This is a genomic window from Telluria sp. LT2P80, from assembly GCF_059685955.1.
This window is the reverse complement of sequence record NZ_JCASIO010000006.1, coordinates 169,203-284,545: the sequence shown is the minus strand read 5'-3', so window position 1 is coordinate 284,545 and position 115,343 is coordinate 169,203. Positions and strand designations below refer to the sequence as shown.

Sequence of the window (115,343 nt, the reverse complement as noted above, 5' to 3'; positions counted from 1 at the left end):
GATGAAGCTGCGCATCGAGGGTTACGCACCGCCGCGCGACCCGCGCATCAAGCTGCTCAGCGTCACGCCCGACCCGGGTGTCATCGAGGTCAATATTCATCCAGCGGCAAGCTGGCATGAGCTGGTCCACAACATGACGACGCTGTACCAGGAAGCGCGCCTGACGCGCCTGGGCACCGAGAAATTCATGCTCGACGGCCGCCATACCGGCACGGGCGGCGGCAACCACGCGACGCTGGGCGGCGCCACGGTCGAAGACAGCCCGATGCTGCGCCGGCCGGATCTGCTGAAAAGCCTGATCACGTACTGGCAGATCCACCCCGCCCTCTCGTATCTGTTCTCGGGCACCTTCATCGGCCCGACCAGCCAGGCGCCGCGCGTGGATGAAGCGCGCGACGACAACCTGTACGAACTGGCGATCGCCTTCCAGCAAATGGACAAAGTGCTGCCGACCATGCACCCGGGCGACAAGCCGTGGATGGTCGACCGCCTGCTGCGCAATATGCTGGTCGACCTGACGGGTAACACGCACCGTTCGGAGTTCTCGATCGACAAGCTGTACTCGCCGGACGGCCCGACCGGCCGCCTGGGTCTGGTCGAATTCCGCGCCTTCGAGATGCCGCCGCACGAGCGCATGAGCCTCTTGCAAATGCTGCTGCTGCGCGCCCTGGTCGCGCGCTTCTGGCGCCAGCCGCTGCAGGCCAAGCTCGTACACTGGGGCACGGCGCTGCACGACCGCTGGATGCTGCCGCATTTCGTCGCGCAGGATATCCGCGACGTGGCGAAAGACCTGCGCGCAGCCGGCTATGCGTTCGAGGACCACTGGTTCGAGCCGTTCATCGAATTCCGCTTCCCGCGCTTTGGCACCGTCGTCTACGAAGGCGTCGAGATGGAACTGCGCCAGGCGATCGAGCCGTGGAACGTGCTGGGCGAAGAAGTCAGTGCCGGCGGCACCGCGCGCTACGTCGATTCGTCGGTCGAGCGCATGCAGCTGCTGGTGCGCGGCCTGACCGACGGGCGCCACGTGGTGGCCTGCAATGGCCGCATGCTGCCGCTGCATCCGACCGGTGTGCCGGGCGAATACGTGGCCGGCGTGCGCTTCCGCGCCTGGAGCCCGTGGTCGGCGCTGCATCCGAGCATCCGGGTCCAGGCGCCGCTCGTGTTCGACTTGGTCGACACCTGGAGCGGGCGCTCGATCGGCGGCTGCACCTACCACGTCGTGCACCCGGGCGGGCGCAGCGAAACCGGCTCGCCGGTCAATGCCAATGCTGCCGAGGCACGCCGCTTTGCCCGTTTCTGGCCACACGGTCACACGCCGGGCCCGTTCACGGTGTACAAGGAAGACCTCAATCCGAGCTTCCCGATGACCCTCGATTTGCGCTGGCAGCCGATGTAACGCTGGCATTCGTTTCAACCGTAAAGCTGCACGCCAATGCCCAATCAACTGCTTGCCCACTATCTGGCCGCGCCGGATGGTTTCGATGAAATGCTGGGCGCCGACAAGGCGCCGCGCGCGCACTGGCGTGCGATGCTTGCCAACCTGGAGCATGAAGCACCGGACATGATGCGCCAGCGTCTGGAGATGGTGCAGCGCCAGGTGCGTGAAAACGGCGTCAGCTACAACGTGCTGGCCGACGCCGGCACCAGGCCGCGCCAGTGGGACCTGAACGTGCTGCCCCTGATCCTGCCGCACGAGGAATGGAGCGGCATCGAAGCGGCCGTGATCCAGCGCGCCACCCTGCTCAACAAGATCCTGGGTGACGTGTATGGCGAGCAGGCGATGCTGCGCGAAGGCTTGCTGCCATCGGCGCTGATCCATGGCCACGCGGGCTTTCTGCGCCCGTGCCACGGCATGCGCCACCATGACGACGTGGCCCTGCATTTCTATGCGGTCGACCTGGCGCGCGCGCCCGACGGCCGCTGGTGGGTGATGGCCGACCGCACGCAGGCGCCGTCGGGCGCCGGCTACGCACTCGAAAACCGGTCGATCATCGCTCCTACCTTCCCCGACCTGCTGCGCGAACTGAAGGTGCAGCCCGTGTCGCCGTTCTTCCGCACGATGCACGACAGCCTGGTGCACTGGGGCCGGCTGTGTGCGGCCCATGGCGACAAGCCGGCGCCGCTGCGCGAAGGCGAAATGCCGCTGATCGTGCTGCTCACGCCGGGCCCGCGCAGCGAAAGCTATTACGAGCAGGCCTATCTGGCGCGCTATCTGGGCCTGACGCTGGTCGAAGGCGGCGACCTGACGGTACGCGACGGCGTCGTCTTCATCAAGACCCTGGCCGGACTGCACCGCGTGCACGTGATCATGCGCCGGGTCGACGACGAATCGTGCGATCCGCTCGAGCTGCAAAACTCGCTGCTCGGCGTGGCCGGCCTGACCCAGGCCGCCATGCGCGGCAATGTGGTGGTGGCCAACAGCCTCGGTTCGAGCCTGCTCGAGTCGGGCGCCCTGCTCGGCTTCCTGCCGGCGCTGTCCAAGCGCCTGCTGGGCGAGCCGCTCAAGATGCCCTCGGTGGCCACCTGGTGGTGCGGTGAACCGGCCGCGCTCGAAACCGTGATCACCAGACTCGATCGCCTGGTGATCAAACCGAGTGGCGCGATGCCTTTCCAGCCGGCCGTGTTCGGCCAGGATCTCGACGGCGAGGCGCGCGCAGCGTTCATTGCCAATCTGCGCGCCAATCCCAACCATTACATCGCGCAGGAACTGGTGCGCCTGTCGCAGGCACCGGTGTGGAAGGATGGCCGCGCGCCCGGCCTGCAGGCGCGTGCGGTGGGTCTGCGCGTGTTTGCCTGCGCCACGCCGAATGGCTATGTCGTGATGCCGGGCGGCCTGACCCGCGTGGCCACCGGGCCCGACGCGCGCGTGCTGACGATGCAGATGGGCGGCGCCAGCAAGGACACCTGGGTCCAGGCGCGCGCCCGCGTCGACACGCACCGCCTGCAAAAAAGCAGCATCACGGGCGAAGACCTGGTGCGCGAAGACAGCAATCTGTCGAGCCGCGTGGCCGAAAACCTGCTGTGGTTCGGGCGCCATGCCGAGCGCAGCGACAATATCTGCCGCCTGCTGCGGGTCGCGCTCAATATCCTGTTCAATGTGCGCTTCGACCAGCGCGGCGCCGAATGGCCGACCGTCGAGGCGCTGTGCATCTGGTTCGGTTTGCTGGATCCGCAGCGCAAGCCGGCGGCGCCCGCCGTTACGGGATCAAGCACGTTGCCGGGCACCGCCAGCGCCCTGCCGGCCCCGATCTTCACCGATGCCGAGATCGAATCGGCGCTGCTGCTGGCGGTGGTGTCGCCCGCCGTTCCGGGCCTGGCGCGCCAGCAGCAGCAGTTGCACCGGATCGCCGGCCAGCTGCACGAGCGCTTCTCGGTCGACAACTGGCGCGCCCTGAACCGCATGGTGCAGCCGGTCGCACCGCCTGGCGAGCGGCCGTCGCAGTCGGGCGTGATGACGATTCTCGACGATGCCGCTGCGGCATTGATGACGCTGGCCGGCTTTGCCCTCGACGGCATGGTGCGCGACCTCGGCTGGCGCTTCATGTCGATCGGCCGGCGCCTGGAGCGCCTGCAGTTCCAGGCGGTCGTGCTGCAGCGCGCACTGGCGATGGATGAAAACGGCAATCTCGACTGGGTGCTCGAACTGTCCGACAGCATCATCACCTACCGCGCCCGCTACCGCGCCCAGCCCGAGTGGCTGCCGGTGCTCGACCTGCTGCTGCTGGACGAAACCAACCCGCGCTCGATCGTGTTCCAGTTGAACGGCATCATCGGCACGCTGGGCAAGGTCACGCAGGCCCAGGGCGCCGGGGGCCTGGACCTGTTGGCACCACTGAAGGCCGAACTGACCGCGCTCGACCCGGGCGTCGACCTGAAGCATGGCAACGCGCTGCTCAGCGACCTGCTCAGCCGTATCGGGCAGGCCAGCGCGGCCTTGTCCGAACAGATCGGCGTCCAGTTTTTCAGCTATACCGCCAACGGCCGGCAAAGGAACCGTACCTCATGACCGATTTGCTGCCGGGCGCCGTGGGCGCCGATGTGATTGCGCGCTATCGCGTGGTGCACGAGACGCGCTACAAGTACAACAGCATGGTGACGCTGTCGCAGCAATACCTGCACCTGACGCCGCGCTCGTTCTCGTGCCAGCAGACCGAGTCGCACCTGATCTGGCTCGACCCGGTGATCAACGACAGCAACGAGGGCGTCGATTACTTCGGCAACATCACGCGCCACGTGGCGCTGACCGTGCCGCATGACAGCCTGCTGGTGCACGCCGAATCGACGGTCTCGCTGCGCCCGCGCTACACGCTGGCGCAGATCGCCGGCACGTTGTCGTGGGAATCCGTGCGCGACATGATGGACAAGGAAAAAAGCGCAGCCACGCTGGAAGCCTGCCGCTACCTGTATGCGTCGCCCCATGTCGCGCTGTTCCCGGAACTGGAAGCCTATGCGCGCGAGAGCTACGTCCCGGGCCGCCCGCAGCTCGACGCGGCGCTCGACCTGACGCACCGGATCTTCGACGACTTCGAATTCGACAGCAAGGCCACCGACATCTCGACGCCGCTCGACCAGGTGCTGCGCGGCCGGCGCGGCGTGTGCCAGGATTTCGCGCAGCTGATGATCGGCTGCCTGCGCAGCATCGGCCTGCCGGCGCGCTATGTCAGCGGCTACATCCTGACGCACCCGCCGGAAGGCAAGCCGCGCCTGATCGGGGCCGATGCCTCGCACGCGTGGGTCTCGGTGTTCTGCCCGGCGCTGGGCTGGGTCGATTTCGATCCGACCAACCGCTGTCTCGTGCAGCATGAGCACATCACGCTAGGCTGGGGCCGCGACTTCAGCGACGTGACGCCGATGCGCGGCATCGTGCTGGGTGGCGGCAAACAGGAGCTCGACGTGCAGGTGACAGTGACGCCGCTGCCGCTGCCCGGCGCGGCATGACGCCAGGATCACAACCAGCACAGCCGGGGTCAAACCAGCACAGCCGGGGTCAGGTCTGACATTTGGACACGGACTCTTCCTTGATGTCTTCGCCTGGGATTTTATAGATAGATTTTTGTCGAGCTCGTGTCTGAATGTCAGACCTGACCCCGATTGTATTGTCGAGCTCGTGTCCGAATGTCAGACCTGACCCCGATTGTATTGTCGAGCTCGTGTCCGAATGTCAGACCTGACCCCGATTGTGGGTGTGACCCGGAATGTGGGTGACGGTAATGATGCTGCCCGGCGCGGCGTGATGTGAGCAAGGCAGCGGCCATGCCCCCTGGTGGGGATGGCCGCTGCAGGGTCTTTACATCGGCAATTCCGTACCGCGGTAGCCGATCACGCCTTCGCCGCTGTAGGTCATGCCGCCATGCAGGTTGTTACCCTGGTTGCCGGACGTGACATTGAGCGCCACGCTGTGCTGGCCGGCGCGGCAGCCGATCAGCCAGATACCGCCCGGATGCCATGCGGACGACGTGTCGCCCCACTGGTTTTCGACCTGGTAGTTGTTGCCGGCGACCGCCGTGGCGCGCACGCGGATGGGGCCTTCGCCCGCATACGTCATGGTGCCGGTCAGGGTCTTGCCGCCATCGGTCGACGTCAGGTCGACCGCGAGCACGGCCTGGTCGCGGCAACCGAGCACCGAGATGCCGCCCTGGTGCCAGGGCGCGAACCCGCCACCCCACTGGTTTTCGACAGCGTACACGGCGCCATCGCTCGTCTGGCTCTGGAAGCCGATCGGGCCTTCGCCGCTGTAGGTCATCGTCCCCTTCAGCGTGGCGCCGTTGTCGCCCGATTCGACATGGATGGCGACCACGCTCTGGCCAGGGCGGCAGCCGATCACCCACGTCCCGCCCGGATGCCATGGCGCCGACGAACCGCCCCACTGGTTTTCGACGATGTATGTGTTGCTCTGGGTCAGAGTGGCGCGAAAGCCGATAGCGCCTTCGCCTGCGTATTTCATTTGTCCGGTGAGCGTTTTGCCGTTGTCGCTCGACGTGAGGTCGAGCGCCACCACGTGCTGGCCGGGCCGTGCGCCAATGATCCACATGCCGCCTTCATGCCACTGCGCGGAGGTCCCGCCCCACTGGTTCTGCACGTGATGCAGATTGTTCGTGGCCTTGCTTGTTTTGGACATGCCTGACTCCTTCTTGATCTGCGCAGCAGAACGGCGCTGCCCCGGTGGTGCGCAGGCTGGCTGCGCCTGACAACTCTGTCGATGATGTATTTTTGAGGGAGACAAATATCTCTAGCGAACTTTATTTTGCGCTATTCAGCCGGCCAAATTACTGTCAGATGAGCAAGTTTTTTTAAAACGGAATACTCCTACGGGTGTGCTTCCTTGTTTCCCAAAAGCGCACCCTGTATGCATGACATCGCGCCCGAACTGATGGACCAGATTTTCAGATCAAATGTCATTTAGAATATGTTCATGGAATACACTGTGGGCGCCCCGATTGCCAACTTCACGGACTTGCTGCTCGACGCCGTCTGCATGGTCGACGCCGGCGGCCGGTTCGTCTACGTCAGTGCCGCCTGTGTCAACATTTTCGGCTATACGCAGCAGGAAATGATCGGCATGACCATGATCGACCTGGTCGCACCGGCCGACCGCGCGCGCACGCTCGCTGTGGCGCAAGAGGTCATGAATGGCCAGGTCCATACCAACTTTGAAAACCGTTATGTGCGCAAGAATGGCGACATCGTGCATATCATGTGGTCGGCGCGCTGGTCCGAGGCCGATCAGCTGCGCGTGGCCGTCGCGCGCGACGTAACTGCCCTGAAGCAGGCGCAGGCGATGCAGTCGGTGCTGTACGCGATTTCAGAAGCGGCCCATGCAAGCGATGACCTGGCCGACCTGTTCGAGCGCAGCCACGCCATCGTCCACGAGTTCCTGCCGGCCTGCTGCTTTGCGGTCGCCTTGTGCGATACGGCCGGCCAGGACATCGACTTCGCCTACCTCGTGGACGACGGCGCCCCGTGCGATGCAGCGCTGATGCCGCTGCTGTGCGAGGCAGTAGCGCAGTGCGCTGCGCCACTGCTGCTTGCCCCCGGCGCACAGTCCGTCCTGCCGGCGCCCTTGCAGGCAGCAGCGGCGAGCCTGGCAGGCGGCGCACTGGCCGTACCGATGACCACGACCGACGGCGTCGTTGGCGTCATCGCGCTGCGCAACGGCCCGGATGACGCCCCATACCGGACGCAGGACCGCGATTTGCTGGTGTTCGTGGCCGATCAGCTCGCCGCGGCCATCGGACGCAAGCAACTGCATGCGCAACTACGTTTCATGGCCCTGCATGACGAGCTGACCCGCCTGCCAAACCGGCGCCTGTTCCACGACCGCCTCGACACCGCGCTCGCGCATGCCCGCCGCCAGCAGGAACGCCTGGCGCTGCTGTTCCTTGACTTGAACCGCTTCAAGCAGGTCAACGACAACTTTGGTCACGCCTGTGGCGACCGCTTGCTGCAGGAGGTCGCGCGCCGTGTCTCGGCCTGCCTGCGTAACAGCGATACGCTGGCCCGCCTGGGCGGCGATGAATTCGTCGTCTTGTTGGAAGACATCGTGCTGGCGGCCGATGCGGGGCTGGTCCTGGACAAGATCCACCAGGCGCTGGCGGCGCCCGTCGATCTGGGCGACGGGCACCGGCTGCAGATTTCCGTCAGCGTCGGTGTCGCGCACTATCCCGAGCATGGGAGTACTCGTGAAGAACTCATCGCGCATGCCGACAAGGCGATGTATGCCGCCAAGGCGGCCTCACCGCTTGCCGGATAAGGGGCGCATCAGCCGGCCTGATCGGCATCCCTGCGGCCCAGGCCCGGCGCCATCCCCATGGCCATGCCACCGCCGCCGCCGCCATCGGCATTGCCGCCGCCATTGCCACCGCCCCGGTTACCGCCCGCCTCGCCCTTGCCACGCGCCGCGCCGCCCTGGGTGCGCGTCGGCCCCTGCAGCGGAATCAGCACATCGGCCGGCATCGGCCCCAGGTCCAGCGCGCTGCGGATGAAACCGCGCAGGCTGATCACCAGGTCCGCCGTGTGGATCGGCCGGCCGGCTGCCATGTCGGCCGCGGCCTGCCCCGCCAGCCGGCAATGCTCTTCGGTCCCCAGCAGCAGGATGTCCGCCAGCGCGGCCTCGACCGCGTCGCGCATGCGGCGTGACCGCTCGGAGCTGAAGGTTTCCTCGGCCACTGCCAGGCCGCCCTCCCCGGCCCGGGCGCGCTCATGCAGGTCGCGCAAATGGGTCGGGTCGACCGTCAGCTGGCCCGTGAACGAGCCGCCCAGCGTGCGGTAGGCTGCGATCAGCGTCTTGAGCCGCTCGTTGATCTGGCGGTTCATGCGCTCGCGCCGCTGCTGGATCGTCTGCATGATGATGAGGCGGATACCCACGCCCAGCAAGGTGATGACGGCAAGTCCGATGATGGTCGTCATCGCCCCTTGCCACGAACTGAAATCCATTGAGCGCATGCTTGCCTCGACAAAGTCTGAAGGATGCCAGTGTAACGATTCGTCGTTCGTCACATGCGGGTCAGCAATGCGTGTGTGAGACTATCGTCTCGTGGCACAACCGCTTCCCGGGAGATGAACGATGACGATCAAGCATGTATTCATTGTCGGCGTCGCAAAATGCGGCACCACGGCGCTGTCGGAATGGATGGTCGTCAACGGCCTGGCCGAAGACCGCGTGCCGGGCGAAAAAGAGCCCTATCTGTATGCAAACGACGAGCCACACGCGGCGCGTTCGCGCAGGGCCAGTCTGCCGCTGCTCGACGCCAGCGCCGGGTATGCCTTCGATCCGGCCACCGTGCAGCGCCTGCCGCAGCACGATACGCGCCTGGTCCTGTGCCTGCGCAACCAGTTTGAGCGGATGTGGAGCTTCTACAAGATGTTCAAACTCAACTCGCTGGGCGGGGACCAGGCACGGGACTATTTTTCATCGTATCAATCCGAACACAGCGGGACAGGCCGCGCGCCGCGTGAGGCCAGCACCTTTTCGGCGACCGTGATCCGTATCTGCCAGGCCTACTTTCCAAGGCGTTTGCATCTGATCGTGGAAGGCTATGCGCGGCACGAACTGGAACATCTTCGCACGCATACCTTCATGCAGCGCATCGAGTATGAATTTGCGTTCTACCTGTCGCGCAAACAATTTCCGTTTTTCTCCATCATTTCCAACAGCTTTTACTACACCCCGCTGCGCACGCTGCTGGAACGCTACCTGCCGTCCGACCTGTCCGTCATCTGCGTCAGCCGGCTTGACGATGCCGACGCGCGCCGCCGTTTCGTCAATGCCGTGTTCGAGAAATCGGTCGACACGCCGCCCGTTCCCGTCGTCTTCAGCAGCACCGACATTGCCATCGACGAAGCACGGCCCGATTTCAACGACCGTGCATTCGACACACTGCGCGCCTGCCTGCGGTACGACCTGGTCCAGGCACGCGGCCTGATCGCCACGACATGCCTGGGCGACAGCCTGCTGGATAACGCAGAACTGGACCGTTACCTCGCGGCCACGTAACGCGCACGTTGTCATACCCCTGTCATGACAGCATCCGATGATGGTGCACAGTGGTCACCGGCAGGGTTGACAGGCCGGTCCGGTCAACGGCATCGGGAGCGCTACACATGTACAACAGCGATAAACGGCTTCTCATTCTCGACGCGGATGGCACCACCATCGATGCATTTTCCGCGATCGCCATGGCCTTCAACCAGCACGGCTGCGTGCTCGGCGCCGAAACGGCATTCCAGAAACGGCACCACTTGCTCAAGTACGTGGGCGGCCTGAAACAATTCCCGTCGATTATCAAGAAAAACCTGCGCAAGAACAGCCGCGCCAAACTGGTCGACACGCTGACCGACATCTACCGGCAAGAAGCCCGGCTGTATGACGGGATCCCCGACCTGATCCGCGAACTGATCGCCGCGCCCGGTATCACGGTGGGCATCGTCACGCGCAACATCACGATCGAGCCCCTGGAAACGCTGCGCCAGCTGTTCCTGCGCCACGATATCGATATCGGCGCACTGGATTTTCTGGAACATATTCCACTCAAGGACAAGAAGACGGCGTCGTTTCGGGCCGTACGCGAGCGCTTCGGCGTCAATCCGGCGCGCGGCTATATCTGCGGCGACGAGCACAAGGATTTCACGGCGGCGGCCCATACCGGCATGCACCCGTTCATGGTCTCGTACGGGTTCGAAGACTACGATCGCCTGACGAACAAGTTCGCGATCCCACCGGAACTGATTTCGCGCACGTCGGGCGAGTTATGCGGGCGCGTGCGCCATGCGCTGGACCTGGTTCAGGCGCCGTACCAGAACAGCACCGCGCTGATGACGCCGAACAACCAGTAATCGATCGGCGCACCCAGCGCCCAGCGCTTGTGCCACGCCACGTGGACCTGCTTGAAGCGGCGCCAGCCGAAGGCCGGATTGATGACGAACCACAGATAATCCTCGACGATCCAGAACAGCATGATCGACGCCATGGTCGTCGCCTCGAGCTGCCACGACCACTGGCCCATGAAGAACAGCGGGAAGTGAAACACCAGTCCGATGAACGAAAACATCCACAGGTGGTAGCCGGTCAGCGCGCGCCCGCCCCAGAAGATGTCGAGCAGCAGATGCTCCTCGATGCGCCAGGTCGGCAGGTTCGCCGCCCAGCCGGCCTCGCCTTCGATTTCCACTTCCACGCGCGCGAACAGATATGCCAGCGCCAGCACGGCGCACACGGTTGCCACGAGCCTGGCGCTATCGGCCAATTCAAACATGGGCGACATCACTTTTGCGGGCGGCTTGCACCAGAACAGTTTCGACGACGTGGCGCGCAGCCTGCGGACGGCCAAGGGCGCGAGCACAGGCAGCCATCCCGGCCAGTTTTTCCGGGTGCGCCATCAGGTAGCGGATGCGGTAGTCGAGCGTGGCCAGGTCGACCGCCTTGAGCGCGGCGCCATGCTCGAGCAGATAATTGGCGTTGTGTTCTTCCTGGCCCGGGATCGGCGCGTTGACGATCATCGGCACGCCCATCGCCAGGCATTCGGCCGTGGTCGCACCGCCCGGCTTGGTGATCACCAGGTCGGCGCACGCCATCAGGCGCTCGACGCGGTCCGTGTAGCCCTGCGGCGCCAGCCGGCCCGGAAAGCGCACGGCCAGCCGCTGCAGCGCGGCCAGTTCGGCAGCATTCTTGCCGGCCAGTGCGATCAGCTGAAAATTGCCCGGAATCGCCAGCAACTGCTGCGCCACGCGGTGCAAGCCGCCCAGGCCGGCGCCCCCGCCCATCAGCAGAAAGGTCGGCAGCGCCGGATTCAGGCCCAGTGCTCTGGCGCAGTCGGCGCGGTCGTGGGTGAGCGAAAACGCCGGCATCGTGGGAATGCCGGCGACGTAGATGGCATGCGCGGCGACGCCCTGCTCGTGCATGCGAAACGCCACTTCGTCGTTGGCGGCAAAATAGCCGGTGACGTGCGGCTGCAGCCACATGCGGTGCAGGTCGAAATCGGTCACTTGTACCCAGAGCGGGCACGTGAGTTTTCCGGCGGCGATCTGCTGCGACAGTACTTCGGCCGGCTGGAAATGGGTGCAGATGATCGCGTCGGGTTTCAGCGCCGCGATTTCATCGGTCAGCATGCGGCACGCATGCCGTTCGATCCGGCGCCGCAGTCGGCTGGTCAAGCCATCCGGGCTGGCCGCATCGGTCCAGCGGTAGATGTAGCGCCACAGGCCCGGCGCGCGGGTGATCAGGCGCAGATAAAACTCGGTGTAGACCTTGCGCAGCAGCGGCGTGGCAAACGCCATCGCATCCAGGTGGATAACAGTGGCGTCGGGATGGTCGGCTGCGGCGCAGGCGCGGATGGCCTCGGCGACCCGGGTGTGGCCGGCGCCAGCCGGGACGCTGAGCAGGACGATGGTCTTGCCGGCCATGCTGCGCTGGAGTTCGCCCTCTTTCACGAGGGGCGCTTTCCGGCCTGCGCCAACGCTGCCGTCCGGTCAGGCGAAGATCTTTGCTTCATGCACACTCCATCGCAACGTGATGCGACAGAGTGTGAAGGCCGATTATGACCCGGCCATGACGACTACGCAGTTACACGACGCTGTTCCACGGCTTGGACAGGCGCATCGCGCAATTGATCAGGCCAACCATCGAATACGTTTGCGGGAAATTGCCCCACATTTCGCCCGTGTCCGGATGCGTGTCTTCCGACAGCAGGCCCAGGTGATTGCGCGCCGCCAGCATCGCTTCGAACACAGCGCGTGCTTCGTCCTCGCGGCCGATCCGCGCCAGCGCATCGATGCGCCAGAACGTGCAGATATTGAAGGCCGTTTCGGGCTTGCCGAAATCGTCCGGCGCTTCGTAACGGCGCATGTACGGGCCGTCGCACAGCGATTTTTCCAGCGCGTCGACCGTGGCGACAAAGCGCGGATCCATCGGATCGATGAAGTTGATCTCGGCCATCAGGAGCACGCTGGCGTCGAGGTCGCGTCCACCCAGGCTTTCGGCAAACGCCTGGCGCTCTTCGCTCCACGCTTCGGTCAACAGGCGATTGCGGATGATTTCTGCGCGTTCGCCCCAGAACGTCGCGCGCTCGGGCAAGTCCAGTTCTTCGGCGATCTTGGCCAGGCGGTCACACGCTGCCCAGTTCATCAGCACCGACGAGGTGTGCACGCGGGCGCGCGTGCGCAGCTCCCACATGCCAGCGTCCGGCTCGTCGTACAGACGGAATGCCTGTTCACCCACGGCTTCGAGTTGCACGAACTCGGCATGCCCCGCACGGCGGAACAGGCGGTGATCGAAGAATGCCTGCGCCGCGCCGAGCACGATATTGCCGTACACGTCGTGCTGGAAGTGTTCCTGCGCCTGGTTGCCCACGCGCACCGGCCCGTTGTTGCGGTAGCCGGGCAGGTGCTCGATGATCGACTCGGGCAGCTCTTCTTCCAGCCCGATGCCGTACAGCGGCTGGATATGCCCGCCCTTGGCGCGCGCCACGACATTGCTCAGCCAGCGCAGATAATCTTCCATCGTGCCGACTTCGGACAAGCTGTTCAGCGCGCGGATCACGAAGAACGCGTCGCGCAGCCAGCAATAGCGGTAATCCCAGTTGCGCTCGCTCCCCGGTGCTTCCGGGATGCTGGTCGTCATCGCGGCGATGATCGCGCCCGTGTCTTCGTACAGCGACAGCTTCAGCGTGATCGCGGCGCGGATGACCACGTCCTGCCATTCGAGCGGCAGCGCCAGGCGGCGCGACCAGGTGCGCCAGTACGAAATCGTCTCGAGCTCGAAGCGGTGCGCGGTGTCCTTGATGCCGTCAGCCAGCGTTTCGTCCGGCCCCAGCATGAAGTTCAGCGGCCGGTCGAGCAGGAAGAACGACTCGGACATCACATAATTAAGCGACGCGTCCGTGTTCAGGCGCAGCGTCTGGTCGGGACCGACGTAGCGGATGTGGTGGCTGCCCTGGGTGATCTCGGGGGCCTTGGCGCCGTACTCGAAGCGCGGCCGCATGATGACGCGCACGCGCACGCCGCTGCCCAGCGGACGCACGCGGCGTACCAGCATCAGGGGACGGAACATGCGGTCGCGGCTCAGGAAGCGCGGCGCGAAGTCGGTGATCTCGATGCCGTTGCCGCCGCTGTCGAACAGGCGCGTGCGCAGCACTGCCGTGTTCGGTTCATACACCTGCTCGCTGCGGGCGAAGTCTTCCAGCTCGACGCTCCACAGACTGCCTTTCTCGCTCGGGTCGAGCAAGGCATTGAAGACCGGGTCGCCGTCAAAGCGTGGCAGGCAGCACCAGACCATCCGGCCCATGCGGTCGACCAGGGCGCTGAAGGCGCAATTGCCGATCACGCCGCAATCAAGCGAACCGGTGGGGTCAATGGTGCCCCGTGCTTCGAGGGCATTCGGTAATGCGGTACTCATTGTCGACTCGTGGGAATCATCATTCATGGGGTATGTCCTTTCCAATGGTTGGCGCGGCGGCCGCTTGCGACAGTACGATGCGCAATTGTTCCGCCGACGCGATACGGCACTGGGCCACGGTGGGGCCCGGGCCGACCTTCAGGCCGATCCCGCCAATACTTTGTACTTGTGCAAAACCTGCTTCGTCGGTCGTGTCGTCGCCGATGAACAGGGGCCGGTAACCGGCGAACGGCGCGTCGGCCAGGAAGTCGTGGATCGCCGTGCCCTTGCTGACGGCGTTCGACTTGACCTCGACGATCATCTTGCCTTCCATCAGCAACAGGCCCGGGCTGGCATCCACCGCCACGCGCATCGCGTCGGTGCACAGCGCCTGCAGCTCGGGCGCCTGGCGGAAGTGCAGTGCCAGCGCGCCGTGCTTTTCTTCGACCCACAGGTCGGGATGGCGCGCCGCCAGCCCCTGCGCAGCCTGGCGTACCAGGGCGAAGTCGGGTGGCGTCAGGCGGCGCACGACGCCATCCACGCCGCGTCGCTCCATGCCATGCACGCCGGCTGCAGGGAACGTCAGCGGCGCCAGCAATTTGTCGAGCTCGTTGATCGGGCGGCCGGACACGAGGGCCAGCCGCCCTTCCAGGCGCGCCTGCAGCAGCGGCAGCGCGGCGTGCAGCATGTCGGTGACGATCACCTGGTCGGGCAACGGCGCGATGTCCACCAACGTGCCGTCGAAGTCGAGAAACAGCGCGCAATCGGGCGCAGCCAGCAGGTCGAGTGCGGCCTGCAGGTTGTCATTGTCAGCGATCATGCTTCCCCCCTGCGCACGCGGTCCTGGCTGAGCGAAACGATGCGCGACTTGACGCGCTCGCGCTGGCGCAGGCGCGCTGCATCCTGCAGCATGCGGCCGGCCCAGCGGTACACGTTGAAGTCGCGCACCCTGCGGCGCATGCTGCGCATCCGTTCGCGCTGCTCGTCGCGCGGCATGCGCAGCGCCTGGTACAGCGCTTCGGCGCCCTCTTCGATGTGGTACGGATTGACGATCAGCGCTTCATGCAGCTCGCGCGCCGCACCGGTGAACTGGCTCAGGATCAGCGCGCCGCCTTCATCGTCGCGGGCAGCGATGAATTCCTTGGCCACCAGGTTCATGCCGTCGTGCAGGCTGGTCACGCTGCAGACGTCCGACGCGCGGAAGTACGTGCGCAACTGGCGCTGTTCGTGGTGCTCGGTTTTCAGCACGATCGGCAGGTAGGTGCCGCTGGCGTAGCGGTCATTGATCCGCTGCGCCAGACCGCGCACGCGCGTTTCCAGGTTCTGGTATTCGTCGAGGGATGAGCGGGTGGGTGCGGCGATCTGCACGAACGTGAATTTGCCGATCATTTCCGGATACAGTTCGAACATGCGCTCGACTGCCTCGAAGCGTTCCACGATGCCCTTGGTGTAGTCGAGGCGGTCGACGCCGATGCCCAGCAACTGATCCGCCGGCAGCGACAGCGCCTGGCGGATCTCGGCGCGGCAGGCAGCGATATCGGGTTCGCCCGGGATCTCGTCGGGCCAGGCGATGGAGATCGGATACGGTTTTACTTGCGTCAGCTGGTTGCCGTAGCTGACGGTCGAGGCTTCGTCCTCGATGCGGGTTTCCAGGTAGCGGTCGACCGTGTCGAGGAAATTCTTGCGGTGGAACGGCGTGTGGAAGCCCAGGATCGTGCTGCCCAGCATGCCGTCGAGGATTTCTTCGCGCCATGGGCAAATGCCGAACGATTCCGGATTTGGCCATGGGATGTGCCAGAACGTGATGATGGTTGCCTTTGGCAGCACCGCGCGCACCATGCGCGGCAGCAGCGCGAAGTGATAATCCTGTACCAGCACGACCGGGTTGTCGGAGCGCGCTTCGGCGATCACGGCGTCGGCAAAGCGCTGGTTTACGCGCACGTACTCGGCCCAGTCGGTCGAGCGGAACACGGGGCGCACGTGGGCGATATGGCACAGCGGCCACAGGCCTTCGTTGGCAAAGCCGTAGTAATAGCCCTGCTCTTCTTCTTTCGACAGCCAGACGCGGCGCAGCGTATAGCTCGGGTTGTCGGGCGGGACCGGCACGTGGTCGTTGGCGTCGACCGTCTCGCGGTCGGCCGAACCGGCGCCGTGCGCGATCCAGGTACCGGAGCAGGCACGCATCACGGCCTCTACCGCCGTGACCAGGCCACTGGCCGGACGCTGCACTTTCACGCCGTCGGGTGTGGCCACGTGGATGTAGGGTTCGCGGTTCGACACCACGAGGATCTGGTCACCGGCCAGGTCCTGGTTCAGCAGCAGCTTCAGCGTTTCCGGGCTCCAGGTCGTTGACTCGACCGGACTGGCGGCCAGCTCGCGCTGGTAATCGTTGAGCATGGCGCGAAACTCGCTGGCCAGCGGCGCCATGTCGCCTTCGACCGGCGCCGCCTGGGCCGCACCGCGGCGTGGCGAGCGCGGCAGCAGTTCGCCGCGCAGCATTTCGCGCATGCCGGCCACCCAGCCATGCCAGCTCAGGTGGGCGATGATCACGGTGATCATGGAAATCGCGCCAGCCATCAGCACGAACAGGCCAAGGATGTATTTCTTGGTGTCGGCGCTGCGGCGCTCGATGAAGCTCATGTCCTGCACCAGCACCAGGCGGCCGGCTGACACGCCGTCCTGCATCAGTTCGCGCGTGGAGACGTGGACCGGGCCCTCTGCCAGGCGCACGACCGGGTTGGACGTCGCGCCATCCTCCTCGCTGCTGATCTGCCCCTCACGGCAACCGAGCGTGGCCGGATAGGTCGAGGTCTTGTACAGCAGGATTCCGTCGGTCGAGCACAGGGCCAGCGCATACAGGCGCTCGTCCTGGATCGCGCGCTCGAATGCGTCGTTGATGCGTTCACCGGTACCGTCTTCGAGATACGTCAGCAACGGTTGTTGCAGCGTGCTCGATACCAGGCGCGAGCGTGTGTCCAGGTCACGCACGAACCAGCGCTGGGTGAGGTTTTCCATCCATGGAATGGCGAAATACCCGAATAGCGCCAGCACAAGGGCAAGCGGAACGATGAACCGCAGGGACAATTGAATGGATCTGAAGCGCATGAAGCTCTTTCAATGGGACGAAGACGCCGACCGATTGATTATAGCTATCTAAAAATTATCTTGTCGCTATGGCATGCAACGGTGTCGAACGGGGCGGGATTGGCTGGCAAATCCCGCGGCCATCATGTATCACGTCGGTATGACGATCTGGTCGGCGATCGCAGCGAGCGTGATGCCGCGCATACGCTCGAGCATGAACGCTTCTGTTGCCGCGAACAACGCACCAAGTTCGCCGACCACGGCATGTTCGACCGGGCACACCGGGTGATCGACGGTGGCCGCGATGGCGATTGCCTGCGGCGAGCCAAGTGCCTCATGGACATCGAGGATCGTAATGCTGCCGATGTCCCGCTGTAGTGACCAGCCGCCACCGGCACCGCCATCCGAACTCACCAGGCCGGCCCGTTTGAGCGAACCCATGGTACGTCGCACGACGACGGGATTGGTATTGAGCATCAGCGCGATCGTGTCGGACGTCGTCCTGCCACCGCGTTTGCTCATGTGAATCAGCACATGCAGCATGCGTGACAGTCTGGCGTCGTATCTCATTATTACTCCACATAACAATTTCAAAAATCCGTAACACATGATGTTACGCCACTTGACCCCGCCCAATCCGAAACATATGATGTTACGCATCGACTGAACAATGGAGGGCAGCATGCGACGCAACTCGGCCAAGGTCAATGGCATCACCGTGTCTTATCTGGAGGCGGGCAAGGGGCCAACCCTGCTGCTCTGCCACGGTTTTCCGGAAACGGGCGACGCATGGCGCGCGCAGATCCCGGTACTCGCCGCGGCTGGGTACCGTGTGCTGGCGCCGGATCTGCGTGGGTTTGGCGCGTCATCGGCGCCACTGGCAATCGATGTTTATACGGTGTTTCATGCGGTGGGCGACCTGATCGGCCTGCTCGATACATTGTCGATCGAACGCGCCATCGTCGTCGGTGCGGACTGGGGCGCGACGATCGCGTGGCAACTGGCCCTGATGCGGCCGGACCGCATCGCAGGTATCGTGGCACTGGGCGTGCCGATGATGGCGCGCTCGCCCATCCCACCCACCGGTTTGTTTCCCCGCACGGATGACGCACTCTTCTACACGCTGTATTTCCAGGAACCCGGGATTGCAGAGCAGGAACTCGAGCGCGACATCCCGGCCACCCTGCGCAAGATCTATTACGGCGCGTCGGGCGACGCCGGCCCGCGCTGTGCAGGCGACGGCACACCCAATCCGTTCGGCATGGTCGCGCCCGCGCGCGGCATGCTCCCCGACCTGCCCGACCCCGCCCAGGTGTCCGACTGGCTGGCATCCGGCCTGGATACTGCGGTTGCAGCCTTCGGGCAGGCCGGATTCCGTGGCGCCCTGAACTATTACCGCAACCTGGACCGCAACTGGCAGTTGCAAGGCAGCCTCGATGGCATGCAGGTCAGCGTCCCTGCCCTGTTTGCCGTCGGATCGCGCGATCCGGGCATGGCGATACCGGGCATGGAGCGCATCATTGCCGATATGCCCAGGCTGGTGCCGCAATTGCACGGCACCGTGACCGTCGACGGCGCGGGTCACTGGCTGCACCGGGAGCGGCCCGGCATCGTGAACGAGGTGATCCTGTCATTCGCTGACACGCTCCGGGCCGATACGGCGACCTGGACGCCGGCTTAATCCGGCACGCGCCTCATGACGAACTCGGCGCGTGGCCTGGCGTGTCGCTCCAGGCGGTAAGTGAGCACGGCGCCGTCCTCACTGACGGTCACAGTCCACAAATTGGTGTCCGCGCCGGAAACCAGCCGGGCCGTATAAGCGTCTGCCAGGAATGCCTGCGAGCGCGCAGTGCCGCCGGGCTGCGCCATGCCGCCGTACATCGTTACCCTGTCTGGAGTGCCGTCAGCGTGACGATGGTCATGGCGCAATTCCAGCCCTGCTGCCGGGCGCGTGAAAATCCACGTGCGCGAGCGATCTTCGCCAACTTTGACCGGCATGCGCACATCGGCCGGGTTGCAGATGACTTCAGTCGAGATGGTCTTGTTGGCGAACTCGTTGTTCGGATCGACCGCATAGGTCTGGCCGCCCTCGAAGCGCTGCCCGCACATGGTTCTGAGTGTGGCCATGAAGCTGTCGCCGTCAGAGGGCGCCGGAACAGCAGCACAACCAGCCAGCAGGCAGGTGAGCGCCAGTGAAGGAAAAAGAAGATGCATCGTGGTCCCGCTCCAGAAAAATCACTGTAAACACGACATGTCGCCACACTGCCAAATCATCAACAAAACCTACTCAATGGCAACAAAATAGCGTCATGCCGCAAATTGAAAAATAAAGTGTCGTTATTTATGTGACAAGCGTATGAAATTTGTCGGAAAATCTTACAATTAATTACTGAATTTTCATTTCGAAAAATATTCCTTATAGAAATCAACGCCTTGTTTTGCTGGCACGTAATATGCATTGGCTCCCATGGTCGTCGAATAATCGTTACGACATCCGATACAGGGGGCTGTGACACGAATGCGGCCCCGTTCATCGTACACACTTGGAGCGCAATAGAATGAAGAACGCATTACTCGCATTGCTGGTTTCCGGAATGATGGCTTCGGCATCCGCCGCGGTCGTAGTCAATGAAGGTTTTGACGATGTCAACACGCTCCAGAGCAAGGGCTGGATCGTGGACAACAAGAGCGCTCCACTTGGTACTCTCAATTGGTTCCAGGGCGATCAAACGAAATTCGATGCCCAAAGCGGCGCACCGGAATCGTTCGTCGCCACCAGTTTCAACAGCGGTGTCGACGGCGGCACACTCAACAACTGGCTGTACACCCCTGAATTCTCGACCGTGCTCGGCGTAACCGTCTCGTTCTGGCTGCGGGCAGTCGACGAAGAAGGCTTCAGCGACAAGTTTGCGTTTGGTTTTGTCGACACCGACGGTATCGGATTTGACCTGGTCCCGAGCTTCACCGTTGGCAAGAATGGCTGGACGCAATACACGGCCTGGATCGGCCCACGCGAGGGCTCTGCCCGCTTCGGCTTCCAATACACCGGCGAAACGGCCGAGTCGAACTATGTCGGCCTCGACTCCGTCATGGTCGACGTGCCTGAACCGTCGAGCATCCTGATTCTGGCCGCTGGCGCCATGGGCCTGGTTGCCGCACGTCGCCGCAAACGCGCCTGAGCGCGCCACGCCACGTTGTCCGCCGAAGCACACTGCGCTTCGCACCTTTTGCATCGAACAGGTTTTTCCAGGAGAGTGTCATGTTCCAGAAACAACAAACCGGCCTGCGCGCGCTGCGCGCCGCCGGCATTGCCTTTGCCCTGATGGGTTTCGCCGGCCAGTCCGCCATTGCCCAGGAAGCACCGGTCGTCTCGAATGAGTCCCTGACCGTCGTGCGCGATGCCGAAACCGGCAAGCTGCGCGGCGCCACCCCTGCCGAAGCAGTCGCGCTGAAAGCGCAGTCCGTCAGGGCCTACGCGCGCATCGCACCGAAAGCAACCCTGCAGAAATCCCACAGCAGCGGCGCGCGCGGCGCCCGTCTGACCGACGAATTCATGACCACGTCAGTGGCAGTTCGTAACGCCGACGGCAGCATTACCGTTACGCACGGCGACACCCAGAATGCCGATTCGACCGGCCACGTTCACACCATTACGCCTGTCACGGAGTAATCATGCGCACCCCATCCTTCTCGCTCACCGCCGCACGCACCGTACTGGCCACCGCCAGCATCCTGACCTGCATCGCCGCGCAAGCTGCAACCATCACCATCCAGAGCCGCGATCCAGCCGGCTTCGGCTTCAACGATGCCACCCCGGTGGCACCGGTTGGCGGCAATAATGGCACGACACTCGGCCAGCAACGCATGAACGTGTACCGCCACGTTGCCGATATCTGGGAGCGCAATCTCCAGAGCAACGTGACGATCACCGTGTCAGCCGGCTGGGAAGCACTGAACTGCACCGCCACCTCGGCCACGCTGGGCAGCGCCGGCGCATGGAATATCTGGAATAACTTCCCAGGCGGCAAGAAAAACACCTGGTATCCGGCAGCACTGGCCAACAAGCTGGCCGGCGTCAACCTGACTGCAGGCATTCCTGACGACGGCACGGGCTACGGCAACGTCGACATCAAGACCCAGTTCAACGTCAACCTCGGTCAGCCGAACTGCCTCGCAGGCAGCAGCTTCTACCTGGGCCTGGACGGCAATGCCGGCGGCCAGGTGAACTTTGCAGCAACCCTGCTGCACGAACTGGGCCACGGCCTGGGCTTCTCGGTCGTCAGCGTGCAGACCTCGACTGGTTTCCGCATCAATGCGGCGGGCTCGGCGTATGTGTCCGAAGGCGGCCTGCCAAGCGTCTGGGAAGAGTTCATGTACGACAACACAGCCAAGAAGAGCTGGCTGAACATGACGTCGTCCGAACGCCGCGCCTCGGCGATCAACCCGCTGGGACTGGCCTGGACCGGTGCCAACTCGGTTGCCGGCGCCAGCATCCTGCGCGGCACGCCACTGCTGAAATCAGCCGGCCCGGGCAGCACCATCCCGACGATGGAATTCAATGCATCATCCTTCGGCCCAGTTGCACCAACCTCCGGCAAGCTTGGCGTGCTGACCACGATCACGCCTCAGGCTGGTGAAATCGGGCCTGGATGCTCACCATTCGATGCAGCCAATACCGCAGCGGTCCGCGGCAAGGTACCGATCATCAATCGCGGCGCCTGCGCTTTTGCCCTCAAGGTCAAGAATGCACAGAACGCCGGTGCGATCGGCGTCGTGCTGGCTAACAACGCGGCAGGCCCGCTCGTTCCAGGTGGCACCGATGCCAGCGTCACCATCCCGTCGGTGGGTATCACGCAAGCGGAAGGCGAACTGCTGAAAGCGGCCGTGGCCGCCGCCAAGCCATACGGCTCGCGTGCACAAGCCGGTGCGGTCACTGCAACGTTTGCCATTGACAACACCCGCAAGGCTGGCGCCGATGCCTTTGGTCGTCCGCTGCTGTACACCCCAGCCACGCTGGCACCGGGTTCGTCGGTCTCGCACTGGGACGTGACGGCATCGCCAAACCTGCTGATGGAGCCAAGCATCAATTCGGACCTGACCCTGTCGGTGTCGCCACCGCAGGATCTGACGCTGCCACTGCTGAAGGATATCGGCTGGTAATCGTTGGATAAAACGCTTCACGGCGCCAGGTGTCGTGAAGCGTGCAAACAAAAACGCCACCTTGCAAGGTGGCGTTTTTATTTGCTGCGAACGATCGTCGATCAGAAGATCAGGTACAGGATGACCAGTACAACAACCGGGATGCCCAGGAGCCAGCCAATGAAAAATTTACCCATGATAGTGTTCCTTCCGTGTTTGCAGTGTCGATGGATCCATCTTGCGCCCTGCAGCCTCCCCGTTCAGTACGCTACTGCACGTCCACCAGCAAATTGATCCACTTGGTATCCGGCACCTCACCAGGCACGCACGGCAGGAACGCGGTGCGACGTGGATTTTTTGACAGGGCTATACTAAATCATCACTTGTCGCCAGGCAGGGAACGCGGGTCGATGCTGTGCATCGTTCGTGTCCGCCACTGTCGGCGATGGCCTTCGTGCGCATCGCGCCAGCCGGGGCCCAGGCCCCGCAGCGCCAGATGCGCCCACTCACCATTCAATCAGGGGACTCTATGCCTACAACCTGGATTATCGCGGCCAATGCCGGTCGTGCACGTATTTTTGCCGATGCCAAATCTGCCAAGTCGCTGCAAGAAGTGGAAGACATGGTCAATCCTGCTGCACAGCAGCGCGTGAGCGACATCGTGACCGACCGACTGAGCCCGCGCTCGGCCGGCAACAGCGGCCACAATATCGGTGGCGGCCAGGGCGGCGGCTTCGAGCACGCTGCACAGGCAGGCGCGCCGGGCAGCGACTACCAGCCAGCGGTCACGCCAGCCGAGCACGAAGCGCAAAAGTTTGCCAAGGACGTTGCCGCGTACCTGTTGCAAGGCCAACAGAAAGGCCAGTACCAGCATCTGATCGTGTCCGCATCGCCCGAGTTCCTGGGTCTGCTACGCACGGCAATCGATCCGCAGGTCAAGGCGCTGATCACGCATGAGCTCAACAAGGATTACACGCACTCGAGTGGCCACGAACTGCGCGGCCAACTCGCGGCGCATCTCGAAAAAGCCTAAGGTCGAAACACCACAAGGTTGTTCCAGCCCCGACAGGCCCGTCACTTCGGCCGGCCTGTTGCGTTATGGCCGTGCGTGTTCGACCGGTGAGAAGATCTCGCGCAGGTCCTCAGCCCCGATGGCGGGCGCCAGTTCGGTATCGCCCGCCAGCAGGGCATTGGCTAGATCGCCCTTGCGGCGCTGCATGTCCTGGATTTTTTCTTCCAGCGTGCCGCGCGCGATCAGCTTGTAGACGAAGACCGGCTGCGTCTGGCCAATGCGCCAGGCGCGGTCGGTGGCCTGGTTTTCGCTGGCCGGATTCCACCACGGATCGTAGTGGATGACGGTGTCGGCCGCCGTGAGATTGAGGCCCACGCCGCCGGCCTTCAGGCTGATCAGGAATACGCCCACCTGCCCCGCCTGGAACGCAGCGACCGGTGCGGCGCGGTCGACCGTGCTGCCCGTGAGTTCGACGTAGGCGATGCTGCGCGCGTTGAGTTCATCGGCAATCAGCGCCAGCATGCTCGTGAACTGCGAAAACACCAGCACCTTGCGGCCTTCGCTGATGAGCGTGTCGAGCAATTCCATCAGCGCCTCGAGCTTGGCCGAACCGCCGGCCGCGCCCGTCTTGAGCAGGCGCGGATCGCAGCACACCTGGCGCAGCTTGAGCAGCGCCTCGAGAATCACGATGTGGCTGCGCGCCAGGCCCTTGCGATCGATCTCGTCGCGCACCTTGCGGTCCATGGCCACGCGCACCGTTTCGTACAGGTCGCGCTGGACGCCGCCGAGTTCGACCGGCAGGATGATCTCGGTCTTGGGTGGCAGTTCGGTCGCGACCTTGTCCTTGGTTCGGCGCAGCATGAACGGTTTCAGGCGCCGCACCAGCAGGTCCTTGCGACCCATGTCGCCACCCTGCTCGATCGGTTTGCGAAACACGGTGTTGAAGCCCCGCTCGTCGCCCAGCAAGCCCGGCATCAGGAAATGGAACTGCGACCACAATTCGCCCAGGTGGTTCTGTACCGGCGTGCCGGTCAGGCACAGGCGATGGCGCGCGTCGAGCAGGCGCGCTGTCTGCGCCGCCTTGCTGCGGCTGTTCTTGATGTACTGCGCTTCATCGAGGATCAACAGGTGATAGCGGTGACCGCGCAGCGCCACTTCGTCGCGCCCGAGCAGCGCGTAGGTGGTCAGGACCACGTCGACGTCGCCGATGCCATCGAACAGCGCCGTGCGCTCCTTGCCGTGCAACAGCAGCACGCGCAGGCCGGGCGTGAACCGCGCCGCTTCGGCCTGCCAGTTGGGCATCAGGCTCGTGGGCGCCACGACCAGCGCCGGGCGATCGAGCCGCCCCGCTTCTTTCTCGACCAGGATGTGGGCCAGCGCCTGGATCGTCTTGCCCAGGCCCATGTCGTCGGCCAGGATGCCGCCGAATTCATACTCGCGCAAAAATTGCAGCCAGGCCAGGCCGCTGCGCTGGTAGGGCCGCAGGTCGGCCTGCAGGCCAACGGGCAACGCGACCGGCCGGATGCCGTCGAAGTCGTTGAGCTTGCGGCCCAGTGCGCGCAGGCGCTCGCCGCCCATCCAGCGAAGGTGTGCTGCTCGCTCGAGTTCGGCCAGCCGCGCCGCATCCATCACCGGCAGGCGCACCCGGCTGCCCATGCGCTCATTGAAGTACAGCTCGCCCAGCGTGACCAGAATCGGCTTGATGCGGCCCCAGGTCACGGCCACGCGCGTTTCGTCGTCGAGCTCGATCACCAGGTCGCCCTCGTCGGCGCGCGTGGCCAGGACCACCGGATCGAACTCCTGCGGCGCGGCGCGGATCATCTTGAGCAGCAAGGGAAGCAACGCGTGCCGCTGGCCGTTCACGACAATGCCCAGCTCGAGCGCGAACCAGGCTTGCCCGCCCTCGCCTTCTTCATCGAGTTCGGCGTACCAGTCGTCGACCTCGGCCAGGTGGTAGCGATAATCGGCTTCGATCTCGACCTGCCAGCCGGCCGCCTCCAGGCGCGGCAGCGCATCGCGCACGAAGCCGACCCAGGCCGCCTCGTCGGCAAGCTGCAAGGCGCCGGGCAGATCCAGCAGCGGCGACTCGGGTGGCGGTTCGGCGAACCCCAGCCCGGTCAGCAGCGCCCGCGCCGCCGCCTCGAGCGCGGCGTTGCGCACGATGAGCTGAACCCTGGTGTTTTCGACGCGGCGCAGCACCGGCCCGTCGTCGGGTTCCGCAATCCAGCCGTCGTAGTCGAACATCAGCGTGGCATGGTCGTACCAGCGGTAGTCGCCGCGCTGCCTGGCCAGCATGCTGTCGAGCACCAGCAGAGGTACCGGCGCCACGTCGCTGCGCTCTTGCGTTTCCAGCACCTGCGGCAGCGGGAACACGCCATCCAGGCCAAGCTCGGCCATGCGCGTCGCCACGCTGGCGCGGTGCTCCGGCCACAGCAGCGGCGCCTGCTCCACCGCGCCGAGCAGCATCTCCAGCGGCAAGGGTGCCAGCAAAGCGGGCAGCGTCAGCTCCCCGATCAGGTCGCCATCGATGTAGCAGGCCGGTTCGGTTGGCAATACTTCGTCGGGAATCTGCTGCTCGCGCGCGCCGCCACCGGCAAATTGCCAGCTCAGCTGAAGCGCATCGGGATCGCCGTCGAGCGGATGCCAGTCGATCACGGCCGCGCGCTTCGGGCCGGCCAGCAGCGGCGTGACCCGGCCGCGCGCCAGATCCTCTGGCGTGTGGGCGCGCAGCAGCCGCTCTTGCGCGACCAGCTGGGCCAGCAGGCGTGCGCCCAGCGCGCCTTGCGGCCGCGCGACGCCCAGGCCGCCCGACGCTGCGGCCAGGCCGGCAAACTGGCGCAACAGTTCGACGTCACCGGTCGCGATCCAGGCAGGCGGATCGCGCAGCAGGCCATGGTGGTTGACGTCGCTGGAGCTGGCGCCGATGCCGGCGCGCTTGCCCTGGCGGCCCTTGCGCAGGTGCAGCCGGGAGTGGCCGTGCAGATCCGGCACCAGGACCCAGGCCAGGATGGTCACCGCGCCCGTGGCCGACAGTGCCGGCTGCGTGATCTGGCTCAGCTGCGAGAGCTGCATGAGCCAGTGCTGCGCGACGGCGTTGGCCGCGCCGGGGGCCTGTCGGGCTTCGCGTTCGCGGCACTCGATGTCCTTGATCAGGACCGACACCACGTGCTTGCAGTTGTAGCCGACGGGGCAGGTGCAACGACCGTCGAAGTTGACCTGCTCGCGGCGCGTGAACACGCGGATGGTCTGATGGTAGGTTGCCCCGCCGCTGCCGGCGACTTCGCCGACCAGCCGGTCGGCCTGCCACTGCGCGACCAGGACATGGCCGTCATCGGCGTAATCGTGGCCACGCTGCAGGGCGCCGGGGTCGAAGTTGTGCGTCAGGTCGGCGTAATCGTAATGCATGGGCAAATCGGTCAATCATGGCGGCGAAGCCACCATTATCGCCCGAACACGTCAGTTCTTACTGCGCGACGACCTTGATCTGCTCGACGTCCACGGTAGAGTCGCCAAACATTTCCTTGTCGAACTCGCCCGTGAGTTCCACCAGCGTGTTGTGATCGACCGTCACGCCGGCAGGGAAACGGTCCGCGTCGATCTCGACCATGATCTTGCCGCTGGCGTCGGTGAACTCGTAGTTCTCGTCGCCCTTGTGGCTGGTGAGCTTGCCCTTGAGGCGCACGTACTGGTCATCCTTGCCATTGGCCAGCAAGTCCTTGGCGGTCATCAACGGCGCGCCCGACGGACCGGCATAGCCCGATGGCGCGGCCTTGGCGGCCGGGGCGGCGGTCGCGGTTGCAGCCGGCGTTGCAGTCTGGGTTGCCGCGGTCTGGGCGACAGCGGCGGCCGAACCGGTGATCAACAGGGCGATGCAGGCGATGTGCGAAATACATTTCATGGTCAAGTCCTCGGTAGTTGGTGGGTCGTTGCCTGCACAGCGTTGGCAGGCACAGACGCATTACACCGGCGGGACATTAAACCGATCTTAAGGGCGCATCGAAGTCGAGCGTGACACCCAGGCCGCGCCCGTCAAGGCCCGTGCCAAAGGCCAGCGCGATGCCGTGCAGATCGGCGATGCGCCGGACGATCGACAGACCGAGTCCGCTGCCCGGCTGGCCCTGCCCCAGCACGCGGAAGAAGCGCTCACTCAGGCGCGCGCGGCTGGCGGCATCCACACCCGCGCCATTGTCGCGCACGGCAATGCGGTCGAACCCGCCGTGCCGGCGCGCATCGATGGCGATGCGGCTGCCATCCGGGCAATAGCGCAGCGCATTGTCGAGCAGGTTGCGCAGCACGATGTCGAGCATCTGCGGGTCGGCCTCCACGGAGTCGAGCGCGCAGTGTACGGCGATGGTGATGCCGCGTGCCGCTGCTTCTTGCGCATGCGCGCCGACGAGTCGCTCGAGCAGCGCCGGTAGCGGCACCGGCTGGCGCACCAGTTGTTCGCGCGCCAGCGGGTCCAGACGCGCCAGCGTCAGGAGGCTGTCGACCAGCCCGGTCGTGCGCGCGATATCGTGGCGCAGCTTCTGGAACGGCGCGGCCAGTTCGGGATACTGGCGCTGCAGCAGCTGCACGTGCATGTGCAGACCCGCCAGCGGTGTACGCAGCTCGTGCGCGGCGTCGGCCGTGAAGCGGCGCTCGGCCTGCAGCGCCGCTTCCAGGCGACCCAGCACGCCATTGAGTGCCTGCACGATCGGCAGCACTTCGCGCGCCTGGCCGGCGGTGGCGACCTGCGTCAGGTCGTGCGGCGTCTTGGCCGCGATGCTTGCCGCCGTCTGGCGCAAGGGTTTCAGCACGCGTCCGGTCAGCACCCAGCACACGAGCGCCAGCAGCAGCAGGAAGCCCAGCACGGGCAGCCACAGCGATTCGGCCAGTTCTTCGAGGATATCAAAGCGCTTGCTCTGCTGCTGGCCAACCTGCACCTCGACGCTGCGCGCCGCGTCGCGCACGACGAACACGCGCCACGGATCGCCGTTGTTGCGCACGTCGGCGAAGCCGTCCTGCTCATCGAAATCCGTCACGAACGGCTGCGCGGGCGCGCCGCCAGTACGCTGGATGACGCGCCCGTCCGTCACGATCTGGTACTGCATGTCGACCTTGCGGCCGGGCCGGCTCTCGAGCCCGGGCCGCAGCAACAGGCCGCGCTCGTTCCAGTCGGTGGTGGCGGCCATGATCATGTGGCCCGATTCCTCGAGCGCATCGTCGAACACGTCATTGGTTTCCTGCCAGGCGATGACGGTGACGATGCCCAGGCTGGCCAGCCACAGAACGGTGCTGGCGGCCACGATGGCCATCAAGAGGCGCCGGCGCAGCGACCACGGCTGCACCGGCAAATCATTCACCATCGGTCTTCATCCGGTAGCCCAGCCCGCGCACGGTGACGATGCTGTCGCTGCCGAACTTCTTGCGCAGGTTGTGCACGTAGACCTCGATGGCATTGCTCTCGACTTCGTCGCCCCAGCCGTACAGCGTCTCTTCGATCTGGGCCCGGGTGACGATGCTGTTCTTGCGCAGCAGCAGCGCATACAGCACGTTGTACTCGCGCGCCGTCAGCGCGACGGGCACGCCGCGCAGGCTGGCCGCCTTGGTGTCCAGGTTCAGGGCGATCTCGCCGTGCACGAGGTCATTGCTCACCTGGTTCGCGCCGCGGCGCACGGCCGCGCGGATACGGGCCGACATTTCCTCGAGTTCGAACGGCTTGACGAGGTAATCGTCGGCGCCCAGGTCCAGGCCTTCGACGCGATCGGCGAGCGCATTGAAGGCCGTGATCAGGATGACGGCCACGCCATTGCCGGCGGCGCGCAACTGGTCCAGCAAGGCGTCGCCGGACAGGCCCGGCAAGCCGCGGTCGAGCAGCACGCAGTCATAGCGATGGGTCATCAGGGCCGTCTGCGCCGAGTCGCCACGCTGGACCCAGTCGACGGCGTGACCATCGAGGCGCAACCAGGCCTGGATGGTGTCGCCAAGGGAGAGGTCGTCTTCGACGAGCAAAATGCGCATGATGTGGAATGAGTGAATGGAATGCCTTGCCATGCTTGCGCGACAAGGTGAACCGAATCTTAAAGCATGCGCGCCGCAGATGAGAATGCGTGAGTTTTCAGCGATACCGATGCCGTAGACTGGCAATTTTCCACGTTCGACTTCACGCCATGACCTTTCGACTTGCATTGACCTGCCTTGCTGCGCCGGCCGCGTCGCTGATGGCGTGCCTCGGCATGCTGGCCACCGGCCCGGCGCTGGCAGCCGACACGAATTTTTGTACCTCGATGTGCGAATCGACGCAGCGCGAATGCCGCGTCGAGGCCAGTTCGGGTGGCAAGGAACGCTTTGTGCCGCCGCCCGAGACCGCTGCCCGCAATCCGCTGGCGCGAACCGCCGAGGGCGCAGTGCCGGGCCAAGGCGCGCGCGCCCTGCAAGCTGCAGGCGACACGCACCGCCGGCTTGACCGCGCTGATCGCTGTGACAAATCCTACCAGCAGTGCACGCGCAGCTGCGTCGTGCAGTCCGGGACGACGCAGCAGGCAGCTCCGGTGCAGCGCTGAGTCTGAAGCCCGCGCAGGCTTTACGCTTTCTTCAGCGCTGACGCCTTGTGCGCCGCCTCCGCCCCGGTCTTGTCGCTGACCACCAGGTATTCCGGATGTTCTTTGGACGCCGCGACATGGTGACTCTTGATGTCGGTCGGCGCTGTCAACTTCTTCTTGATCTTGCCGGTGACCTTGCCCTGGGATGACTCCCATTCCACCTTGTCACCGGCCTTGAACGTTGTCGTCATGGCCCTGCTCCTTTCAGCAATGACGTGAACCGGGACACCCCGATCCACGTTGCAACTTACTGGCCCGGCTTGAGAATCACCTTGGTCCAGCCATCAGCGCGCTCATCGAACTTCTTGTACGCGTGCGGCGCTTCGTCCAGCGACAGCTCGTGCGAGATGATCTGCGACGGCTTGGCGCGGCCGGCGTGGATCAGCTTGGCGAGGCTGCGGTTGTACGCCTTGACGTTGGCCTGGCCGTTGCCGATGCGCTGGCCCTTGAACCACAATTTGCCGTAGTCGAACGCCAGCTTGCCTTCCTTGGCCAGCTCGTCCTTCGCACCCGGATCTTCCGGCAGGAACACGCCCACCACGCCGATGCCGCCGGTTGGCTTGACTGCTTCGACCAGATTGTTCATCGTCAGGTTCGGCACTTCCTTGCCATGCTTGTCACAGCACTGGTAGCCCACGCATTCGCAACCGCAATCGGCGCCCTGGCCGTCCGTCAGTTCCTTGATCTGCGCCGCGCCGTCGCCTTCGATGTCATTGATGCCGATCGCGCCCATCTTCTCAGCCAGCGCCAGGCGATCCTTGTTCGGGTCGACGACGAACACGCGGCTTGCGCCCTTGAGGAAAGCCGACATCGCGGCCATCAGGCCCACCGGACCAGCGCCATAGATGGCCACCGAGTCGCCCGGCTTCATCTGCGCCAGTTCGGTTGCGTGGTAACCGGTCGGGAAAATATCCGACAGCATCACGTAATCGTTTTCCTTTTCCTGTGCATCCTTTGGCAGCACCAGGCAATTGAAGTCGCCGTATGGCACGCGCAGCAGTTCAGCCTGGCCACCGCTGTACGGGCCCATGCCGGCAAAGCCGTAGGCCGCGCCCGCGTTGCCCGGGTTGCAGGTCAGGCAAAAACCGGTCAGGCCGCGCTCGCAACTTTCGCAAAAGCCGCAACCGATATTGAATGGCAGGCAGACCATGTCGCCGACCTTGACGCGGTCGACGGCCTTGCCGACAGCGATGACTTCACCCATGTTTTCGTGACCCAGAATGCGGCCCGTTTCCATGCTGGTGCGACCTTCGTACATGTGCAGGTCAGAGCCGCAGATGTTGGTGGTCGTGATGCGCACCAGCACATCGGTCGGCTTCTCGATCGTGGCATCCGGCACGTTCTTGATCTGGACGTCGCATGGTCCGTTGTAGACAAGTGCTTTCATTGGGTTCCCTTCGTGAGGCGTTCGGTGAATAAAACACCTACTTTGGGAGTCGCACGATTGATGCTCTGTTCGCCAGGTCACAGACCGGGCGGCAGCGGCGCATGCGCCTACGTGGCATGGCCCATTAGCGTGCCAAGTCGATAACGGGAGGAAATTCGACTGCTCGCTGGAGCATCAGCGCATGAAAAAACGGCCAGCCCGCAACTGCGGCTGGCCGTTCGTGTCGTACGAGATTGACGCTTACTTCTCGACGATCTGACGCACCCGGCGACGCAGTTCGCGTTCCTGCTTCTCGTGCGCCGTCCAGTCTTCAAGCACCCCGCGCCAGAGCGAGATCAGCATCAGGATAATCACCAGCGAAAACGGCACGGCAAACACGATGGTCGCGGTCTGCAGCGCCTTCAGTCCCCCTGCCAGCAACAGGCTGATCGCAATACCGGCGATCAGGCCGCCCCACAGCAGCTTGCTGCGGGTCGACGGATTCGGATTGCCGCCGCTGCTCATCATGCTCAGCACCAGCACGGCCGAATCACCCGATGTGACAAAGAAGACCACCACCAGCAACGTGGCCACGCCCGACATCAGCGTGCCGAACGGCATGGCGTCGAACATCGCGAACAGCGCGGTGGCCGTATCGGCGCGCACGGCGTCGGCAATCGGGATCTGCTGCCAGATCTGCATGTGCAATGCAGTGCCACCAAAGATCGAGAACCAGATGAACGCGGCCAGTGTCGGCGCCAGCATCGTGCCCAGGATGAATTCACGGATCGTGCGGCCACGCGAGACGCGGGCGATGAACAGGCCCACGAATGGCGACCATGAAATCCACCAGGCCCAGTAGAAGATGGTCCAGCTGCCGACCCAGGTGCTGTCGCGGAACGGCGTCGCGCGCAAGCTCATGCGGACGAATTCGGTGACGTAGTTGCCCAGGGTACTGGTGAGCGTGTCGATGATCGCCACGGTCGGGCCAAGGATGAACACGGCCAGCGCCAGCAGCGCGGCCACGGTCATGTTGGCGTTCGACAGGATCTTGACGCCGCGCGCGACGCCGGTAACGGCCGAGCCCAGGAACATGACGGTGGCCAGCACGATGATGCCAATCTGCGACGCTTCGCTCACCTCCAGGCCGAACACGGTATTCAGACCGTTGTTGATCTGCAGCGCACCCACACCAAGCGAGGCCGCCACGCCGAAGGCGGTTGCCACCACGGCCAGGCCGTTGAAGAACCCGCCCATGTGCTTGACGATCGGCCATGGCAGCGCGTCCGTCACGGTGCTGACGAGGGCGACACCGCCGCGCCGGTACTGGAAGAAGGCAATGGCCAGCGCCACGGCGCTGTATACCGCCCACGGGTGAATACCCCAGTGGAAGAAGGTGTAGCGCATGGCCGCGCCCGCCGCTTCCGGCGTGTTCGACACGGTGCCAGGCGGTGCTTCGATGTAGTGCGAGATCGGCTCGGCCACGCCGAAAAACACGAGGCCGATGCCCATGCCGGCGGCAAACAGCATCGAAAACCAGCTGCCCAGCGCGAATTCCGGCTCGTCGTCTTCGCCGCCGAGTTTCAGGTTGCCGTAACGGCTGAAGGCGAGGAACGCGACGAACACGACCATGCCCAGCACGACCCAGAGGTAGAACCACCCGAAATTGCGGGTGACGGTAGCAAGTGCGGTCTCGAACAGCGGACCCATGGTGTCGGGCGAAATGACACCCCACAGAACGATGGCGAGGATGAAGCCCGCCGATAATGCTGTCTGCATAGTTTCTCCAGAGACAGAACGCGCGGGGCGTTGTGATGGTTAAATGACCACGCAATTGTAAGTGATTTGTAAATTTGCTGCGGCGCAGCAACTGTATAGCGTGCGCGATCTGTATGCAAAACGCATCAAGCCTTCAATTATCTGGACAGGGATGTGTAGTTCCGCAATAGTCACGGCCATTACGATATTCACTGGATTTTTCGCATGATCAATGCCCTGCTCCAAAGCGCCGGCCCCGGTCCCGTCAACCTGACCGGTACTGAACAGAATGACACCATCCATGGCAGCGACCAGCGCGACAACATCAATGGCGGTGAGGGGAATGACACGATCTACGGTTACGGTGGCAATGACGACTTGCGAGGCGGCGGCGGCGACGACCGCATCGAAGGCGGCGACGGGGATGACCGGATCGAAGACAGCCTCGGCGCCAACCACTTCTTCGGCGGCAACGGTAACGATACCTTGACCGGTTCCAGCGGCAGCACCTACGCTGGCGGCGCCGGCAACGACTATATCCAGATCAGCTGGTTCACGAACGGCGTGGCAACCGTCGCCGATGGCGGCGCGGGCGACGACACCATTGCAATCGATATCGCGGGCGTCATGGTGGGCACCGGCAGCCTGGCCGGTGGTGCCGGCAGCGATCGCTTCGTCCTGAACCAGTTTGGTCCGCTTAATTTAGCGCAAGAGATCGTGATCACCGACTTCACGACCGGCGCGGGCGGCGACCAGATCGACATCCGCCGGATGTTCAACGTCGAACCGGTCGGCAATCCCTTCGACACAGGTATCCTGCGACTGGTCGCGTCCGGCGCCGACACCCTGCTGCAAAAACAGAGCACGGGCGATCCTGCGCTCTATCTCACGTTGGTCACCCTGCGAGGCGTCACGCCCGGGCAGGTCGGCGCAGCCAATTTCGTCGATGGCTTCGATCCGCGCGGTGGCACCACCGGCATGCTCCTGACCGGTACTGCCGGTAACGACACGCTCAACGGCACGGTGCTCGACGACCGGCTGCTGGGATTGGGCGGTAACGACGCTCTGTTCGGCGGCGCCGGCAATGACATACTTGATGGTGGCGACGGCGATGACACGCTGCGCGACGGTGCCGGTGACAACGTCCTGCGCGGCGGCGCAGGCAAAGACCGGCTCGAGAGCTACTCGGAAGGCACCAATCTGCTCGAGGGTGGCATCGGCAATGATTATCTGTCCGGTGGCAGCGGCGCCGACACCATGCTGGCAGGCGCCGGCGACGACTATCTGAACCTGCGCGGCAACGGTGCGCCGGGCCGCACCATCACTGTCGACGGCGGAGAAGGCAACGACACCCTGGTGTTCGACGAGACGCGCAACGCCGTGGCGATCCGTGCCAGTGGCGGGGCCGGCGCCGACCTGTTCGAGGTCCTGGCAACCGGTACCAACCTGATCATCACCGACTTTGGCGGCGCCGACCGCATCGACCTGAGCCGTGGTCTTCCGTATGGCCTGACGGACAATCCCTTCGGCGCTGCCGGTTATCTGAACGCACGCCAGGAAGGTGCGGACGTTGCGTTGTACATCGATCTTGACGGTGTCGCGGGCAGCACGCATGCGTTCGAGCTGGCGGCCGTCCTGGCCAACGTCTCGCTGGCATCGCTCGGCAGCACGCAGTTCGTCAACGGCTACCACCCCAATGGCAGCAGCCAGGGCAGCGTGCAGACCGGCACCGCTGGAAATGATGTGCTGGTGGGCGACACACAGGACGATACGATCGATGGCGGCGACGGCGACGACCAGCTCGACGGGCGCGCCGGCAACGACACCCTGCGCGGTGGCGCGGGCAACGACACGCTGGACGGCAACGTTGGCAATGACTTGCTGCAGGGCGGCGCAGGCAACGACCAGCTGTCCGGTGGCGACGGGGACGATACCCTCGAGGGCGGCGATGGCAACGACGACCTCAGGGACGCGCAGGGCGCGAACATCCTGCGCGGCGGCGAAGGCGACGACCGGCTGCGTGACGATGGCCTCTGGGTGGGCGGCACAGGATCGCTGCTCGATGGCGGCGCGGGCGACGACAGGATCGATGTCGAAGGCAGCGCGGTCAGAAAGATCATCGGCGGCGCCGGCAACGATGAGATCACGCTGAGCCACGGCAGCGAACCGGCCGACGCGCCAGGCCTGCAGATCGATGGCGGCGAGGGCGACGATACGATGAGGTTCCAATACCTGGACACGTCGCGCCGGATCGACGTCACGGGTGGCAGCGGCAGCGACCATTACAGGTTCAACGAATTCAACGATCCGGCCGCAGTGATCACGATCCGTGATTTCCAGACCGGCGCCGGCGGCGATATGCTGGACGTTTTTTCCTTCTTTTACTACCGCGCCGACAATCCCTTCGGCACGGGCGGCGGCGCGCGCATGGTGCAGTATGGCAGCCACGTGCTGCTCCAGATCGATGCAGACGGCGCGGCCGGTCCACGCACGTTTGCGACCCAAGTTGTGCTCGAGAACACGACGGTCAGTGCGTTCACGTCCGACAACTTCCATGAGGGCAGCCATCCGGACGGCTCGTCGCGGGGCCAGACGGTCGCTGGCAGCCTGCTCGACGATCGCCTCTCCGGTGGCCGGCTCGACGATCTGGTACGCGGCCTGGCCGGCAATGACACCATCAACGGTGGCGCTGGCAACGACGTGCTTGAGGGTGGCGACGGCAGGGATTTCCTGAACGGCAATGAAGGCAACGATGAATTGCACGGCGGCGACGGTAACGACGTTCTGGAGGACAGCCTTGGCAACAACCGGTTGTATGGTGACGACGGCAACGACGTACTCATTGGCGGGGCCGGCGGCGACCTGCTGCATGGCGGCGCCGGGATCGACACCGTCCGTTACACGGCCGGGCGCGACAACTACACGATTGCCGGCTCGGCCGCGACCGGCACCTGGACCATCCATGAACGGGTAGCAGGCATGAACGACAACCGCGACCAGCTCGAGTCCGTCGAACGTCTGCAATTTGCCAACCGCACGCTGGCCCTGGATCTGGACGGCGCCGCCGGCCAGGCCTACCGCATTTACCGCGCCGCGTTTGACCGCGCGCCCGACGAAATTGGTCTGGGTTACTGGATCGCCGTACTCGATCGCGGCGCATCGCTCGGCGCCGTCGCCGGCGGGTTTGCCGATTCGCGGGAGTTCCGTGACATGTACGGCGCGGCGCCGAGCAATGCCGCCGTGGTCGGTCTGCTTTACCGCAATGTGCTGGACCGTGCGCCGGACGACAGTGGCTTCGCCTTCTGGCTCGACGTCCTCGACTCGGGCCGCGACAACGTGGCAGGCGTATTGGCCTCGTTCAGCGAAAGCGGTGAAAACGTCGCGGCAGTGGCGGACCTGATCGGCCAGGGCATCGCTTACCAGCCCTGGGAGTGATGAGACGCGGCGGGGCGGGGACTGTATTTTCCAGGCTACACATAGTTCGCCACGGCAGCGGGTTTGGTCGCATAATTCATCAACGCTGTCATGACGATCTTCGATATGCCACTGACCCACGCCGCCCTCGCCCACCGCATGCCACCTGCCGCTCCCTGCGTGGCGCCGCGGGTGCCGGTGTCGCGTCTGTCGCGCCTGTACGAAGTCATGGACCTGATGCTCGACTCGGTCGGCGATCCGCTGGCCCTGGGCAGCCTGGCCGCGTCAGCCAGTTATTCGAGCTACCACTTCGACCGCATCTTCCGTGAGCTGACCGGGTTTTCAGCGGTGGAGTACCAGCGCAAGCGGCGCCTGCGCCGCGCCGCGCACCTGCTGCGCCACGAGCCGGACGTACCGGTCGGGCGCATCGCGCAGGATTGCGGCTTTCCGTCCAATGCAGCGTTCGCCAAGGCCTTCCGCCAGCAGTTCGGCATGCCGGCCAAATCCTGGCGCGACGGCGGCTGGCGCATCTACATGGATGCCCAGGTCGGGCGCGAAAGCGATGTCAGTTTCTTTGTCGCCGAGCCGGGCGAACTCACCGCGCTGAACACCCCTTACTGCGCGCCTGTACCGGGCAGCGTTGCCGCGCGCGTCACACTGCGCCAGTTGCCGGCCCTGCAGCTGCGCTACCAGCGCTTCTTCGGCCAGTCCGGCGCGGCGCTGTCGCTGGCCTGCAATGCCTTCATCTGCGCACAGGAAAGCGCCGGCATTCCACGCGGGGCGCCGTGGTACGGCGTGTTCGACGAGGATCCGGGGTTTACGGGCGAGCGCGAGTACTGCTACGACTTCGGCTTTGACGCCGGCGTGCTGGCCGACCCGGGCCTGGGGCTGCGCGTGCTGCCGGCCGGGATGGTGGCGATTCTCGAATTTCACGGCGAGTGGCCACGCTTTCGGGCCATGTACGAAGACTGGCTCGAACACCAGAGCGTGTGGCGACTCGATGCAACGCGGCCCCATGTCCAGAAGGTCGCGCGCACCGACGATGGCGGGTGGCAGGGCTGGCTGGCCCTGCCGGTCAAACGGCGCTAGTTGTTCTCCACCGCGTTGTCAGGCGCCTCGATGCGCATGAAGCGGCTCAGCACCAGCACCGGCAGCGCCGCCACCAGCACCCACAGAAAGAAATCCCGATAACCCAGCGCCTGCTGGATGTCGCCGCTGATCGTGCGAAACAGCACAAACCCCAGTTGCATGAAGCCGGTGCCCAGCGCGTAGTGCGCCGCCTGGTACGGGCCGCTGGCGACCACCTGCATGATGAACAGGATCACGCCGACAAAGCCGAAGCCATAGCCGAACATCTCGAGCCCCAGCGCACTGACAATCAGCGGCATCGAGACGGGTTGCGCGTCGCTCAGGTACCAGAACACGGCATTGGGCAGGTTCATCGCCAGGATCAGCAGTGGCAGGGCGCGCTTGAGGCCCAGCCAGGCCGTGAAGTAGCCGCCCGCAATGCTGCCGATCAAAAAGGCCGCCGTGCCCACTGTGCCATACACCCAACCCACCTGGGCGGTGGTCAAGCCCAGGCCACCGGCCTCGCGCGCGTCGCGCAGGAACAGCGGGCCGATCGACTGGATCTGCCCTTCCCCGGCGCGAAACAGGATGATGAACAGGATCGCCATCCAGATGCCGCGCTTGGCAAAGAACGTCTTGAACACGTCGACCAGCGTGGCCTTGACGTCGCGCGCATGACGGATCCGCCCCGCGAGCTTGGGCGTGGCGGGCAGCGCGTGCCAGTGGTACAGGCCCAGCGTCACCATCAGGCCGCCGAGCAGCAGGAACACGACAGTCCAGGCAGAAGCAATGCCGAAGCGCTCTTCGAGTTCGCCCGCCAGGATCAGGAGCCCGCCGAGCGAGAGGAACTTGGCGGCGTTGAAGAAGGCGCCCTGCCAGCCGGCATACGCCGCCTGCTCGCGCGCCGTCAGGCTGCTGATATAGATGCCGTCGGCGACGATGTCATGGGTGCTCGAGGCCAGCGACACAATCGCCAGCAGCGCCAGGCACAGGGCGAACCACATCGGCAGTTGCAGGGCCAGCGCAACCATTGCCAGGCAGGCGCCGCCGAAGATCTGGCAGGTGACGACGGCCATGCGCCGGCTCGGGGCCAGTTCCAGGAACGGACTCCAGAGCGCCTTGAAGGCCCAGGCCAGGCCAAGCAGGCCCGTCCAGCGCGCGATCTGGTCGTTCGGCACGCCCATGCTCTTGAGCATCTGGCCGGCAACCAGCGCCACCGCATAGAACGGCAAGCCCTGCGCCAGGTACAGCGTGGGCACCCACGACAGCGGATGGCGCCGTGGCGCATGGTGGACCGGGGCAGCGACCAGCGTCTCGTTCATGGCGATTCCAGATGTAGGGTGACGATGCGGCTCACGCGACCGTGCGTGTCGATGCTGGCCAGTTTCACGATGCCTGCGCCGTGCAGGGGCACCGGGTGAACGTAACGGGGACTGCCCGCGTCAGGGTCGCGGCCATCGACAGTGTAATGCAGGCCCAGACCGGGAAAGGCGGTATTCGCCTGCAGCATGCCGTTCTCCACGCGGGCGCCCGGCGGCGGCAGGCGGTAATGCCAGCCTTGCCGGTCCAGGCGTGGCAGCTCGCGCCGGCCAAGCCGGTTGGCAAATTCATTCCAGTCCGGATTCGTGTCCGGTGGCGACCACGCGCGTTCGGCCAGGCCGAGCAGGCGTGGCATGGCGAGATACTCGAGCCGCGCGCGCGAGCACACATTCTCGCCCCAGAGCTGGCCTTGCAGGCCGGTGACGCCGGCGCTCGGCGCCAGATCGAACGCATCGCGCGTGCCGACGAAACCGGCCCAGTAGTAGCCTGGTTCCAGCGGATGCTTGGCGTGGGCGAAATCGAAATACAGGCTGGTGGCATTGGCCAGCACGACGTCGAAACCGGCAGCAGCCAGTTCGGTGGCGCAATCGCGTTCGTGCGGCAAGCCGCCGTTGTTCCAGACGTAGACATGAAAGTCGCGCCCGGCCTGGCGCCGGTCGGGCGCCAGCACGCCATCGGCGCGCGGTGTCAGCGCTGTTTCTTCCCATCCGGCAAACGCAATGCCATAACGCGCCAGGATCGCGCGGCAGCGCGCCTGGAAGTCGTCGCGCAACTCGCGCACATCCGTCCACCCATGGGCGCGCATGCTGGCCTGACAGACAGGCGAACCGACCCAGGCGCCGCCAGGGACTTCATCGCCGCCCGTATGCAGGACGGTCAGCGGCACCTCTGCTTCCCGGTACAGCGCAGCCACCTCAGCCACGACGGTATCGATGAAGCGATCGACCGACGGCAGCGCGATGCACATCACGTTGTCGTGCCACAGCTGCACCGATTCATAGGCGGACATGTCGGCCGGGTCGCTCAGCAAAAACTCGTCGGCGCCGGCGAGGTCGCCCGCCGCCATCAGGCGCGCATGGCGTACGCGCATCGCTTCGACGGCCGCGCGCGCGTGGCCGGGCAGATTGAATTCGGGAATGACGTCGATGTGGCGCGCTTTGGCATGGCGCAGGATCGTGATGAACTGGTCGGCCGTATAGAAGCCGCTGCCGCTGGAAGCATCGACGGCGGCGCCGGAGCCGAACGACGGTGGCAGACACGGACTGTCCAAATGCGCAACGCCACGCTGCGCGCCGACGGCGGTCAGTTCCGGCAAGGTGGCAATCTCCAGGCGCCAGCCCTCGTCGTCGGTCAGGTGAAAATGAAAGCGGTTGAGTTTATAGGCGGCCATGCAGTCGAGCAGGCGCAGCACGGTGTCGACGCTGGAAAAGTGGCGGGCAACGTCGAGCATCATGCCCCGATAAGCGTAGCGCGGCGCATCCTGCACCGCGCCCAGCGGCAGCGCGCCATCGGGCGACACCAGCTGCGCCAGGCTTTGCAGGCCGTTGAATACGCCGTGCGCGCTGGCGCCCGTGAGCGCCACGCGCTGCGCATCGATCTCGAGCGAGTACGCTTCGGGCCCGGGTTCAGCGACCGGCCCGATGGCGAGCGTCACCACGCCCTCGCCCGGCGGCAGGTCGGCCAGCAGCGCGCGCAGGAACCGCACTTCATTGTCCAGCCCTGCCCCGTGCACGATCGCCGCGTCGCGCCCCAGACGGTACTGGCCGCCAGTAAAGCGCGCCGAGCGTGGACGCGGTGTGATGCGCCCGACCCCGGCCTCGGGCAGATACGACAGCGCCGCGTTCTGCGCAAAGCGCCAGGCCGCATCGGCGGTGGGCACCGTGTCACCCCATTTGCGGTGCCGCTGCTCGGGGCGCACGAACGGCGCGATGACCGGGTCGCCCAGATCGACAGCCGCGCCGCATTGTCCTGGCAGCAGGTAAAAGCCCAGCGGCGCATCGGTGATGCTGATGGCCCAGTGCAGCGCCTCGTAGTCGAGCGTGTGCGTTTGCCCCGGCAACCAGGCGTCGCCCCCCGGCATCGACAGCGCGAACAGGTCGCCATTGACGTGCGCGATGGTGTAACCGGCACTGACCGTCTCGGCCAGGATCTTGCGACAGGTGTTGAAGCACAGCGTCCAGCCGGGCGCGATGGGATCACAGCCATCGTTGCGCAGCACGAGACGCGCGCTGAACGCGTCGTCGCGTATGAAATTGCTCAGGCATTCCCAGGCGATGTGGATCGCCGGGCCGCCATCGGATCGGTCCGTCATGGGTGTCCATTTGGATGCGGGGCGGCCAACGCCGCCCCTGGGCTGATTACAGCTTGCCGCGCAGGCCGAGGTAGAAGGTACGGCCGTTCGAGTAGAAGGCGCGTGGCCGGTCCTCGTTTTCGGCGTACATCTTGATGGTCTCGTTGGTGAGATTGAGCGCGTCGAACGTGAGCGTGAAGCGTTCGCTCAGCTTGACGTTGATCGAGCCGGCCAGCGACGGCATGTCGTCCACGTGCTGGCTCGCGCCGCGGTCCACGCCGGCCTTGTACTTCGAGCGCCAGTTGTAGGCCAGGCGCGCCGAGAAGCGTTCGTTCTCGAAGTAGCCGGTCACGTTGTAGGTATTGCGCGACGAGTTGATGAGTTCACCGCCATCGTCGAGCTCACCATCGGCGAACGTGTAGTTGACCAGGAAGCCGAAGTCACGCGCCACCGGCTGCTGCCAGCTCAGCTCCACGCCGCGATTTCGCCCGCTCGTGTTGTACGGCGACGTGATCTGGTATTCGGTCAGCGTGCTGCGCTTGTTGTTGTAATAGGTACCGGTCGACGTGCCCTGCGCCACGATCGAGCGCAGGTCCATGTAGAACAGGCCCGCCGACAGCAGCGCCTTTGGCGCGTAATACCACTCGGCGCCGATGTCGAAGTTGGTCGAGCGCACCGGTTCCAGATTGACGTTGCCGCCGTTGCCGCTCAGCGAGTCGTCGTTCAGCGACACCGAGCCACCCAGCGCGCTGTAGTCAGGGCGCGCGATGGTCTTGGCCAGCGCCGTGCGCAGTACCAGGTCGGGCGTTACGTTGTACTTCAGGTTGGCGCTTGGCAGGTAGTCGCGGTAGGTGCGCTTGAACGTCGTCGGCGTGTAGGCGCCGAAGGCCGAACCGGTGATCGGCGCCGGACCGCCCGGCAGATTGACGATCGTGTTCTGGCGCGTCTCGACAGCGCGCAGGCCGACGTTGCCGCTCCAGCCGTCGCCGCCGAAGTCGACCATGCCGTACAGCGCGGCCGTTTTCTCGCCCACTTCGAATTCGTTCATCCAGTTATGGCGCAGCACGTAGTCGAGCAGACGGTTGCCGGGGATCGCGCCCCAGGCGCCCAGCGCCGCGCCGTCATATTTAAAGTAGTTCGATGCGAGATTGCCGCCCAGGTCACTGGCGAAGTCGCTCGGGTACAGCTGGCCGTTCCAGGCCGGGCCCGGATTGCTGAAACCCAGCGGGCCGGGACGGGTTTCTAGCGGATGCTCGGCGGTGCGCTGGTGATCGGTCCAGCGCGCGCCAAAGCGCACGGCCTGGAAGGTCGGATTGTCCAGGCGCAGCTCGCCGTCGAGCTGCGCGTACTGTTCCTTGTCCACCGACTGCGATTCGCCGCCGCCGGCCCAGGCGGTCGAGCCGGGCGAGACCGTGTTGCCGCCGGGGTAGCTGACCGATGCCGGCGAAAGACCGTTCAAGCCGTACACCATGCCGCCGTCGACATTGTTCTGGTAGTAGACGTCGTCGCGGTCCCAGCCCACGCCGTGGGTCTTGCCGAGCTTGCCCGAGAGCGAGAAGCGCTCGTTGACGCGCCATTTGCCGTTGAAGTCCAGATACCACGACTCGCCGCCCGCATCCGGGCGGTAAATGTTGTCGACCTCGCCCGCGTTGCGCGTGAATTCGGCCGCCACCAGGGTGTTGTTGCGCACGACGGGATTGATGGGAATCAGGTTCAGGCTGTTGATCGAGTTGGCCGGCGCGGCCAGCCAGTTGGTGTTCTGGTGCGGTGCTTCGAGCTTCGAATAGAAGCCGTTGAAATCGAGCGTCAGGTCGCGGTTCGGGCGCACCTCGATGTCGAACGCGCCGCCTTCGCGCTTCTTCTCCTGCTCGAACAGCGCGGCGCCGATGAAGGTCGGCACGACCACGCCGGCCAGCGCCGGGTTGGCAAGCGCCGCCGCGCTGGTCGCGCTGATCGGGGTGTAGCCGAGGATTTCCTGGCCATCGCGCCGCACGGAGGATTTCTCGGAGAATCCCTGGATCAGGATGCCGGCCGTGTTGGCGGCGTTCTTCCAGTTCACGAGGCCCGACAGATGCGGCTTGGTCTCACCCGACAAGTCGTTGTAGTTGGCCTGCACCGAGCCTTCGACGGTGAGCTGCTGGCGGAAGTCGAGCGGGCGGCGCGTGATGACGTTGATGGCGCCGGAAACGCCGCCTTCGACCAGATCGGCGGTCGGGCTTTTCTGGACCACGATCGAGCCGACCAGCTCGGACGGCAGCAACGAGAAGCTGCTCGAGCGGCCGACATTGCCGCCGATCTGGTTCAGCACGAACCAGTCGCCGGTGCTGATCGCGTGGCCGTTGAACAGCGTCTGCTGCAGGCTCGGGCTGGTGCCGCGCAGGCTGACGCGGTCGTTTTCGCCGAAGCCGCCTTCGCCGCCGGCGGACGATTGCGTGTTCACGCCGGGCAGGCGCTGGATGGCATCGGCCACGTTTTTATCGGGCATCTTGCCGATGTCTTCGGCAGTGACCACCTCGACGACGGCATCGCTGTCGCGCTTCTGGCGCAGCGACTGTTCGAGCGCAGCACGCACGCCCGTCACCACCACGGTCTGCGGCGCCAGCACCGGCGCTTCCTGCGCGCCTGCCCCGCTCATCGCCAGGATTGTCACTGCCGCTGCGATCGCGGTCCGCTGATACTGCCGTGCCTTCAACTCATTCATGTGCGCTCCAAAAAACCAGGTTGGCTATCGGGTATTGGAGCCTGTCCCAAGCAATCCGGACAGGCTCTCAGTGAGCGCATTGTGGTGGCATCCGGGATGCCGTGTTTGTCAAATCTTGCTATCCGGAAGAGGAATTCATCACACTGACATGTGACTGTGGCAGGCGGAACCTGGCGGCAGATTCAGGGCGCCGGGAACGGCACCAGCGCCAACCCGCGCTTGAGCGCATCGAAGCAGGCCGGGTCGAGCGCGGTCCCCACGGTCTTTTCCATCATCTCGAGCGCCTGCGGGATCGGGATCGCGCCGCGGTACGGGCGCTCGGCGGTGATGGCATCGAAGATGTCGGCGGTGGTAATGATGCGTGTTTCGAGCCGGATGTCGTCGGCATGCAGGCCGCGCGGATAGCCGTTGCCGTCGAGGCGCTCGTGGTGGGCGCCGGCAATCGACGCCAGTTCGGCAAACGCGGCGATGCGGCCCAGGATCGTTTCGGTGTATTCGGCGTGCTGGCGCACGGCGGTCCATTCGTCGCGGTCGAGCGAGCCAGCTTTGTCGAGCACGCTGTTGCTCACGCCCAGCTTGCCGACGTCGTGCAGCAGTGCGCCGCGCTTGAGCCAGCGGCGGCGCTGCGCCGACAGCCCGAGCGCCTCGCCGATCATGTCGGTGTACAGCGCCACGCGTGCACTGTGGCCGCTCGTGTACGGGCTCTTGGCGTCGACCACCTGGCCGAAGGCGGTGGCGATATCGTCGAGGTAGTCTTCGTCGAGCGCGACTTCGTGGCCAGCCGGCTCCAGTGCGAAGACGGCGCGGTCCAGGTCCGGCGCGGCCAGCTTGCGCCAGAAGGCATCCTCGAGCGCGACCTGCCCGAATGCCGCAACCAGCTGCGGATCGAACCAGCTGCCGGCGCGCGCGGTCGCTTCGTGCAGCGCGGCCTCGCGCCCGCCATCGGTGTGGAATACGTCGATCACTTGCGCCAGCAGCGCAATGCGCGCATACACAGGGATCGCGTCGCCCGCGAGCTGGGCCGGCTTGCCCTTGCCATTGACGTGTTCGTCGAGCGAATAGATACCTTCGGCCACGCCTTCCGGGAAGCGCAGCAGGCGCGCGATGTCGGCGCCGCGCTGGCAACGGGTGGCGATCAGGCCCTGGGCGATCTCGGGGCCGTCACGCAGGATGGTCATCACGCTGCGGAACCGCTCGGCCAGGCCGGCTTTCAGGCCGGTGTGTTTGAGCACGAAACCGAGCACCTGCGGCAGGCTGTCGCCCACCGTCTTGAAACTGCGCTTGAAGTCGAGGTCGTCCGTCAGGTACAGCTCGCAGATGCGGGCGGCATTGCTGCTGCAGCCAAGGTCCTTGAGCAGCAGCGTGTAATACAGCTCCCACAACTGGTCGTCATTCAGGCCGGCAACGCGGCCGATATGCATTCCGATCCAGCAGCAGCGCACGCAATGGCCAGCGGGCTGGCCTTCGGTAATGTCGAGCGCATAGCTCAGCGCGCCAATCAGCTCGGAGAGCTTCATGGCGCTGGGAGCCAGCATCTCCTGCGGCGCGTCGGGGTGCATCATAATTAGTTCCGTGTGGCAATAATTATGAATGGTACGCCACAACATCCGTGGAAGATCACTCACGCCATAATATTGACAACCGATGCGGCGCGGATACCACAGATGAAACGACAACACCGGCGCGAGGCCGGTGTTGTGCTGGCGGCGGCTAAGCCACCCTTAGTGCTGACGCATTGCTGGTGCTATCAATAACCGCGGCCGGTGGTGCCGGTGGTACCCGTGCCCGTACCGGTGGTGCCGGTGGTGCCGGTGCCAGTACCGGTAGCGCCCGTGGTACCGGTGCCTGCTGCACCGCTGGTGCTGCCGGTCACGCCGGTCGTACCGTTGCCCATCGTACCGGTCATGCCGGTAGTGCCAGTCGCGCCGCTGGTGCTGCCCGTCACGCCCGTGGTGCCGGTAGCGCTGCCGGTCACGCCGGTCATGCCACTGTTACCCATTGCGCCGCTCGTGCTGCCGGTCACGCCCGTGGTGCCGCTGGTGCCGGTACGGCCGGTGGCGCCGACGGTGCCTGCGCGGCTGTCAACGACGCCCGCCGAACCGGTGGTGCCCGTCATCGGGCTGGTGCTGCTGCGGCGATCGTTTTGCGGCGTCATGCTGCTGGTGCCGGTGGCGCTCATCGATGAGCGGCCCGTCGAATCCTGCATGCTGCTGCCGGTTTGGCTACCGACCTGGCCCGAGGTGCCTGCCATGCCCGTGCCCATCGTGCCAGTTGCCGTACCAGTGCGGCCAGTTGCGCCTGCGGTGGTGCCCGTCTGTGCATGGACTGCAGTAGCACCCAGCATGGCAACCGTCAGCGATGCGCCGATCATTCCTTTGAGTAGCTTGTTCATGGTGTTCTCCTCAATTGTTTTGTATCGCGTGCCCGACACATGATTGCGTCAAGTCATGAATTGAGTGTACGGGCACCGTCAATATGGGCGCGCACAATACCGCTCGGAAATATTAAATCGTCGCCCAACAGCGCGTAATTTGCCGCCAAATGCCGCCATTTTTTTGTTTATTGTTGAGCTGACAATGCTGCCAAGGCTGACAGTGTCCCGAGCTCGTCGTAGAGTGGCAGGATGCTGTTGCGGTCGTCCGGATACACCCGGTTGGACAGGAACACATAGAAGCTGCGCGACTGCGGATCGATCCATAAAATGCAGCCGGTATATCCCGTGTGGCCGTAGCTGCCGATCTGGTAATGCCTGCCGCGCGGCCGACGCGCGAACGGCGAATCGATATCCATCCCCATGCCGCGCAGTGCCGCGATACCCGGTGGCGACTGCGCAGTGCTCAGCAGGCGCACGCTGTCGGCGTGCAGCACACGCACGCCATCGAGCTCCCCGCCGGCAAGCAGCATGCGGGCAAAGCGCGCGACATCCCGCGCGGTCGAGAACACACCGGCCGAGCCTGCCACGCCACCCATCCTGCGTACTGTCGGATCGTGAACATGGCCTTGCAGCACGGCGCCCGGGGCCAGATCGCGCTGCGCGCTGGACATGCTTGCCTCGACATCCACCGCGCCACGCTGGGTGGGTGCGATTGTCCGCCCGTCACAGCGCGCCAGCGGCCGATAGCCGGTGTCCCACATGCGCAGCGGCGCAAAGATGCGCTGCCAGGCAAACGCGTCCAGCGGCACGCCGGCCACGCGTTCGATCACCACGCCAAGCAGGATGTAGTTGATGTCGGAATAGCGAAATACACTGCCCGGCAGATGCGTCACGCGTTCGAGCGAAGCCAGCAGCAGCGCTGCTTCCCTGCCCTGCCACGCCGGACTTGCTGGCAGGCCGGCCCGCAAGCCAGACGTGTGCGTGAGCAATTGACGCACCGTGATCGCATCCTTGCCGCCGCCCGCGCACTCGGGAAGGTAGCGCAGCAACGGGGCGTCGAGGTCGATCTGGCCAGCTTCTTGCAGCAGCAGGATCGCCGGCGCCGTGACCAGCACCTTTGTCAGCGATGCAACGTCGAACACGGTGTCGCCGGTGACGGGCGCGGCATCCGGCCCGAAATCCAGACGGCCATACGCGCGCACTGCATGGGCTGCGCCCCGTTCGAGCCGGTACACCGCGCCGGGCAGCGACCGGGCTGCTACGGCAGCGTCGATGGCAGCATCAATTGCGGCCAGATGATGCCGGTTAAAGCTATTTTGGGCGCTCATGACGACATGATAGCTTGACAAGCGGCCAGTGCCGTTTTGGGCACCGTTGCACGCGTTTTTTCGCATCGGCGTATCATTGTTCCATGATCCCTTTATCGATACTCGACCTCTCGCCGATCGTTCAAGGCAGCGATGCGGCAACTTCCTTCAAAAGCTCCCTCGACCTCGCCCAGCATGGCGAACGCTGGGGTTACAACCGTTACTGGCTCGCCGAACACCACGGCATGCCGGGCATTGCGAGCGCCGCGACTGCGGTACTGATCGCCCATGTGGCAGCCGGCACGTCCACGATCCGCGTGGGCGCCGGCGGCATCATGCTGCCGAATCATTCACCACTCGTGATCGCCGAACAATTCGGCACGCTCGCGTCGCTTCATCCGGGCCGGATCGATCTGGGCCTGGGCCGCGCGCCTGGCTCCGACCATACCACGGCACGTGCGCTGCGCCGCAACCTGGCGTCGGACGCCGACGAGTTCCCGCAGGACGTCGTGGAACTGATGGATTACTTCGCCGGCTCGAGCCGCCGGCAGGTGCTGGCCGTACCGGGCGCAGGCCTGGACGTGCCACTGTGGATTCTCGGTTCGAGCCTGTTTGGCGCGCAACTGGCGGCGCACCTCGGCCTGCCGTATGCGTTTGCGTCGCACTTCGCGCCGCAGATGATGATGCAGGCAATCGACATGTACCGCAGCAACTTCCGTCCATCGGCGCAGTTGGCCGAGCCGTACGTCATGCTCGGATTCAATGTGTTCGCGGCTGACACCGACGAAGAAGCGCATCTGCTGGCCACGTCGATGCAGCAGGCGTTCGTGGCGCTGCGCACGGGCAATCCGGGCAAACTCAAGCCACCGGTCAGTGGCTACCTGGAAGCGCTGGACACGCCCGAGCGCATGATGCTCGACAGCGTACTCGCCTGTTCGGCGATCGGCTCGCGCGACACCGTAGCGGCCCAGCTGCACGCGTTCATCGACAAGGCCAAGCCGGACGAGATGATGATCACGTCGCAGATCTACGACCACGCAGCCCGCCTGCATGCGTACGAGATCACGGCCGATATCCGGCGCAACAGCTGACACCAGCACGGATGTTTCAACGATAAAAAAGCCCACCCGGCGCGTGCCGGGTGGGCTTTTTTACGTTGATGCCACGTGATTACAATGGCTTGCCATCCGCATCGATGCGGCGCACCTCGCCCAGGTTCAGCGCGCGCACGTCCTTCTCGACCTTGCTCATGTCACCGACCACGACCCACACCAGGCGATCGGTCAGGAAGCTGCGCGCAGCCAGCGTGTTGGCCTGCTCGGGCGTGAGCGCCAGCGCCTTCTCGGTGTAGGTGTTGTAGTAGTCGTCCGGCAGACCGTATTGCACGATGGTCGTGTAGGCGCCGCCCAGCTGGCCGGCCGTCTCGAAGCTGCCCGGCAGGCGCAGCGTGCGGTTGTCCTGCGCGAATTTCAGCTCGGCGCCGGTGATCTGGCGCTCACCCGCCACGCCCTTGTATTCACGCACCAGTTCCTTGAGCGCATCGCCGGTCTTGTCGGTCTGCACCGGCGAAATGCTCATGAACGTGCGCTGGCCGACGGCCGGCTGCACCAGGCTGCGTACGCCATACGACCAGTGCTTGTCTTCACGCAGGTTCATGTTGATGCGCGAGCTGAACGTGCCGCCAAAAACATCGTTGACGATTTCCAGCGGCAGCGACTCGGGGCTGTTACGCGGCGGCGCCAGTTGCGCGCCGACGATCACGCTTTGCAGCGCGCCCGGCCGGTCGATCAGGTACACGAGCGGCTTGGTCGGCGCGGGCACGGTGGCGATCACCTTCTTCGGCACTTCGCCGCCCTTCCAGCCGCCGAACGCTTTCTCGAGCAGCGGCGTGATCTCGGCCAGCGTCGTGTCGCCCACGACCAGCAGCGTCGCGTTATTCGGCTTGAACCAGGTTGCGTGGTAATTGGCCAGGTCGGTGCGGGTCATGCGCCCCACGGCGTCCTCGGTGCCGTTGGCGGTGCGCGCATACACGTGGCCCTGGCCGTACATCAGGGCCGGCACGACGCGCAGCGCGATGCCCTGCGGATCGACCTTCTCGCGTGCGATCGCGGCCAGGCGGTCTTTCTGCAGGCGCGCGAATTCGTTCTGCGGGAACGCCGGGTTGCGCACCAGGTCGGCGTACAGGCCGAGCGCCTGCGGCAGCGTCGCCTTGAGCGAATTCATGCCGACAAAGGCGCCATCGAGATTGATACTGGCGCCAAAGGTCGCGCCCAGACGTTCGAGTTCTTCACCGATCTCGAGCGACTTGCGCGTGGCCGTGCCTTCTTCGAGCATGCGCAGCGTAAGGCTGGCCACGCCCGGCAAGGCGGCGCTGTCGGCCGAATAACCGCTGTCGACCATCATCTGCAGGTTGACGACCGGCGCTTCATGGCGCTCGGCCAGCACCACCTTCAGGCCATTGGACAGCGTGATGCGCTGCATCGGCGGCAATTTGAGGGACATCGCCTTGCCGGCGACCGGTTCCTTGCTGCGATCGAGCCCCGTATCGGTAGCGGCCAGGCCGGTCGGGAACGGATCGATCTGCAGCACGTAGTCGCCGTCGCTGAGCCAGTCGTTCATCGCTTTTTTCACCGTCGCCGGCGTGGCGTCCTTGATGCGCTGCAGATAGACCTTGTAGCAGTCCGGGTTGCCGGTAAAGGTCTGGCACGAGGCCAGGAGGTCGCTCTTGCCACCGAAGCCACCAACGCGCTCGATCATGCGTGTGTACTGCGCCAGGATCGTGGTCTTGGCCAGGCGCAGCTCGGCGTCCGTCGGGCCGCTCTTCATCAGCGCGCGCAATTCCTCGTCGGCCGCCTGTTCCATCTTTTTCACGTCGGCGCCGGGGCGGGCCGTCAGCGTCAGGTCGAACTGGCCGCCGATTTCCGACGCATCGTCGCTTGCGGTCGCGCTGGTGGCCAGTTGATCCTTGTAGACCAGGCGCTTGTACAGGCGCGACGTCTTGCCGCCGCCCAGCACGCGCGCGCCCAGGTCGAGCAGCGCTTCTTCGGGCGTGTTCGCGCCCGGTACGTTCCAGGTACGGTAGATGCGCGTCTGCGGCACGCGGTCCTGCGCCAGCGTGCGGTGCGTGCCGGTGCGCTTGGCGATCCAGGCATCGTGCTTGGCCAATGGCGGACCCGGTGGAATCGCGCCGTAGTATTGCTCGACCTTCTTGCGCGCTTCTTCCGGCGAGATGTCGCCCGACAGCACCAGCACCGTGTTGTTCGGGCCGTAGTTCTGCTTGAACCAGTCCTGCACATCGGTCATCGAAGCCGCATCGAGGTCGGCCATCTTGCCGATCACGGTCCAGGAATACGGGTGGCCGACCGGATAGGTGTTTTCCACCAGCAGCTCGTAGGCGATGCCGTAGGGCTGGTTCTCGCCCTGGCGCTTTTCGTTCTGCACGACCCCGCGCTGGATGTCGAGTTTGGTCTTGTCGACCGTGCCCAGCAGGTAACCCATGCGGTCGCTCTCGGCGAACAGCGCGTAGTCGAGCATCGAGGTCGGCACGTTCTGGAAGTAATTCGTGCGGTCCTGGCTGGTGGTGCCGTTCAGGTCAGTCGCGCCGACCTGCTCCATCGCATTCAGATAGGTCTTCTTGAAGTTGTCGCTGCCGCTGAACATCAGATGTTCGAACAGGTGCGCAAAGCCAGTCTTGCCCCGCTGCTCGTTCTTTGAGCCGACGTGATACCAGGTATTCACGGCCACCACCGGCGTCTTGCGGTCTTCGTGCACGAGCACAGTCAAGCCGTTCTTCAGCGTGAACTTGGTGTACTTGATGTCCGGGATCGGAATGTCGGGCGTGCTGGCGGGGGCGACGGGCGCGGCCTTCGGTGCAGCCTGTACTGTGGACACGCCGAACATCAGCGCAAGCGCTGCCGCGAGGTAAGTGGTGCGACGAACGAGAACTGCCATGCTGCGCCTCCTGAATGGGTCGGGAAAGAACCATTCTAGGCACGTTTCAGTTAGTCAACAAACAAAACAGCGTATGCATGTCTCGCCGAACGACAAACCATGCGCAGCGCATCGTGCGCCACACATGGTGCATGATCTTACTTCGGCACGATGCGCAGCAGCGTGCCCCTGGCTTCATCGGTCAGCACGTACAACTGGCCATCCGGGCCCTGGCGCACGTCGCGCACGCGCTGGCCAACAGGGATCAGTTCTTGCGCCGTGACCTTGCCGGCGGCGTCAAGCTGCACGCGGCGCACGTCCTTGCCGGCCAGGCTGCCGCTGAACAGGCTGCCCTGCCACTGCGGGAACGCCTTGCCGGTGTAGAACGCCAGGCCCGATGGCGCGGGCGACGGGGTCCAGACGACGATCGGTTGCACCGTGCCCGGCACGACCTTCTTGCCGATCGGCTCGCGCGTCGTGTAATCGAGTGTGTAGCTCTGCAGAGGCCAGCCGTAATTGTTGCCGGCCTCGATCAGGTTGATCTCGTCGCCGCCGCGCGAACCGTGTTCGCTGGCCCAGACACGGCCGGTTTTCGGGTCGAGCGCCAGCCCCTGCACGTTGCGGTGGCCGTGGCTGTGGATTTCTGCCAGGCGGTCCGGCTGCGCTTCGGCCGCGCCGGTGCCGACCGGCTTGCCGGCGTCGGTCAGGTGCAGGATCTTGCCCTGGTGCGTGGCCAGGTTCTGCGCCTGATCGCGCGCGAGCATATTGCCCACCCGCTGCGGCGTATTGCCGCCATCGCCGATGCTCATCAGCAGCGTGGTATCGGGCAAGAACAGGATGCGCGAGCCGAAGTGCTGGCCGCCGCTCTTGGCTTGCCTGACGGAGAACAGCGTCCTGATGCCGGTGACGCGCTTGCCATCGAACGTGCCCATCACCAGCGCCGTGCGGTTCCTGGCGTCGGTGCCGCTGGCGATCGTCATGTAGATGCGGGGATTGGTCTTGTCACCGGGGTGGACCGCGATGTCGAGCAGGCCGCCCTGCCCGCCCACGAACAGGTTCGGCAGCGGGTCCATCTTCACCTGCCGGAACGTCTTGCCATTGAGCATATGCAGCGTGCCGCCCTTGCCCGTGACGAGCATGCGGCCATCGGGCAGCCAGGCCATGCCCCAGCCCTGCGGAACGCCAGTGGCGACGGTGTCGAGTTGCCAGCCTTTGGCCAGTGGCGGCTTGTCGACAGGTATGATTTCCTGTGCCAGCCCAGCGCCCGCCAGCTGGGCCAGTGCGACTGCCAGCATGGCACCCAGCACCCGTTGTTTGCGCATGAATTCTGTGTCCGTACTCGGCATACGCAAATCTCCCAAAAACAGTTAAATACTTGACATCGTAGCTGAAATGTCGCGATTTTCTGCACATTGTCTGCACGATTGCGGCAAATGGCGTATCATCGATTGCTCACTGAACCAGCGCAAGGACTCCCTTCAATGATTCAACGACGTACCATCCTCAAAAGCGGTCTCCTCCTCGCAGCATCCTCCCTCAGCCTTCCCACCCTTGCCAAAAATTCATCGATTGCCACTGGCGATTGCTGTCTGCGTTTCTACAATACGCACACGGGTGAAAAGCTGACGAGCACGTTCTGGGAGCAAGGCGAGTTCATCCCTGATGCGCTTGGCGACATCAACAAGGTGCTGCGCGACCACCGTACCAACAAGATTGCGGACATCGATCCCGAACTGCTGCTGCTGCTCGGCCAGCTCAATGGCAAGCTCGGCAACAACAAGGAATTGCACATCATTTCGGGCTACCGCGCGCCGGAATCGAATGCGTTCCTGCGTGGCCATGGCAGCGGCGGCGTCGCCAAGCGCAGCCTGCACATGGAAGGCAAGGCCATCGACATCCGCCTGCCGGGCACCGATCTGCGCAACCTGCAAAAGGCGGCCATGTCGCTCCAGGGCGGCGGCGTCGGCTATTACGCCAGCTCGCAGTTTGTCCACATGGATACCGGCCGCGTGCGGTATTGGTAATCGTTTGATGCGGCCGCCCATCGTCCGTGTCGTTGCCGGACTGGCCATGAGCGGCCTGTTCATGGCGGCGGCCGCAAGCCTGCCGGCGCATGCCGCCGGCCAGAGCACCGTCACCGTCAAGTCCACCCGCGACCCGGTCGACAAGTCGTACCGCAAGATGATCCGCGGCATGGAACGCTTTGAGCGCGAGCGCGCTTTTGCGCCGAACGCCTCCCTGCGCTTCCAGTTGTTGCCGCGCCTGCCGAACGTCGACATGCGCGGCATCACGCTGCGCGTGGCGGGCGATACCGTATCGGTGCCCGTCCCCGTCGATGAACACAATTTCTTTGTCCTGCCGCGCAACGCGCAAGCCTTGCAGGAAGACGCTGCCGTGCTCGCCAGTCGCAAGACCGCCAGCATGACCTGGCGCGCGCGCATCGAAACGCCGGGCGTCCCGGCCGGCATGCGCCGCCTGGGTGACCTGCGCCTGGAATGCCGCGTGGGCAAGGAAGCTGGTCTCGTCTCCAACAGCTCGCCGCTGTTCGGCTGGATCTCGGATGCGCTCGACTCGCCTGAAGGCGTCTGCACGAGCCCGGATGGCAATTACCTGTTCTTCGCCGAGCGCCCGATCTTCGCGGTCACGCTGCGTGCGGGCGAACGCAGTGAAACGCTGCCGTTTTCGATGCTGTACGCGGGCGGCGACCAGACGCCCGACATGCTGCCGTTCTGCGATTGCCAGGTGCTGCTCGACCGCACCTATTACGTGCCGTTGTGGGATGCCAGCTGGCCGGACGATACACTCGTCGAATTCACGTACATGGTCGATCCGCCAGCCGGGGGGACGCCATGAGGGCGCCTCTCATCCTGTGCGCTGCGCTGCTGGCCGGTTGCGCCACGCAGAATGCCGCGCCACCCGGCGCGCAAGTCGCGGCCGAGCGGCTGCAACAGACCGTGGTCGCCGGCCAGACCACCAAGGCGCAATTGCTGGCAGCATTCGGGCCGACGAAAAACGTACGCTTCGACAGCGGCTTCGAGGCCTGGGTCTACCAGTCGCCGGCGGGTGGCGGCCAGTTTGCCGAATTTGTCGTGCTGATCGATCCGGCCGGCGTCGTTGCAAAAACACGTACCCGCGCGCCAGCCCCGGTACGTTAGTCCAACCAGGATCAACACATGCCACGTCTACAACTCGACTTTCCCGACGACCAATTCTACTTTTCCACGCTGCTCACGGTGCGCGCCACCGACATCAATGCGGCCAACCACGTCGGCAATGAATCGATGATCGCGATGGTCTCCGAGGCCAGGTCGCGCTTCCTGTTCGAGTTCGGCGTGCCGGAAACCGGCCTCGATGGCAACGGCATCATCGTCACCGACCTGGCCACCATCTACCGCGCCGAAGCGTATCGCCGCGACGAGCTGCTGTTCGACGTCGGCGTCATGGACTTCAACAAGTACGGCGGCGACCTGATTTACCGGATCACGCGCCCACGCGATGGCACGCTGATTGCCATGGCCAAGACCGGCTTCGTGTTTTTCAATTACACAGCGAGCCGGGTGTGCCCGATGCCCGACGACTTTCGTGCCAGGTTCGCGCGGGTCAACCGGGTCGACTAGCCCACAACAAAACGGCGCCCCGAGGGGCGCCGTTGTTCTTTGCAGCCAGCAAACACTCAACCGCCGCGCTTCTTGCCGATGATCGTTTCATCGAACCATTCATCGATCATGCGCTTTTCGGCGCGCAGGCTCTCGCTGTCACTGAATCGGCCAATGCGCTGCATGTAGTTCATGTCGGCCAGGCGCACATCGCCACCCTTGAGCACCTGCCCGTTTTGCGTCAGCGAATAGCGCAGGTTGATGATCGGCCAGTCAGCCGTGCCTTTCAGGATGCGCAGGTCGCGACCGCTGTTGAAATTCGGGTACTCGCGCCCGGCCAGGTCGATGTCCGTGACTTCGATCGTCAAGTCCTGCCCCGCCGGCAGTTTCTCGCCAAGTTTGGTGAAATACGTGCTCAGTTCTTCCAGCACCTGCTTGCGCTCCCATGGGGCAAATGGCAGGTCGGCGAATTTGTCGGACTCGATGTAGGTGACGGTCACGCCCGCCGAGGCGGCGCCGGCAGCCAGTGCCAGGAGGCCTGCCAGGGCGGTTTTTATCAGGGTGGATTTCATTGCTGGAGCTCCTTCTCAATGCATCTCGTGTGCGATCTTCGCTTACCAATATACGCCGCTTCGCACTGTTCTGCTCGTGGCGAAACGTTGGAACTTGTATCCAAATGTTAGGCCCCGAACATGACCAAAAGATGCTGCCATATAAGAATGCATCAAGGAGGCCACCATGCCAGAAGGTCCAACGCTGTACATGCTCAAGGAACAGACCACACGCTTCGTGGGGCAAACCATCGTACGCGCCAGCGGCAATCTGAAAACGCTCGATCCGGCGCGCCTCGTGGGCCAGCGCATCACCGGCCTGCACACCTGGGGCAAGCACTTCCTGATCGAGACGCCCGACGTCATCCTGCGCGTCCACTTTCTGCTGTTCGGCACCTACCGAATCGACGAGGACCGCGACAAGCCGCCGCGCCTGTCGGTCGGCGTGGAGGACGGCGGCGCCATGAATTTCTATGCCTGCGCGATTCGCGAGATCGACCGCGCCACCTTCGACGCCTACGACTTCAGCGCGGACGTGATGGGCGCAACCTGGGACCCCGTCAAGGCGCGCAAGAAGCTGCGCGCCGCGCCCGACATGCTGGCCTGCGACGCGCTGCTCGACCAGGAGATCTTCTCGGGTGTGGGCAATATTATCAAGAACGAAGTGCTGTTCAGGATCCGTGTCCATCCCCTTTCGACGATGGGCGCGCTGCCCGCGCCCAAGTTGCGCGCACTGGTGGACGAAGCGCGGCAGTACAGCTTCGACTTCCTGGGCTGGAAAAAAGCCTTCACGCTCAAGGAACACTGGCTGGCCCACGCCAAGAAGATCTGCCCGCGCTGCGACATCCCCTATTCAAAAACCAAGCTCGGCACCTCGGACCGGCGCAGCTTCTACTGCGAGCGTTGCCAAAAACGCTATACGTAACGCGCCCTGTCACGTCGCTGCAACAGCATTTCCGACGCAGCAAGGCAGATGTTACATCCGTCAGTCACAATTTTAATATTGCTTCTTGTTAAGGATCATGCGCCGTACTACAATCGGCTTGACTCCGGGCTACTTTTGTTGTGAAAAAAATAGTCTGCTCGCTTAACCCTGGCCTCCCCCACGAATCGGAATCGTCCATGTCCTTCTTGTCGTCCGCTGCGCCCAAACTCGCACCCTGGAAAGTCTTGCTGGTAGACGACGAACCCGACATCCACGACATCACCAAGCTGACGCTGACGCGCTTTCGCCTCGACGGCCGGGCGCTCGCGTTCGTGCATGCCTACAGTGGCGCCGAAGCCAAGGAAATCCTGGCGCGCGAGAAAGACATCGCGCTCGTGTTCCTCGACGTGGTCATGGAGCGCGAAGACAGCGGCCTGGAAGTGGCGCGCTGGATGCGCCAGGACCTGGACAACCAGTTCACCCGCATCGTGCTGCGCACCGGTCAGCCGGGCCAGGCGCCGGAAGAGCGCGTGATCGTCGACTACGACATCAACGACTACAAGGAAAAGACCGAGCTCGATCGCACCAAGCTGTTTACGACGACGTTTGCCGCGCTGCGCGCCTACCGCGACATCATGAAGGTCGAGGAATCGCGCCGCGTCCAGCAAACCTACCGCGAAGGCCTGGAACGCGTGATCGCCGCGTCCGCCCACATTTTCCAGCAACGCAACCTGAAGGACTTCGCCAATGGCCTGCTGCTGCAGGTCGTGGCGCTGCTGCGCCTGGAGCAGAGCATGCTGCTGCGCCTGAAGGCGGCCAGCGTGATCACCGGCCAGAGCCAGTACGAAGTGCTGGCCCAGATCGGCGACATGGAGGGCGACGAGATCGGCCCGGAACTGGTGGCGCAGCTGGACGACGCGCGCCACAACCGCATTTCGCGCCTGCACGGCGACACCTATGTCGGCTATTTCCCGAACAACAGCGGCAAGGCGTCGCTCCTGGTGCTCAAGGGTGTGGATGAAATCTCGGACATCGATGCGCAAATGCTCGAGGTGTTCTGCTCGGGCGTGGCCATTGCGTTCGACAACATCCTGCTGAACCAGGAAATTACCGATACCCAGGCCGAACTGATCCTGCGCCTGGGCGACGTCGTCGAATCACGCTCGCACGAGGCGGGCAACCACGTGCGCCGCATGTCCCAGGTCTGCTACATGCTGGCCCAGGCCTCGGGCATGCCCGAAGACGAGACGGCGGTACTGATGCACGCGGCGCCGATGCACGACATCGGCAAGATCGCCACGCCCGATGCGGTGCTCCTCAAGCCCGGCAAGCTGACCGATGCCGAGTGGACCATCATGAAGCAGCACCCGACCGTGGGGCTGCAGATTTTGGACGGCTCGCAGCGCCCCATTTTGAAGGCGGCGGCGGTGATCGCACACCAGCACCACGAAAAATTCGACGGCACCGGCTACCCGCAAGGACTGCGCGGGCAGGACATCCACCCGTACGCGCGCATCGTGGCGGTGGCCGACGTGTTCGACGCGCTGAGCCACGCGCGCTGCTACAAGGAAGCCTGGCCAGCCGCAAAAGTCACCGAGCACCTGCGCGAGGTGGCCGGGCACCACCTCGACCCGACCTATGTCGACCTGTTGATCCGCAACATGGACAAGGCGCTGGCGATCAACGCGCAGTGGCCCGACTGAGCGGTACTCCGGATCGCCTGCCGCTTACTTGAACGCAGCGCGCAGCGCCGACGCATCGAAATAGATTTGACGGATCACCGGATGCTCGGCGGCCACTGCGGTTTCGATGCGGCCAATCGCGGCCTCCACCTTGTCGATCGACAGCCCCCGGCGAAACTGGACCGACGCGGCCAGCAGCACTTCTTCCGGCCCCAGCTGCATCGTGCGCAGGCTGGCCACGCTGTCCAGCGCCGGCTCGCGCAGGAACAGCGCCTTCAATGCGGCCAGCTCGTCATGGTCGATCGCTTCACCCACGAGCAGGCCACCAGTCTCGCGCGCCAGCATGACGGCGGCGCCGAGCAAGAGCAGGCCGATCACGATCGAAGCGGCCGGATCGATGTACGGATTGTTGAAATAGTGGCCCAGCGCGATGCCGGCGGCGGCAATCCCAAGGCCCAGCAGCGCGGCAGAGTCCTCGATGAAAATCGTGAAGACCGATGCATCCTTGCTCGCACGGACGGCCTGCCACAGCGTCGCACCGGGTTTGCGCGCCGTGTTCAGCTCCTTGCGCGACACGTTCCAGCTATACCCTTCGAACAGGGCAGCCACGCCAAGCACGACGTAACTCCACATCGGGTCTTCCAGTGGCGGCGGATTCTGCAGCGCGGCAACGCCATGGTAGATCGATAAGCCACCGCCCAGCGAAAACACCGAAAGCGCCACGATCAGCGCCCAGAAATACAGCGACTTGCCGTAGCCGAACGGATGCTTGCGGTCGGGTGCGCGGGCGCTGCGGCGTTCGCCCAGCAGCAGCAGGAATTCATTGCCGGTATCGACAGCCGAGTGGATGCCCTCGGCCACCATCGCCGCACTGCCGGTGATGCCGGCGACGATGAATTTGGCCACCGCGATGCCCAGGTTGGCGGCAATGGCCGCATAGATGACTTTTTGCGAGCCCTGGCGTGGCGCGTCTTGCTTGTTTTCGTTCATGGACTCTCCAAATGGGGAGCCAAGCGTAGAGAACCTGCCGCAACCTATCTGTACGGCGCCACACGTGCGCGCACGATCAGGGCCCTAGGCCGCCAGTTTTTCCTTGCGCTGCGAACGGGGAAAACGCAGGTGGTACGTCAGCCCCTGCCCCGGCGCACTCGTGGCCCGCACCGTCCCGCCCAGCGCGCCGGTCACCAGGTTGTACAGGATGTGCGCGCCCAGGCCACTGCCCCCGGTGCCGCGCCGCGTGGTGAAGAACGGATCGAACAATTTGTCGAGCGTTGCTGCATCCATCCCTGCCCCATCGTCGGCGTACTCCATCACCACCCAGCCATCGCTGCCCAGCGCAGCGCGCAGCGTGATGTTGCCGGGCTGCTCGTGCTCGAAGCCGTGCACCAGCGAATTCATGACCATATTGGTGAGGATCTGCGACACGGCCCCGGGAAAGCTCTCGAGCATCAGGTCGGGCGGGCAATCGACCGCGACCTTCACCGGGCGGCCCTTGAGCTTCGGGTGCAGCGACAGAAGTACCTCGGTCAGGTACGCGCCCAGGTTGAAGCTGCGGATATCGTCCGACGACTGGTCCACCGCCACCTGCTTGAAGCTGCGTACCAGGTTGGCGGCGCGCTGCGTGTTGGTGGTCATGATGCGCAGCGACTGGTCGACAATGTCGAAGAAGCTCTCCAGGCTCTCCGCGGTCATCTCGCCCGCTGCCAGTTCTTCGCGCGTGAGTTTCAGTTCCTGCACCAGGTGGCTCGTGGCCGTGACGCAGATGCCCAACGGCGTGTTGATCTCGTGCGCCACGCCGGCCACCAGGCGGCCGAGCGACGCAAGTTTTTCCTGCCGCACCAGCTCGGACTGCGCCTCCTGCAGTGCGTGCAGCGCGTCGTTCAGCGCCGCGTTCTGCTGCTCGAGGGCTTCCTTGGTCTTGCGGATCCTGCGGTCGGCCTGCATGCGCGCAATCGCCACGGCCACGTGGCTGGCCATGAACGCCAGCAGGTCGAGGTCGGCCTTGCTGTAGACGATCGCCGGGTCGTAGCTCTGCACCACGATCACGCCGTATGGCTGGTCGTTGACCAGCATCGGCGCGCCCATCCAGCTGGCAATCTCCGTGCTGCCCAGCGGCTCGGCGACGGCGCCGGCGGCAACGAGCGCCTCGAAGCTGGCCACGTCGTGCAGCTGCGCCTGCTTGGTCGACAGGATGTGCGAACACATTGCCTTGCCAAACGGGAAGCGCAGCAGCGGTGGCGCGCTGTCCTTCTGGTCGACGAAGTACGGGATGCTGATCTCTTGCGTGCGCTCGTGGTACAGCCCGATCAGGAAGTTGTCGGCCACCATCAACTCGCCGATGATCCGGTGCAGGCTGGCGCTGAGCTGGTCGGTGTCGAGCGCCTGCGCCGAGAGGTCGGCAATCTCGTACAACGCATGCTGGATCTTTTCGGCGCGGCGACGCTCGGCCACCTCGTGCGCCAGCGCGGCCGTGCGCGCCGAGACCGCGCGCTCGAGCCGGTCCATGCTTTGCAGGCCCTGCAGCGCGTTCGAGACGTGGTTGGCGATCAGGCCGAACAGCGCAATGTCTTCCTCGCTGTAGGTCTGGTCGGCAGAGTAACTCTGGATGACGATCGCACCCAGCGCCTGCTGGTTCTGGTCGAGCAGCGGACAGGCGACAAAGTGCTCCGGCGTGCTGCCGTTGCCCCAGCGCCCGGCCGCCTTGCGGTGGCGCTCGTTGAAATCGGCCGCCGTCAGCACCAGACGCTGGCGATTGAGCAGTACCCAGGCCGTGGGCGACTGGTCGGGCGAGGCGAGCCGGATGCGCTCGAGCGGATCGCGCGCGCCGTCGGCTTCGTCGACAAAATAGGGAAAGCGCACGGTGCCGTCTTCGCGGTCGGCCAGCGCCACATAGAAGTTGGCCGCATACATGATGCGGCCCAGCGCGCAGTGCACGGCCCGTATGAATGCGGTGATGTCGCTGCAGCTGGTCGAGAGTTGCCCGATATCGAGCAACATCGACTGCACCGCTTCCAGCCGGTCAAGACGTTCCATACTTCCCCCTACCTGTTCACAGAATGCATCTGATGATGCGCAGGGGAAATAGTAGCAGCTTGGGGCCGGACGCAGCAGCTTGCCGCGCCCGGCTGTGGCTTTTTAGCGCGGTGCGCGGAAGTCGTTCTCGACCCAGGCCTGCGCCGAGCTTGGCGTGAGCTTGAAGGTGGGCGCCACGCGCACGCGCGCCACCTGCTCGCCCATCTCGTCGGTGGCGGCCAGCATTGCGTACGGATCGTCGTCGTCCGGGACGATATCGAGCGTCACCTTCAGTTCACCCTGCTCGGTGAAGATGTACAGGTTCTTGTGCAGGATCGCGTGCATGTGCTGCTCATGGCGGCGGATGACTTCGGACGCCGTCTTGATCAGCGTGTTGAAGGCATTGGTGTCGAGCGGCTTCGGGTTCTTCTTGTCGCGGCCCATGGTCCAGGGACCGACCAGCGCCGGTTCGGGCTCGCCATCCTTGTACATCGCCACGGCCCAGCCTTCATCGTCGTCGTTCTTGATCACGCGCGCGGTCCAGCCATTGCCCTGCCACAGCCGGGGTTGCTGCACGGGGCCGGTGTCCTCGCTGCCGTCGTCGCTCTCGGGGTCCAGCATCTGGTCGTTCATGGGTCGGTGTCCTCGGCGCTTGCGCGCCCAAAACCACGATCATAGAGGAAACCGGCCCCATGAAAAAGGCCGCACGACGCTGCCGCGGACGATTGGCTGAAATAGTCGATAACTAAGCCGGACAATCGTCGACGATGCGTGGACAGCGCCACGACGGGCCGGGTGGCGGCATGATCGGCGGGCCAACAGGGATCGGGCGCGGATCGCCGTTGGGTGCCGGCGTATCGCGGTTGAACGGCGTGATGATGATGGGCGGAATGGCCGGTGGCGCCGAGGGCGGATCCTTCGGTCCGCCCGATGCATGGGCCACGTCGTGGAAGGCATTGGGCACAGCGTACATGGGGTCCCCCTGAAACAGAGCAGGCTGTCAGTATAGGAAACGCTGCCGTGATTACAAGGACGGAATTCGCGGCGATTCTGGTTGACCCGGCCTATGCACATTTCATCCCGTAAAACATGCAGCCTGTCGCACGCGGCTGGCTGCACGCGCGCGCCGCGCATACAGTTCGAGCATGCAAGACCAAACCGCTCAACCCAACCATTCGCGAGGACTGTCATGAAAAAATACGCCCCCTACGTCATCCTGTTCCTGTTTGCCGCCATGCTGTGGAATGTGTTTACCTGGAGCGGCGACATGACGGTCAATCTCGATGGCGACCAGATCGACGGCCCGCTGGGCTTCCTGCTGGCCACGCTGTTCACGGGTGGCGGCATGTTGCTGGCCGTGTTCATCTCGGTGATCACGGTAGCGGTGCTGGCGGTGGTGTTTGCCGGGGTCGGCGTGATCCTGATCGGCTCGCTGGCGATTGGCGCCCTCGTGCTGGCGCTCGCCATGTCGCCGCTGCTGCTGCCGCTGGTGGTTGTCGTGGCGCTCGTGTGGTACGCCATGCGCCGGCCGCGCCCGGTCACGCTGGACAAGGCCGCGGCAGCGTAAGAGCCTAGCGCGCCACGTACTGCGAGTAACCCCGCGCACGCAGGGCGCACGCCGGGCACGTGCCACAGCCGTGACCCCAGGCGTGCGCCTCGCCCCGCTCACCCAGGTAGCAGGTGTGGGTATCGAAGCGGATCAGATCGACCAGCGCTTCGCCACCCTCCTGCTCCGCCAGTTCCCAGGTCTGTGCCTTGTCGATCCACATCAGCGGCGTCTCGACCTTGAGCCTGGTGGCCATGCCGAGGTTGAGCGCTACCTGCAGCGCCTTCATCGTGTCGTCGCGGCAATCGGGATAACCCGAGAAATCCGTCTCGCACATCCCGCCCACCAGCACGTTCAGCCCGCGCCGGTACGCCACCGTCGCCGCCACCGTCATGAACATCAGATTGCGGCCCGGCACGAACGTATTCGGCAAACCGTTTTCCTGCATCTCGATCGCGACATTGCTGGTCAATGCGGTGTCGGAAATTTTGGAAATCAAGGACAGGTCGATCATGTGATCGTCGCCCAGGCGCGTGTCCCAGTCGGGATTGAGCGCGCGCAGCTTGGCCAGCACGCCGGGGCGCACGGCCAGCTCGATCGCATGGCGCTGGCCATAATCGAAGCCGATCGTCTCGACCCGCGCATAGCGCTGCAGCGCCCAGGCCAGGCAAGTGGTGGAGTCTTGGCCGCCGCTGAACAGGACGAGCGCGGTGTCGGTGGAGAGGATGGTCATGGTGGTAAAAGGAAGTAAAAGGCAGGGGTCAACCGTCAATTCTGGCACAGATCGCGGGCGCCGTGGCCCATAAAGCGGTGTTTGTCCAGACGCGCGCGCGCAACATTTCACGTCCGCCATCGACTTTGCCAATCAGTTAAGATGCGAACGAGTCACCCAATGGAGCGTCACGTTGTCACGATCGAATCCCCACCTGCGCAAGGGTCCCCGCCAGCGCACACTTCCTCCGCTGCTGCAACGCTCCCTGCTGGGTGTTGGCGCATTCATGTTTGCCACCGCTGTCCATGCGCAAAGCACCACCGGCGTCGATTACACGGTGCGTATCGACGCGCCGCGCGCGCTGGAGGAGTTGCTTGAAGAGAACCTCGACCTGATGCGCTGGCGCGGCAATTCGCGCGTCGACATCGACCAGCTGCAGCGCCTCGTGAAAGAAGCGCCCGCGCAAGCCACCAGCCTGATCGCCACCGAGGGCTACTATTCACCAAAAGTCTCGGTCGGCCTCGATACCAGCGGTGCACGCCCGGTTGCGCGCGTGATCGTCGATCCGGGCCAGCCGGTGCTGGTTGGCGACGTCGACCTGGTGTTGCAGGGCTTCGCCGCTTTTGAAGAAGGCGGCGCGCCGTTCGACGCGGGCGCCCTGCGCAACCGCTGGACGCTGCCGGTGGGCAGCCAGTTCCGCCAGTCCGACTGGGAAGGCGCCAAGAAAGGCCTGGTGCGCGACATCGCGCAGAGCCGCTTCCCGCGCGCGCGCCTGGTTGAAACCAGCGCGACCGTCGACCCGGATTCGCGCCGCGCGCTGCTGCGTGTGGTGATCGATTCGGGCCCCGAGATGCGCTTCGGGAACCTGCGTATCCGCGGTCTGAAGCGCTATCCGGCCGAAGTCATCACCAACCTCAACAAGATCAATCCGGGCGACCAGTACAGCGAAGCCGCGCTGCAGGCGCTGCAATCGCGCGTACAGGACACCGGTTACTTCGCCAGCGTCGAAGTGAGCGCCGACATGCGCGCCGTGCTCAACGCCGAAATCGCCGACATTAAGGAAGACGCCGACAGCGATGCCGATCCGGCCACGCCCGAGCCGGCGACCGGCCCGACCACGCTGCCGGTCATCGTGCGCGTTACCGAAAACAAGCAAAAGAACGTCGAGGCCGGCGTGGGCTTTTCGACCGACACAGGCGGCCGCGCGCAGTTGAGCTACGACGACCTGAACGTGTTCGGCAAGCGCTTGAAGACTGACCTGATCTACGAACAGAAACGCCAGACCGCCAAGGGCGAACTGTTCTGGCCAACCACGGCCAAGGGTTACAACGACAGCATCAGCGCCGGTGTCGAGCGCGAAGACCTGCGCGGCGAACTGACCACGCTGGCCAGCGTCGCCGCGCGCCGCGCCTGGGGCTCGCCGCTGCTGGAGCAAAGCGTGACGCTCGAAGCGCTGACCGAAGAACGCGAAGTCGAGGGCCTCGAACCCACGCGCACCAAGAGCCTGCCGCTGACCTACAGCATCACCAAGCGCAAACTCGACAGCCTGATCCTGCCGACCAACGGCTATGTGGTCAACGCGCAGCTCGGCGGCGCCGTGCTGCCGATCCTGACGGACGAAAAATTCCTGCGCATGTACCTGCGCGGCATTTACTACAAGCCGCTGGGCCCGGCCGGCACGCTGATCCTGCGCGGCGAAACCGGCGCCGTGGCCTCGAAAGAAAAGCTCGGCGTGCCGAGCACCTTCCTGTTCCGCGCCGGCGGCGACCAGTCGGTGCGCGGCTACGGCTATCAGGAGCTGGGTGTGCAGGAAAACGGCGCGACCGTGGGCGGCCGTTATCTGGCCACCGCCAGCGCCGAATACCAGTACTGGTTCAAGCCGCCCTGGGGCGTGGCCGTGTTCTATGACGTCGGCAATGCCGCCGACAAGTTCGGCGACCTCAATCCCAAGTCGGGCTATGGCGTGGGCGCGCGCTGGCGCAGCCCAGTCGGTCCGATCAATGTCGACCTGGCCTACGGCCACGCGGTGCGCAAGGCGCGCCTGCACTTCTCACTCGGATTCACGTTCTGATGGATACACCTGACAATAACGCTGCAAAGCAACAGGCGCCGACGCCTGATCAAGCCCAGACAACCCAGCCACGCCGCTGGCCGCGCCGCGTCGCGATCGGCCTCGTTGCCACCGGCGTCATCGTCGGCGGCACGCTCTGGTACCTGGGCCGCGAAACCACCCTGCAAATGATCGCCCAGCGCGTTGCCAGCGCCACCGGCGGCAAACTCACGCTGACGGGCGTGAGCGGCACCTTGTACGGCAAGATGCACATCGAACGCCTGATCTGGCGCACCGACGAGCAGGTCATCACCGCCAACAAGATCGACATCGACTGGTCGCCCGGCCAGGTGCTGTCGGGCGGCATCCTGATCGACCAGCTGTGGGCCGCCAGCGTGCGCATGCAGACGCTGAAAGAAACCGACGAGCCGTCCGTGCTCCCGACCAGCCTGGCGCCGCCATTCCGGATCGAGGTCGACGACGCTCGCCTGGCCAATATGACGATGGTGAATATCGGCGGCGCCGAAACGCGCATCGACAATATCCGCGCGCGCGCCAAGGGCGACAAGCGCAGCTGGGTCGTGCAGAACGCGACGGCCGCCACGCCGTGGGGCCAGGTCGCCGCCAATGCCACCGTTGGCGCGGCCCGTCCCTTCAAGATCGACGCGGCGGGCAGCCTGACGCAATCGCAGGCCAGTGCCGGCGCACGCGCTGCGCAGTTGCAGATCAAGGTCGGCGGCGACATCCAGAATGCCACGCAGATCGACGCCACCGGCACCGCCGGACGCGCCATCGGCGACGCCCACTTCACCCTCGCGCCGTACGCCGAGATCCCGCTGCGCGCGCTGCGCATCAATGGCCGCAACGTCGATCCAGGCTTCTTCAACCCTGCCCTGCCCACTGCCGACCTGACCTTCGCGGTCGTCGGCAAGCTGGACGAACAACGCAATATCAGCGGCAGCGTCGACATCACCAACACCGGGCCGGAAGGCACGATCGACCAGCAACGCCTGCCACTGCGCGCCGCGCGCGGCCAATTGGGCGGCAACCTGTCGGCGCTTGCGGTTTCGAACGTGCTGCTCGACTTCGGCGCGGCCGGCAAATTCACCGGCACCGGCGGCGTGCAGCGCACGAAGGACGAAGAAGGCATCGGTACCGCGCGCTTTGCGCTGCACACCGACCGCTTCAACCTCAAGGAAATCCACTCGGCCATGAAGCCGACGGCGATCAAGGGCGATATCGCGGTCATCAACGAAGCGACGCGCCAGACGTTGGAGGCGAACCTGATCGATGCCGGCCTGCGCCTGACGGCGCTGGCCACGCTGGAAGACAATGTGGCCACGCTGCGTGAAGCGACGCTGCGCGCCAAACGCGGCAGCGTCACGGCCAGCGGCACCATGAACCTCGAAGGCGACCAGGCGTTCAAGGCCACGGCCAATGCCAGCCGCTTCGATCCATCCGAATTCGGTGACCTGCCCGCAGCCGACATCAACGCCACGGTCAACGCCGCCGGCGTCCTCACGCCCGAATGGAAGGTCGACGCCGACTTCGCCGTGCGCCAGAGCCGCCTGATGAACCAGCCGCTCAGCGGCAAGGGCAAACTCACGGCCGACGCCAAGCGCATCGCCGGCATCGACGCCAACCTGGCGCTGGGCCAGAACACGGTCGACCTGAAAGGCGCGTTTGGCGGCGCGGGCGACCGCCTGCAATGGCGCCTGGACGGCCGCCAGCTCGCCGCCGTGCGCGCCGACCTGTATGGCGCGGTGGTGGCCAACGGCGTCGTCACCGGCACCATGGCTGCGCCGCGCACGACGTTCGACGTCAACGCGCGCAACCTGGGCTGGGTCGACGCCCAGCGCAAGAACAACAGCGGCGTCGTGCGCGCCAAGGGCGAAGCCTGGCTGGGCGGCCCCGAGGATGCACGTGTGGTCGAAGTCAAGGCCACCGGCGCGACCGAACGCTTCAACCCGGCCGCCTTCGGCTCACCGCTGGCCGGCAATATCAATTCGACCTTTACCGGCAGCGGCCGCGCGGGCGCCGACTGGCGCGGCGCGCTCGACCTCAAGGTGGTCGACTCGACGCTCGCTAATTCGCCGTTCTGGGGCCATGCGCGCCTGGCGGCCGACCGTCGCCACGTATCCGACGCCAACGTCGATCTGCACGTGGGTCCGAACGTCATCGCCGCCACCGGCAGTTTTGGCGCCGCGCGCGATGCGCTCAACTGGCGCATCGATGCGCCGCAGCTGGCCGCGTTCGGTCCCGAGTACGGCGGCGTGCTGCGCGGCTCGGGCGTCCTGTCCGGCACGGCCGACACGCCATCGCTCACGGCGACCATCGCGGGCCAGAACCTGCGCGCGATGGGCACGCACACGGTGCGCTCACTCAAAGCCAGCGCCAACCTCGGTTCCGGCCGCGGCGCGAGAGATCCACTGGTGACCGATGTCGAGGTGCTCGACTACGTCAACGGCGACACGCGCGTGGCATCCGTACGCCTGAAAACCGACGGCACGCGCGGCGCGCACACGCTGCGCCTGTCGGCGTTGGGCGATGCGTTTGACGCGAATGCCGAACTGCGTGGTGCCTTCTCGAAGGACACGTGGAGCGGCACGCTGGCCGTGCTGCAGAACCGTGGCCGCTATGCGATGAACCTCCAAAAGCCGGTGCCATTGACGGTCAGCGGCGCACCCGGCGGTGGTTTCGCCGGCCTGGCCAGCCCCGAGCGCATCGCCTTCAACGGCGCCGTGATCGCACTGCCGAACGGCAGCATCACGGTCGACGCGCTGACCAAGGACGGCCCGCGCTGGGCCAGCCGCGGCCATGCCGACAACGTGCCGCTGACCTACCTGGCGCAATTCTCGCCAGCGCTGGCCGACAACGCACGCGGCGACCTGACGCTGGGCGCTGCCTGGTCGGTCGACATGCGCGCGCCGCAGGCGCAAGGCGCCGCGCCTTCGCTGGCCGGCAACGTGCGCGTGTTCCGCGAAAAGGGCGACGCCATTGTCGGTGGCGACACGCCCGTGGCGCTCGGCCTGCGCCAGCTCGAAGCACGCGCCGAAGTGGTCGGCAGCAGCCTGCGCGTGAACCTGGACCTGGACGGCGCCCGCACCGGCGTGGCCAAGATCGACGCCAATGCGCAGATGATCAACGGCCGCCTGGAAAGCGCCAGCCCGCTGCGCATGGCGGCCAACGCCAATATCCCGTCGATCGCCTGGCTCGCAGCGCTGGCCGGCCAGCCGGGCCTGGAACTCGACGGCGCGCTGCGCGTGGCGATGACGGGTGGCGGCACGATCGGCAAGCCGAGCCTGAACGGCAATCTCGATGGCGACAAGCTGGGCGTGCGCTGGGCCGAACAGGGCGTGAACCTGCGTAACGGCGAACTGCGCGCGCTGCTTGGCGGCGACCAGCTGCGCATCGAGAAGCTGTCGTTCCAGGGCCGCCAGGGCGGCGCCGCCGCCAGCGGCTACGTGCGCTTCGCAGATGGCGCACCGACGATGGACATTCGTCTCAACATGGACAGGCTCGAAGCCCTGTCGCGCCCGGACCGTACCGTGATCCTGAGCGGCCAAGCATCGCTGGTGCGTGACGCCAGCCGCTTCGCACTGGAAGGCAAATTCCGCGCCGACCGCGCCCTGATCGAATTCGCGCCGCAAGGCACGCCGACGATCTCGGACGACGTCATCGTGCTGGGTCGCGCCACGACCAAGCCGACGCCGAAGACCAATGAAAAGGAAGTGCCGCTGACGGTGGACCTGGCGGCCGACCTGGGCGACGACTTCCACATCCGCGCAATGGGCATCGATGCCTACCTGGCCGGCACCGCCCGCGTGCGCATGACGGGCAGCGGCCAGCCGCGTATCAACGGCACCATCCGCGCGCTGAACGGCACCTACGCCGCGTATGGCCAGAACCTGTCGATCGAACGCGCCGTGATGACCTTCAGCGGCCCGTACGACAACCCGTCGCTCGACATCCTCGCGGTGCGCAAGCGCCCCGAGGGCGAACAGCTGTCCGAGACCAACGTCGAAGCCGGCGTGCAGGTGCGCGGCACGGCGCAATCGCCGACGGCGCGGCTGGTGTCGACGCCGAACGTGTCCGACAGCGACAAGCTGTCGTGGCTCGTGCTGGGCCAGGGCATGGAAGCAGCCAGCGGCGACCAGAAAGGCGTGCTGACTGCAGCTGCCAGCGCCCTGCTGGGCGGCAGTGGCGGCACCGGTGGCATCCAGTCGAAGATCGCCAACTCGCTGGGCGTGGATGAACTGGGCCTGAAACAGGGCGCCGGCGGCGGCAGCGGTTCGGGGCTGGAAAGCACCGTGGTCACGGTCGGCAAGCGCATCTCGCAGCGCGCTTACCTGAGCTTCGAGCAAGGCACCAGCACTGCATCGAGTCTCGTGCGCCTGCGCTACAAGCTCACGCCGCGTATCTCTCTGCAGTTCCAGACCGGGACCAACAGCGCGCTCGATATCCTCTATTCGTGGGCGTTCGATTAAGCTGGTCTAGACAGCGGCGGGCAACCCTGCCCGCTGCTGTCCCACGGCGCCCGCCATGCGTGCCAGGCGGCCCAGCAGCACCCCGTTGAACACACCGAACACCAGGCAGATCGTCGCGGCCACCGCCAGCTGGTGCGCCAGCTGCGGCTGGATCACCAGCACCACCGACGTGATGTACTTGGTCAGAAAGATGGCCAGCATCAGCATCAAAGGCATCGCACTGCCGCGCACCAGCACCCGGTCGGGCGCCGTGCCTGCCGCGATGCGCGTGCGGCCGAAGCGCCAGGCCAGCAGCGCCGCTGCCGCACAGCCAGTGCCCCAGGCGGCGACCAGCACCATTCCCATGTCGAACTTGAGCGCCATATCGTTCAGCGACAATCCCAGCATCACCAGCGGCAGGATCAGCATCCGGCGCAGCGTCAGTTCGCGATCGCGCATCTCGGCGACGCCGCGCCAGAGCAGAAACGCGAGGATGGCCCAGACATACAGGGGCGTGTGGGTCAGGATCTGGATCAGCATGGCGGGCTCCGTAACAGGTAGAAGATGCATGCATTGTGCGGACGCGCCGGGCGCCGCGGCATCCCGTGCGACGAAGTGGCGCCCGGGCGGCGCGAACCGCCAGCCGCGCGGCGCGAACTTTGCGCTGGCCGGGTAGAATCTGCCCATGGCAAGCAAACATCCCATCTTCCCCGGCCCACGCACCGCACGCGGCGCGGTACTCGCCGTGCTGTTGTCGAACGCCGACCAGGCCGGCAGCGAACCGCTGCGCGGACGCGTGACGCTGGCCGCCATCGTGCGCGCGCTGAAACGCAAGTACCACTGGCCGATCGAGACCACCAGCTTCCCGTCCAACGATATCGACGGGCGCGCCACCTGGGCCACCGTCTACAGCCTGCCGCAGGGCGTCATCGATACGGCGCTGGCTGGCAAGGGCAGCGACTGGTTGCGCAGCACCCGCAGCGGCGGCGAGGCCGATCAGGTCTGAGCCCGCATGGCCCGCGACAACATCAACGATATCCTCGTCTTCATCGCCGTTGCACGCGAGCGCAGCTTCACGCGTGCCGCTGCCAAGCTGGGCATGAGTCAATCGGCGCTCAGCCACATCGTGCGCGGGCTCGAAGAGCGCCTGGGCGTGCGCCTGCTCACGCGCACGACGCGCAGCGTCTCGCCCACCGAGGCGGGCGAGCGCCTGCTGCAGAACGTGGGGCCGCGGCTGGAAGAAATCGATGCCGAGATCACGGCCATCACCGACCTGGGCGACAAGCCCGCCGGCACCGTGCGCATCACGGCGATTGACCACGTGATCGACACGGTGCTATGGCCACGCATCGCGCCGCTGCTGCCGCAGTATCCCGAGCTGCACATCGAAATCAGCTCGGACTACCGCCTGGTGGACATCGCAGCCGAACGCTTCGACATCGGCGTGCGCCATGGCGATCAGGTAGAAAAGGACATGATCGCCGTGCGCCTGACGGCCGACGTGCCGATGCGGATCGTGGGCGCGCCTGCCTACTTCGCGCGCCAGCCGGCGCCGGCCTCGTTGCAGGATCTCATGACGCACAATTGCATCAACCTGCGGCTGGCCAGCAGCGGCGGGCTGTATGCGTGGGAATTGCTGCATGACGGCCAGCCGATCGAGGCGCGCGTGCGCGGCCAGGCGGTGTTTACCAATGTCCATCACATGCTGGCTGCGGCGCTCGACGGCGTGGGCGTGACCTTCCTGCCCGGGAGCCTGGTCGCGCCGCATGTAGAGGCCGGGCGCCTGGTCAGCGTGATGGAAGACTGGTGTCCCAGCTTTCCCGGCCTGCACGCCTACTACCCGAGCCGGCGCCATTCATCGCGCGCACTGGGCCTCGTGATCGACGCGCTACGTTATACGGGTTGATCGACGCGGCCGGCGCGCGCCGCCAGTAATGCCAGCAAGCTGGCCGCGACCAGCACGGCGGCACTGAACCCGAACGTGGCGCCATGGCCGCTGGCATCGAACAGCAGGCCGCCACCGGTGGCGCCCAGCATGATCGCCAGCTGCACCACCGCCACCATCAGGCCGCCGCCAGCTTCGGCATCGCGCGGCAGCGTGCGCGCCAGCCAGGTCCACCAGCCCACCGGCGCCGCCGTCGCCACCAGTCCCCAGATGGCCAGCAGCACTGTCGTTGCCGCCACTGACTGGCCGACGATGAGCAGTCCCGCTGCGATCGCCGCCATGATGAGCGGGATCGCGATCAGGACCGGATACATGCGTGCCTTGAGCACGGACCCGATCAGCGTGGTGCCGATGAAGCCGGCCACACCCAGCACCAGCAGCATCAGCGACAGCGTCGACACATCGACGCGGGTCACGGTTTCAAGGAACGGCCGCAGATAGGTAAACAGCGCGAACTGCCCCATGAAGAACAGGCTTGCTGCCGCCATGCCCAGGCAGACTGCGGGACGCTTGAGCAATGCGAACATGCTGGCTGGTGCCTGCCGGTTCTCGGGGCGCAGCGCCGGAAGGCTGAACCAGAGCCAGGCCAGGGCCACCGTCGCCACCGGCACCAGGCAAAAGAAGGCGCCGCGCCAGCCGATCACCCCGCCCAGGTAACTGCCCGCAGGCGCCGCGATCACCGTGGCCAGCGCATTGCCGCCATTGAGGATCGCCAGCGCGCGCGGCACGTCGGCCGTGGGCACCAGGCGCATCGCGGTGGCCGCCGACATCGACTAGAAGCCGCCGATGGCCACGCCGATCAGCGCGCGGCCGACCATGAACAGCGGATAGTTCGGCGCAAACGCGGCCACGGTACCCGAGGCGATCATCAGGCCGGTCAGCGCCAGCAGCAGCGTCTTGCGGTCGAGCCGCCCCACGACGGATGTCAGGCACAGACTGGTCAGGAGCGCGAATGCGCCGGAAATGGCGATCGACTGCCCGGCCTGGCCTTCGGTGATGCGCAGGTCGGCCGCCAGGGGCGTGAGCAGGCTGACCGGCATGAATTCGGACGCGACGAGGGCAAAGGCGGCAAGCGACATCGCCAGCACGGCGCCCCATGCCGCGGGCCCGGCCGGCTTGCTGTCGCAAGCGACGGAAATGGTTGGATTCATTGGTTATGCAGGAGTAGAAAACAAACGCTCCTCCTGCACCTGGGTGCAGGAGGAGCGGAGATGCAGCCAGCGACGGGGCCGAAGGATGCTTACGCGGCCAGCGTGGCGCTGTCGATCACGAACCGGTACTTGACGTCACCCTTGAGCATGCGCTCGTAGGCGCCGTTGATCTCGTCGGCGCGGATCATCTCGATGTCGGACACGATTCCATGTTCGGCGCAGAAATCGAGCATTTCCTGGGTTTCAGGGATCCCGCCGATCATCGAACCGGCGATCGCGCGGCGCTTCATGATCAGGTTGAACACCTGCGGCGAAGGGTGCGGCGAATCCGGCGCACCGACCAGCACCATGGTGCCGTCGCGCTTGAGGATCTGCAGGAACGCGTCCAGGTCGTGCGGCGCGGCCACCGTGTTGATGATCAGGTCGAGCGTCTTGGCCTGCGCCGCCATGGCGTCGGCATCCTTCGAGATCACGACTTCATCGGCGCCCAGCGCCAGCGCATCGTCACGTTTGGATGCCGAGGTCGTGAAGGCCACCACATGCGCGCCCATGGCGTGGGCCAGCTTGATGCCCATGTGGCCCAGGCCACCGATGCCGACGATGCCGACCTTCTTGCCGGGACCGGCGTTCCAGTGCCGCAGCGGCGACCAGACGGTGATGCCGGCGCACAGCAGCGGCGCCACGGCGGCCAGCTGCTCTTGCGGGTGCGTCACGCGCAGCACGAAGCGCTCGTGCACGACGATCTGCTCGGAGTAGCCGCCCAGCGTGTGACCCGGTGCATCCGGGGTTGGCCCGTTATAGGTGCCGACCATGTTGTCGCAATAGTTTTCGAGGCCTTCGCCGCAATCGGCGCACGCCTTGCACGAGTCGACCATGCAGCCGACGCCGACCAGGTCACCGACCTTGTGCTGCGTGACGTGGGCGCCGATGGCCGAGACGCGGCCAACGATCTCGTGGCCTGGTACGCAGGGAAACTGCGAGCCGGCCCATTCGCCGCGCACGGTGTGCAGATCGGAGTGGCAGACGCCGCAGAAGTCGATCGCGATCTGCACGTCGTGCGCGCCAGGTGCGCGGCGCGTGATGTCCATCGATTCGAGGGCTTGGTCGGGCGCGTAGGCGCCATAGGCTTTGACAGTCATGGGAATCCTTATGGTGGTCTTGCTTGTTTACTTGAACTAGCGGGATGGCCGCAGGGTCGCAGGGTCGCGCAAAGGCGCGGCGACACTGGGTGAATCTACCAGCAACCACTATAGCCCTGCTGGCGCGCGAGAGTAAGACCGATTCGCTCATGGGGGATATGACGCTCTCTCATGAATGGACCGGCCGGCCAGGCACGGCGGCTTGCGCCATAGCATCGACGCCGGTGGCACAATAGGCTCGGGAGAACCTCGCATCACACCAGGCCGATGCGTAACCCCGGTCGCATTCCATGGAGCGCAGGCGCATTGACACCATCCAACGACAATCCGGCCCTCGATTTTCTGCGCTTGTCCAGCAAGCGCAGGCCCGTGGTGCGCTTCGTGGTCGCCGCGACGGTATTGGCCTGCATCCTGCTGGTGGCCTTTGCCGCGTGGTTCATCGAGACGACGCGCCAGGCGCAGATCGCGCAGACCACGGTGGCGATCAGCAACGTCGCGCGCATGGTCGGAGCCCAGGTCGAATCGGCCATGAAGACCACGAGCATGGCGCTGGCCAATGTCGCCGAGCGCGTCGAACACGATGGCACAAGCCCCGCAGCGCTGGCGCGGCTGCAGGCGCACCTGGTCGACCTGACCCACACGACGCCCGAGCTGCACGGCATCTTCATGTATGGAGAAGATGGCGCGTGGCTGGCCACGTCGCTGGACCAGCCGGTCATGGCCAACAACGCCGACCGCGCGTATTTTCAGTACCACCGCGAGCATCCGGGGCGCGCCATCCACGTGGCCCATCCAGTACGCAGCCGCTCGAGCAACATCTGGGTATTGCCGGTGTCGCGCCGCATCGACCATGCCGACGGCAGCTTTGCCGGCGTCGTGCTGGTCACGCTGAAGGTGAACTTCTTCGAACAGATCTACGATGACCTCGATGTCGGCCGCACCGGCACGGTGCTGCTGGCGCTGGATGACGGCACGGTGGTCTACCGGCGCCCGTTCGACGAAAAGATCATCGGCACCAACCTGTCCCATGGGGTAGTGTTCGAGGCGATCCGCAACAAGTCGGCCGGCGCCGAGTTCCTGACCGCCACGGTCGACAAGATCGAGCGCCTGTACAGCTATCGCCGGCTCGACCGTTTTCCATTCGTGATCGCTGTCGGCCAGACCAAGGACGAACTGCTGGGCGACTGGAAGCGCTCGAGCCTTCTGATCGGCGCGGTCACGCTACTGATCGCTGCGCTGTTCACGCTGTTCGGGCGCAAGCTGGTGCGGCAGATCGCAATCCGCGACCGGCTCGACCAGACCCTGCGCGCCTATTCCGAAGACCTGCAGCGCGATAACCAGGGGCTGCACGAACTGGCGCACACCGACAAGCTCACGCAACTGGCCAACCGGCGCCGCTTCGATGACATGCTCGACCATGAATGGCGCCGCGCGCAGCGCAGCAATGCGCCGCTGGCGCTGATCCTGCTCGACATCGACTACTTCAAGAAGTACAACGACCATTACGGCCATCCGGCCGGTGATGCCTGCCTGCAGGGCGTGGGTGGCGTGCTGGCTGCCAGCCTGAACCGCACCGGCGACCTGCCCGCCCGTTACGGCGGCGAAGAATTCGCCATCATCCTGCCGGCGACCGATCTGCAGGGTGCGCTGGCCGTTGCCGAACGCATGCGCCAGGACATCCTCGGCCTGCGCATCGCGCACGTGGAATCGCCCTTCGAGACCATTACGGCCAGCCTGGGCGTGGCCTCCTTCGAGCCTGGCGGCAAGGAGTCCTTGAGCACCGCCGACCTGGTCGTGCGCGCGGACATGCAGCTCTACCAGGCCAAGGCCGCGGGCCGCAACCGGGTGTCCGGCGCGGCCTTCAGCGCCACCGGCGCCGATTCAGGCAAGGGTTAGGCGGCGCAATGAGGCGTCGATGTCGTGCAGGCTGTCGACTTCGCAGGTGGGAATGGCGAGCGATTCGTTGGCCATGCGACCCGGATTGAACCAGACGCTGTCGATGCCGAAGCGGTTGGCACCGAGGATGTCGGCGTCCAGCCGGTCGCCCACGATCACCGTATCGGGCTTGGTGAAGGTGCGCGCCATCTTGCTGGTGTACTCGAAGAAGCGGCTGTCCGGCTTGGCGAAGCCGCAGGCTTCGGACGTCGCCACGAACGACAGCAACGGGGCCAGCCCCGAACTGGCAATGCGCCGGTGCTGGATCGCGTGCGCGCCATTGGTGATGATGCCCACTTCGCCGATGGCGGCCAGCGTTTCGCACACCTCTACGGCGCCATCGACCAGCACGACGGTATCGGCCAGGGATTCACTGTACACATCGCTGGCGACGTGCGGATCGAGGTCGATCCCGTTGTCGGCGAAGGTCTTGCGAAAGCGTTCGATGCGCAGGAAGTCCTTCGACACGGCGCCCTGTTCGAAGAGACGCCACAGCGCGACATTGGTCATCTGGTACTGCGCGAACAGGACGTCGAGGCCGTCACGCAGATCGAGGTGCGCCATCGTGCGCTGGAAGGAAGCTTGTTCGGAAGCCCGGAAATCGAGCAGGGTGTCGTCGAGGTCAAACAGGAAAAGTCGGTGTTTCATTGCGTCCAACAGTAAAGCGGCAATGCTCCATGGTAGCACCCGCCGCCAAGCTGCGTCAGCTGGGGTTCGGATCGGGCACCGGCTCGTCATCGTGCGGCAGATGGCCCGGCTGGTGGTGCGGGTGCGGGTGCGGTGCCTCGAACGGGTCCGGCATCGGATCGTCGACGGGCGCCGGATCCGGCGCGCGATGGGCGTGGATGGAAAACGGCGGCGCTGATTGCGCGGTATGGCCTGCTTGCATGATGCGGTCCTCCTCGATTGGCTGATTGGCCCACCTTAGCATGCGCTCCTGCGGGGTGGCGCGCGCCGGCAGTGGGCTACAATGCGGTCTTTCCGCACACCGCCTGCTGACCGTCCCCATGGAACTTTCGATCACCACCCTGGCCCTGCTCGTCCTGACCCCGCTGCTGGTCTGGCGCATCTACGCGCGCATCAAGAAGCAGATGCTGCGCCAGCGCTCGATCTACCAGCGCCATTACACGGGCATCCTGGTGTTTGGCGCGATGATCCTGGTGCCGGCCGCGCAGCTGCTGGCCAGTCCGTACAACCTGGCAGCGCTGCTGGTAGGGGCCGCCGGCGGCATCGGCTACGGCGTGTGGGGCCTGAAGCTGTCGCGCTTCGAGGCCACGCCCGAGGGTTACTTCTTCACGCCGAACGCCCGCCTGGGCCTGGTGATGGCAATGATCCTGGTGGCGCGCATCCTGTACATCGGCGTCGAGATCTACGCCAACCAGGGCAAGGGCTTGCCCACGCCCCAGCTGAGCGACAGCCCGCTGACCATGCTGTGCGTGGGCCTGACCAGCGGCTACTTCGCCTGTTATTCGGCCGGGCTGCTGCGCTGGCGGCGGCGGGCCAGGCGCGAGAGTCAGCTGTAGATGCAACTGTAGACGCAGCTGTAGACGCGTACTAGTTCAGGCGCCTGTCACGCTCGGTCTTCTGGGCCAGCGCCAGTGCGGCGTCGAAGTCGGCGTCGTTCACCGCGCACGTTTCATCACACGCCCCGATATCCTCGGCAATACGGAACCCTTCGCCCAGGCTGCTGGCATTGGTTCGGCCACCATGGCCGCGTGCAGCGCTGCGCAACACCGTCCGCGCCGACGCATAGCTGCCGCCGCGCGTGATGAAATAGTCATTCTCTTTCTCACAAGCGCCACGCCAGACCGTGCCGTCCGCCGGCGCGCCCTGGTAATCCGGGTGTTCGCAGTCGGCCACCCATTCCGCCACATTGCCGATCATGTCGTACAGGCCGAAGGCATTGGCCGGATACATGCCGACCACCGTCGTCAAGGCAGCGCCGTCGTCGCAATCGGTCGCCAGCATGTCCAGGCCATAGTCCTGCTTGAGCGCGGCCTTGAAGCGCCGGTCTTTCATGTTCGCATAGGTGCACAGGCCGTCGGCATCGTCGCCGGACGGGTAACGCGTGGTCGTCCCGGCACGCGCGGCGTACTCCCATTCCGCTTCGCTCGGCAGGCGAAAGCGCCGCCCGGTCTGACCCGAGAGCCAGGCGGCATACGCATTCGCATCGTCCCAGGTCACGCACAGCACCGGGTGGAACTCGCCCGGCGCATGGGCAGGCGTATTCCACTTGACGTCCTTGCGGGCCATGCCGTCGGCGCGGTCGAACTGCCAGCACGCGTCCTGCGTCCGGTAACCGGTCGCCGCGACAAACTGACGGAACTGGCCAACCGTGGTCTCGTAACGGGCCAGGCGGAACGACTGGATGCGCACCAGGTGCGGCGGCTGTTCGGCCGGATTGTGGCTGCCGTCACCGATGCGCGGTTCGGTGCTGCCCATCGTGAACTGGCCAGTCGGGACCGTGACCATCGGAGGCGCGGAAACAGGCTTGGCAGGGGCTATGGTGGCTGTCGCGGCATCGGCGGCAGCGCTCGCGCACAGCAGGGACAGGGAAACGATCAGGGTTTTCATCAGGGGCTCCTCGTGGTCAATGGCGCCAGAGTGCCAGCACGAGGGTGCCCGCGCAGCCGCATCGCGACGGATCGACAATGCGGCCGACGAGTGGCAAGCAAACCGCTACATCGCCTGGAACAAGGCCACGTAGGCGCGGCTCACCGGCAGCTCGACCGCATGGCCCCGCATGCGCAGGAACAGGCGGCTGGCCTCGTCGCGCCGGGTACCAACGAGATGGGCCAGGTTGACGATGGTGGCGCGGTGCACTTGCCGGAAATGCGCCGGGTCCAGGCGCGAAGCCAGTTCGGCGATCGGTGCCCGGATCAGGTATTCATCGCCTGCCGTGCGCACGACCGTGTATTTGTCATCGGCCTGGAAGAACAGCACATCGCCCACCGGCACGTTGTGGACCAACCCGCCCTTGGCGGCGCGCACATAGTGCAGGCGCTCACCCTCCCCCGTTTTCGTTCGCATCAACTGTTCCAGCACGCTCGCCAGCGCGGCGTTCTCGGGCACCGGCGGTGCCTGCAACATTGTCCGAACGCGCGCGAGCGTGCGTTGCAGGCGTTCGAGGCGCAGGGGCTTGAGCAGGTAGTCCAGCGCCGCGTGCTCGAACGCCTCGAGCGCGTGCTCGTCGTGCGCGGTAATGAAGATCACGCGCGTAGTGCCCTCGATTCCCTGCGCGACTTCAAGACCGGACAGGCCCGGCATCTGGATGTCGAGAAACGCCAGATCCGGCATGAACCTGGCGATGGCGGCGGCGGCGTCGATGCCGTCTTCGGCCACGTGGACGATCTCGAGTTCCGGCCAGAGCTGTTGCAAACTTGTGGCCAGGTGGCGGGCCAGGTGTGGTTCGTCGTCGGCGATCAGGGCGGTGGTCATGGTGTGGAATGATACGGCAGGTCGAGCGTCGCCCTGGTGCCACCGCTGCCGGCGCTGGCCTCGAGCGCGAGCGAGGCACCCTCGCCGTAGCGATGGTGCAGGCGCGCGCGGATATTCTCCAACGCCATACCGGCGCCCGTGCGCGCACAGCGTGATGGAACCTCCAGGCCCAGGCCATCGTCCACCACGCGGATCACGAGCCGGCCCTGTTCGACGCGCGCATCGATACGCACGCTGCCGCCGCCAACCTTCGGTTCCAGGCCATGCCGGATCGCGTTCTCGACCAGGGGTTGCAGCAGCAACGACGGCATGCGCGCGGCACGTGCCTCGATGCTGGCATCGACCGTGAACACAAGCCGCTGCCCCATCCGGATGTGCAGCAGGCGAAGGTACGTCGTCACCATCGCCAGTTCGGCATCCAACGTGGCGTCCGGTCCGCGCAACTGCGACAGGCTCGAACGCAGGTGGTCGGAAAACGCTTCGAGCATCTCACGCCCGCGCGCCGGATCGTACGCCAGCAGCGACTCGATCGTGGCCAGGGTGTTGAACAGGAAATGCGGCTCGATCTGCCCGTGCAGCAGGCGCAGCTGCGCTTCGGCCGCCTGTGCCTGCAGGGCATGGCGCTGCAGGCGCAAACGCCAGAAGATGCCATGCACGACAGCCAGGAACGGCAAGAATTGCAAAAAACGGATCTGGCGCCGCAGCACCGACCCACCGGACAATTCGCTGCCCGGGTAGACCATCGCCAGCACACCGCTGCCGACCAGGTTGCCGGCCATGATACCGACGACCAGCATGGCGCCGACCGCCACGGCCGCGCGCCAGTCGCGCACCGGCGAGAGCGCGGCCAGGCGTTCTGCGGACAGCAGCCACTCGACGGCGCGCACCAGCGCCAGCATCGTCCAGGCGATCGACTGGAACAACAGGAACACGCCAATCACCAGACGCCGCATGAAATCGGGATCGCGCGTCTCGATGGTCAGCATGTCGGTCAGGCCGAGCAGACCCAGTGCCGCCCATGCCAGCGTGGCCAAGCCGCTGGCGATCGCCGGACGCATCCACCATGGCCCGGGGTGGTGCTTGCGCAGGGTCCAGAATGCGTGCCAGGCCGGCTTGATGGATGTGGTGATGTGCATGATGCGCGATCGTAACGTGAGCGTCCCCTTGGCCGTACCAATTCGTGGTGCAAACAGGCATAAAAAAAGGGAGCCGGTACCGGATCCCTTTTTGCATCAAGCCGCCTTCGCGTCTTCCTTCCGGCGCTGCAGCACGAAGATCGGCTGCGCCCACTGCTGGTCCTTCTTCTTCTTGCTCGTGATGAGCGTCAGTTCCGACGGGTCGTAGACGTCCGTATTGTGCGTCAGCGGGGTCGTCATCAGGTACTGGGCGTCGGTGTTCTTCAAAAACTCGCCGACCAGCTGGATGTTGCGGATATCCAGGTGGGCAAACGGTTCATCGATGAACACGAAGCCGCCCGAACCTTCTTCGGACTTGAGCAGGCCAATCAGCAGCACCAGCGACTTCATGACCTGCTGGCCGCCCGACGCTTCGCCGTCGTTCATCCCGATCTGGTCCTTGCCGTCGAACTTGAAGCGCACATGCAGGCCGGCCTGCGACAGTTGCACGTCATCGTTCTCGAGCCGCACCGGATCCGCCTGTACGTCGATCCCGGCCAGGCCACCCAGTTCGCGGATGTTCTTGGTGTAGGTCTTGATCGTGTAGCGCAGGCGCTCGATGTAGGCGCCGCGCGCATTGCCGGTCGCTTCGATCGCGCGGTTGTTCTGGTAACGGCGCTCCTCGGTCTCCGTCTGGCGGCTTTCGAGCTGGTCGTGCAGGCGCGCATACTGGTCGACCACGGTCGGATCGAGTTCCCAGTCGTCGCGCGCCAGCGAACCTTCAAGGGATCCCAGGCGCAGATTGACCTGGTGCGCATTCTGGTGCTTGGCCACCAGGTCGCCGCGCCAGTTCGGATTCTTCCACGCGCCCGGCACTGCGCGCCAGCTGCGGCGCAACTCCAGCAGTGCTTTGGCGTGCTCTGTGCGCTGGTCGATCTGGCGGCGATGGTTCAGGCGCATGCCCGCCTCGGCTTCCGACAGCGCCATGCGCGCGTTCTGCCACACGGTGTCGGCGCGGGTGCGCGCGACGGTCGCGTTCTTGCTCAGCGTTTGCAGCTCGCCCAGGCGCGCGCCCACTTCCATGCGCTCGGCCTTGAGCGGCGCCAGTGCGCGCGCTGCTTCTTCAAATTCTTCCTGACGCGCCGACAGTTCCTTGGCCGCATCCACGCCAGCGATGCGCGCCTTCAGGCCGCCCACTTCGGCCGCCAGCTTCGAGATCGCCAGCGTCAGCGCGTCTTCTTTCTGTTCCAGCGCCGGCAGCGATTTCTGGATCGCTTCCAGGCGCTGCGTCTTGCCGGCTGCGCCAAAGCGATAACGCGATGCTTCGACGAACAGCGAGCGGCCACCGCGGCGTTCACGGTGGTAAGCGTCCGGCGTGATCCACTCGTCCGAGCGGCTCTTGAAGCCGTCGTCGACCGAATCGACGCGCACGATGCGTTCCAGCTGGTCGATCAACCAGCCTGGCGCCTTGCCCGAAAAGCTCACCACCGACAGCAGGCTGTCATCCTTGACGACCGGCGCCGTCACGCAATCGGGCACGATGAAGTGGCGGTAGCGCTCCTTCTCGGCCAGACGGTAGGCGTTGGCAGCGTCCGATGCTTTTTCAAGCAGCACGACCGAGGCGTAACCACCGAGCACACCTTCGACCGCGCCCTGCCATTTTGGATCGGTCACTTCGACGATGTCCGACAGCATGGCGTGCGCGATGCCTTCGTCGCGCAGCGCGCGGCGCATCAGGCGCTGCGCTTCGGGTTCCGGCATCGCGCTCTTGCCCTGCAACTGGGAGATCGTCGCCAGCTCGCCCGCGATCTTGGTCGACACGGCTTCGCGCGCGCTCTTCTGGCGCGCCAGCTCGGCTTCTTTTTCACCCAGCTGCTTGCCCACTTCGGCGATGTCGGCGCCGGCATCGGCCGACAGCTTTTGCAGGCGGTCGCGCTGTTCCAGCAGGCTTTCCAGCGGTTTCAGGCGCGTGTTTACCTCGGTCAGGCGTTTGGCCAGTTCGCCGCCCTCCTGCTCGAGCTGCGTTTCCTGCTTTTGCGCTTCGGTCAGCGCGCGCTGCTGGCTGGCCAGCTGGCTGCGTTTCTCGGCCAGTTGACCGTCGGCCTGCACCAGGGGCTTCTTCGCTTCACGCAGCGTGCGCGAGACCAGCAGCGCTTTCTCGCGCGCTTCGTGGTACTGCAGCGCCGGCAGCACTTCTTCGTGCAGCTCGCGCTTTTCCTTGTGCAGGTCGGACCACTGATGGTGGTTGGCCACGCGCAGGCGCAAGCCTTCGAGGTTGGTGCGCGAGGCTTCCAGCTCGGCCTCGAAGCGTTTCAGTTCGGTCTCGGTGTCGCGCTGGTGGCGCTTGGCTTCGTCGTAGGCGTCCAGCACTTCCTTGTCGCCAAACACCTGGAACACCAGGTCGAGCAACTGGCGCGGCGCGTATTCGCACAGCTTGTCGGTCTCGCCCTGCTCAAGCGCCAGCACTTTCGACATCGCCGGCGACAGGCCGGCCGACGCCAGGCGCTTGCGGTAGTTTTCCACGCCCAGCCAGTCGGTCGCTTCGGTCACTTCCTCGATCTCGACGTTCCCGGGTCGCATCAGGTACTGGCGCTTCCAGTCGCCGCCGTTCTTCTGCACCTGGCAAAAGAGCGTCACTTCATCGTCGGCGAAAAAGCCCGAATGACGAAACGGCCGGTTCGACAACTGGCGGCCTACCGGCTTGTTGTCGACGACGGCGCGCAGCCAGGCACTTTGCTGGCCCGAGTGGCGCGCATAGTGTTTGTACGTGCGGCCCATCGAGCAATCGAGCCCGAACAGCGTGCGCATCGCATCGAGCAGCGTGGTCTTGCCCGAGCCGTTCTGGCCGGCGATCGTGATGATCTTGGCGTCGAGCGGGATGTTCTTGATCCGCTGCCAGTAATCCCAGTGGACCAGTTCGAGTGATTTAATGTGGAACATCGGCTATCTCAATTCGGGGTGTCAGGGACATCAAGGGCGCCGTCGGGCGCCAGGACATCGTTGGCGGCGTCGGCATCGATCGGGGCCACGCGGCGCGGGGCAGCAGCCAGCGGGGCGCGCTTGAACACTTCGGACAGCGCGCCGTTGATGATGCGTTCCTTGAGCACGTCAGTGTCCATCATCAGGTCGAGCAGCGGGCCTTCCAGGATCACGTCGCCGCGGCGTTCGATGAAGCCGAGCTTCGACAGCACGCCCAGGTTCATGTCCATGCGCGTCTTCTTGCCCAGCTTGTCGCCGAAGTCCGACAGCAGCGCCGTGTACGAAATGCCGATCGACGTGTCTTCGGCACGCGGGATCGACAACTCCTTCTCGAACATGTCGTTCTGGTCGTCGTCGATCGTCGTGTGGGTTTCCTGGCGCTCGCGCTTGGGCAGGATGATCTGCGCCCACAGCACGACGAGCAAGGCCACGCCGTCGCGCGTCAGGCCGAAGTTATTGTTCTGCCAGATGTCCTTGGCGCCGAAGATCTTCGGCTCGACGTTGCGGTGCAGGGCCACGGTGACGTGGTCGGCATACACGTTGTCGAGCAGTTTCAGGCCCGATTCGAGCAGGCGCTTGTCGACTTCGGCGCGGAACTGGTCGTCCGACAGCGCGCGCTTGACCATCTTGTCGTCGCGGCGCAGGGTCTGGTGCGTCAGCAGGCGCGCGATCAGGATTTGTGCATCGTCATTCATGGGGCAGGCTGTCCATCAGGGGTGGAATCGGCATTCAGTGAAAGGGTCGCGACCGACATGGCCGCCACTTCCGGGTCGTTCAGCTGGACCATCTCATCGAGCGAGACGAACGTCAGCGGCAGGCGCGCCAGTTCGGCCGTTGCGCCCTGCAGGCTCGCTTCGGACGCATCGCCCAGGAGCGGCAGCAGCGAGGCGCGGTACGAGGCCAGCGCAAACGTCGCCGGCAGCAGCGACTCGTGCAGTTGCACGCGGCGCGGGCCGACACTCGAAAATTCGGGGAAGTTGCCCAGGTTGGCAAAGTCGGCCAGCTTGTTGATCCAGTCGTTCAGCTCGAGCTGCATGGCCGGATTGTCGTTGACCGTCAGCGGCGCATCCTGGCCGCTCGGCAAGCCTTTCGGGCCGGTCGAGATGATGCGCTCGGCCAGCAGTTCGGTCTCGGCCACGTCGATCATCTCGGCCGGGGTGCCGAACAGCGGCGTGACCGGGCGGTCGATCGCGCCGGCGGCCAGGCTGGCCAGGTCGTCGTGCGCCAGCAGCCAGCGTTTCACGTCGGTGGTCGACAGGCCCGACTGGCCCAGGTGCACGCGCTGGCGTTCGATCTGGTTCAGCGCGCGCGAGAACATGCCCTGCATGTTCAGCAGTGCGCTCTGGGCGCGGCCGATCGCCTGCGCCGCGCGGTGCGTGGCGGCGTCGGCCCGTTCGTCGGACGTGATGGCGCGCAGGATGACCGAGCCCTTTTCGACCCAGTCGCAGGCCATATGCCACTTTGCCTGCGAGGTACGCAGGCGAAACTCGGAGCCGGACGCGATCGCATCGCGAAACTCCTCGGTCAGTTCGACCAGACGGCCCAGCAGGTGTTTCAGCTGGTCGACCGTGACGCCGCCCACGGCCTGGGCGCCGGCCACCTGCGACAGCAAAAAGCCCATCTCGGCTTCGTCGCCTTCGGGCTTGCCCAGCGCCAGCAGGGTTTCCAGCGCGGACAGGACGTTGCGGGCCAGTGGCGTGATGCGGTAGACGGCCGCCGGGGCGTCCCAGGCCAGCAGGCCGTGGCCGCGCAGGCGATTGAGCACCGTTTCCAGGCTTTCGGGGACGAGATAGGCCAGCTTCTGGTTGATGTCGGCGCGCGAAAAGGCCGACGTGGAGGCATCGCCGGCCAGTTCGCGCAGGACGAGAAGACGCACCAGCACGCCGTCCTGCGTGCCGTGGAACAGGGCCGTGAAGGCCGACAGCATTGGCTGGGCACGCTTGAGGTGGAAGACTTGCTCGATTTCGTCGGGAGCAATGCCATCCTGGAAGTGTACCTGCAGCGGATCAAGTTCTTGCGCTGTCGTCGAGGCGTCGGCAGCGTGCGCCGCGCCGGCTTGGGGGTCGATCATTTTGTTAATAACCAGTCTCGTGCGCGGCCGAGACGGGTCTGCATTGCATTTGTTACCACAGACCCGGCCAGCTTCGCGGGGGCGTCAGTATAACAGTTAAGACTGGGCAATTCCGGAATGGCTACCCGCTGGGGCAGCCCCTGCAACACCGCTGCGGCTCAAGTCCTGGTCACGCTCTTGAGCGTCTGCTCGATGGTTTCCTTGTCGCCTTCGGTGAAGCGGATCTTGACCGGATAGTACTCGTGCGCCGGCGCCAGCCAGACGTCCACGCTCTGGTCGCGGCTGCCTTTCAGCGCTGCGCGCGTGACCAGAATCGCATCGACCTCGCCCAGGCCCGTTTTGACTTTTTCGCTCCGCACGACCTTGAAGGTCCAGGTCTCGGCGCTGCTGCGCCCCGCCACGAAGAACGGCCACTCGGTGCCCGGCTTGAACTTGTCGCCGGCGGCGCGCGCCACGGCGGCCAGTTGCCAGGTGACCGACACGCGGTCCTGCTCCCCGCCCTTGAGCGGATAGGTCTTCTCGCCTTCCGAGAACCGCATCGTCTTTGCGGCACGGTCGAACGTGATCGAGGTGGGGTCCTTGCGCATGCGCTTTTCCGAAAACTCGGTCGGGGCCAGACCGTAGGCGTCGATGACACCCTGGCTGCGGTTGTCGAGCAGCGTGCCCAGGATCGCCACGCGCGATTCGAAGCGCACGTCGTACTTGCCGTCGCCGGCGCGCCAGTTGACGGTGGCGTCACCCTTCAGGGCCAGGCCCTTCTGGCGCGCGGCCAGGTCGTAGGCCAGATCGGCCGATGGCGGCAATTCGAACGCGCGCTTGACGGCCTGATGGGCGGGCTGGGCGGACGCGCCACCCAGTGCGAAGGTCAGCGCCAGGGCTGCACCGATGTGTCGAATGTTGTTCATAGGCATATCAAGATCCTGAATGGTCCAAGACGATATTATTCACTGTTTGCGTGGTTACTGCTCCGTTGCGCTCGGTATTGCGAATCCGCACCGGATACCAGCCATGTGCAGGGGCCAGCCAGATGTCCAGCTGCGACTTGTACGAGCCCGGCTGCGGCGGACGTGTCAGGTGCCAGGTCTGCAGTGTGCCGAGTTTGGTATCGATCTGCTCCTGTCCTACCACCGTGAAGCGGTAGATTGCCGCATCGCGGTCTTCACCAACGAAGATGTCGATGGCGCCCGTGAGCTGCTTCGGGTCGCCGCGCGCGATCGCCGCCAGTTGCAGCGGAATGCTGGCCTTGTCCTGGGCGCCGGGCGGCAGCCCGTACATCGCTTCGGAGGCCGAAAACGTGATCAAGCCCTTGCCCCAGTCGAAATGGGTGGCCGTCATGGCGCGCCCGCGCCGCTTCTCGGTCATCGTGATCGGCGCAAAACCCGTTGCAGCCACCGCGCCCTCGCTCTTCAACACCACCAGATTGACCCGCGCGAACACGACGCGGATGCCGGCTTCGACCTGGATACGATAACTGTCCGCATTCGATTGCCAGGCCAGCAGCGCCTCGCCCGACCACGTGGTGCCATCGGCGTCGGTGCGCGCGACGTCGAGCGTGATCTTCGCGGGTGGTGGCATGTCGATGACGTAGCGGCGCGCTTCCGGTGCTGCGGGTGGCGGCGGCGGTGCAGCCGTTGCCGGCGCGGACGCTGGCGGCGCCTGCGGAGCTGGCGCTGCCGGTATCGGCTCGACCGCTGGCGCGGCCGGCGCTGTGCCAGCACCGTCCTCCGAGGGCGCCGCACTGGAAACCGGCGTGATGTCCCCTGGCCGGTCGGGCACCGCAATCTCCACCGGCACCGGCGGGATCCGGGGCAGTGGCGGCGGACTGGCCTCTGGCACTGGCACCGGTTCGGGCGCAGGTTCTGGCGCAGCGGCGGGCAGCAATTGGGCCACCAGCGTCACGGGTGAGCTACCGGACGTGGCCGCCGGCGGCAGGACCGGGCTGACGTGCTGCAGCTCGGTCAGGACGATCCAGTGCAGCAGCACGACCAGCACCACGGGCAGCAGCCGGCGGCGACGGGGAAGAAGAATCGGTGCGGATGGCATGACGCTAGTGTAGCGCGGGCGCCGGGATGGACACGCGTGCCGGGATCAGGGCAACAGGATCGACAGCTCTTGCGCGCTCGCGCGCAGGACCGGCAAAAACTCCTCTTCCATCTTGCGCCGCGACACGCGCGCCGCGTGCGCCCCGATGTTCAGCGCGGCCAGCACATTGCCCGAGGCGCCGCGCACGGGGACCGAGATCGAGCGCAGGCCGACTTCCAGCTCTTCTTCGACCAGCACGTAGCCGGCGGTGCGCACGTCCGCCAGGATCGCCCTGAGCCGCTCGGGATTGACCACCGTGCGCTCGGTCATGGCCTTGAGCGGCACGCGCGCCAGGTAGTCGTCGAGGTCGGGCGCGGGCAGGTGCGCCAGCAGCATGCGGCCCAGCGCCGTGCAGTACGCCGGCAGGCGGCTGCCAGTGGTCAGCGACACCGACATGATGCGCGAGGCGGCCGAGCGCCCCACGTACAGCACCTCGTCGTCCTGCAACACGCCGAGCGAGCACGATTCGTTCAGGCTGCGGCTGACCTGGTTCAGGTAGGGATGGGCCGAGACCGTGAGCGGCGTGGACGACAGGTACGAGTAACCGAGCGACAGCACCTTGGGCTTGAGCGAAAACTGGTTGCCGTCCGCCCCGGCATAGCCCAGCGCGATCAGCGTGTGCAGGCAACGCCGCACCGACGCGCGCGGAATCGACGTGCGGTGGCTGATCTGGGCAATCGTCAGGCTGCGGCGCTGGTCGCTGAACGCCTGCAGCACCGCCAGCCCGCGCGCCAGCGACAGCATGAAATTGGGGTCGCTGGCGATGGTGTCCGCTGGCAGTTCAGGCTCGTGTGGCGTGTTCATGGTGCTCCTTGGAAATGACGCAATAAACCGTTCGGCAATCGAACACATTCCGTCGTGTCGGCTTGCGCTGCGGGCTGGCACCCTCCTACACTCGATTCATCTGTTCAGTGATCAGACATTAGGGCGATTATCGAACAGTGTCAACGCGCGTATTGCGCTGGAAAGGACCTGCACCATGATCGACAAGATTTCCCCGTCGGTGGCCGCGGCGGTGGCCGACATCCCCGACGGCGCGACCATCCTGATCGGTGGCTTCGGCACCGCCGGCATGCCGGCCGCCCTGATCGACGCACTGATCGCCCAAGGGGCGCGCGACCTCGTCATCGTCAACAACAATGCCGGCAACGGCGACACGGGCCTGGCGGCGCTGCTCAAGGCGCGCCGCGTGCGCAAGATCATCTGCTCGTTCCCGCGCCAGGCCGATTCGCACGTGTTCGACGCGCTGTACCGGGCCGGCGAGATCGAGCTCGAACTCACGCCGCAAGGCAATCTGGCCGAGCGCATCCGCGCCGCCGGCGCCGGCATCGGCGGCTTTTTTTCGCCCACCGGCTACGGCACCGATCTGGCGGCCGGCAAGGAAACGCGCCTCATCGACGGCCGCCACTATGTGCTCGAGTCGCCCATCCATGCCGACTTCGCGCTGATCAAGGCCTTCCACGGCGACCGCTGGGGCAACCTGGTGTACCGCAAGACCGCGCGCAACTTCGGCCCGATCATGGCGATGGCCGCACGCTGCACCATCGCGCAGGTCAGCCGCGTGGTCGAACTGGGCGAACTCGATCCGGAAGCCATCGTCACACCGGGCATTTTTGTGCAGCGTGTCGTACAGGGAGACGCCGCATGCAACGCTTGACCCGCGACCAGATCGCCGCGCACGTCGCGCGCGACATTCCCGAAGGCGCCTACGTGAACCTGGGAATCGGCCTGCCGACACTGGTCGGTGCGCACCTGCCCCCGGACCGCGAGATTTTTCTGCACAGCGAGAACGGCCTGCTCGGCATGGGCCCGCCGCCCGCCCCCGGCGACGAAGACGAAGACCTGATCAACGCCGGCAAGCAGCCTGTCACGCTGCTGGCCGGCGGCAGCTACTTCCACCACGCCGATTCGTTTGCGATGATGCGCGGCGGGCACCTCGACATCTGCGTGCTCGGCGCGTTCCAGGTATCCGTCCAGGGCGACCTGGCCAACTGGCATACCGGCGCGCCGGATGCGATTCCGGCCGTGGGCGGCGCGATGGACCTGGCCATCGGCGCCAAGCGCGTGTTCGTCATGATGGAGCACCAGACACGTGACGGCGCCAGCAAGATCGTCGAGCGCTGCACCTATCCGCTCACGAGCCTCGCGTGCGTGAGCCGCATCTACACCGACCTGGCCGTGCTCGATGTGACACCCGCTGGCCTAGTGGTGCGGGACATCGTCGACGGCCTGTCGTTTGCCGAACTCGAACACATCACCGGGCTGGCCCTGACGGATGCGACGCAGGCGCGCGCCGACGACCGCCCTCCCATCACCCGACACGTCTGACCACGAAGGAGAAGCCCGCCCTACCCTGGTTTGTCAAGCAGCCGGCGCCCGACGCCAGGCGCTTTCCTATAAAAATATAAGGAGACAATATGCATCGACAAGACGTGACCCTGGTCACCGGCGGCAGCGCCGGCATTGGCCGGGCCATCTGCGAGACGCTGATCGAGCAAGGCCGCACGGTCGTCAATCTCGACTACCGCCAGCCCGACTGGCGGCATGACCGGCTCGTGTCGTTCCAGGCCGACCTGACGCGCCAGAACGAGACCCGCATGATCGCGCAGCAGATCGCCGCTGCCTACAACGTGACGGCGCTGGTCAACAATGCGGGCGCCACCCGCCCCGGCACCATCGACACGGCCACGATGGAGGATCTCGACCATGTCGTGGACCTGCATCTGAAAGCCGCCATCCTGCTCGTCCAGGCCTTCCTGCCGGCGCTGCGCGCATCGGGACACGGCCGCATCGTGAATATCGCCTCGCGCGCAGCGCTGGGCAAGGCCGAGCGCATCGTGTACGCCGCCACCAAGGCCGGCCTGATCGGCCTGACGCGCACGCTGGCGCTCGAACTGGGCGGCGACGGCATCACCGTCAATGCCGTGGCGCCGGGCCCGATCGCGACCGAGCTTTTCCACAACAGCAATCCCGACGGTGCGCCGCAGACCCGGCGCATCATCGACAGCATCGTGGTGGGCCGCCTCGGCACACCGGCCGACGTGGCGCGCGCCGCCGCCTTTTTCCTGTCGCCCGACAACGGTTTTGTCACCGGCCAGGTGCTGTATGTGTGTGGTGGCACCACGCTGGGCGTGGCCCCGGTCTGATTCGATCTGCAACAAGGCCTGGCTGCCGTCCGCGCGCGTGCCCGGTCCATTTCGCTGCATCCGTTGTCCTTATTGGAGACACATCATGTCACGTACCTTTTTGTCGACCCGCCGTACCCTCACCCTCGCCGCTGCGTCGGCCCTCGGCCTGCTGGCCCTGACGCCGCTGGCGGCGCAGGCCCAGGCCTTCCCCACCAAGGCCATCACGATCATCGTCCCGTTCTCGGCTGGCGGCACGACCGACATCCTGGCACGCGTGCTGGGGCAGTTCATCAGCAAGGACCTTGGCCAGCCGGTCATCATCGACAACCGCGCGGGCGCGGGCGGCAATATCGGCACCCAGCTCGTGGCGCGCGCCGCGCCCGACGGCTACACCATCCTCATGGGCACGGTCGGCACCCACGCCATCAACCAGAGCCTGTACCCGAAACTGGCGTTCGACCCGATCAAGGACTTCGCCCCGCTCACGCGCGTGGCGCTGGTGCCGAACCTGCTGGTGGCCAATCCGGCGCAGCCGTTCAAGACCGTCAAGGAGCTGATGGCGTATGCCAAGGCCAATCCTGGCAAGGTCACGTTCGGCTCGTCGGGCAGCGGCACGTCGATTCACCTGTCCGGCGAATTGTTCAAGCAGATGGCCGGGGTCGACATCCAGCACGTGGCCTACAAGGGCAGCGCGCCGGCCGTCAATGACCTGCTGGGCAACCACATCGCGATCATGTTCGACAATATGCCGTCGGCGATCAGCCACGTCAAAGCCGGCAAGCTGCGTCCCCTGGCCGTCACCACGGCGCAGCGCTCGCCGGCGCTGCCCGACGTGCCGACGATCGCCGAAGCGGGCGTGCCTGGCTACGAAGCCACATCGTGGTTCGGCCTGCTGGCGCCAGCCAAGACACCGGCCCCTGTCGTGGCGAGGCTGAACACGTCGATCCTCAAGGCGCTGGCCGATCCGGACGTCAAGAAAAAGCTGCTGGAGCAAGGTGCCGAACCAGCCGGAGAGACGCCAGCGCAGTTTGCGGCCTTCATCGCCAGCGAGACGGTCAAGTGGGGCAAGATCGTCAAGCAGTCCGGCGCGACAGCGCAGTAAGCTGCCGTGGCGCGCGGGGCGTGGTCCGCCCCGGCGTTATCTGCTACGCTAGCCGCACCATCACAGGAGACGCCACATGCTCAAGCCACCCATGCCAGGAATGACCGACACCCTCGAATTTGTCAAGAACCTGTGGGGCGGCATGCAGATCCCCGGCACCATGCCGGGCATGCCGCCGCTGCCCGGCGCCGGCATGTCGGTGGAAGACCTCGACAAGAAGATCGCCGACCTGAAGGCAGTCGAAGCCTGGCTCACGCTCAACCAGAACATGCTGCACGGTACGATCCAGGCCCTCGAAATCCAGCGCGGCACGCTGGCCACGCTCAAGGCGATGGGCGACAGCATGGCCCAGGCGATGGGCCAGTCAAAGGTCGGCGAGTCGTCGGTTGCGCCTTTCGCGCAGTTCTTTGCCCAGATGGCGCAGACGGCCACGCCGCCGGCCCAGACGCCGCCAGCCCCAACGCCGCCACCGCCACCAGCGCCCGACGCCCCGCAGGCCGTACCCGATGCCGCGGGCGCCGCCATGCCGGCCGCCGTCGCGTGGTGGAACCTGTTGCAGGATCAGTTCCGTCACGCCGTGGCCAGCACCATACCGGCCGAGGGCGCGGCGGCTGCCGATGACGCCAATGCCGCCGACGCGCCTTCTACTACGCCTGATGCGCCATCGGAAGAACCCGCCGCGCGTGCCCGGCGCAACGGTCGCAGCAAGACCGACAAGACCTGACGCCAGCGGCCGCGGCGTTGCAGGGATGCCTTGAGGCGTCCCATTGACGGTGCTGGTAGCGCACGCGCATGAACCGTGCTGAACTGACCGGGCGGCCACCCTTCCCGGCCGATCAGTTCAGCCGGAGCGCCCCATGCTACCCAGTGACCTGTCCCACCTGACGCCATCGCAGGTCGACGACCTGCGCCGCAAGCTGGCTGCCGCCGGTTGCCAGCCGCCTCCCAACCCCGGCACGATCAGCGAACTGCACGATGCGTTCGCGCTGCTGCGCCGCCGGCACGGCCTGGCGCCGTCCAATGCCATCGATGCCGATACCCTGCGCTGCCTGGACCTCGATGCCGGCCTGCTGTTCGGCGAAGTGCTGCGCGACGAACTCGATCTGCTGCGGCCCGCCAGCAGCGAGGCACTCGACGCCGGCGTGCCGCCCGACCGCGTACGCCTGTGCGCCCGCGCCCACGGCGGCATGCTCACCGGCCTGGCCCTGTCCGGCGGTGGCGTACGCAGCGCCACGTTCGGGCTGGGCGCCCTGCAGGCGCTGGCGCGCTGCCGCCTGCTGAGCCGCATCGACTACCTGTCCACCGTGTCCGGCGGCGGTTTTGTCGGTGGCTGGCTGGCGCGCTGCCTGCACGCGCATGGCAACGACATCCACGCGCTCGAAGCCCTCCTTGCGCCGCCGGCCGGTAGTGGCGAGGCGCCCGAGCTGCGCTTCCTGCGCCAGTACAGCAACTACCTCTCGCCGCAGGGCGGCATGTTCAGCGCCGACACCTGGACCCTGCTTGGCATCTATGTGCGCAACACGGGCCTGAACCTGACGATGCTGGTGGCCTGGCTGTGCGCCCTGCTGCTGTTGCCGCGCTTTGCCGTCTGGGGCGTGCACCGGGTCGTGGGACCTGGCGGGCCATGGGCACGTCTGGGCGACGCCGCCTGGATCGCGGGCGTGCTGCTGTTCTTGTTTGCCGTGTTCTGCATCGCGCTGTCGATTTCCAGCAAGCCGGCAAGTTCGCGCGGCCGGCGCCGCTTTCCGCTGTCCCAGGGCGCGGTACTCTGGTGCATCAACTTGCCGCTGCTGCTGGCGGGCTTTCTCGGCAGTCTCGCCGTATGGCGCCATGGCGGCGCGACGCCGGCGACACTGCTGCCACCGCAACTGGCAGCGCAGCCGCAGTGGCTGCTGGCGCCGGGCGTGGTCTACTTCATGGTCTGGGCCTGCGGCTGGTACCTGGCGCACGACCGCGTCAGTTCGTACCGGGGCGCGGGCTACACCGTCTGCGGCGCCAGCGCCCTGGCGGTGCTGCTGATCGTGCTCGACGCCACGCGCACCTTCGCACCGGCGATGCTGGCGTGGCTGCCGGACGGCGGCGCGCAGCTGTCGTGGTGGTTGTGCGGCTTTGTCGCGCTGGTGCTGCTGCTTGCGCTCTGGCTGGTCATGTACACGCGCCTGCGCGCCGACCCGCCACTGCGCGACCTGACGCGCGCGGAGCTGGGCGAAGGCCTGTCGCACTTCGCCTGCGCGATGGGCGCGCTCACGCTGGGCACCGTGCTGCTGCTGTGCGCGCTGGCGCTGCTGCCGGCACCGGATGCGCATCCGCTGGTCAACAACGCGATTGCGCTGGCCACCTTCGGCATGCCATCGATGATGGCGCTGTTCGCCGTCACGATGAACCTGATGATCGGCCTGGTCGGCCGCCAGTACAGCGACGCGAGCCGTGAATGGTGGAGCCGCCAGGGCGCATGGACTGCGATCTTCGCGCTCGGCTGGCTGGCCGTCCACGGCGTGTGCTTCTTCTTTGCGCCGCTGCTGCACTGGGCCTGGCTCACCTACGCGCCGTGGTCCAACCTGGGCACGCTGGTCGGCTGGCTGGCGATGACCGCCTTCGGCTTGAAGGCCGGCAGCGGGGGCGCCACCGGCGCCCCCGCCGCGCGCGACCCGAAGCTCGAACTGGTTGCGCGCCTCGCGCCGTACGTCTTTACGATCGGGATCTTCGCGCTGCTCGGCAGCCTGGTGCAGCTGACGGTGGCGCGCCCGCGCGTGGACTGCCCGCATGCGACGCTTGCCTGCGTGTTCCAGGCACACGCCGCCGCCACGCTGGCCACCAGGGGATCGACGCTGCTGATGGCCTTTGCCGGCTTTCTCGGGGCCGCACTGGTGCTCGGCTGGCGCGTCGACATCAACAAGTTTTCGCTCTACATGCTGTACCGAAACCGCGTCGTGCGCGCCTGGTTCGGCGCCGCCAACCGCGCACGCCGGCCGCACCCGTTCACCGGCTTCGATCCGGGCGACGACATGCTGCTCGCCGAACTCAAAAACGCGCGTCCGTACCCGATCGTCAACACCGCGCTGAACCTGGTGGATGGCGAAGAACTGGCATGGCAGACCCGGCGCACCGCGTCGTTCGCGTTCACGCCGCGCTGGTGCGGCTATGAGCAAGCAGGGGCTGGCGGCGGCTGCTACCGCCCCACCGCGGCCTACGCCGCGCACGCCGGCGTCGGCCTGGATGATGACGCCGGCGTGCGGCTGGGGATGGCGGTGGCGCTGTCGGGCGCTGCGGCCAGTCCGCACATGGGCGCGCATTGGTCGGCGCCGCTGAATTTCCTGATGACGATGTTCAATGTGCGCCTGGGGCGCTGGTGTCCGAACCCGGCGCGCACGACCTGGACCAGTTCATCCCCGCCCATTGGCCTCTTCAGCCTCCTGGCCGAGCTGTTCGGCCAACTGGATGCCGACGCCGGCTACGTGCACCTGAGCGATGGCGGCCACTTCGACAACCTGGGCATCTACGAACTGGTGCGGCGCCGCTGTCGCCTGGTGATCGCGGTGGACGTCGGCAGCGACCGCGATCACGCCTTCGAGGACCTGGGCAACGCGATCCGGCGCTGCGCCACCGAGCTGCACGTACGGATCGACCTGGATGTGGCGCGCCTTGCCATCGCGCCGGCCAGCGGCATGTGCAGCGCCAGCTGCGCCGCCGGCAGCATCTGCTACAGCCAGGCCGACGGCGTTGCCGGCGACGGCGTGATCCTGTACGTCAAGCCGGCTATCGTCGGCAGTGAAAACGCCGACCTGCTCAATTACCGCAAGCTGCATCCCGATTATCCGCACGAGAGCCTGGCCGACGGCTGGTTCGATGAAGCGCGTTTCGAGAGCTATCGCGCGCTGGGCGACCACGTGCTGGCGGGCGCGCTGGGGGGCGCGGCGCAGGCGGCGGCGCTGGCCGATGGCGGTTGTGATCTTGAAAAGCTGTGCGCGGAATTACTGCGCAGGCACGGGCCGGCGCGCTAAGAGAAGCGGTTGCTGTGTGTCGGCTTGGCCGCCGGAGCTGGTTCGGGCGACACATCGGCCACGGCTTCTTTCTGGTCGGCAGCATCCACCGGCGAAGGCGGCGCCGCCGGATCGGCTTTCGGCCGCAAACCACGCAACTGCTCCATCAGCTGCGCGAAGCGCTGCTGTCCCGGTTGCAGCCGGTCGACATGTTCGAGCACCATGCGCGCCTCGGTGTCGAGTTCCTCGTCATAGCCTTCCTGCTGCATGTGCGAGATCGAAATCTGCACCGCGTTGAACAGCACGCGCACATTGTCCGGAACCCGCTCGCGCGCCATGCGCATCCACTTGACGGCGTCAGGCAGCTTCCCGCTCTTCCACAGCACGACGCCCTGGTTCATCAGGTCCACCGCTTCCTTGCGCGCGGCGCGGATGATGGCCGCGCCCTCTTCGCTCAGACGCGCCTTGTCGAAGATGGCCTGGACCTCATCCTGCAGCAGGTTGTTGTCGTGGTTGTTGCGCACCACGTGGGCCAGCACCTCCCCCGGCGTGTCCTTGACGCCCACCGCAAACAGCAGGATCGCCATCTCGATGCAGATCGCCGTGCCGGGGCGCTTGGGGTCCGCACCCAGCATCGTCTCGAGCTCGTCGCCGGCGCGGCGCGCGTTGCGGTAGTCGCCGCTCTCGTGGTGGATCAGGCCTTCGGTGATCTTGGCGCGCAGCGCCATGTCGTCGTGGTCGCCGCCGAAGTCGCGCTGGGCCAGTTGCAGCAGTTGCAGCGCATCCTTGGTATTGTTTTTCAGACCGCATACGCGCGCCAGACCAAGGTAGGCGTCGGGCGTCTTGCGGATCGAGTACTCGCCAATCACCAGGCACTTGCGAAATGCCTTTTCGGCCAGCGCGACATTGCCCAGCTTGAGCGCGGCCTGGCCCAGATTCCGCTGGCGCGGCACCGAGTTGGGCGAGAGCTTGGCCGCGCGTTCCAGGATCGCAGCAGCTTCGTCGTGCCGCCCCAGGCCCTGATAGGCCTGCGCCAGCTGGTCGTAGGCGTCGATGTAGTGGCGGTTCTCGGCGATCACGGTCTGGAACATCTGGCGCGCCTGCTCGAAGTCGCCATCGGCCAGGCGGATCTTGCCCAGCCCGGCGCGCGCCCAGTGGTATTCGCGCTGGCCCAGCACCTGCTCGTACACGGCGCGCGCCAGCGCCGGCTGGCCGCTGCGCTCGAGCATGCGCGCCTTCATGCGCAGCAGCTCGATCACATGCACGCGGTTGGCGGCGATCTGCTCGTCGCACAGGGTCGCCGCGCGCAGGTAATCCTTTTCCATGAAGGCCTGGTCGATCAGGCGGAAGATCTGCTTGCGGCGCCACACGCGGTTCAGGCGCGAGAGCAGCACGCCTTCGGTGATCGGCTTGACCAGGTAAGCGTCGGGCTGGTGCTCGGCCGCGCCCATCACCGACTCGACGCTCTTTTCGGCCGACACCATGACGAACACGCTCGACGGCAGCAGCAACTGGCGGATGCGCGCTTCTTCCAGCACCTGCTGGCCGTTCTTGCCTTCGCCCAGGTTGTAATCGCACAGCACGACGTCGTAGCGCGTCTTGGTCAGGAGACTCATGGCTTCGCCACCGCTCGAGGCCTGGTCGATATTGCGCGCGCCCAGGCTGCGCAGGCTTTCGCGCAGCAGCTGGCGGATCCCGGCAAAGTCGTCGACGATCAGGTAGTGCTTGCCGGCCCAGTCGATCTGTTCGAGGACCTTGGGCAGCGCAGGCGCGGGGGCGGCCGGCGATGTGGCGGGTGTCTGCACCAGCACAGCAGGCATGGTCATGGCAGCGTCAGGATGAAGCAGCCGCCACCCAGCTGGCCGCCGTTCTCGAGCCGCACGGCGCCATGGCGCCCGCGATGGTGGTGCATGCGCGCCACCTCGCTCGAAAAATACAGGCCCAGGCCCGCGCTGTTGGTGGCGAAGTTGACGCCGATGTCGCCGCTCCCGGGTGCACCCGCCGCCAGCAGGGCTGGCGGAAAACCGGCACCATTGTCTTCGACGCGGATCTCGAACTGGCCATCGACGTCGCGCGCAGCCAGCAGGATGCGGTCGCGCGTGTAGTGCAGCGCGTTATTGACTGCATGCGAAACCACCCCGACGATCAGGTCTTCGTCGACGTGGGCAATCAGCTCGGGATCGACATCGAGTTCGAGCCGGATGCCACGCGAGTCGAGCAGCACGCGCGAGAGCGCGACGACCTGCTCGACGACCTGTCCGACTTCGAGTGGCTGCGCATCGAACGGGTAGCCGGGCTTGCCGACCTGCTTGTAGAGCGCGAGGAGTTGCATCAGGTTGTCGTTCAGGCGGCGCGTCTGGTACAGCATCTGCCCCATCTGGCCATACGCTTTCTCGGTCTCGGGCGTGGCGCCGTCGAGCAGCCGCTCGAGCGTGCCGGACAGCACGCTGATCGAGTTCTTCATGTCGTGCGCAGTCACCGCGAGAAACAGGAACAGCTCGGGCGAATGTGGTGCATCTTCCATCGCGGACCAGCCTCCTTCTGCGGTTAATAGTTGCTACCGGTAAATTATACCGGCTCGACCAGCACAGTCTGGACGCGATTGCCGAGGATGAGCGCACATTTGCGGCAACGCAACAGCTAGAGGTCGTCCACGTTGCTGACCGGCTGCCGGGCGCCGCGCCGTGCGCGCAGCACGAAGCGGGCCGGATCGAGCGCATCGACCAGCGTCATCTCCAGCGGCAGCGGCTCGCCTTCCAGCTGCGCCGCCAACAGCTCGGCCGCCAGCGGCGCCCAGATCAGGCCACGCGAGGCATAGCCCAGGAGGCCGTACAGTCCCGGATGGCGCGGCACGTCGCGCAGGCGCTCGGTGCTGCCGGCGGCGGCGATATCGGGCAGGCGGCCCACGAGCGGCAGGCGATCCGGCGCCACGCAGCGAAAGCCCACACGGCCCGCCAGTGGCGCGTCGTCAGCCGCAAGCGGATCGGACACCAGCGCGCGCAGGCGCGTCACGTTTTCCAGCTGGCTGCTGGCGCGCAGCGCAGGATCGGCATCGAGATCGTACGTCGCGCCGGCGCACAGCACGCCCTGCGCGGATGGGGTCAGGTAGGCTTCGCGGCACAGCACCAGCGGCAACTGCGGCGCCGCGCCCTGCGGCAAGTGCGTGACCTGGCCCCGCAAGGCCTGCAGCGGCAGATCGGCGGTCAGCGCCATGCGGCGTGCACCGGCGCCACTGGCCAGAACGGCCGTCGGGGCCGTGGCCAGCACGGCGCCATCGGGCGCGCGCGCCAGCCAGGTGTCTTCGCTTCGCTCCAGCGTTACATCACCGGCGCCGAAATACCGCGTCAGGCGCGCGCCGCATGAGGCCAGCAATGCCTCGCAGACACTGCCCGGCCGCGCCCAACCACCTTGCGGGAACAGCCAGCCGCCGTCCGGCGCCGGCAGGCCAAGCAATGCTTCTGTTTCCGGGGATTCGAGCCAGCGCGCGAAATCAGGCGGGACGCTGCCATCGTTCGCGATAGCGCGCGAGACCGCCGCGTGATCGGCGTCGCGGGCCAGTTGCAGCACGCCGCAGGCGGCGCCATCAAAGGCCTGGCCGACGCCGCCCAGCTGCTCCCACAGGCGCAGCGCGTACAGGTAGGCGGCGCGTGTCAGGCGCGTCGGGACGTTGTCGTCGCGCGAGAGCAGCGGCATGAAGATGCCGGCCAGGTTGCCCGACGCTTCCAGCGCTACCCCGGGATGCCGCTCGATCAGCGTGACTTGCCAGCCGCGCGCGCACAGGCGCGCCGCCAGCGCGCAGCCGGCCAGACCCGCACCCAACACCAGCGCGTGACGAACCGGTTGTGGCGTGACGGGCAGGCGTGGTTTGCGGCTGGTAAACACCGCATCATTCTGGTTCTCGAACACGAAGCCTTGCGCCGCCAGCGCTTGTCTCTGCGCGTCATCCAGGCCGGTTGCGTTCAGACGCGCGCCGAGTGTCGTCAGGCGCGCCAGCGGTCGGGCAAAGGCACTGCCAACAGGATCGTGCAGCCGGATGCAGTCCAGGTGCGCATTGAGTTCGGCCAGCGCGCTCTCGAGCGGTGCGGCCAGCAGGTCCAGCGTGATGCCGGCTTCTGCTTGTGGGATGCGGTGAAAGCCTGGCTGCAGATTGAACGCCAGTGCCACGATGTGCAGGTGCTGCGGACGCTGCGGGTCGGCGCGCCAGGCCGCGATCAGGGCGGCGACACGTGCGCCATCGCCATGATTGCTGTCGAACACGGTGTAGCGCGTGCGGCCACGCCAGTGGTCCTGCATCGGCATGTCAGCGCCGTGTGCGACAGATGCAGTCGCGATCATGGTCGTCCACCATGCCGATGCCCTGCATATAGGCATACACGATGGTCGAACCGACGAACTTGAAGCCGCGCTTGCCCAGGTCTTTCGACAGGTGGTCGGACAGTTCGGTGCGCGCCGGGCGGGCGCCGTCCGGCCAGTCGTTGACGATCGGCGCGCCGTCGACGAAGTCCCACAGGTAGGCGTCGAGCGTCAGGCCCTGCTCGCGCATGGCCAGGTAGGCGCGCGCATTGGTGATCGTCGCCGCCACCTTGAGGCGGTTGCGCACGATGCCGGGATTGGCCAGCAGTTCGGCCTTCTTGTCGTCGCCGTAGGCCGCAATCTTGTGCGCATCCCAGCCATCGAAGGCGACGCGGTAGGTGTCGCGCTTGTTCAGGATGGTTTCCCACGACAGGCCGGCCTGCGCGCCTTCGAGATTGAGCATCTCGAACAGCGTGGTTTCATCGTGGCACGGCACGCCCCACTCGTTGTCGTGATAGGCGATGTAGCGTGGGTTGGCCATATTGGCCCAGGAGCAGCGGGTGATGGTATTGGCGGTATTGGCGGTATTGGCGGTATTGGCGGTATTGGCGGTCGGCATGGCACGAGTATAGATCAGGCTTGCGTAACGACCGCTGTGTGGTGCTTGATCGTCAGATCGAGCAGCGCGACCATCTCGCCCTCGTCGTCGATGTCCGTTTCGACGAAGCCAAAGCTGGCGTAAAAACGCGATGCCACTGCGTTGCCGGGGATATAGCTGATCCAGACCCTGGTGGCTGCCGCATCGCGCCGGATCTCATCCAGCAATAGGGTCAGCGCAGCGCGACCATGTCCCTGGCCCTGATGACGCTGATCGATCATGAAACGCCAGATACCGTATTCGCCGTGTTCATCGTCGCCATCCAATGCCACGAACATCATGAAACCAATGACGTCACGATCGATGCAGATGGCACGCGTGTGGTAGTTCGAATGAAAGCTGGCCTGCGCGATCGAATAAGAATTGGAGGCCAGGAACGCACGCTGATGCGGATGCAGCTCGAGCTCCGCCACCGTCTCGAAGTTATCTTTCGTGACCGGGCATAACGCCACTGCCCGGCTGGAAAATGCGTTCGCCATTACCTGGCGCCGCGTAGCGGCATCGTGCGCAGGCGGGCCAGCACATCATCGATGCGGCCGGCAGCGACCAGCTGCGCAGGCGTGCTGTCGCCAAGCTCCGGCTGGGGCGTGGTCATCCAGGCGTCGGCAGCGTCGATGCTGCCGAGCACCTGGCGCACCTCGTGCATGACCGCGTAATGGGTCTGGGCCTTGCGCGAATGGTCCTGGAAGCGGGCCTGCAATGCGCTGATGTTGTCGGGAGAAAGACGTTCGGGATCGGTCATGATGTGGGTCTCGGTAGCGTTGACGGCATCATACCTTGCCGCGGCGCGCGCTTGCCGGCCACTGTGCTTCGATCACCTTCGCCAACGCCGTCACGCCGCGCCGGATATCCGCCGGCGGCACTGCCGAAAAGCCCAGCAACAGCCCCGGCGCCACCGCGCAGGCCGGCGTGGCCGCGGGATTCGCAAAATACCCGAGCGGGCGCAGTTCGATGCCGGCATCAAGCGCCGCCTGCGCCACACGGGCTTCCAGCGGAATGCGGCCACGCTCGTCAGGCAGGAAGTGCGTGCACAAGTCCAGCCCCGCATCGGCCAGGCCACAGCGCAAGCGTTCGTCCAGACGGTCGCTCAGCGCCGCCATCAGCGCTGAGCGTCGTTCGGCATACGCGTCGCGCGTGCGCCGGATGTGGCGCATGAAGTACCCTTCCCCGATGAAGTCGGCCAGTACCGCCTGCGGCAGGATCGCGCCCTGCCGGTCGATCAGTGCTTTTGCGCGCGCGAGCGGTTCGGCCAGCGCCGGCGGCGCGACGACGTAGCCGAGCCGCAGCGCCGGAAACAGCACCTTCGAGAACGTGCCCACGTAGATCACGCAACCGGCGCGGTCGAGGCTTTGCAGCGACGCCAGCGGCGGGCCGGTGTAGCGGTACTCGCTGTCGTAATCATCCTCGATCACCCAGGCGCGGTTGGCGGTCGCCCAGCGCAGCAGTTCGAGCCGGCGCGCGAGGCTCATCGTCACGCCCAGCGGCAGCTGGTGCGACGGGGTGGTGAACACCATGCGCGCGTCGGGATAATGCAGCGCGCCGTACGCCACATCCATCCCTTCGTCGCTCACCGGCACGGTGCACAGGCGCGCTCCGGCCACCTGCATCGGCGCGCTGGCTCCCTGGTAGCCGGGCGACTCGAGCCAGACACCGTCGCCGGGCGCGAGCAGCAGTTGCGACAGCAGATACAAGGCCTGCTGCGAACCGGACGTGATCACGATCTGCGCCGGTTCGCACACGACGCCGCGCGAAGCGCGCAGGTAAGCGCACAGCAGTTCGCGCAGCGGGGCGTAGCCGTTGGCGGCGCCATAGCCGAGATAGGGACCGGAACGATACGCGCGCCGTAACTGGCGCGCTTCGAGCTTGCGCCACAGGTCGAACGGAAACAGGTCCAGGCCCGGCATGCTGGGGCGAAAAGCGCGCGGCGGACCATCGCGCAACGGCGCCCGGCCCATGGCGGTGGCCATGGCCGCGCCGCGTGCCGGCAATGCCCGTAGCAGGCCATCGGTCCGTGGCGGCCTGCGCGCAAGCGGCAAGGCTTCGTCGACAAACGTGCCCTGACCCACGCCGCCACGCAGATAACCTTCGGCAGTGAGCTGATCGTAGGCAGCCAGCACGGTCTGGCGCGATATCCCCAGCGCGACGCACAGCGTGCGTGTGGCCGGCAGGCGTGCGCCGGGGGCCAGCGTGCCCTGCAGGATGGCGTCTTTGAGCCGTGCGTACAGCTGGCGAAACAGGGGGATCTCACCGCTGCGTTCAAGCGGCGTAGCGGCAATCAGGTCGTGGGCATGCATGGTGGGCAAAATCGTATTGGTACGCCCATCTTTACTGTAATTGGCTATTTTGGAAAGCCAATTTGTAGCCGAGGATACGGGTCTACTCTGGAGACACATTGCATGTATTGCCCTGCCCGTTTTGCCCAGCCTGACAGCACCAGCCTGCACGACCTGATTGCCGCCCACCCGTTGGGCATGCTGGTGACGCACAGCGACGGCCTGCCGGACGCCGATCATCTGCCATTTGATGTGTACGCCAGCGAGGGGGTGCTGCGCACGCATGTCGCGCGCCGCAATCCCGTCTGGCAGCGCGACGGGCAGCAGGTGCTGGTCGTGTTTCGCGGACCATCGGGGTATGCCACGCCGGACCGCGTGGAAAAAGAGGAAACGGGGGGCCGCGTGGTGCCCACGTGGATCTACAACGTGGTGCACGTGCACGGACGGCTGCGCACGATCGACAAGCCGGTCTGGCTGCTGGCACAGGTGACGCGCCTGACCGACCGCATGGAATGCACGCAAGCTGCGCCATGGGCGGTGAGCGACGCACCGGCCGATTACATCGACGCGATGCTGAACGCCATCGTCGGCATCGAAATCGTGATCGAACGGATTGAAGGGAAATGGAAAACCGAGCCGGCGCCAAGGGTACGGACGACCTCTGGCGCCGGCCCGGTCAATGCCAAATCTTAGTGGCTGGCGCCGGTATGGCCTGCGGCGCCCGAGCTGCCGGTGCTGCCCATTTTGCCGCTAGCAACTTGCTCGGCGTGCTTCAGGTGCTCTTGCACGACCGGGATGGTCTTGTCGACCTGCCCCTTGACGTCAGCATCCTTGGCCGCTTTCGAGGCTTTTTGCAGCTTGGCCAGCGTGTCCTTGTGCGCTGCCACGCCGCCCTGCTTCGTGTAGGCCTTGTCGAACGCGTCGCCGTTTGCCTTTTCCAGCTTGGCGGCCAGCGCCTTGTGCTTGGCGTCGAGTTCAGTCGGCAGGGTCACGCCCTTCGATTGTGCCAGAGTCTGCACTTCGGTCAGCGCCTTGCCATGGTCGTCGACCATTTTCTGTCCGAACGCTTTCACATCGGCATTCTGGCTCTTGCTTTGCGCCATTTTGCCCATTTCGACCTCAGCCATGTTCGACATCGCCATGTCCATGATGGCCTTGCGATCGGCAGCGGTCAGCTTGGCCGTGCCACTGGCGGTGGTGGCGGTCGCGCTGGCGCCCATCTGGGTGGAGGCGGTTTGCGCCTGCGCGCCAACCGAACCGAACATGGCTGCTGCGACTGACACGGCCAACAGGCGCTTGATGAGTTGAGTTTTCTGCATGGTGTATCTCCTGGTTCTTGACATTGTGTATGTTTGGTCGATTCAAGACTGCTTGTCGAACCCGTCGTTACGACGGTTATCAACGAAACAACATCGAGTAAGCGGACTGTATACCTGCGTCATTGTTACCAGCGCTCGATAGCCAATAGGAAACTTTCAATCAAAAAAGCCAGCCTGATGGCTGGCTTCGTATCATCGGAATTGCAATGTTGCCGTCAGATCGCCCGGCGGACGGGCCCCGCGCCCTTCGAACGCGGCGTTACGCAAGGCCAGGCCTTCCAGCAGCGGCAAACCGTGCAGGCGCGTGATGAAGCGCAGTACCGAGGTCGTGTCATAGAAGTTGTGGTCGACCGCGCCCCGCTTGGCGTGCGGCGACACCACGATCGCCGGGATGCGCGAGCCCGGGCCCCAGCGGTCACCCTTCGGCGGGGCCACATGGTCCCACCAGCCGCCGTTCTCGTCGAAGGTAATCACGACCACCATGTCTTTCCACTGCGGTGATTTTTTCAGGTGCTCGATGACGTTGGCGACATGGGCGTCGCCCGATTCGATGTCCGAGTACCCGGCGTGCAGGTTCAGGTTGCCTTGCGGCTTGTAGAACGCGACCGCCGGCAGCTTGCCGGCAATGACGTCGGCAATGAAGCGGTTCGAGATCGGGCTGTCGCCCAGGCCGCCGTCACGCAAGTGGTCGGCGCGCGCCTTCGTTCCCGGGGCGAACTGCCTGAAGTAATTGAATGGCTGGTGGTGGTACTGGAAGTTGGGCTTCTGGCCGGCGCCGCGGCCATCGAGCGCCGCTTGCTGGCCGCCGCCATACCAGGCCCAGCTCACACCGCGTCGGGACAACAGGTCGCCGATCGTGTCGTAGGTTTGCGGCGGCAACACGCTGGCATCTTGCGGGTCGGCGTGCAGCGGGTTGCCATCGACGGCCGGGCGGACCCAGCTCGGCTGGTATGGCGGCGCCATCGTGTTGACGGCGTAACCGTCGGGCGTCATCGCGCCGTTGCGCACGACCTTGGGCGGACCACCCAGCGCCGAGGCCGGTGAATCGGGTTGCAGCGCCAGGCGCACGCCCTGCGGGCCATCGGCCAGCACCGCAATCTTCGACTTGGCCGCCGTCTGCGCAGCATGAAAGTATTCCGGCACCCGCCCGCTGATCAGGAACTGGTGATTCAGGTACGAGCCGCCAAAAGCGGCCATGAAGAAGTTGTCGCACAGCGTGAATTCGCGCGCGATCTGCCACAAGCCGAGGTTCTTTGATGTTTCGCCGTAATAGCCCATCACCATGCCACCAGCATCGGACCACGCGGCAAAGCCGTCGTTGCGCCCGCCATTGATCTGCATCTGGTTGTGATAGAACTGATGCACCAGGTCGCGCGTGACGATGGACTCCGGCAGCGGCTTGCCATCGCCGTCGGTCAGCTTGAACGGCGCGTTCGGCAGTCTGGTCAATTGCTTCTCGTCGATCAGGTATTCCTTGCCGCCGATATTCTGTCGGCCCGGCACCATGCCGCCCCAGATTTTGGGCAGGGTGGGCAGGACCGAACCATCGCGGTCGCGCTGCTGCAGGCGCGCCGCAGGTACACTTGCGAGAGGCTCGGCCAGCCCGGGAAAATCGGCAAACAGGTTGTTGAAGCTGCGGTTTTCCAGATAGATCACGACCACGTTCTTGACGTGGGCGCGCAGTTTGGCGTCGAGCGAACTCCTGGCTGGCGCCTTCGCCGCGGTGGGCGCTGCGCTTGCGACACCGGGCAGCGTGCCGGCGCCGGCCACCACGCCAGCGGCCGCGGCGGCCTGGAAGATGCGCCTGCGCGCGGGATTGCCTGGCTGGGTGGACGCGTCCGGTCCGGAATCTTGCTCGTGCACGTATTGCTCCTGTCGCTGGCGGTCAAGGCGACCGCAAAGCAGGCATTATCCGTGTACTTTACAAAGGGAAACAAGCAAGAGAAAACGAATTCGTCCGGATCGTCAAACGGTTGTCACATTTAAGCAGCACAATGCAAGTGCTCCTTGGGAAGGGAACGCGGCAGCGCAAGCTGCCCTACCGGCGCCGGCGGTCGGGAAATATACCGGCACCAATTTACAGAGATGCACCCCACGACACGGCCCCGACGCGGGCCGTGTCCTTTATTTCAGTTCAACCGTACAGCGGCACGAGGATGTCGTAGGCATTGTCCGGCCGCGCGCCATCGTCGACGGTCGGCGTGTAGCGGCGGTCGTACCGTTCGAGGCGAATCCCCTCTTCATCGGCTTCCATGCCCAGTTGCTCCATCGCCGCCGTGCCGGTCACACGCGAGGCTTGCGCATGCACCATCGGGCCGCGGTGCGTCATCAGCGCGTAGCGGCGTGCCGGCACCTGGATACCGATCATGCCGGGCGGGAGTTGGTCGAGGTCAGCGACCTCGACGGCCACGCATTCGACCTGCTCACCATCGTCCCGCCGCAGCGTCACGCCATAGCGGACACCGTTGTGCTCGCCCAGTTCAGCTTCACGGGCGAGGAATGCTTTCCAGACCTCGGGCAATTCCGTTTCCGGTGCTGAAGCTGGCACAACTGCGGGTAGCCCGGCGAGCTTCATTTCAGGTAGTGTGATGGTCGAGATGTGCATGATGTGGACTTCTAAAGAGACGAAAAGATTATAGGCTTATCGCTTCGGCAATATTAGCAACGTCGCAATCGTGCGCCTCGATTCCCGGACAAAATGGAGACAACCGTTGACCACTTCACTTAAAGCCCTGCTGAAAGAACTGGAAACCTTCGGCGCCAGTCACGATGCGGCCCACGATGACCGTGCCAGCCGCCTGCTCAACATCACCCACGATACCGGCGAGTTCCTGGCCGTGCTGGTGCGCGCGATGGGTGCACGCCGCATTCTCGAGATCGGCACATCCAACGGGTACTCGACGCTGTGGCTGGCCGATGCGGCCGCAGCGCACGATGGTCTCGTCACGACGGTCGAACTCTCGCCTACCAAGGTCGCGATGGCGCGTGCCAATTTCGTGCGCGTCGGACTGCAGGACCGGGTGCATCAGGTCGAAGGCAACGCAGGCGACGTGCTGGCCGGCGGCGCCGATGCGGCGTTCGACCTCGTCTTTCTGGATTCGGAGCGCACCGCCTACCTGGCCTGGCTGCCGCAGATCGAACGCGTGCTGCGCCCGGGCGGGCTGATCGTGGTGGACAACGCCACCTCGCACGCACAGGAGTTGGCGCCGTTCATGCAGGCGCTGCGCTGCGCGCCGGGCTGGAGCACCAGTCTGGTCGGGGTCGGCAAAGGCCAGTTTCTCGCCACGAAACACTGAATACGGCGTCTGTGCAGTTCAGCCCCCGTTTCTTGCAATCCATCGCAAGTTCGGGGCCAGGGGTGGATGTCGTGCCTAGAATGGGCTCCATCAACTCACTGGAGAACATCATGAAACGTGCCGTCATCGTCGCCTTTCTGTCGCTCGCATCCCTCTCGATCCAGGCCGCCGAACAGGTGCGCAGCGTGACGCCGTTCAAGACCATCGATTCACAGGGCCCGGTGAGCCTGGTGGTGGAGGTGGGCAAGGCGTACTCGGTGCGGGTCGAGGGCAACCAGAAATTCATCGACCGTGTGAAGACCGACGTCGTGAATGGCGAATTGCGCCTGTCGTTCGCGGACAGGAACAGCAAGAACGTCAATATCGACGATGCCGAACGGGTGGTGGTCACCATGCCCGAACTCACCAGCTTCCGCGGCGAAGGCGCCGGCCTGATGATCCTGAATAATGTGCGCACCGAACGCTTCGACGTGAACTACAGAGGCGCCGGCAGCCTGCAAATGAACGGCAAGGTCGGCCAGTTGCGCCTGAATGCCGAGGGCGTGGGCGAAGTCGACGCCAAAGCCCTGATCGCGCAGGATGCCGATGTGACCTTCCGCGGCATCGGCGACGTGAGCGTGCATGCCACCAACAAGCTCAATGCCAGCGTCCAGGGCCTGGGCAACCTGAGGTATTACGGCAAACCGACATCGGTGAGCAAGTCGGTTTCGGGCATCGGCAACGTCACCGCCGCCAAATAACCATCAAGCATTGACGAGATCGATCAGTACCTGCGCATGACACGGCGTGCCCGGCCGGCACCAGCATGCCAGGTCATGGCCGCGCAGTGTCGCATGTGCCTGTTGCGCCACCTGCTGCCCAGCCGGATCGATCTGCAGCCACAGGCGATACGCCGCCACCGCTTCTTCGACCGTCGGCATCGCGATATAGCGCCCGGCCGGCGTGCCGGGCGCCAGCTCGGGCAGCACTGAAAATGGATTGCCCCACTTGCCAGGCCGCGCCACGGAGATCGTGTTGGGCGGCATGCGCCAACCTTTCCTGCGGCTCAGTTGCACCCGTTGCGGCGTGGTGGTTGACGTCATGGTGATCCTCGTCGATGGCGGCACCGGCAATTCCGGCATCGACGATCATACCGTCGCCAGACGCTCCTGCATCGACTGTGCACCTGCGTTGCCGCAGGTAGCGGACAGGAACTCCATCAAGCCCTGCAAGGTCTCCACGCGCGCGCGATAAAAGATGAAGCGGCCCTGCTGGCGCGGCGCGACCAGCCCCGCGTGCGTCAGTTCCTTCAAATGGAATGACAGGGACGATGCCGGCATATCGAGGGTTGCTGCAATATTGCTTGCGGACTGGCCCTGGGGGCCGGCCTGCACCAGCAGCCGAAACGCGGCGAAACGGGATTCCTGGGCAAGCGCGGAGAGTGCAACGATGGCGAGATTGGTTTGCATGCGGTCATTCAAGGTTCGATTCAACGGTCCCGGACGCTTACACCGCCGGGCCACCGTTCGAATACTGTCGAATGACTTTGACAGGGTGATGACATGGGGGCGTGCCAGCGCAAATCAGCGACGCCGGCACGCCCGTTGTCACGCTTGCTGGCGCTGCGCGTCGTCCATCAGCTCGTACCACATTGCATTGAGGACGGCAAAGGCAGCCGCGAGCGGCAGGCCGAGTAGCCAGGCGAAATACCACATGATGAAGTCCTTTCTGGTTGCGTTGTTTGTTACGTTGTTCGTGCGGTCATTCGTTCAGTTAATACGCGTGGCTCTTGCCGCCGCTGATGTCGTCTGGCACCACCTTGCCCCACAAGACCTTGTAGACCCAGCTCGTGTAGGCCAGGATCAGGGGCAGGAAGATGCAGGTCGCAACGAGCATGATGAACAGCGTCAGGTGGCTCGACGACGCATCCCACACCGTCAGGCTGGCCTGTGGCTGGATCGACGATGGCAAGATGAACGGGAACATCGATGCGCCCACACTGAGCACGATGCCGGCGATCGACAGGCTCGACGTGAGCATGGCCACACCTTCACGTCGTCGCACCAGCGCCATCAGGGTCAGCAGCGCACCGACGATGCCGGCTGCTGGCGCCAGCTGCGTCCATGGATGCGCAGCGTAATTGGCAAACCAGCTGCCCGCCACGCCCGCCTCGACAGTCTTGAACAGCGGATTGGACGGGCCGGTCGTCACCACCGCGCTCGTAATGCGATAGCCATCGACAAAGCCCCACAGCAGCACGCCGGCCACGGCGTACAGCACCACGGTGGCAATCGCGGCGCGGATGCCCCAGGCACGCGCACGGGTGGCCACCAGCCCGTCGGTCTTGAGCACCAGCCAGGCCGCACCGTGCATGACGAGCATGGCCACCGACACCAGGCCGCACAGCACGGCAAACGGATTGAGCAGGGCAAAGAAGCCGCCCTCGTAGAAGATCTGCTGATCGGGCGCGAGGCGGAACGGCACGCCCTGCAGCACGTTGCCCATCGCGACGCCGAAGATCAGCGCCGGCACGAAGCCGCCGACGAACAGGGCCCAGTCCCAGGTCGCGCGCCAGGCGATGCTGTCACGCTTGCTGCGGTATTTAAAGGCGACCGGCCGCAGGATCAGCGCCAGCAGCACGGCCGCCATCGCCAGGTAAAAGCCCGAGAACGAGACCGCATACAGCTGCGGCCAGGCCGCGAAGATTGCGCCACCGCCCAGTACGAGCCAGACCTGATTGCCTTCCCACACGGGGCCGACGGCGTTGATGACGACCCGGCGTTCCAGGTCGGTGTTGGCGACAAATGGCAGCAAGGTACCGGTGCCCAGGTCAAACCCGTCGGTGACGGCAAAGCCCACCAGCAGGATGCCCAGCAGCAGCCACCAGATGATGCGCAGCGTGTCGTAGTCGAGAAGCGTATGAAGAATCATGGTGTGTTACTCCGCAGTGATCATGGGCGCAGTGCGCATTGCCGGCGTGGTGCCGATCAGTGGGCTGTGGGTGCCCGGCGCGTGGGCAAGTTCGTCTTCCGGCCCCTTGCGAATGGCCTTGAACATCAGTTTCATTTCCACGACGAGCAGGATCGTATACAGCACGACAAAACCGATCAGGGTCGTCAGCACGGTCTGGATGCCAAGGTTCGACACTGCGACGGCAGTCGGCAGCACGCCCTCGATGGCCCATGGCTGGCGCCCCAGTTCGGCGACGACCCAGCCGGCTTCGGCGGCGATCCATGGCAGTGGGATCGACCACACGGCCACCTTCAGCAGCCACGGATACGCGTCCAGGCGACGGCGCGCCGACAGCCAGAAAAACACCGCCGTGAGCACGATGAAGAACATGCCCAGGCCCACCATGATGCGGAACGACCAGAACAGCGGCGCGACCTGCGGCACGGTATCCAGGGCCGCTTGCCGGATCTGCGCTTCGCTGGCCTGGCGCGGATCTTCCACATAGCGCTTGAGCAGCAGCGCGTAACCCAGCACTGCGCTGTGCTCTTCAAAGCGCGCCTGCAGGGCCGCCGGCACCGGGGCGCGGCCGCCGAGCGCACGAATCTCTTCGAGTGCGCCGTAGGCCACGATGCCCTGGCGCACCCGCACCTCGGCCAGCTTGACCAGGTCACTGATGCCGGGGATCTGGTTCGACAGCGAGCGCGTGCCGATCAGGCCCATCGCCCACGGAATGTGGATCGCGTAGTGTGTCTCGCGCGCGTTCTGGTCGGGAAAGCCAAAGGCGGTAAAGGCGGCCGGCGCCGGCTGCGTCTCCCACATGCCTTCGATGGCAGCGAGCTTCATGTGCTGGTGCTCGGTCGCCAGGTAGCCGCTTTCGTCACCCAGCACCACGACCGACAGCGAGGCCGCCAGGCCGAACGACGCAGCCACCGTCATCGACCGCTTGGCCAATTCGACATGGCGGCCCTTGAGCAGGTACCAGGCCGCAATGCCCAGCACGAACAGCGCCGCGATCACATAGCCGGCCGACACGGTGTGCACGAACTTGGCCTGGGCCACCGGATTGGCCAGCACCGCGCCAAAGTCCGTCACTTCCATGCGCATTGTCTGCGGGTTGAGCGTGGCGCCGATCGGGTTCTGCATCCAGCCATTGGCAATCAGGATCCACAGCGCCGAAAAGTTGGTGCCAAGGGCCATCAGCCAGGTCACGGCCAGGTGCTGCACCTTCGACAGGCGATCCCAGCCGAAGAAGAACAGGCCCACGAAGGTCGCCTCGAGAAAGAACGCCATCAGGCCCTCAATCGCCAGCGGCGCGCCGAACACGTCGCCCACGTAGTGGCTGTAGTAGCTCCAGTTCATGCCGAACTGGAATTCCATCACGAGGCCCGTCGAGACACCGATCGCAAAGTTGATTCCGAACAGCACGCCCCAGAATTTGGTCATCTGGCGCCAGATGGAGCGCCCGGTCATCACATACACGGTTTCCATGATGGCGATGAGCATCGACAACCCCAGCGTCAGGGGCACAAACAGAAAGTGGTACAGCGCCGTCAAGGCAAACTGCAGTCGGGAGAGCCCGACAACGTCGAGATCCATGGTGAATCCTTTCTTCTTGAATACGTCAGTGGTTGGTTATTTTTAGTGTTGACGCAGCGCGCTCAGCGCCGCATCGAATGCAGGGGTGCCACGCCGCAGGTCGGCGTCGATGCGCCCGTCTTTCATCACGAGCAGCCGGTCGGCCAGCGCGGCTTCGCGCCGCAGATGCGTTGCCACCAGCAGCGTGCGGCCGCTCGCGTGCCGCGCCAGGCGTGCCAGCACATCGGCTGCAGTGGCGCCATCCAGCGCCTCGGTCGGCTCGTCCAGCAGCCAGAAATCAGCCTGGCGCAACAGCAAGCGCGCCAGCGCCAGGCGGCGCGACTGGCCGCCCGACAGGCCAAGACCGCCCTCGCCCAGCAGGGTGTCGAGGCTCTGTGCGAAGCCGCGCACGTCCTGCTCCAGGCCGGCGGCATGCAGTGCGGCCCACAATTGCGCGTCGGTGGCGCCGGGATCGGCCAGGCGCAGGTTGTCGCGCAAGCTGTCGCAAAACAGCTCGGTGCGCTGGGTCAGCCAGGTCGCAGGCCGCGCCCATACCTGGCCCGCCTGGGCGGCCAGCTCACCGGCCGCCAGCGCCAGCAGCGTCGACTTGCCGACACCGCTGCTGCCCACCACGGCAACCCGCTCGCCAACGGCGATGTGCAGATCGACCGCATGCAGGGCCGCGCCGGTGCGGCCGGGATGGAACACGGTGGTGGCGTGCAGCATCAACGCCGTGCCGGCGGCGGCAGGCGTTGGCACCGCTGTGTCGGCCTGCTGGCGCAGACGCGGGGCCACGCGGCGCATGGCGAGCCAGCTGCGGCCAGCCTCGATCGCGCCGCGCCGCAGTGCGGCAAACGGTTCCAGCGCCGCCAGCGCGATCAACAGCGCCAGCGCCGCGGCAGGTGCGCCCAGCTGCTGCACCTGCGTCTGTATGTGTTGCACCTGCTGCTGCACCGGATGCGATGCCACTTGCTGCGCCAGCGCGCCCACTGCCAGCAGGACGGCGGCGACGGTGACGTGGCCACCGACCGCGTACAGCCAGCCTGCGCCGGTGTCCAGCCGGTGCAGCGCAGCGTCATGGCGCGCCAGGGTCATGTCGAGGCGCGCCAATTGCGCGCACTGCGCCGGCAGGCGGCCGGCCAGCGCCAGGTCGGTCTGGCCAGCGACCAGGTCGATCGCCTGGGCGCGCAACCGTTCCAGCGCCCGGACGCGGCGCAGCGCCAGCGGCCGCGCCAGGCGCGCCACGAGCAGGGTCACGCCCCAGCCGACCACCAGCAGCCAGCCGAACATCGCCAGGCCGAGGCGCCAGTCGAGGTTCGCCAGCACCAGGCCGGCCAGCAGCGCTGCGCCGCAGGCCGCGCCAGCTGGCACGATCAGGCGCAGATAGACCGATTCGAGGGCATCGATGTCGCCCGTCAGGCGAAACAGCAGGCGCGACGGCCAGCGCAGCAGCGCCCGTGCGGCATCCGGCGTGGCCCAGCCACGAAACAGCCGCTCGCGCAGCGCGGCCAGTACGCCAAACGTGGCGTCGTGCGTCACCGTGCGCTCGGCATAGCGGCCGAAGGTGCGGCCCAGGGCCAGCAGGCGAATCGCCGCGCTCGGCACGAACACATTGAACATGACGGCGCTGCCGGCCAGGCCGGCCAGGGCCGCCGAGGTGATGAACCAGCCCGAGGTGCCCAGCAGCGCCATCCCGGCCAGCACCACCAGCGTCGACAGAAGCGCACCCAGGGCCAGGCGCCGCCCGCCAGTGCGGATGAACAGGGACAGCACCGGCTGCAGGTCGTTGTTGCGTTTTGTTTCTTTGTCGCGCTGTGTTTCTTTGCCACGCTTTGTTTCTTTGCCACGTTTCATGCTGCGCTCCGTTGGATCAGTGGTTCGCCAAGGCGCACGACGCGGCCCAGGCGCGCGGCCAGTGCCAGATCGTGGGTGGCGACGATCATGGTGCGGCCCTGCGCCAGTTGCAGCAGCGCGTCGATAACGCCGGCGGCTGTATCGCGGTCGAGGTGGGCAGTGGGTTCGTCAACCAGCAGCAGGCCGGCGTGCGGCGCGCATATCGCGCGGGCCAGCGCAAGGCGCACCAGTTCGCCGCCCGACAGGCCAAGGCCGCCCTCGCCCAGGCTCTCACCCGGCGTCGCGTGCTCGATCTGGCCAAGGCCCGCGCGTCCCACGGCACGGCTGACGGCATCGACCGTCACGCCATCGCGCTCTAGCGCCACGTTGGCGCGCACCGAACCGGCAAACACATGCGGCTTCTGGCCGATCCAGGCCATGCGCGCGCGCAGGCCGGCAGCCGACCCGGCGTCCAGCGGCACACCGCCGATGCGCACGGTGCCGCTGTCAAATGGGACGAGGCCCGCGATGATCGACAGCAGCGTGGTCTTGCCACTGCCGCTCGGGCCGACGAGCGCCACGTGCTCGCCAACGCGCACATATACATCCTGGTTGTCGAACAACGGCGTTTCGGCCGGGTGCGCAAAGCGCAGGCACTCGATATCGACCGATGGCGCGCGGCCAATGCGCAGCGCCTCGTCCGGCCCTTGCAGCGCGCCCGGCAACGGCAAGCCGGCCGCCTGCAGCTTGTCCAGTGCCTCGAGCGCTGCTTCGCCAGCGGCCTTGTCGTGCCACACCGCAGCCAGTTCGCGCAGCGGTTCGAAAAACGCCGGCGCCAGCAGCAGCACGAACAGGCCTTCGGCCAGCGTCAACCGGCTGCCCCAGCTGCCCGGCCCGATTTCGCCGAGCAGGTGGAAACCCACGTACACCGCCACCAGCGCCACGCCCAGCGCCGAAAACAGTTCGAGCGCGGTCGACGACAGGAAGGCGATGCGCAGTACGCGCATCGTGCTGGCGCGGACTGCTTCGCTGGAAGCCCGTACCCGCCGGGCGGTAGCGTCGACAGCGCCCAGCGCGCGCAGCGTCGACAGGCCGCGCAGCCGGTCGAGCAAAAAGCCGCTCATGCCGCCGACCAGTTGCAGTTGCGCTTCGCTGGCAGCCTTGGCGCGCCAGCCGATAACGGCCATGAACAGTGGAATCAAGGGCGCGGCCAGCACCAGGATCAACGCGGCAAGCCACGAAAAGTGACAAACCACGAGCGCAATGACGGGTGGCACCAGCAGGACTCGCATGCGCGCCGGCCCGTAGCGCAGCAGCCATGGCAGCACCGCTTCGGCCTGCTCAGCGACGAT

The 115,343-nt window shown here is 65.5% G+C and carries 97 protein-coding genes and 1 pseudogene (2 of these 98 cut by a window edge); 37 read left to right on the top strand and 61 right to left on the bottom strand.

The genetic code is table 11. The features are described 5' to 3' along the window. The 3 genes in view from AC56LW_RS17120 to AC56LW_RS17110 are tightly spaced (at most 36 nt apart) and all read left to right on the top strand, a layout consistent with a single transcriptional unit that may run on beyond the window. Positions 1-1,396 carry the end of a transglutaminase family protein gene (locus tag AC56LW_RS17120; protein ID WP_499636293.1) on the top strand. It extends 1,940 nt beyond the left edge of the window, so the window shows 1,396 of its 3,336 coding nt (coding positions 1,941-3,336); its start codon lies off the left edge, out of view; its stop codon occupies positions 1,394-1,396. A 36-nt stretch (positions 1,397-1,432) separates the two neighbouring features. Then, entirely contained in the window at positions 1,433-4,006 is a 2,574-nt protein-coding gene (locus tag AC56LW_RS17115) for a circularly permuted type 2 ATP-grasp protein (protein WP_499636291.1), read from the top strand. Further along, positions 4,003-4,938, top strand: coding sequence for a transglutaminase family protein (locus AC56LW_RS17110; RefSeq protein ID WP_332530490.1), 936 nt, complete (start codon positions 4,003-4,005; stop codon positions 4,936-4,938). The genes AC56LW_RS17115 and AC56LW_RS17110 overlap by 4 nt, the downstream gene beginning before the upstream one ends. A gap of 349 nt (positions 4,939-5,287) precedes the next feature. On the opposite strand, the gene AC56LW_RS17105 is transcribed toward AC56LW_RS17110, so the two are convergent. Next, positions 5,288-6,118, bottom strand: coding sequence for a lectin OAA family protein (locus AC56LW_RS17105; RefSeq protein WP_499636289.1), 831 nt, complete (start codon positions 6,116-6,118; stop codon positions 5,288-5,290). A 294-nt stretch (positions 6,119-6,412) separates the two neighbouring features. Here AC56LW_RS17105 and AC56LW_RS17100 point away from each other — a divergent pair, with 294 nt between their 5' ends. After that, on the top strand, positions 6,413-7,750 hold the full coding sequence (locus AC56LW_RS17100; RefSeq protein ID WP_499636287.1) for a sensor domain-containing protein: 1,338 nt from the start codon (positions 6,413-6,415) through the stop codon (positions 7,748-7,750). Positions 7,751-7,758: 8 nt separating this feature from the next. On the opposite strand, the gene AC56LW_RS17095 is transcribed toward AC56LW_RS17100, so the two are convergent. Further along, positions 7,759-8,442 carry a hypothetical protein gene (locus AC56LW_RS17095; protein WP_332530493.1) on the bottom strand — a complete coding sequence of 228 codons (684 nt, stop codon included), beginning with the start codon at positions 8,440-8,442 and terminating at the stop codon, positions 7,759-7,761. 121 nt (positions 8,443-8,563) lie between these two features. Here AC56LW_RS17095 and AC56LW_RS17090 point away from each other — a divergent pair, with 121 nt between their 5' ends. Both AC56LW_RS17090 and AC56LW_RS17085 read left to right on the top strand, forming a co-directional pair. Next, the gene (locus tag AC56LW_RS17090) at positions 8,564-9,493 is read left to right on the top strand and encodes a sulfotransferase family protein (protein ID WP_499636286.1); all 930 of its coding nucleotides are present in this window, start codon (positions 8,564-8,566) and stop codon (positions 9,491-9,493) included. 107 nt (positions 9,494-9,600) lie between these two features. Beyond that, positions 9,601-10,332: an HAD family hydrolase gene (locus tag AC56LW_RS17085; protein WP_499636284.1), complete on the top strand. Its 732-nt coding sequence runs from the start codon at positions 9,601-9,603 to the stop codon at positions 10,330-10,332. Here the strand turns inward: AC56LW_RS17085 and AC56LW_RS17080 are convergent. From AC56LW_RS17080 to AC56LW_RS17055, 6 genes are all read right to left on the bottom strand, one after another. Next, positions 10,281-10,748, bottom strand: coding sequence for a hypothetical protein (locus AC56LW_RS17080; RefSeq protein WP_499636282.1), 468 nt, complete (start codon positions 10,746-10,748; stop codon positions 10,281-10,283). The genes AC56LW_RS17085 and AC56LW_RS17080 overlap by 52 nt on opposite strands. Beyond that, positions 10,741-11,895, bottom strand: a complete 1,155-nt coding sequence (locus tag AC56LW_RS17075) for an MGDG synthase family glycosyltransferase (protein WP_499636377.1) — start codon at positions 11,893-11,895, stop codon at positions 10,741-10,743. The genes AC56LW_RS17080 and AC56LW_RS17075 overlap by 8 nt, the downstream gene beginning before the upstream one ends. A 160-nt stretch (positions 11,896-12,055) precedes the next feature. Then, complete coding sequence (locus tag AC56LW_RS17070) at positions 12,056-13,885, bottom strand: glycoside hydrolase family 15 protein (protein ID WP_332530681.1); 1,830 nt, start codon at positions 13,883-13,885, stop codon at positions 12,056-12,058. Positions 13,886-13,904: 19 nt separating this feature from the next. Next, complete coding sequence (gene otsB, locus AC56LW_RS17065) at positions 13,905-14,684, bottom strand: trehalose-phosphatase (protein ID WP_499636280.1); 780 nt, start codon at positions 14,682-14,684, stop codon at positions 13,905-13,907. Then, a complete protein-coding gene (locus tag AC56LW_RS17060; protein WP_332530499.1) occupies positions 14,681-16,969 on the bottom strand; it encodes an alpha,alpha-trehalose-phosphate synthase (UDP-forming) in 2,289 nt (762 codons plus the stop codon). The genes otsB and AC56LW_RS17060 overlap by 4 nt, the downstream gene beginning before the upstream one ends. A 129-nt stretch (positions 16,970-17,098) precedes the next feature. Continuing rightward, on the bottom strand, positions 17,099-17,518 hold the full coding sequence (locus AC56LW_RS17055) for an Rrf2 family transcriptional regulator (RefSeq protein WP_499636278.1): 420 nt from the start codon (positions 17,516-17,518) through the stop codon (positions 17,099-17,101). Positions 17,519-17,630: 112 nt separating this feature from the next. On the opposite strand from AC56LW_RS17055, the gene AC56LW_RS17050 reads away from it, so the two are divergent. Next, positions 17,631-18,629, top strand: coding sequence for an alpha/beta fold hydrolase (locus AC56LW_RS17050; RefSeq protein WP_499636276.1), 999 nt, complete (start codon positions 17,631-17,633; stop codon positions 18,627-18,629). Here the strand turns inward: AC56LW_RS17050 and AC56LW_RS17045 are convergent. Continuing rightward, entirely contained in the window at positions 18,626-19,162 is a 537-nt protein-coding gene (locus tag AC56LW_RS17045; protein ID WP_499636274.1) for a hypothetical protein, read from the bottom strand. The two genes, AC56LW_RS17050 and AC56LW_RS17045, sit on opposite strands and share 4 nt — an antisense overlap. 344 nt (positions 19,163-19,506) lie before the next feature. Between AC56LW_RS17045 and AC56LW_RS17040 the strand changes: the two genes are divergently transcribed. The 4 genes from AC56LW_RS17040 to AC56LW_RS17025 all read left to right on the top strand — a co-directional run bounded on the left by AC56LW_RS17040 (position 19,507) and on the right by AC56LW_RS17025 (position 23,120). After that, positions 19,507-20,127, top strand: a complete 621-nt coding sequence (locus tag AC56LW_RS17040) for a choice-of-anchor J domain-containing protein (RefSeq protein ID WP_499636272.1) — start codon at positions 19,507-19,509, stop codon at positions 20,125-20,127. Positions 20,128-20,207: 80 nt separating this feature from the next. After that, positions 20,208-20,618 (top strand): post-PEP-CTERM-1 domain-containing protein, encoded by a 411-nt coding sequence (locus tag AC56LW_RS17035; RefSeq protein WP_499500683.1) that lies wholly within the window; start codon positions 20,208-20,210, stop codon positions 20,616-20,618. Between the two features lie 2 nt (positions 20,619-20,620). Beyond that, positions 20,621-22,108, top strand: coding sequence for a PA domain-containing protein (locus AC56LW_RS17030; RefSeq protein ID WP_499636270.1), 1,488 nt, complete (start codon positions 20,621-20,623; stop codon positions 22,106-22,108). Positions 22,109-22,616: 508 nt separating this feature from the next. Beyond that, positions 22,617-23,120: a host attachment protein gene (locus AC56LW_RS17025; RefSeq protein ID WP_499574334.1), complete on the top strand. Its 504-nt coding sequence runs from the start codon at positions 22,617-22,619 to the stop codon at positions 23,118-23,120. Between the two features lie 63 nt (positions 23,121-23,183). On the opposite strand, the gene AC56LW_RS17020 is transcribed toward AC56LW_RS17025, so the two are convergent. The 4 genes from AC56LW_RS17020 to AC56LW_RS17005 all read right to left on the bottom strand — a co-directional run bounded on the left by AC56LW_RS17020 (position 23,184) and on the right by AC56LW_RS17005 (position 29,099). Then, on the bottom strand, positions 23,184-26,504 hold the full coding sequence (locus tag AC56LW_RS17020; RefSeq protein WP_499636268.1) for a DEAD/DEAH box helicase: 3,321 nt from the start codon (positions 26,502-26,504) through the stop codon (positions 23,184-23,186). A gap of 58 nt (positions 26,505-26,562) precedes the next feature. Further along, positions 26,563-26,997 (bottom strand): YgiW/YdeI family stress tolerance OB fold protein, encoded by a 435-nt coding sequence (locus AC56LW_RS17015; protein WP_499636266.1) that lies wholly within the window; start codon positions 26,995-26,997, stop codon positions 26,563-26,565. A gap of 76 nt (positions 26,998-27,073) precedes the next feature. Beyond that, positions 27,074-28,444 (bottom strand): ATP-binding protein, encoded by a 1,371-nt coding sequence (locus tag AC56LW_RS17010; RefSeq protein ID WP_499636264.1) that lies wholly within the window; start codon positions 28,442-28,444, stop codon positions 27,074-27,076. Further along, positions 28,434-29,099 (bottom strand): response regulator, encoded by a 666-nt coding sequence (locus AC56LW_RS17005; RefSeq protein ID WP_499636262.1) that lies wholly within the window; start codon positions 29,097-29,099, stop codon positions 28,434-28,436. Before AC56LW_RS17005 ends, AC56LW_RS17010 begins: the two co-directional genes overlap by 11 nt. Positions 29,100-29,248: 149 nt before the next feature. On the opposite strand from AC56LW_RS17005, the gene AC56LW_RS17000 reads away from it, so the two are divergent. After that, complete coding sequence (locus AC56LW_RS17000) at positions 29,249-29,641, top strand: hypothetical protein (protein ID WP_499636260.1); 393 nt, start codon at positions 29,249-29,251, stop codon at positions 29,639-29,641. 20 nt (positions 29,642-29,661) lie between these two features. Here AC56LW_RS17000 and AC56LW_RS16995 read toward each other — a convergent pair whose 3' ends face one another. The 3 genes from AC56LW_RS16995 to AC56LW_RS16985 form a co-directional block, all read right to left on the bottom strand. Continuing rightward, positions 29,662-29,871 (bottom strand): hypervirulence associated TUDOR domain-containing protein, encoded by a 210-nt coding sequence (locus tag AC56LW_RS16995; RefSeq protein WP_499636258.1) that lies wholly within the window; start codon positions 29,869-29,871, stop codon positions 29,662-29,664. 56 nt (positions 29,872-29,927) lie between these two features. Beyond that, a complete protein-coding gene (locus tag AC56LW_RS16990) occupies positions 29,928-31,067 on the bottom strand; it encodes a glutathione-independent formaldehyde dehydrogenase (RefSeq protein ID WP_332530513.1) in 1,140 nt (379 codons plus the stop codon). A gap of 240 nt (positions 31,068-31,307) precedes the next feature. After that, positions 31,308-32,825 (bottom strand): BCCT family transporter, encoded by a 1,518-nt coding sequence (locus AC56LW_RS16985; RefSeq protein ID WP_499636256.1) that lies wholly within the window; start codon positions 32,823-32,825, stop codon positions 31,308-31,310. A gap of 204 nt (positions 32,826-33,029) precedes the next feature. On the opposite strand from AC56LW_RS16985, the gene AC56LW_RS16980 reads away from it, so the two are divergent. Continuing rightward, a complete protein-coding gene (locus AC56LW_RS16980) occupies positions 33,030-36,239 on the top strand; it encodes a DUF4214 domain-containing protein (RefSeq protein ID WP_499636254.1) in 3,210 nt (1,069 codons plus the stop codon). A 90-nt stretch (positions 36,240-36,329) separates the two neighbouring features. Further along, positions 36,330-37,307 carry a helix-turn-helix domain-containing protein gene (locus tag AC56LW_RS16975; RefSeq protein ID WP_332530516.1) on the top strand — a complete coding sequence of 326 codons (978 nt, stop codon included), beginning with the start codon at positions 36,330-36,332 and terminating at the stop codon, positions 37,305-37,307. Here the strand turns inward: AC56LW_RS16975 and AC56LW_RS16970 are convergent. From AC56LW_RS16970 to AC56LW_RS16945, 6 genes are all read right to left on the bottom strand, one after another. Next, positions 37,304-38,608, bottom strand: a complete 1,305-nt coding sequence (locus AC56LW_RS16970; RefSeq protein ID WP_499636253.1) for an MFS transporter — start codon at positions 38,606-38,608, stop codon at positions 37,304-37,306. The two genes, AC56LW_RS16975 and AC56LW_RS16970, sit on opposite strands and share 4 nt — an antisense overlap. Continuing rightward, positions 38,605-40,917 carry a family 20 glycosylhydrolase gene (locus AC56LW_RS16965; RefSeq protein WP_499636251.1) on the bottom strand — a complete coding sequence of 771 codons (2,313 nt, stop codon included), beginning with the start codon at positions 40,915-40,917 and terminating at the stop codon, positions 38,605-38,607. Before AC56LW_RS16965 ends, AC56LW_RS16970 begins: the two co-directional genes overlap by 4 nt. Positions 40,918-40,963: 46 nt before the next feature. After that, positions 40,964-43,597, bottom strand: coding sequence for a TonB-dependent receptor (locus tag AC56LW_RS16960; RefSeq protein WP_499636249.1), 2,634 nt, complete (start codon positions 43,595-43,597; stop codon positions 40,964-40,966). A 182-nt stretch (positions 43,598-43,779) separates the two neighbouring features. Next, positions 43,780-45,159 (bottom strand): HD-GYP domain-containing protein, encoded by a 1,380-nt coding sequence (locus AC56LW_RS16955; RefSeq protein WP_332530520.1) that lies wholly within the window; start codon positions 45,157-45,159, stop codon positions 43,780-43,782. 185 nt (positions 45,160-45,344) lie between these two features. Further along, positions 45,345-45,989: a hypothetical protein gene (locus AC56LW_RS16950; protein WP_499636247.1), complete on the bottom strand. Its 645-nt coding sequence runs from the start codon at positions 45,987-45,989 to the stop codon at positions 45,345-45,347. Between the two features lie 167 nt (positions 45,990-46,156). After that, positions 46,157-47,299, bottom strand: a complete 1,143-nt coding sequence (locus tag AC56LW_RS16945; protein WP_499636245.1) for a serine hydrolase domain-containing protein — start codon at positions 47,297-47,299, stop codon at positions 46,157-46,159. Between the two features lie 83 nt (positions 47,300-47,382). Here AC56LW_RS16945 and AC56LW_RS16940 point away from each other — a divergent pair, with 83 nt between their 5' ends. Then, a complete protein-coding gene (locus AC56LW_RS16940) occupies positions 47,383-48,369 on the top strand; it encodes an LLM class flavin-dependent oxidoreductase (RefSeq protein ID WP_332530523.1) in 987 nt (328 codons plus the stop codon). Between the two features lie 79 nt (positions 48,370-48,448). Here the strand turns inward: AC56LW_RS16940 and AC56LW_RS16935 are convergent, their stop codons facing one another. Both AC56LW_RS16935 and AC56LW_RS16930 read right to left on the bottom strand, forming a co-directional pair. After that, complete coding sequence (locus tag AC56LW_RS16935; protein ID WP_332530524.1) at positions 48,449-51,229, bottom strand: M16 family metallopeptidase; 2,781 nt, start codon at positions 51,227-51,229, stop codon at positions 48,449-48,451. A gap of 137 nt (positions 51,230-51,366) precedes the next feature. After that, the gene (locus AC56LW_RS16930; RefSeq protein ID WP_499636243.1) at positions 51,367-52,530 is read right to left on the bottom strand and encodes a PQQ-dependent sugar dehydrogenase; all 1,164 of its coding nucleotides are present in this window, start codon (positions 52,528-52,530) and stop codon (positions 51,367-51,369) included. Positions 52,531-52,689: 159 nt separating this feature from the next. On the opposite strand from AC56LW_RS16930, the gene mepK reads away from it, so the two are divergent. From mepK to AC56LW_RS16910, 4 genes are read left to right on the top strand one after another with little or no spacing between them, the layout of a single operon-like run. Beyond that, positions 52,690-53,232 (top strand): peptidoglycan L,D-endopeptidase MepK, encoded by a 543-nt coding sequence (gene mepK / locus AC56LW_RS16925; RefSeq protein WP_332530526.1) that lies wholly within the window; start codon positions 52,690-52,692, stop codon positions 53,230-53,232. Between the two features lie 46 nt (positions 53,233-53,278). After that, positions 53,279-54,061: a hypothetical protein gene (locus AC56LW_RS16920; RefSeq protein ID WP_499636241.1), complete on the top strand. Its 783-nt coding sequence runs from the start codon at positions 53,279-53,281 to the stop codon at positions 54,059-54,061. Continuing rightward, complete coding sequence (locus tag AC56LW_RS16915; RefSeq protein ID WP_499636239.1) at positions 54,058-54,363, top strand: hypothetical protein; 306 nt, start codon at positions 54,058-54,060, stop codon at positions 54,361-54,363. The genes AC56LW_RS16920 and AC56LW_RS16915 overlap by 4 nt, the downstream gene beginning before the upstream one ends. Positions 54,364-54,381: 18 nt before the next feature. Beyond that, positions 54,382-54,825 carry a thioesterase family protein gene (locus tag AC56LW_RS16910; protein ID WP_332530529.1) on the top strand — a complete coding sequence of 148 codons (444 nt, stop codon included), beginning with the start codon at positions 54,382-54,384 and terminating at the stop codon, positions 54,823-54,825. 56 nt (positions 54,826-54,881) lie between these two features. On the opposite strand, the gene AC56LW_RS16905 is transcribed toward AC56LW_RS16910, so the two are convergent. Then, positions 54,882-55,376 (bottom strand): DUF3016 domain-containing protein, encoded by a 495-nt coding sequence (locus AC56LW_RS16905; RefSeq protein WP_499636237.1) that lies wholly within the window; start codon positions 55,374-55,376, stop codon positions 54,882-54,884. 166 nt (positions 55,377-55,542) lie between these two features. On the opposite strand from AC56LW_RS16905, the gene AC56LW_RS16900 reads away from it, so the two are divergent. After that, the gene (locus AC56LW_RS16900; RefSeq protein ID WP_499636235.1) at positions 55,543-56,280 is read left to right on the top strand and encodes a DNA-formamidopyrimidine glycosylase family protein; all 738 of its coding nucleotides are present in this window, start codon (positions 55,543-55,545) and stop codon (positions 56,278-56,280) included. 197 nt (positions 56,281-56,477) lie between these two features. Continuing rightward, the gene (locus tag AC56LW_RS16895; protein ID WP_332530532.1) at positions 56,478-57,983 is read left to right on the top strand and encodes a DUF3369 domain-containing protein; all 1,506 of its coding nucleotides are present in this window, start codon (positions 56,478-56,480) and stop codon (positions 57,981-57,983) included. A gap of 24 nt (positions 57,984-58,007) precedes the next feature. Here AC56LW_RS16895 and AC56LW_RS16890 read toward each other — a convergent pair whose 3' ends face one another. From AC56LW_RS16890 to AC56LW_RS16875, 4 genes are all read right to left on the bottom strand, one after another. After that, a complete protein-coding gene (locus AC56LW_RS16890; protein WP_332530533.1) occupies positions 58,008-58,952 on the bottom strand; it encodes a cation diffusion facilitator family transporter in 945 nt (314 codons plus the stop codon). Positions 58,953-59,036: 84 nt separating this feature from the next. After that, the gene (locus tag AC56LW_RS16885) at positions 59,037-60,995 is read right to left on the bottom strand and encodes a GAF domain-containing sensor histidine kinase (protein ID WP_499636233.1); all 1,959 of its coding nucleotides are present in this window, start codon (positions 60,993-60,995) and stop codon (positions 59,037-59,039) included. 102 nt (positions 60,996-61,097) lie between these two features. Beyond that, complete coding sequence (locus AC56LW_RS16880) at positions 61,098-61,607, bottom strand: hypothetical protein (protein ID WP_499636231.1); 510 nt, start codon at positions 61,605-61,607, stop codon at positions 61,098-61,100. A gap of 112 nt (positions 61,608-61,719) precedes the next feature. Beyond that, positions 61,720-61,947, bottom strand: a complete 228-nt coding sequence (locus tag AC56LW_RS16875; RefSeq protein WP_332530535.1) for a hypothetical protein — start codon at positions 61,945-61,947, stop codon at positions 61,720-61,722. Between the two features lie 216 nt (positions 61,948-62,163). Here AC56LW_RS16875 and AC56LW_RS16870 point away from each other — a divergent pair, with 216 nt between their 5' ends. After that, positions 62,164-62,541 (top strand): hypothetical protein, encoded by a 378-nt coding sequence (locus tag AC56LW_RS16870; RefSeq protein ID WP_332530536.1) that lies wholly within the window; start codon positions 62,164-62,166, stop codon positions 62,539-62,541. A gap of 4 nt (positions 62,542-62,545) precedes the next feature. Here the strand turns inward: AC56LW_RS16870 and queC are convergent, their stop codons facing one another. Continuing rightward, on the bottom strand, positions 62,546-63,253 hold the full coding sequence (gene queC, locus AC56LW_RS16865; RefSeq protein WP_499636229.1) for a 7-cyano-7-deazaguanine synthase QueC: 708 nt from the start codon (positions 63,251-63,253) through the stop codon (positions 62,546-62,548). A gap of 172 nt (positions 63,254-63,425) precedes the next feature. Between queC and AC56LW_RS16860 the strand changes: the two genes are divergently transcribed. Further along, the gene (locus tag AC56LW_RS16860) at positions 63,426-65,303 is read left to right on the top strand and encodes an autotransporter assembly complex protein TamA (protein WP_499636227.1); all 1,878 of its coding nucleotides are present in this window, start codon (positions 63,426-63,428) and stop codon (positions 65,301-65,303) included. Beyond that, positions 65,303-69,769, top strand: coding sequence for a translocation/assembly module TamB domain-containing protein (locus AC56LW_RS16855; RefSeq protein WP_499636225.1), 4,467 nt, complete (start codon positions 65,303-65,305; stop codon positions 69,767-69,769). The genes AC56LW_RS16860 and AC56LW_RS16855 overlap by 1 nt, the downstream gene beginning before the upstream one ends. A 6-nt stretch (positions 69,770-69,775) precedes the next feature. Here AC56LW_RS16855 and AC56LW_RS16850 read toward each other — a convergent pair whose 3' ends face one another. Continuing rightward, entirely contained in the window at positions 69,776-70,318 is a 543-nt protein-coding gene (locus AC56LW_RS16850) for a DUF6622 family protein (RefSeq protein WP_499636375.1), read from the bottom strand. Positions 70,319-70,433: 115 nt separating this feature from the next. Here AC56LW_RS16850 and AC56LW_RS16845 point away from each other — a divergent pair, with 115 nt between their 5' ends. Together AC56LW_RS16845 and AC56LW_RS16840 are read left to right on the top strand one after the other, a co-directional pair. After that, on the top strand, positions 70,434-70,754 hold the full coding sequence (locus AC56LW_RS16845; protein WP_332530541.1) for a hypothetical protein: 321 nt from the start codon (positions 70,434-70,436) through the stop codon (positions 70,752-70,754). Positions 70,755-70,760: 6 nt separating this feature from the next. Beyond that, entirely contained in the window at positions 70,761-71,654 is an 894-nt protein-coding gene (locus tag AC56LW_RS16840) for a LysR family transcriptional regulator (RefSeq protein WP_499636223.1), read from the top strand. On the opposite strand, the pseudogene AC56LW_RS16835 reads toward AC56LW_RS16840, so the two are convergent. Next, positions 71,642-72,844 (bottom strand): annotated as a pseudogene (locus tag AC56LW_RS16835) (MFS transporter). The gene AC56LW_RS16840 and the pseudogene AC56LW_RS16835 sit on opposite strands and share 13 nt — an antisense overlap. 89 nt (positions 72,845-72,933) lie before the next feature. After that, positions 72,934-73,983 carry an NAD(P)-dependent alcohol dehydrogenase gene (locus tag AC56LW_RS16830; protein ID WP_183553964.1) on the bottom strand — a complete coding sequence of 350 codons (1,050 nt, stop codon included), beginning with the start codon at positions 73,981-73,983 and terminating at the stop codon, positions 72,934-72,936. Positions 73,984-74,289: 306 nt separating this feature from the next. On the opposite strand from AC56LW_RS16830, the gene AC56LW_RS16825 reads away from it, so the two are divergent. Next, complete coding sequence (locus tag AC56LW_RS16825; RefSeq protein WP_499636221.1) at positions 74,290-75,879, top strand: GGDEF domain-containing protein; 1,590 nt, start codon at positions 74,290-74,292, stop codon at positions 75,877-75,879. Here the strand turns inward: AC56LW_RS16825 and AC56LW_RS16820 are convergent. Both AC56LW_RS16820 and AC56LW_RS16815 read right to left on the bottom strand, forming a co-directional pair. Next, on the bottom strand, positions 75,865-76,566 hold the full coding sequence (locus AC56LW_RS16820; RefSeq protein WP_499636219.1) for a YjjG family noncanonical pyrimidine nucleotidase: 702 nt from the start codon (positions 76,564-76,566) through the stop codon (positions 75,865-75,867). The two genes, AC56LW_RS16825 and AC56LW_RS16820, sit on opposite strands and share 15 nt — an antisense overlap. Positions 76,567-76,621: 55 nt before the next feature. Beyond that, positions 76,622-76,807: a hypothetical protein gene (locus AC56LW_RS16815; RefSeq protein ID WP_183553968.1), complete on the bottom strand. Its 186-nt coding sequence runs from the start codon at positions 76,805-76,807 to the stop codon at positions 76,622-76,624. Between the two features lie 118 nt (positions 76,808-76,925). On the opposite strand from AC56LW_RS16815, the gene AC56LW_RS16810 reads away from it, so the two are divergent. Then, the gene (locus tag AC56LW_RS16810; RefSeq protein ID WP_499636217.1) at positions 76,926-77,441 is read left to right on the top strand and encodes a CcdC protein domain-containing protein; all 516 of its coding nucleotides are present in this window, start codon (positions 76,926-76,928) and stop codon (positions 77,439-77,441) included. A gap of 31 nt (positions 77,442-77,472) precedes the next feature. On the opposite strand, the gene AC56LW_RS16805 is transcribed toward AC56LW_RS16810, so the two are convergent. From AC56LW_RS16805 to AC56LW_RS16765, 9 genes are all read right to left on the bottom strand, one after another. Further along, on the bottom strand, positions 77,473-78,492 hold the full coding sequence (locus tag AC56LW_RS16805) for a formylglycine-generating enzyme family protein (protein WP_499636215.1): 1,020 nt from the start codon (positions 78,490-78,492) through the stop codon (positions 77,473-77,475). Positions 78,493-78,597: 105 nt separating this feature from the next. Next, a complete protein-coding gene (locus AC56LW_RS16800) occupies positions 78,598-79,356 on the bottom strand; it encodes a LytR/AlgR family response regulator transcription factor (protein WP_499636212.1) in 759 nt (252 codons plus the stop codon). After that, the gene (locus tag AC56LW_RS16795; protein ID WP_499636209.1) at positions 79,353-80,492 is read right to left on the bottom strand and encodes a sensor histidine kinase; all 1,140 of its coding nucleotides are present in this window, start codon (positions 80,490-80,492) and stop codon (positions 79,353-79,355) included. The genes AC56LW_RS16800 and AC56LW_RS16795 overlap by 4 nt, the downstream gene beginning before the upstream one ends. Before the next feature lie 96 nt (positions 80,493-80,588). Next, entirely contained in the window at positions 80,589-83,411 is a 2,823-nt protein-coding gene (locus AC56LW_RS16790) for an ATP-binding protein (protein WP_499636207.1), read from the bottom strand. An 8-nt stretch (positions 83,412-83,419) separates the two neighbouring features. Continuing rightward, positions 83,420-84,145, bottom strand: a complete 726-nt coding sequence (locus AC56LW_RS16785; protein WP_499636204.1) for a hypothetical protein — start codon at positions 84,143-84,145, stop codon at positions 83,420-83,422. Continuing rightward, positions 84,142-85,521: a hypothetical protein gene (locus AC56LW_RS16780; RefSeq protein WP_332530551.1), complete on the bottom strand. Its 1,380-nt coding sequence runs from the start codon at positions 85,519-85,521 to the stop codon at positions 84,142-84,144. The genes AC56LW_RS16785 and AC56LW_RS16780 overlap by 4 nt, the downstream gene beginning before the upstream one ends. A gap of 158 nt (positions 85,522-85,679) precedes the next feature. Next, positions 85,680-86,426 carry a DUF3108 domain-containing protein gene (locus AC56LW_RS16775; protein ID WP_499636201.1) on the bottom strand — a complete coding sequence of 249 codons (747 nt, stop codon included), beginning with the start codon at positions 86,424-86,426 and terminating at the stop codon, positions 85,680-85,682. 7 nt (positions 86,427-86,433) lie between these two features. Next, positions 86,434-87,564: a DUF3108 domain-containing protein gene (locus AC56LW_RS16770; protein ID WP_332530553.1), complete on the bottom strand. Its 1,131-nt coding sequence runs from the start codon at positions 87,562-87,564 to the stop codon at positions 86,434-86,436. A gap of 45 nt (positions 87,565-87,609) precedes the next feature. Beyond that, positions 87,610-88,407 (bottom strand): IclR family transcriptional regulator domain-containing protein, encoded by a 798-nt coding sequence (locus AC56LW_RS16765; protein WP_499636197.1) that lies wholly within the window; start codon positions 88,405-88,407, stop codon positions 87,610-87,612. 175 nt (positions 88,408-88,582) lie between these two features. Between AC56LW_RS16765 and AC56LW_RS16760 the strand changes: the two genes are divergently transcribed. From AC56LW_RS16760 to AC56LW_RS16735, 6 genes are all read left to right on the top strand, one after another. After that, on the top strand, positions 88,583-89,260 hold the full coding sequence (locus tag AC56LW_RS16760) for a 3-oxoacid CoA-transferase subunit A (protein ID WP_332530555.1): 678 nt from the start codon (positions 88,583-88,585) through the stop codon (positions 89,258-89,260). Continuing rightward, positions 89,248-89,931 carry a 3-oxoacid CoA-transferase subunit B gene (locus AC56LW_RS16755; RefSeq protein WP_499636194.1) on the top strand — a complete coding sequence of 228 codons (684 nt, stop codon included), beginning with the start codon at positions 89,248-89,250 and terminating at the stop codon, positions 89,929-89,931. The genes AC56LW_RS16760 and AC56LW_RS16755 overlap by 13 nt, the downstream gene beginning before the upstream one ends. Before the next feature lie 89 nt (positions 89,932-90,020). Next, complete coding sequence (locus AC56LW_RS16750) at positions 90,021-90,749, top strand: SDR family NAD(P)-dependent oxidoreductase (protein ID WP_499636191.1); 729 nt, start codon at positions 90,021-90,023, stop codon at positions 90,747-90,749. 85 nt (positions 90,750-90,834) lie between these two features. Continuing rightward, a complete protein-coding gene (locus tag AC56LW_RS16745; RefSeq protein WP_332530558.1) occupies positions 90,835-91,833 on the top strand; it encodes a Bug family tripartite tricarboxylate transporter substrate binding protein in 999 nt (332 codons plus the stop codon). Positions 91,834-91,909: 76 nt separating this feature from the next. Then, positions 91,910-92,557, top strand: coding sequence for a PhaM family polyhydroxyalkanoate granule multifunctional regulatory protein (locus tag AC56LW_RS16740; protein WP_499636187.1), 648 nt, complete (start codon positions 91,910-91,912; stop codon positions 92,555-92,557). Positions 92,558-92,690: 133 nt separating this feature from the next. Beyond that, positions 92,691-95,834 (top strand): patatin-like phospholipase family protein, encoded by a 3,144-nt coding sequence (locus AC56LW_RS16735; RefSeq protein ID WP_499636184.1) that lies wholly within the window; start codon positions 92,691-92,693, stop codon positions 95,832-95,834. On the opposite strand, the gene AC56LW_RS16730 is transcribed toward AC56LW_RS16735, so the two are convergent. From AC56LW_RS16730 to pdxR, 7 genes are all read right to left on the bottom strand, one after another. After that, a complete protein-coding gene (locus AC56LW_RS16730) occupies positions 95,831-97,639 on the bottom strand; it encodes a tetratricopeptide repeat protein (RefSeq protein WP_499636181.1) in 1,809 nt (602 codons plus the stop codon). The genes AC56LW_RS16735 and AC56LW_RS16730 overlap by 4 nt on opposite strands. Next, positions 97,636-98,337, bottom strand: a complete 702-nt coding sequence (locus AC56LW_RS16725) for a sensor histidine kinase (protein WP_332530562.1) — start codon at positions 98,335-98,337, stop codon at positions 97,636-97,638. Before AC56LW_RS16725 ends, AC56LW_RS16730 begins: the two co-directional genes overlap by 4 nt. Positions 98,338-98,453: 116 nt before the next feature. Continuing rightward, the gene (gene mnmC1 / locus AC56LW_RS16720; protein WP_499636178.1) at positions 98,454-100,148 is read right to left on the bottom strand and encodes an FAD-dependent 5-carboxymethylaminomethyl-2-thiouridine(34) oxidoreductase MnmC1; all 1,695 of its coding nucleotides are present in this window, start codon (positions 100,146-100,148) and stop codon (positions 98,454-98,456) included. After that, positions 100,114-100,725: a DNA-3-methyladenine glycosylase I gene (locus AC56LW_RS16715; protein ID WP_499636175.1), complete on the bottom strand. Its 612-nt coding sequence runs from the start codon at positions 100,723-100,725 to the stop codon at positions 100,114-100,116. Before AC56LW_RS16715 ends, mnmC1 begins: the two co-directional genes overlap by 35 nt. A 14-nt stretch (positions 100,726-100,739) precedes the next feature. After that, entirely contained in the window at positions 100,740-101,243 is a 504-nt protein-coding gene (locus tag AC56LW_RS16710; protein WP_499636172.1) for a GNAT family N-acetyltransferase, read from the bottom strand. Beyond that, entirely contained in the window at positions 101,243-101,506 is a 264-nt protein-coding gene (locus AC56LW_RS16705) for an antitoxin Xre/MbcA/ParS toxin-binding domain-containing protein (protein ID WP_499636169.1), read from the bottom strand. The genes AC56LW_RS16710 and AC56LW_RS16705 overlap by 1 nt, the downstream gene beginning before the upstream one ends. Before the next feature lie 28 nt (positions 101,507-101,534). Then, the gene (gene pdxR / locus AC56LW_RS16700; RefSeq protein ID WP_499636167.1) at positions 101,535-103,058 is read right to left on the bottom strand and encodes a MocR-like pyridoxine biosynthesis transcription factor PdxR; all 1,524 of its coding nucleotides are present in this window, start codon (positions 103,056-103,058) and stop codon (positions 101,535-101,537) included. Between the two features lie 102 nt (positions 103,059-103,160). Here pdxR and AC56LW_RS16695 point away from each other — a divergent pair, with 102 nt between their 5' ends. After that, entirely contained in the window at positions 103,161-103,730 is a 570-nt protein-coding gene (locus AC56LW_RS16695) for an FMN-binding negative transcriptional regulator (protein ID WP_499636164.1), read from the top strand. On the opposite strand, the gene AC56LW_RS16690 is transcribed toward AC56LW_RS16695, so the two are convergent. The 3 genes from AC56LW_RS16690 to AC56LW_RS16680 all read right to left on the bottom strand — a co-directional run bounded on the left by AC56LW_RS16690 (position 103,727) and on the right by AC56LW_RS16680 (position 106,961). Further along, positions 103,727-104,356: a DUF4142 domain-containing protein gene (locus AC56LW_RS16690; protein ID WP_499636161.1), complete on the bottom strand. Its 630-nt coding sequence runs from the start codon at positions 104,354-104,356 to the stop codon at positions 103,727-103,729. The two genes, AC56LW_RS16695 and AC56LW_RS16690, sit on opposite strands and share 4 nt — an antisense overlap. Before the next feature lie 192 nt (positions 104,357-104,548). Beyond that, the gene (locus AC56LW_RS16685) at positions 104,549-106,219 is read right to left on the bottom strand and encodes an acid phosphatase (RefSeq protein WP_499636159.1); all 1,671 of its coding nucleotides are present in this window, start codon (positions 106,217-106,219) and stop codon (positions 104,549-104,551) included. Positions 106,220-106,490: 271 nt separating this feature from the next. Next, complete coding sequence (locus AC56LW_RS16680) at positions 106,491-106,961, bottom strand: GyrI-like domain-containing protein (RefSeq protein WP_332530571.1); 471 nt, start codon at positions 106,959-106,961, stop codon at positions 106,491-106,493. A 106-nt stretch (positions 106,962-107,067) separates the two neighbouring features. On the opposite strand from AC56LW_RS16680, the gene AC56LW_RS16675 reads away from it, so the two are divergent. Continuing rightward, the gene (locus AC56LW_RS16675; protein ID WP_332530572.1) at positions 107,068-107,652 is read left to right on the top strand and encodes an O-methyltransferase; all 585 of its coding nucleotides are present in this window, start codon (positions 107,068-107,070) and stop codon (positions 107,650-107,652) included. A gap of 110 nt (positions 107,653-107,762) precedes the next feature. Then, positions 107,763-108,392: a head GIN domain-containing protein gene (locus AC56LW_RS16670; protein ID WP_499636156.1), complete on the top strand. Its 630-nt coding sequence runs from the start codon at positions 107,763-107,765 to the stop codon at positions 108,390-108,392. Between the two features lie 3 nt (positions 108,393-108,395). Here AC56LW_RS16670 and AC56LW_RS16665 read toward each other — a convergent pair whose 3' ends face one another. The 7 genes from AC56LW_RS16665 to cydD all read right to left on the bottom strand — a co-directional run. After that, positions 108,396-108,734 (bottom strand): DUF4326 domain-containing protein, encoded by a 339-nt coding sequence (locus AC56LW_RS16665; RefSeq protein WP_332530574.1) that lies wholly within the window; start codon positions 108,732-108,734, stop codon positions 108,396-108,398. A 45-nt stretch (positions 108,735-108,779) separates the two neighbouring features. Then, positions 108,780-109,100, bottom strand: a complete 321-nt coding sequence (locus tag AC56LW_RS16660; protein WP_258837273.1) for an ArsR/SmtB family transcription factor — start codon at positions 109,098-109,100, stop codon at positions 108,780-108,782. Positions 109,101-109,238: 138 nt separating this feature from the next. Further along, entirely contained in the window at positions 109,239-109,346 is a 108-nt protein-coding gene (gene cydX / locus AC56LW_RS16655) for a cytochrome bd-I oxidase subunit CydX (protein ID WP_183554018.1), read from the bottom strand. Positions 109,347-109,404: 58 nt separating this feature from the next. Then, positions 109,405-110,562: a cytochrome d ubiquinol oxidase subunit II gene (gene cydB / locus AC56LW_RS16650; RefSeq protein WP_499636154.1), complete on the bottom strand. Its 1,158-nt coding sequence runs from the start codon at positions 110,560-110,562 to the stop codon at positions 109,405-109,407. Positions 110,563-110,568: 6 nt separating this feature from the next. After that, entirely contained in the window at positions 110,569-112,179 is a 1,611-nt protein-coding gene (locus AC56LW_RS16645) for a cytochrome ubiquinol oxidase subunit I (protein WP_499636153.1), read from the bottom strand. A 42-nt stretch (positions 112,180-112,221) separates the two neighbouring features. Continuing rightward, positions 112,222-114,012, bottom strand: a complete 1,791-nt coding sequence (locus tag AC56LW_RS16640; protein WP_499636150.1) for an amino acid ABC transporter ATP-binding/permease protein — start codon at positions 114,010-114,012, stop codon at positions 112,222-112,224. Next, positions 114,009-115,343: the 3' portion of a thiol reductant ABC exporter subunit CydD gene (cydD, locus tag AC56LW_RS16635; RefSeq protein WP_499636148.1), read on the bottom strand. Its footprint extends 351 nt past the window's final position; 1,335 of the gene's 1,686 nt are visible here — the last part of the coding sequence; the start codon falls outside the window, past its right edge; the stop codon is at positions 114,009-114,011. Before cydD ends, AC56LW_RS16640 begins: the two co-directional genes overlap by 4 nt.

Coding starts and splice junctions, on each gene's coding strand:
- AC56LW_RS16900 (WP_499636235.1), top strand. CDS start 55,543: ATGCCAGAAGGTCCAACGCTGTACATGCTCAAGGAACAGACCACACGC.
- AC56LW_RS16960 (WP_499636249.1), bottom strand. CDS start 43,597: ATGAATGAGTTGAAGGCACGGCAGTATCAGCGGACCGCGATCGCAGCG.
- AC56LW_RS16680 (WP_332530571.1), bottom strand. CDS start 106,961: ATGCACATCTCGACCATCACACTACCTGAAATGAAGCTCGCCGGGCTA.
- AC56LW_RS16875 (WP_332530535.1), bottom strand. CDS start 61,947: ATGTACGCTGTGCCCAATGCCTTCCACGACGTGGCCCATGCATCGGGC.
- mnmC1 (WP_499636178.1), bottom strand. CDS start 100,148: ATGATCGCGACTGCATCTGTCGCACACGGCGCTGACATGCCGATGCAG.
- AC56LW_RS17085 (WP_499636284.1), top strand. CDS start 9,601: ATGTACAACAGCGATAAACGGCTTCTCATTCTCGACGCGGATGGCACC.
- AC56LW_RS17050 (WP_499636276.1), top strand. CDS start 17,631: ATGCGACGCAACTCGGCCAAGGTCAATGGCATCACCGTGTCTTATCTG.
- AC56LW_RS16690 (WP_499636161.1), bottom strand. CDS start 104,356: ATGCAGAAAACTCAACTCATCAAGCGCCTGTTGGCCGTGTCAGTCGCA.
- AC56LW_RS16750 (WP_499636191.1), top strand. CDS start 90,021: ATGCATCGACAAGACGTGACCCTGGTCACCGGCGGCAGCGCCGGCATT.
- mepK (WP_332530526.1), top strand. CDS start 52,690: ATGATTCAACGACGTACCATCCTCAAAAGCGGTCTCCTCCTCGCAGCA.
- AC56LW_RS17015 (WP_499636266.1), bottom strand. CDS start 26,997: ATGAAATGTATTTCGCACATCGCCTGCATCGCCCTGTTGATCACCGGT.
- AC56LW_RS17010 (WP_499636264.1), bottom strand. CDS start 28,444: ATGGTGAATGATTTGCCGGTGCAGCCGTGGTCGCTGCGCCGGCGCCTC.
- AC56LW_RS17000 (WP_499636260.1), top strand. CDS start 29,249: ATGACCTTTCGACTTGCATTGACCTGCCTTGCTGCGCCGGCCGCGTCG.
- AC56LW_RS17060 (WP_332530499.1), bottom strand. CDS start 16,969: ATGCGCTTCAGATCCATTCAATTGTCCCTGCGGTTCATCGTTCCGCTT.
- AC56LW_RS16840 (WP_499636223.1), top strand. CDS start 70,761: ATGGCCCGCGACAACATCAACGATATCCTCGTCTTCATCGCCGTTGCA.
- AC56LW_RS16785 (WP_499636204.1), bottom strand. CDS start 84,145: ATGAATGACGATGCACAAATCCTGATCGCGCGCCTGCTGACGCACCAG.
- AC56LW_RS16740 (WP_499636187.1), top strand. CDS start 91,910: ATGCTCAAGCCACCCATGCCAGGAATGACCGACACCCTCGAATTTGTC.
- AC56LW_RS16990 (WP_332530513.1), bottom strand. CDS start 31,067: ATGAAAGCACTTGTCTACAACGGACCATGCGACGTCCAGATCAAGAAC.
- AC56LW_RS17110 (WP_332530490.1), top strand. CDS start 4,003: ATGACCGATTTGCTGCCGGGCGCCGTGGGCGCCGATGTGATTGCGCGC.
- AC56LW_RS16905 (WP_499636237.1), bottom strand. CDS start 55,376: ATGAAATCCACCCTGATAAAAACCGCCCTGGCAGGCCTCCTGGCACTG.
- AC56LW_RS17070 (WP_332530681.1), bottom strand. CDS start 13,885: ATGAGTACCGCATTACCGAATGCCCTCGAAGCACGGGGCACCATTGAC.
- AC56LW_RS16770 (WP_332530553.1), bottom strand. CDS start 87,564: ATGCCATCCGCACCGATTCTTCTTCCCCGTCGCCGCCGGCTGCTGCCC.
- cydB (WP_499636154.1), bottom strand. CDS start 110,562: ATGATTCTTCATACGCTTCTCGACTACGACACGCTGCGCATCATCTGG.
- AC56LW_RS16810 (WP_499636217.1), top strand. CDS start 76,926: ATGGAACTTTCGATCACCACCCTGGCCCTGCTCGTCCTGACCCCGCTG.
- AC56LW_RS16885 (WP_499636233.1), bottom strand. CDS start 60,995: ATGGAACGTCTTGACCGGCTGGAAGCGGTGCAGTCGATGTTGCTCGAT.
- AC56LW_RS17025 (WP_499574334.1), top strand. CDS start 22,617: ATGCCTACAACCTGGATTATCGCGGCCAATGCCGGTCGTGCACGTATT.
- AC56LW_RS17020 (WP_499636268.1), bottom strand. CDS start 26,504: ATGCATTACGATTACGCCGACCTGACGCACAACTTCGACCCCGGCGCC.
- queC (WP_499636229.1), bottom strand. CDS start 63,253: ATGACCATCCTCTCCACCGACACCGCGCTCGTCCTGTTCAGCGGCGGC.
- AC56LW_RS16730 (WP_499636181.1), bottom strand. CDS start 97,639: ATGACCATGCCTGCTGTGCTGGTGCAGACACCCGCCACATCGCCGGCC.
- AC56LW_RS16645 (WP_499636153.1), bottom strand. CDS start 112,179: ATGGATCTCGACGTTGTCGGGCTCTCCCGACTGCAGTTTGCCTTGACG.
- AC56LW_RS16965 (WP_499636251.1), bottom strand. CDS start 40,917: ATGACGGACCGATCCGATGGCGGCCCGGCGATCCACATCGCCTGGGAA.
- AC56LW_RS16980 (WP_499636254.1), top strand. CDS start 33,030: ATGATCAATGCCCTGCTCCAAAGCGCCGGCCCCGGTCCCGTCAACCTG.
- AC56LW_RS16910 (WP_332530529.1), top strand. CDS start 54,382: ATGCCACGTCTACAACTCGACTTTCCCGACGACCAATTCTACTTTTCC.
- AC56LW_RS17105 (WP_499636289.1), bottom strand. CDS start 6,118: ATGTCCAAAACAAGCAAGGCCACGAACAATCTGCATCACGTGCAGAAC.
- AC56LW_RS16940 (WP_332530523.1), top strand. CDS start 47,383: ATGATCCCTTTATCGATACTCGACCTCTCGCCGATCGTTCAAGGCAGC.
- AC56LW_RS17095 (WP_332530493.1), bottom strand. CDS start 8,442: ATGCGCTCAATGGATTTCAGTTCGTGGCAAGGGGCGATGACGACCATC.
- AC56LW_RS16855 (WP_499636225.1), top strand. CDS start 65,303: ATGGATACACCTGACAATAACGCTGCAAAGCAACAGGCGCCGACGCCT.
- AC56LW_RS16945 (WP_499636245.1), bottom strand. CDS start 47,299: ATGAGCGCCCAAAATAGCTTTAACCGGCATCATCTGGCCGCAATTGAT.
- AC56LW_RS16725 (WP_332530562.1), bottom strand. CDS start 98,337: ATGGAAGATGCACCACATTCGCCCGAGCTGTTCCTGTTTCTCGCGGTG.
- otsB (WP_499636280.1), bottom strand. CDS start 14,684: ATGATCGCTGACAATGACAACCTGCAGGCCGCACTCGACCTGCTGGCT.
- AC56LW_RS16895 (WP_332530532.1), top strand. CDS start 56,478: ATGTCCTTCTTGTCGTCCGCTGCGCCCAAACTCGCACCCTGGAAAGTC.
- AC56LW_RS16735 (WP_499636184.1), top strand. CDS start 92,691: ATGCTACCCAGTGACCTGTCCCACCTGACGCCATCGCAGGTCGACGAC.
- AC56LW_RS16775 (WP_499636201.1), bottom strand. CDS start 86,426: ATGAACAACATTCGACACATCGGTGCAGCCCTGGCGCTGACCTTCGCA.
- AC56LW_RS16915 (WP_499636239.1), top strand. CDS start 54,058: ATGAGGGCGCCTCTCATCCTGTGCGCTGCGCTGCTGGCCGGTTGCGCC.
- AC56LW_RS16845 (WP_332530541.1), top strand. CDS start 70,434: ATGGCAAGCAAACATCCCATCTTCCCCGGCCCACGCACCGCACGCGGC.
- AC56LW_RS16765 (WP_499636197.1), bottom strand. CDS start 88,407: ATGAACACGCCACACGAGCCTGAACTGCCAGCGGACACCATCGCCAGC.
- AC56LW_RS16880 (WP_499636231.1), bottom strand. CDS start 61,607: ATGAACGACCAGATGCTGGACCCCGAGAGCGACGACGGCAGCGAGGAC.
- AC56LW_RS16955 (WP_332530520.1), bottom strand. CDS start 45,159: ATGATGCACCCCGACGCGCCGCAGGAGATGCTGGCTCCCAGCGCCATG.
- AC56LW_RS16890 (WP_332530533.1), bottom strand. CDS start 58,952: ATGAACGAAAACAAGCAAGACGCGCCACGCCAGGGCTCGCAAAAAGTC.
- AC56LW_RS16710 (WP_499636172.1), bottom strand. CDS start 101,243: ATGGCGAACGCATTTTCCAGCCGGGCAGTGGCGTTATGCCCGGTCACG.
- AC56LW_RS16755 (WP_499636194.1), top strand. CDS start 89,248: ATGCAACGCTTGACCCGCGACCAGATCGCCGCGCACGTCGCGCGCGAC.
- AC56LW_RS16985 (WP_499636256.1), bottom strand. CDS start 32,825: ATGCAGACAGCATTATCGGCGGGCTTCATCCTCGCCATCGTTCTGTGG.
- AC56LW_RS17030 (WP_499636270.1), top strand. CDS start 20,621: ATGCGCACCCCATCCTTCTCGCTCACCGCCGCACGCACCGTACTGGCC.
- AC56LW_RS16715 (WP_499636175.1), bottom strand. CDS start 100,725: ATGCCGACCGCCAATACCGCCAATACCGCCAATACCGCCAATACCGCC.
- AC56LW_RS17040 (WP_499636272.1), top strand. CDS start 19,507: ATGAAGAACGCATTACTCGCATTGCTGGTTTCCGGAATGATGGCTTCG.
- AC56LW_RS16970 (WP_499636253.1), bottom strand. CDS start 38,608: ATGAACGAGACGCTGGTCGCTGCCCCGGTCCACCATGCGCCACGGCGC.
- AC56LW_RS16780 (WP_332530551.1), bottom strand. CDS start 85,521: ATGATCGACCCCCAAGCCGGCGCGGCGCACGCTGCCGACGCCTCGACG.
- AC56LW_RS16930 (WP_499636243.1), bottom strand. CDS start 52,530: ATGCGCAAACAACGGGTGCTGGGTGCCATGCTGGCAGTCGCACTGGCC.
- AC56LW_RS16760 (WP_332530555.1), top strand. CDS start 88,583: ATGATCGACAAGATTTCCCCGTCGGTGGCCGCGGCGGTGGCCGACATC.
- AC56LW_RS17005 (WP_499636262.1), bottom strand. CDS start 29,099: ATGCGCATTTTGCTCGTCGAAGACGACCTCTCCCTTGGCGACACCATC.
- pdxR (WP_499636167.1), bottom strand. CDS start 103,058: ATGCATGCCCACGACCTGATTGCCGCTACGCCGCTTGAACGCAGCGGT.
- AC56LW_RS16665 (WP_332530574.1), bottom strand. CDS start 108,734: ATGACGTCAACCACCACGCCGCAACGGGTGCAACTGAGCCGCAGGAAA.
- AC56LW_RS17100 (WP_499636287.1), top strand. CDS start 6,413: ATGGAATACACTGTGGGCGCCCCGATTGCCAACTTCACGGACTTGCTG.
- AC56LW_RS16670 (WP_499636156.1), top strand. CDS start 107,763: ATGAAACGTGCCGTCATCGTCGCCTTTCTGTCGCTCGCATCCCTCTCG.
- AC56LW_RS17045 (WP_499636274.1), bottom strand. CDS start 19,162: ATGCATCTTCTTTTTCCTTCACTGGCGCTCACCTGCCTGCTGGCTGGT.
- AC56LW_RS16995 (WP_499636258.1), bottom strand. CDS start 29,871: ATGACGACAACGTTCAAGGCCGGTGACAAGGTGGAATGGGAGTCATCC.
- AC56LW_RS16705 (WP_499636169.1), bottom strand. CDS start 101,506: ATGACCGATCCCGAACGTCTTTCTCCCGACAACATCAGCGCATTGCAG.
- AC56LW_RS17035 (WP_499500683.1), top strand. CDS start 20,208: ATGTTCCAGAAACAACAAACCGGCCTGCGCGCGCTGCGCGCCGCCGGC.
- AC56LW_RS17090 (WP_499636286.1), top strand. CDS start 8,564: ATGACGATCAAGCATGTATTCATTGTCGGCGTCGCAAAATGCGGCACC.
- AC56LW_RS16975 (WP_332530516.1), top strand. CDS start 36,330: ATGACGATCTTCGATATGCCACTGACCCACGCCGCCCTCGCCCACCGC.
- AC56LW_RS16695 (WP_499636164.1), top strand. CDS start 103,161: ATGTATTGCCCTGCCCGTTTTGCCCAGCCTGACAGCACCAGCCTGCAC.
- AC56LW_RS16800 (WP_499636212.1), bottom strand. CDS start 79,356: ATGACCACCGCCCTGATCGCCGACGACGAACCACACCTGGCCCGCCAC.
- AC56LW_RS17080 (WP_499636282.1), bottom strand. CDS start 10,748: ATGTTTGAATTGGCCGATAGCGCCAGGCTCGTGGCAACCGTGTGCGCC.
- cydX (WP_183554018.1), bottom strand. CDS start 109,346: ATGTGGTATTTCGCCTGGCTACTCGGCCTGCCGCTCGCGGCTGCCTTT.
- AC56LW_RS16935 (WP_332530524.1), bottom strand. CDS start 51,229: ATGGCAGTTCTCGTTCGTCGCACCACTTACCTCGCGGCAGCGCTTGCG.
- AC56LW_RS16815 (WP_183553968.1), bottom strand. CDS start 76,807: ATGCAAGCAGGCCATACCGCGCAATCAGCGCCGCCGTTTTCCATCCAC.
- AC56LW_RS17115 (WP_499636291.1), top strand. CDS start 1,433: ATGCCCAATCAACTGCTTGCCCACTATCTGGCCGCGCCGGATGGTTTC.
- AC56LW_RS16830 (WP_183553964.1), bottom strand. CDS start 73,983: ATGACTGTCAAAGCCTATGGCGCCTACGCGCCCGACCAAGCCCTCGAA.
- AC56LW_RS16790 (WP_499636207.1), bottom strand. CDS start 83,411: ATGTTCCACATTAAATCACTCGAACTGGTCCACTGGGATTACTGGCAG.
- AC56LW_RS16660 (WP_258837273.1), bottom strand. CDS start 109,100: ATGCAAACCAATCTCGCCATCGTTGCACTCTCCGCGCTTGCCCAGGAA.
- AC56LW_RS17075 (WP_499636377.1), bottom strand. CDS start 11,895: ATGGCCGGCAAGACCATCGTCCTGCTCAGCGTCCCGGCTGGCGCCGGC.
- AC56LW_RS16920 (WP_499636241.1), top strand. CDS start 53,279: ATGAGCGGCCTGTTCATGGCGGCGGCCGCAAGCCTGCCGGCGCATGCC.
- AC56LW_RS16950 (WP_499636247.1), bottom strand. CDS start 45,989: ATGAACAAGCTACTCAAAGGAATGATCGGCGCATCGCTGACGGTTGCC.
- AC56LW_RS16820 (WP_499636219.1), bottom strand. CDS start 76,566: ATGAAACACCGACTTTTCCTGTTTGACCTCGACGACACCCTGCTCGAT.
- AC56LW_RS16795 (WP_499636209.1), bottom strand. CDS start 80,492: ATGCACATCACCACATCCATCAAGCCGGCCTGGCACGCATTCTGGACC.
- AC56LW_RS16805 (WP_499636215.1), bottom strand. CDS start 78,492: ATGAAAACCCTGATCGTTTCCCTGTCCCTGCTGTGCGCGAGCGCTGCC.
- AC56LW_RS17055 (WP_499636278.1), bottom strand. CDS start 17,518: ATGAGATACGACGCCAGACTGTCACGCATGCTGCATGTGCTGATTCAC.
- AC56LW_RS16870 (WP_332530536.1), top strand. CDS start 62,164: ATGAAAAAATACGCCCCCTACGTCATCCTGTTCCTGTTTGCCGCCATG.
- AC56LW_RS16850 (WP_499636375.1), bottom strand. CDS start 70,318: ATGCATCTTCTACCTGTTACGGAGCCCGCCATGCTGATCCAGATCCTG.
- AC56LW_RS16640 (WP_499636150.1), bottom strand. CDS start 114,012: ATGAAACGTGGCAAAGAAACAAAGCGTGGCAAAGAAACACAGCGCGAC.
- AC56LW_RS16745 (WP_332530558.1), top strand. CDS start 90,835: ATGTCACGTACCTTTTTGTCGACCCGCCGTACCCTCACCCTCGCCGCT.